Here is a 107562-nt window from a genome sequence, read left to right on the forward strand (position 1 = left end):
CATTGAGGCGATCCGCCCGGCGGCGATCGCTCTCCATGCGAAGTGGTTATTGCACTGAGTAATACGTCAACCATGCGGCTTACCGCGTGGTTGACGCTTTCCGCTTACCAGCCCGCTACCGCACCACCGTTGAAGATCTTATCCGCCGCGGCCGCCACTTCAGGTGACTGGTAGGATTTGATAAAGTCACGCACGTTTGGCGCGTCTTTATTGTCTTCACGGGTCACGATGATATTGACGTACGGCGACTGTTTATCCTCGATAAATACGCTGTCGCGTACCGGGTTCAGGCCAGTTTGTTGCAGGTAGGTGGTGCTGATAATCGCCACGGTCACCTGAGCGTCATCCAGCACGCGCGGCAGCTGCGCGCCTTCCATTTCCATAATCTTCAGATGCAGCGGGTTGGCCGTAATATCCACCGCCGTTGGCAACAGTCCGGTATCCGCTTTCAGCGTGACCAGCTTCTCTTTCTGCAGCAGCAGCAGCGCGCGCCCGAGGTTGGTCGGGTCGTTCGGAATGGCGATGGTGTCACCGTCTTTCAGCTCGCTAATCTGTTTGATTTTTTTCGAATAGCCCGCCATCGGGAAAACAAAGGTATTCCCTACCGCGACCAGGGTGGTGCCTTTGGCCTTGTTGTCCTGTTCGAGGAACGGACGATGCTGGAACACGTTGGCATCGAGATCGCCGTGCGCCGTGGGGTCATTCGGCAGCAGTGAACCGCTGAATCCCACCAGTTCCACCTCCAGCCCGTACTTCTCTTTCGCCACGGCTTTGGCTACTTCGGCCACATCCTGTTCAGCGCCGTTGATCACACCGACTTTAATCGTGTGGGCATCGTTATTTTTCTGGTCACAGCCTGCGAGCAGAATAGCCAGCATCAGCGCGGCAGTTTTGACAGTACGGCTCAGGGTAAGATCCACGTTATTTTCCTTAATTTCAATAAGCTGAAGGCGTAACAAACAACCGCAAACGAGGCACGGAGTCAATGTCGGGGCTTATGATAAAAAGGGTGGCGTTATAACCAGAGATTGTAAGGCAGGGCGGGCACGGGATTAAGGTTTTTTGGTCTCAGGATGCCACAAACGCACCAGCTCGGCCAGTTCATCTTCAACCGTGTAAAAATAGCAGGAAGGAACACTCAGAACTTCAGCCAGGCGGCACATCAGTTCAAAGTCAGGGACGTGTATACCGCGCTCATATTGGTTCATCCGTGCGCTGGCGGTAGCTTCGTCAATCCCTGCTAAAACACCAAGCTTCTGTTGTGATATCCCTTTCCTTACCCGGGCTTCTTTCAAACGATGTGGCAGCATGTCGATCCTGACTTCTGAATAATTAACAGGATTCTCTTAGCTGCTCGTGTAAAATGTACTAAGTATTGCTTAGTGTTGAATTTGGAAGATAACAGGAGTTGGCTTACAAGCAGAGGAAGGCATGAAGAAAAAAACTGATATGCACCCCGCCGATATCATCGCGGCGATCAAGAAACGGCAGACATCGCTGGCGGAGTTATCCCGCAAGGTAGGATTATGTTCGGGAACACTGGCTAATGCCCTGAAAAGGCCCTGGCCAAAAGGGGAGTTCATTATTGCCGCTGCACTGGGAATCCATCCGTCGGAGATCTGGCCCAGTCGGTATTACGATAAACGTGGGCAACTGCTGGCGCGTGAACAGTTGTTGAGAACCCCCAGACGGCATCATGTGACGCCGTTGCAGGTCGAGGAACACAGTCAGCCTCAGTCAGTACCTGGGGATGAGCTCAGACAGGATTAAACGTCTCGCAAATTGCAGATGTCCCGCGACAGGCGCTGGCGTAACAGCGTCTGTCGCAGGGAAGGGATCAGTTAGCCATAATGCTGGCGGCCAGCTGGGCACTGCCAGAGGTGTTGCCAATCAGTTCGGTCAGCAGGTTGTTTACGCCGTCACTCATCGGTGTAAAACGGGTCTCCGGTGAGCGGGCGACCACGATAAATACCCCGACACTGTACTGCGGCACCATCGCCATATAGGTGATGAAACCGCCGCCGCCGCCGGTTTTTTCAATAATGCCAGGGCGGCCGTCACGCGGTGCCATATACACCCAACCCATTCCCAGTGCATCGGCGCGGCCCGGTACATCCATCCCATCGACTTTGGTTAACTGACTGCGCTGATAAATCATAGTTTGCAGACGGTCTGCCTGTGGGCTGCGGCTGTGAACATCAGAGGCGAGGAACTGCTGCATCCAACGGCCCATATCATCCGGTGTGGAGTAAACGCCGCCGCTGCCGATGGCTGCCAGCGAGTTATTGCACGGGCTTGGGCTTTTGGCCGGGATCATCAGACGGCCACATTGCTCAGGAGAAGGCGTAAAGGTGGTGTCTTTCATCCCCAGGGGACGGGTGACTTTTTCCTGCAACAGCGCAGGATAGGGTTTGCCCCCGGCGCGGGCCAGCGCATCACCCAGCAGGTCAAAGCCGAGGTTAGAGTAACCTGCCCGTTCACCCGGCGCCCACTTAAGCTGTGCGGTGCGCAGCCAGTTCCAGCGCTGACTGTTGGTCGGCCAGGTAAACACAGCGCGATTCGCTTTGCCGCCGGGTTGCTCACGCGGTAAGGCGCTGGTGTGGGTCGCCAGGTTGATCAGGCGAATCGGCTGGCCGTTAAAGCTGGGCACCTTGCTGCCAGGCGGGGCGAATTTACTCAGAGGATCGTTAAGCTGAAGCCGGCCTTCTTCGGCCAGTTTGACCATCACTTCGCTGGTCATCAGCTTGCTGAGCGAGGCAATGCGCACCAGTGAATCTTTTTGCGGTCGTTGCGCACTGCCGGGGCGTGTGACTCCGCGGCTGACAAAAATTCGCTGGTTGGCATCAATCGCCACCATTGCCATACCGCTGGCTTTGGTGTTGTAGAAAATATTGTCGGCGTAGCGTTCGACCGTCTGCGACGCCAGCAGCGGATCGGGCTTGGGTTGTGCCTGGCTTTGCAGTGGCAGCGCCAGCGCAGGGAGCAGCAGAAAAGCATAAAGCGATGATTTCAAAGGGCGTGCATCCCTGTCAGTAAATGGATAACGCTTTATAGTAGATTTTCTGATTTTATCTGCAAGTTTTTCCTGTGGAGAAAACGTGCCCTGTCAGGGCTGCGGGGTAACCCGCAGACTGACAAGGCCAACGCCCAGTTTTCGGGCCGCAAAGCCATCAATAACACCCACGCTGGACTCCACCGGCGCGGGAGGTGTGATCACAATGTCGCGTACCTTCCCGGGATTGCTGACCTGAAGCGTCAGCGTGCTATCCTGCTCGCCAAAAGTGACCTGTTGTTGCCACTCGCCTACCTTGACGGTGATCGGGCGCAGGGCATTCTCGCCAAAGGCACGCGCGGTCAGCGTCAGCGTAAAGTCGGCAGGTAACGGCTCCAGATACTGCACGGTAATCTGTGGCAGCAGATTGGCATCGGACCAGCGGCCCCAGGGCTCAACGTAGGAGAGACCCGACACTTTCTGTACCTGCTGTGGCAGGCCAGGCAGGTTAAACAGGATGCTGTCAGAACGATACTTGAGGTCGACATCAGCAATCTGTAATTGCGTGACGCTGCGCTGATATTGTTCATCACTCGATACGGTTTTCGCCGGGAAGGTAATCTTGCCGAGCGTACCGCCCGCCTGAACCTCTGAGATCGTCGGGGACGTATTCAGCGTACCGTTCGCCACACACAGGCCGCTGTGCATCGCCAGCTTCTCATCCCACACGCTGCCGATCTTGTAGCAGCGATCAATCCAGACAAACTTTTCATCAGGCGCGAATTTTGCCAGTTGCTGCTTCAGTGGCGTGGCAAGCCAGGTATCGAACTTCGGTTCAATTTTGCCGGGCATCACGGAGAGCAACAGCGGTAGCTTGAAATGTGAGCCGGAGAAACTAAAGGTATTTTTCTCCGTATCGACTTTGTAATCAGAGATCGTTTTCGGGAAGTTCCACAGCTGGATCACGTCCGGCTTCCACTGATTAATTTTCTCTTTGATATTGAGATAAGTGGTGGAAAGTGAGGTTGACGACAGGCTGCTGCGGCCCAGGCCGATAAAGTTATCGCCGCCCATGGCATCCAGCACCGTGGCACCGTTATCCAGCGTGTTGCGCTTAACGTTGATGATCCGGCTGCTGACATCATCACCGCGCAGCATAAAGAACAGATCGCGGCGGTCGTGCTGATTCAGGTATTTAAACGCCGTGTTGTTCATTGCCAGATGATCGGAGCTGACGACAATAATGGTGTTTTTAAAGTACGGTGTGGCACGGATTTTCGCGATAAGTTTTGCGATATGCTCCTGACCGCAGGCCACGGCGGCGAAGGATTTGTTCTCTTTGCCTTCAAACGGATACGACTTGCGCTGGCAGCTGCGTGAGATAAATCCATCGGGATGATGAGTATCCACGGTCAGGGCAAACAGCGAGAACGGCTGGTTTTTTTGCGCCAGTTCGAGGTATTTCTCAAACACGATGTCGAGCACGGTATCGTCGTACCAGCCCCAGTCATTACGGTATTTCGGGTCTTTGACCACGCCTGAAAGCTCTTTAAAGCCATACATATGGTCGAAGCCGTGGGACGACAGGAACAGATCTTTTCCGGCAAAACTCAGGCTGGCACCCTGGTAAAAATAGTTCTGATAGCCAGAGGACTTCAGAATGTCACCCAGGCAGATGTTTTGCGGGTAAAAGCTGGACAGTGAACTGGAGGCGTTGCCGTCAAACGGCGCAAACAGCGGGATGCCGCACTGCGAAGCCACCATACCGGCAATGGTGTATTCGGTGCCGGGAAGCTGTTCGGTGTTGCTGAAGTCCACCGCGCTGTTTTTGATATCAGACAGCTCCGGGGCGAGTTTCGGGAACGCGTTTTCATCAAAGTAGGTGCGCTCCAGGCTCTCCGCGTAGATATAGACCAGGTTCGGACGCTCGCCGCGCAGGGTTTTTCCCGGCACTTTGTAGTGGGCGTCAAAATCCGACTCCCCTTTGCTGACCTGTGACTTTATTAATGCAGTCACTTGTTGATACGCCGGTGTGGTTTTTATCGATGCCAGCGCCAGCAACAGTGCCAGCGCACTATAAAGTTGACTGTAATTGTGGCTTTTTCGCAGTCGTAATACCCAGGATAATAATAAAAACACCAGGAATAAACTTATTAATAGCCCGACTGCCGGCAGAATATACTTCTGTAATCCGGCACCGCTCAGGCTGCTGGTAATCGTATAAATCACCGCGTCATTAATGCCTTCACCGGTAAAATAGTTACTGGCAAACAGGGACGCATTAAGAATGATATAGATGCCGAGCAGAGCCAGCACCGCAGAAAACCACAGCTTATGACGTCCCGCCTTCCATGCGTAGAGAGAAGCTGATGCAGTAAAAAAGAGTAGCGATAACCATTCTGAAACCATGAGATCGATTTTTACCCTGTCTGTGACGCAATCCTTGTCAGGTGCCTGCGAAGTGATGAATCAAAAATGTAACGAATTAATTTAACGCAACAAATTATCCCTGGCAACATTCAAGGTGGACAGGAAAATGTGAGGTTACAGGGGGTTGGATCACTGTGGTTTAACCTTTGTTTAAGTTAATGTGGCGAAATCCGAATAATTGATAAGCAGGGCGTGCAGACGGATCGGCTGATGTGTGAGGGCGACATACTCGGCGAGACAAGGTGGCTGCGGGTCAGGCGGGCTCAGGGTTGCCTGTTACGGTGAAACGAGGGGGCGTGAAAATTAATAGTGTTAACCTTTTCCCCGTCGGGGAAATAATTAGAAAAATCAGATTTGGCTCACACATTCCGGCCACTGCCGGGAAGCTTCTTCGATTGTCTGGCCGGATTCCCGCTCAGAAAACGGGTGCCGCCGCAGCGTAAAACGGCCTGTGCAGAGAAAGAATGACGAGAAAAGATGTTTTCTGTATTCCCTGCATCAATCAGATATATCTACCTATTTTATAAAAATAACAAAAATAAAGCACAATATGATTAATTATATGACTAAAGTTACCCTTTGAAATGTTTGCTTAATTTATTTTCGGCGTAAACAGCACAAAACAGTACAGCAGGTGAGTCTTTTTCAATTCGGTTCAGGCTACTATTTTTGTGCTATTTATTTGACTATATTACGCAGGAATAAAAAATGTTAACAAAGATGCGCATTTTAACTCAGGCCATTGGTCTGGGGCTGATTGTCGGCAGTGCTTCATTTGCTGCCCAGGCTGAGATTACCGTACTGAAGCAGGACCCTCAGGCCGGTGACCCCTTAAGCCGTCTGAATTTTACCGTGGGCGGCAGCATTCGTCCTCAGTTCAATAATATGACCGGCGATAGTGATAAAGGTTCCTATAAAAGAAATGGTTTTGATGGCGGTACCCGTTTCCGCTTCGCCGCTGATTATTATCTGTTTGATGACATTAGCTGGATCAGTTATTACGAACTGGGTGTCAATATTCCGGCGCTGGTTGGTTGGGATAATCATCATGCCGAGGGGGCAAATAATACCTCGCGCCGTATGTTATATACCGGCCTGAAAAGTAATACCTGGGGCCAGTTGACCTTCGGCCAGCAGAATAGCGTTTATTACGATGTGGTGGGTGCCAAAACTGATATCTGGGATTACGACATGGTAGGCCAGGCACCGGGTAACGGCATTAACGGCGATTACGACGGTTCTTACCGCTCACGCAAAATGCTGAAATATAAAAACACCTTTGGCGATGCCGATGTCTATGCCTCTTACCTGTTCTCTGACAGCGACTATCTGCCAGGCAACGGCCTGCGTTACAAGCGTGAAGGCGGTGGCTCACTGGGTGTGGATTACCACATCACCAAAGACCTGACGTGGGGCACCGCATGGAACTACACCCGTGCCGAAATGCGCAATCCGGGCAACAGTGATGAGAAGACGTACGATCAGAACATCGTAGGTACTGCGCTGAGCTGGCAGCCGGATAACTGGACCTTCACCGTCGGTGGCGGCTGGTACGATAACTTCCTCACCACCAAAAAAGCCGATGTGAATAACTACTTCTCGGGTAACGCGTGGGGGGTGGAATACCTCGCCGGTTATACCGTGCCGGTCGGCGCTTATGGCCTGAAGTCTGTGATGCCGTACGTTATGGGCGACCGTCTGCAGTATGTCACCGGGCGTGATTACCAGCGCATTGATAACGGCGTGGGGGTGACCTTTAAACTGGATTACGGTTTCCGTGTTGATTATGAACACGTGTTTACCTCCAGCACCGACGATCTGGGTGATATGAACCTGGTCCGTCTGCGTTACGACTTCTAAGTCTTTACTGGCGCTCTGGCATTAGCCGGGGCGTCAGTGTGCTTTCCCACGCGTTTTTCCTCTCCCCGGCGTGAGTTACCTCACAAACCTTTCGGTAGCAGCAGATTTTTCTATGTTGCCAGCGTGTCACTCCTGCTTTGTCGAATTAATTGGCGTTAAGTTAGCGCATCTCATAACGGTAATCAGGCCGTCATATGGAAGAGGTGCATCATGTTTAAGATTGAAAAAAATTATTTGATGTGTTGCCTGTTTTTTTTGTTTTTCTTTATTGGCTGGGGCAGTTGTTATCCGTATCTTTCATTGTGGCTGACCGATACCATCGGCATTGATTATGCAGATGTGGGGCTGGTTTATTCCTTTACCGCTATTGTTTCTGTCTGCGTACAACCCCTGTTTGGTTTTGTTGCCGATCGTCTGGTATTTCGTAAGCATCTAATGTGGATGCTGGCGATCATTATTACGATTTTTGCTCCTTACTGGATTTGGGTCTTTGCTCCACTGTTAAAATATAATGTGATCCTCGGTGCATTTGCCGGGGGTGTGTATATCGGCCTGGCATTTGGTGCGGGGTGTGGGGTATGCGAAGCCTATATTGATAAAGTCAGCCGTATGACCGGCTTTGAGTTTGGCCGCGCCCGGATGTTTGGCGGAATTGGTGCTGCGATTGGGACGTTCCTGGCGGGCGAACTGTACGGGATTAACCAGGATTATATTTTCTGGATGGCCAGCGCAGGGGGGATTGCCCTGATGCTGATTGTCTGGAAAACCGATCCGAAGGTGGCTGCCGTTGCCAGCGCTGCTGTCGCCCCCCGCACACCGGTGACGTTGCAGGATGTTCGTAACCTGCTAAAACTGCGTAAGTTCTGGTTTTTCTGCCTCTATATGGTGGGCGTGGGCGCCGTGTATGAGACCTACGACCAGCAGTTTGCCATCTACTACAGCCATTTTTTCTCGTCTAAAGCGCGCGGCGCTGAAGTATTTGGCTATCTGTACACCGCGCAGATATTTCTCGATGCCGTGGTGATGTTCTTTGCGCCCTGGTTCGTCAATAAAATAGGCCCTAAAAATGCACTGATTTACTGTGGTCTGATTATGAGTCTGCGTATTATTGGTTCCGCTTATGCTGTCGGACCGGTATCCATTAGCGCAGTGAAAATGCTGCATGGTTTCGAAAGTTCGGTATTTTTGGTCGCGGGATTAAAATATATCATCGCCAACTTTAATCCCTGGTTATCTGCCACGGTTTATCTGATTGGGTTCCAGTTCTCTAAACGCTTCAGTGAAATTTTCCTCTCCAGCGGTATTGGTCATATGTACAAAAATATGGGCTTTGCTGATAGCTATATCATTCTTGGCAGCGTTGCACTGGTGTTTACCGCTATTTCATTCTTCACGCTGGAAGGCACGCGTTTGTTTGCCCGCCGCAATCATATTATTACTGAATAAGGGGGAGAAAATGTCTCAACTCTATTACGGAGTGGCTTACTACGACGAATATATGCCGGAGGAGCGGCTGGAAAAAGATATCGCCATGATGCTTGATGCCGGAATCAATGTGGTGCGTATCGCGGAATCGACATGGAGTACGCTGGAGCCGCAGGAAGGGGAGTACAACTTCAGGCATATTGATCGCGTGCTGGATGCCATGCAGCACGCAGGCATCCATGTGATTATCGGCACCCCGACTTACGCCATTCCTGCCTGGCTGGCGAAAAAACACCCGGAGGTGATGGTTACCACGGTTTCCGGGCAGCAGAAGTATGGTCGTCGTCAGATTATGGATATTGTCAGCCCGGTTTTTCTGAGTTACGCCGAAAACATCATCCGTGTGCTGCTAGACCATGTGCAGCACCATCCGGCGATTATTGGCTACCAGCTGGATAACGAAACCAAACACTACGATAACGTCGGGCCGGAGATGCGGCAGCAGTTTATTCACAGCCTGCAACGGCGTTACCCCGATATCCGTCAGATGAATGTCGACTTTGGGCTGGACTACTGGAGTAATCGCATTGATAACTGGCAGGATTTCCCGCCACCAGAGAGTACGATCAATGCCAGCCTGGGCAGTGCCTTTGCTGCGTTCCAGCGTCAGAAAGTGACCGATTATCTCGCCTGGCAAAGCCGGATTGTCGCCGAATATAAGCAGCCAGAGCAGTTTATCACTCATAACTTTGATTTTGAGTGGCGCGGTTACTCGTACGGTATCCAGCCACGTGTGGATCATTTTGCTGCGGCCGAAGCACTCACGATTGCGGGGGTGGATATCTACCATCCCTCCCAGCAACAGCTGACCGGGCGGGAGATTGCCTTTGGTGGGGATGTGACGCGCGGGCTAAAGCAGGGGGCAAATTATCTGGTGCTGGAAACCCAGGCGCAGGGCTTCGCCCAGTGGACGCCGTATCCCGGCCAGCTGCGTTTGCAGGCCTTCAGCCATATTGCCTCCGGGGCCAAAATGGTGTCGTACTGGCACTGGCATTCGATCCATAATTCGTTTGAGACATACTGGAAAGGGCTGTTAAGTCATGATTTTTCAGCAAATCCCACCTATCTTGAAGCTAAAACGATTGGCGCTGATTTTGCCCGTCTGTCCGCCACGCTGGATTCCCTGCGCTGTGAAAACGATGTGGCGATTTTAGTCAGCAATACCGCGATGGAAGCCTTTAACTGGTTTAAGCCGGGAGATGCGCAGACCAATGTCTATAACGATATTTTCCGCCGTTTCTATGATGCACTCTACGACGCGAATATTGGCGTGGACATTATCAACGATGTTGATGTGGACAGCGCACGCTACCGGGTGATTGTGGTGCCTGCGTTGTATGCTGCCGATGATGCGCTGTTGATGCGAATTAACCGCTATATTGAGGCGGGCGGTCAGGCCTTAATTGGTTTCAAAAGTGGCTTCAGCGATCAGCATGTTAAAGTGCGGACAGAGCGTCAGCCCGGGATTCTTAACCAGAGCTGCCGCGTCAGCTACAGCCAGTTCGCCCTGCCACAGCAGGTGACACTGAACAGCTGTTCCGATCTGCAACTGGATCAGGATGAGCCGGTAGAGCTGTGGATGGAGCTGTTGACACCGGATAACGATCCGCGTGTGCAGGTACTGGCGCGCTATCAGCATCCGGCGTGGGGTGACTATGCGGCGATCACCGAAGCTGACTATGGTGCGGGCAGGGCGATCTATCTGGGCTTCCTTGCGGGGCAATCCCTGATTGCCCGCCTGGTCCAGCGGTTGAGTGGTGAAACAGTCGGGTATACGTTCCCACTGATTACCCGTAAAACGATCAATAAAGCGGGTAACCCGCTGATGTTCTGTTTTAATTATTCAGCGACGGCGATACGCTTTAGTCTGCCTCAGGCGGCAGAGGACGTGCTTCACGGAGGTCGTGTGAACGCGGGAACCGAGGTTTGCCTCGATCCCTGGGGCGTGCATATTTATCAATTTACGCCGGGAGACTGAGGCAGTGGGGTAACCGGTGAACAGAGCAGAATTATGGAACTCAATCAGCAGGATATGGTGAATGACTCACCCTTGATGAAAAGTTTTACCTTCAGCGCCTGGCTGGTGGCCGGTTTTACCCCCATTTCACGTGGCAGCAAACTGGATTACTACATTAATCGTCCGGAGGGCATGAAGGGCTATATCCTGCATCTGACCCTGCGCGGTGAGGGACGCATTCGGGCCGGATGCCGCGATATTGCCAGCCGGGAGAACGATCTTTTCCTGTTTCCTCCCGGCGTGGCGCATCATTATGGCCGCGCCGAACATCATGAACATTGGGATCATCTGTGGATCTACTTTCTGCCACGGCCATACTGGCTTGACTGGTTGCGCTGGGATCAGGTGATCAATGGCATCGGCATCACCTCCCTGCCACTCGGCCAGCCGAGTGAACAGGCGCAGCGACTGTTCCTTGAAGTGATTCAGCAGAATGGCCGTAGTGGTTTGCTGGCGGAAGCACTGGCGATGAATGCCCTGGAACGCTTGATTATTGACTGTTTTCAGCGGCAACCGCTGTGCAGCCATCAGACCATTGAGCCGCGTATTAGTACGCTGTGCCAGTATCTTAACGACCACCTGGCTGAGGATCTGACCATTGAGCAACTGGCCCGTCAGGTCTTTCTTTCACCGTCGCGCGTCGCCCATCTGTTTAAACGTGAAATGAAGATGACGATCTTTGCCTGGCGTGAACAACAAAGGGTCATCCGCGCCAGTAATCTTTTGCAGTCGACCCATCTCAGTATTGCCCAAGTGGCCCTGACGGTGGGATATGACGATGCGCTCTATTTTTCCCGCATCTTTCGTCAGCATGTTGGTGTCAGCCCGAGAGAGTATAAAAAACGCTACGAGCTGCTGCCAGTCTGACGTGCCTTACAACGCACCCGTCAAATATTGTGCCTCGCCGTTTCCGAAGCTCCAGTCACCTTTGTCATTGGTCATAAAGGTGATCATCACGTCCGAAGGCAGAATGCCGCAGCTCTCTTTTAACTCCCGGCACAGCTCAGCCATAAAGAACTGTTTTTGCTCGCTGCTGCGTGGGCTGGTAAAAACCCGCACCATTACCAGATTATCGGTACGCTGAAGCCCGAGGCCGGTATCCTCAAATACCATCTGATAACCTTTGTTTTCGTGAACAATCTGGTAGCGATCGCGCTCGGGGACGTTAAAGGCCGCCAGGACTGCACGGTGCGCAGCATCCAGCAGTGTTTTCAGCTCTGATTCTGAACGACCCTGAATGACATCAAATTGCAGTAACGGCATGGAAACCTCGACATTGTTAGTGAATTCATTGCTGAAAATGGGCTGACGGCGGTGACTCCGCATCTGTCTCTGGAAACCAATTTACCCGCAATCTCCGTTGGGAAAAACCGCTATACTTGAATTGATTATTTACTATAGTGAACAATAACCATGAAAGAGCTGAAGACCGATGCGTTATGGAATCACCTGCACTGGCTGACGGTGCTGGCCGAGCAGGGCAGTTTTACCGCGGCGGCTGAACGGCTTGAAGTGAGCAAGGCGGCGATGTCGCAGAAGATCAAAGAGCTGGAGCAGCTGGCCGGGGTGCCGCTGGTGACGCGCACCACACGTAGCGTAAGACTGACCAGCGCCGGAGAGAAACTGGTGGACGATCTGCGTGCGCCGTTTGCCCAGATTGAACAGAGCTTTTTCAGCGTGCGCGATTCTGCCGGCCCCCTGCGCGGGCTGGTGCGGGTGACGGCGCCCGTGGCGTTTGCGCGCCAGCAGCTGGTGCCGCATATCACCGCGTTTCTGCGCGAGCATCCCCAGGTGCGTGTGCAGCTGGAGGTGTCCGACCGCCTGGTGTCGCTGGCAAGTGAGGGGTTTGATCTCGCCATCCGCCACAGTAACAGCCTGCCGGAAACCCATGTGGCGCTGCCGCTGTGCCACACTCACGCCGTCGTGGTGGCATCACCGGCGTACCTTGCCCGTTACGGTCATCCTGCCAGTCCGCAGGCGCTGAGTGACCATCTGTGCCTCTACTATCCACGCGGGGTGGAACCGCCGCGCTGGAGTTTCCAGCCGCTGACGGGCGGTGAGCGTATCGCGGTGAATGTCAGCGGGCCGTTTGCCACCAATAACAGTGAATCGATCCGCGATGCTGCCCTTGAAGGCCTGGGGGTTGCGCTGCTGCCGGACTTCAGTGCTCAAGCGGCGCTAAAGGATGGCTCTTTGGTGCAATTACTGCCTCAGTGGCAGGCCGTGGGTGCCTTTGCCGATATGCTGTATGTGGTACGCCCATGGTCAGCACAGGTCCCGCGCGCGGTTAGCGGATTTATCCACTGGTTGCGTGAAGCGTTTGCCCGTCCGTGAAATGATGCGACAGTTGTGTGCTGTCGCACAAATCAGATGAAAATTGTTAAAGCTTTAGTTACATCCTGCCGACAACCCCTCCTTAAATACCTGCAAAATTCATACAACCATAACAAGGTCGTTATAATGCACACCCACCAGCCCGTGACTCAGCAGGAATACCTGCTCGACGACGATACCACCCTGATGACCACCACCGATGCCGCTAGCTATATCACCTACGCCAACAGCGCGTTTATTGAGGTGAGTGGCTATGACCGCAGTGAAATCGACGGCCAGCCCCATAACCTCGTTCGTCACCCTGATATGCCACAAGCCGCATTTGCCGATATGTGGGCCACCCTGAAACAGGGACTGCCCTGGACCGGACTGGTGAAGAACCGACGTAAAAACGGTGACCATTACTGGGTGCGTGCCAATGTGGTGCCGGTGATCCGCAACGGTGAAATTCAGGGGCATATGTCTGTGCGCATTAAGCCTTCAGCGGAAGAGGTGCGCGCGGCTGAGGCGCTGTATCAGAAAATGAATCAGGGGCGGATGAAGGGCTGGCGTTTGCATCGTGGGCTGTTGGTGCGTACGGGCTGGCTGAGCGGGCTGACGCTACTGAAAACGATGTCACTGCGCTGGCGCATCCGCGGTGCGGTGCTGGCATTGTGGCTGCCGCTGGTGGCCGCAGCGTTTGTGTCGGGATTAAGCGGGGCCGCGCTGGGCGGATTTACCCTGTTCTCAGCGTTAATGGCGCTGCTGGTGGATACCTGGCTGCAACGTCAGATTGCCCGGCCACTGGCCGCCGTATGTCGTCAGGCGCTGAATGTGGCGACCGGGGCCAACCCGCATGTTAACCACCTCGATCGGGTGGATGAGATTGGCACCACGCTACGCGCGGTCGGCCAGTTGGGGCTGATGTTCCGCTGGTTATTAAACGACGTCAGCGATCAGGTGCTGGATGTTCACCGGGCCAGCGATGAACTGGCACGCGGTAATGATAAAATCAGCAGCCACACCGAGCAGACGGCGGCCAGCGTCCAGCAGACGGCCAGCACCATGAATCAGATGACCAGCACGGTGCAGCGCAACGGCGAGAGCACCGAGCAGGCGAATCAGTTCTCACGTACCGCCAGCAGTGCCGCCGTCAAAGGCGGTGAAGTGATGCAAAATGTGGTGGTGACGATGGACGAAATCGCCGAGAGTTCACGGCAGATTGCCACCATTACCGGCCTGATCGACAGCATTGCTTTCCAGACCAACATTCTGGCGTTGAATGCGGCAGTGGAAGCAGCGCGCGCCGGTGAGCAGGGCAAAGGCTTTGCCGTGGTGGCAGGCGAAGTGCGAAATCTTGCTCAGCGTAGCGCCGGTGCTGCCAGCGAGATACGCCACCTGATTGCCGCCAGTAACCTGAAAGTACAATCCGGTGCCGGACAGGTGCATGAAGCCGGGAAAGCCATTGGGGATATCGTCGAAAAAGTGCAGAACGTCACTGAACTGTTGCAGCAGATTAGCGTTGCCACCGCCGAGCAAGGGACCGGGCTGGGTGAAGTGGGCCAGGCGGTAGAAGCACTCGATCGCCTGACGCATGATAACAGCGCGCTGGTCAGTGAAGGTGCGCTTGCCGCACAACGCATGAAGCATCAGGCCGAGCGTCTGGTTGAAGCCGTCAGCGTCTTTCGCTGATACCGACAACGGGTCGCCTGCGGCCCGTTGTTACTCTCAGTTGCATCCCAATTTTTGATCTCCCTCCCAAATAAAATTTTTATTTCCTTTTTTGATTTAATGAAAAGTTAATGTCATTTACCCTGCAAGGCAGATTGATTACCCTTTGCCGGAGAGACCCATGTCAGCGATTCCCAGCCTTGAAACCCTGCTAGAGCAGGAAGCGACCGTACGCGTCAATCAGTTTGATTTCGATAGCGCATGGAAAATTGGCAGCCTGCTGCGTGAACGTGCCGTAGCGGAAAAGATGCCGGTTGCGATTGAAGTGTATGCCTTTGGTCAGGTGTTGTTCAGTACCGCACTCAGTGGTTCAAGCTCGGAGAACCTGGAATGGATCGCCCGTAAGCGCCACACCGTACTGCGCAATGCACACTCTTCACTCTACGCTCAGGAGCTGAATAAAGCCCAGGGGACGCCGATGTCTGAGATGAAATTCCTCGATCAACAGCGTTATACCGACAGCGGTGGCAGCTTCCCACTGTTGCTGGGGAACGGGGGAGTGATTGGCGCGGTGACCGTCAGCGGGCTGCCTTCTCATGAAGATCATGCGCTGGCCATCTGGGCGATTCAGCAGGTGATGTAATTTCTCTGCCCTGTAAAATGCCGCACAGGCTCAGCCTGCGTATTCGGCAGCATCTGCCGCCGGGCGACCCGAAAAAAGCAGCACAATTTAGCCACCTGGGCGAAGATGTCATTCTGATGGTTATCTTATTAATCCAAGGAGAGTCATGAAAAGCTATCAAGTGGCCGTGATCCCCGGTGACGGTATTGGCGTGGATGTAACGAAAGCTGCCTGGCAGGTGCTGGAACATAGCGCAGGCCGATTTGATTTTTCCCTGAGCGGCGAGTGGTTTCCGTGGTCCTGTGAGTACTACCTTGAGCACGGTGAGATGATGCCGAAGAATGGCATTGAAACGCTGAGCCAGTTTGATGCTGTCTTGCTGGGCGCGGTAGGCTGGCCAGAGAAAGTGGCAGACAATGTGTCACTGCATGGCCTGCTGCTGCCCATCCGCAAACAGTTTGATCTCTATGCTAATGTCCGCCCTCACCGCCTGCTGGCGGGGGTGGAAGGCCCGCTGCGAAAGAGTGAGTTTGATATTCTCTGCATCCGAGAAAACACGGAAGGTGAGTACAGCGGGGCTGGCGGGCGCATCCATCAGGGGACACCTGCCGAAGTGGCGGTGGAAACCTCTATCTTCACCCGACGGGGCGTGGAGCGAATTCTGCGTTTTGGTTTTGAGATGGCGCAAAAACGCAGCAAGCGCCTTGCATCCGTGACCAAATCGAACGCACAGAAATACACCATGGTGATGTGGGATGAAGTCACCGAAGAGATTGCCCGTGATTACCCGGATGTGACGGTGAATCGTTATCATATTGATGCGATTGCGGCACGTATGGTGATGAACCCGGAAACGCTTGATGTGATTGTGGCCTCTAATCTGTTTGGCGATATTTTGACTGACCTGGGGGCAGCTATTCAGGGCGGGCTGGGGTATGCGGCTTCTGCGAACCTGAATCCCGATCCCACGGTGCCATCGATGTTTGAACCGGTGCACGGTTCTGCGCCCGATATTGCCGGGCAGGGGATTGCGAATCCGATCGCGGCGATCTGGTCGGCGGCGATGATGCTGGAACATCTGGGGGAGACGGCTGCTGCCGATGCTATTCTCCGTGCGGTTGAGCAGGTTACCGCGCAACAGCATGTTAATGGCGTGATGAAAACCGAAGCGATCACTGCGGCTGTGATCGCGGCGATTTAAGGTCTGTGCGGGCTTCCGCGTTTGCGGGGGCCTGTTGTATAAGGAGGAATCTCACCATGGAAGCACACGGCATTAGCGATATTATTCAGCCCGGCCTGCGGGTGCTGTTTTGTGGCATCAATCCGGGCAAGTCATCCGCGCATACTGGCTATCATTTTGCTCATCCGGGTAACCGCTTCTGGAAAACCCTTTTTCAGGCCCGATTCACCTGGACGCAGCTTCGTCCTGAGCAGGAACAGCAACTGCTGGAAACGCGCTGTGGCATCACCATGCTGGTTGAACGGCCCACCGTGCTGGCCAGTGAGCTGGCAGGCAGTGAGTTACGGAGTGGCGGGCAGGCGCTGGTGGACAAGGTTGAACGCTTTCAGCCCGCGGCGCTGGCGGTACTGGGCAAGCAGGCTTATCAGCAGGCGTTTCGTCACAGTAAGGTGGAGTGGGGCCGCCAGCCGCTGATGCTGGGTGAGACGGAGGTCTGGGTGTTACCCAACCCCAGTGGGCTGAATCGCGCTTCACAGGAAGAGATGACCGCGGCTTATGCGGAGCTGGACAGGGCATTGAAATTACGCGGCTTGTAGAGCGGTCTGGATAACAGGTAAAAAAAATGGCCCCTCAGAGAGGAGCCATCTTTGAGCACCGCGTCGATTAATCGTCGAGGAAGCTGCGCAGTACTTCAGAACGGCTTGGATGACGCAGCTTACGCAGCGCTTTCGCTTCAATCTGACGGATACGTTCACGTGTCACGTCAAACTGTTTGCCCACTTCTTCCAGCGTGTGGTCGGTATTCATATCGATACCAAAACGCATACGCAGTACTTTCGCTTCACGCGCGGTCAGACCGGCCAGCACGTCATGGGTGGCAGAACGCAGGCTCTCTGAGGTGGCAGAGTCCAGCGGCAGCTCCAGCGTGGTATCTTCGATAAAATCACCCAGATGGGAATCTTCATCATCACCAATCGGCGTCTCCATGGAGATCGGCTCTTTAGCAATTTTCAGCACCTTACGGATTTTATCTTCTGGCATCAGCATACGTTCGGCCAGTTCTTCCGGCGTAGGTTCACGGCCCATCTCTTGCAGCATCTGGCGCGAAATACGGTTGAGTTTGTTAATGGTCTCAATCATATGCACCGGAATACGGATGGTACGTGCCTGGTCCGCGATAGAACGGGTGATCGCCTGACGGATCCACCAGGTGGCATAAGTCGAGAACTTATAACCACGACGGTATTCAAACTTATCTACCGCTTTCATCAGACCGATGTTGCCTTCCTGAATCAGATCCAGGAACTGCAGACCACGGTTGGTGTACTTCTTGGCGATAGAGATAACCAGACGCAAGTTCGCTTCAACCATCTCTTTCTTCGCACGGCGCGCTTTCGCTTCACCGATGGACATACGACGGTTGATGTCTTTAACCTGTTCAATCGTCAGGCCCGTTTCTGCTTCAATCTGTTGCAGTTTCGTCAGGCTGCGATGCACATCATCGGATACATCATTCAGTTTCTCTGACCACGGTTTGTTCATCGCCAGTGCGGCTTTGAACCAGGTTTCGCTGGTTTCATTGCCGGTGAACAGGGTGATGAAGTTCTTCTTCGGCATTTTACAGATTTCAACACACAGCTTCAGGATGAGGCGTTCCTGGGTACGAACGCGGTCCATCATGGTACGCATGCTGTTCACCAGGAAGTCGAATTGCTTCGGCACCAGGCGGAACTGTTTAAATACGTCAGACAGATTCTGAATTTCAGCGATAGCATCAGCGTGGCTACGGCTTTTGGCCTTAATTACCGTACGGGTGGTTTCGTACTGTACGCGCAGATCGTTGAATTTCTCACGCGCCAGTTCCGGGTCGATGCTGTTGTCATCGTCGGCGCTGTCATCGTCAGACTCTTCATCTTCTTCTTCTTCCTCACGCTCTTCAGCGGAGAGTTCAGAACCCACGTGGGTAGCGGTTGGCGCGATTTCTGCTTCGGCATTCGGGTCGACAAAGCCGGTGATCAGATCGGACAAGCGTGCTTCGCCCGCTTCAACGCGGTCATACTGTTCAAGCAAATAAGTGATGGCTTCAGGGTATTCAGCAACGGAACACTGAACCTGGTTGATACCGTCTTCGATGCGTTTTGCTATGTCGATCTCGCCTTCACGCGTCAGCAGTTCAACCGTACCCATTTCACGCATGTACATGCGCACCGGGTCAGTGGTTCGTCCGATTTCAGATTCAACGCTGGAGAGCACTTGAGCAGCGGCTTCAGCAGCATCTTCGTCCGTATCGTTGTTGTTCTCATTCAGCATCAGATCATCGGCATCAGGCGCTTCTTCCACAACCTGGATGCCCATGTCGTTGATCATCTGGATGATGTCTTCGATCTGATCGGAGTCGACGATATCTTCCGGCAGATGGTCATTGACCTCGGCATAGGTCAGATAGCCTTGCTCCTTACCACGGGTGACAAGTAGCTTTAGCTGTGACTGCGGGTTTTGCTCCATAAGACGGTATCCACACTTCTGTTAAATTAGATTGGTGTCGGGTCGGCTAACGTGCCAACAATAACAGTGAGGGCGTTGAGATTATTGCCGCTGCCCGTCATGGCGGCTGTCAGGATCTACCTGACGGATATTCGGCACTTAAGCCGCTTTGATCTTTGTCGAGGCTATCTCACTTGCCATTTTGAACCCCGGCTGTGCTCGCAGTCCTCACGTACTTCAGTACGCTCCGGGTGCTGCGTGCAGACGGTGTCCAAACTGACTGCGCCGATAACGCCTCTAAATTCTGTGTAATAAGGTCAAAACCTTATTCATTTACTGTTTCTTCAGTGCCTGGCTCAGTGTCCAGAACTCGCGGCGCTCTTCTGCGTTGAGTACGTGCGTGCGGTCGCGGGCAATAAGTTCTTCCAGCCTGCGTTCCAGCGCATCGTCGTACATACTCGCCAGCGCGTCCTTAAACATGGTGTCCACTTCATCATCTACGATCATGTGGTTCCAGGTTGCCAGGGTTTCAAGGCTCTGGCTAAATTTTGTTCCGCGATATAACTCTAGTAGCTGTCCGGTCGTCAAGCCAGGTTGCGCTACGCAAGTGCTCACTAACTCCACGAATAGCGGGAAACCTGGTATTTCTGACTGCTCAAGCCCATCCAGCGAGGGCACCATGATGGCCAGCTGCGGATTCTGTATCAACAGCCCAATAAGTATACGCATGGTTGTGCGTTTTAGCTGGGGCTGGGGTACAGGCTTCGCATTTTCCGCCTGCTTCGGCAGCAGCTTCTCCAACTGGCTGTCGTCAAGGATACCCAGTTTATTACCCAGTTCCTGACGCAGGTAGATACGCAATGTTTCACCGGGCACCTGGCTAATCAGCGGCAGCGCCAGCGTACTCAGCTGAGCGCGCCCATCAGGGGAACGCAAATCCACCTGCGGCATCAACGTATCAAACAGAAACGACGAGAGTGGCATAGCCTGCTCCATCCGCGTTTCAAATGCTTCTTTGCCCTCTTTACGCACCAGCGTATCCGGGTCTTCGCCGTCAGGCAGGAACATAAAGCGTAGCTGACGACCGTCATTCATGTAAGGTAAAGCCGTTTCCAGCGCACGCCATGCTGCTTCACGGCCTGCTCTGTCGCCGTCATAGCAGCAAATTACCGTGTCGGTTGACCGGAAGAGTAGCTGAATATGCTCTGCGGTGGTCGATGTGCCGAGTGAGGCCACGGCATAATCAACGCCAAACTGTGCCAGCGCCACCACATCCATATAGCCTTCAACGACCAGTAATTTGGACGGCTCCGGATGGTTTTTTAGCGCTTCAAACAGGCCGTAAAGTTGGCGACCTTTGTGGAAAATATCGGTTTCCGGTGAGTTGAGGTATTTCGGCATGCCGTCGCCTAATACGCGACCGCCGAAACCAATGACTCGCCCACGTTTATCGTGGATTGGAAACATCACCCGCTCACGGAAGCGATCGTAGCTGCGGCCCTGGTCATTGGTGACCAGCATGCCAGCATCGATCAACGACTGTTTATCGTCAGGATTACGGCCAAAACGTTTTAACGCGTTATCCCAGCCTGCCGGGGCGAAACCGATGGAAAAGTGCTTAATGACATCATCGCTCAGGCCGCGCTGTGCCAGATAGTCACGTGCGCCTGCCGATGCATTTTGTGTCAGTGACTGTCGATAGAAGTCGCTCAGACCGGTCATTAACTGATAAAGACTTTGACGCTGATGACGCTCAAGCTGGGTTGGACCACTGCCGCTTTCATACGGTACTTCCAGTCCATATAACGTCGCCAGTTCTTCAATGCTTTCAACGAATTCCAGACGATCATAGTTCATCAGGAAGTCGACAGCGTTGCCATGCGCACCACAGCCGAAACAGTGATAAAACTGCTTTTCGCCGTTAACGGTGAAAGAGGGCGTTTTCTCATTATGAAAAGGACAGCATGCGTGGTAATTCTTGCCCTGCTTTTTCAGCTTCACCCGGGCATCGATGAGATCCACGATATCCGTGCGAGCGAGCAAGTCATTGATAAATACACGCGGTATGCGTCCAGCCATAAATCCCCTTCATCTTTCCGCTTCTGGCGGTGTTGGCTGCCATCGTTCACCCCGGTCACTTACTGATGTAAGCTCCCGGAGATTCACTCCGTTGCCGCCTTGCCAGGAAACAGAAAGCTATTGGGGATTACCCTTCATCTTTCCGCTTCTGGCGGTGTTGGCTGCCATCGTTCACCCCGGTCACTTACTGATGTAAGCTCCCGGAGATTCACTCCGTTGCCGCCTTGCCAGAAACAGAAAATCATCGGAAATAAATACTTCCGCGTCTTTAGGTGTCTGGCTGTATTGGCGTTTAGGAATCAAAACAGAGCGTTACCGGGGTAACTCTGGCGCTTTCTATTTATGGTTCATAAACGACAACAAGCCGCGCATTCCTTCCGGAAGCACGGCCTGATAACTACTAACTAGTCTGTGAAGCATGAGGGCGAACCCTCAGGATATTAGTACAGACGAGTGCGGCGTGCGTTTTCGCGAGCCAGTTTCTTCGCGTGGCGTTTTACTGCAGACGCTTTAGCGCGCTTACGTTCGGTAGTAGGTTTTTCATAAAACTCACGACGACGAACTTCAGCCAGAACGCCTGCTTTCTCACAAGAACGCTTGAAGCGACGCAGTGCAACGTCGAATGGCTCGTTTTCACGTACTTTAATTACCGGCATGTAACTCTCACCTCGATAAATTCGGTTTTGCTGCTGACATCGGTGCCAGCTCATTTCAAAATGGTGCGGAATTTTACTCCAACACAGGCTTAGTTGTAAAGCACCATAGCATTAAGTAACCAACAGATAGGCCTGTGCGGCTGCCGGTTTTTTTCAGGGGACTGATTATACACGAAACCCACCTCCCTGGTGGGAAAAAAAACACCTTATTGTACAAGGTGTAACCGACTAACCGGGAAATTTGCCGCCCGCAAAAGCGCCTTCATGCTACACTGCGCGCCGCAAGAATGAGGTGAAAAATCCATGCGTGTTCTCGGAATTGAAACATCCTGCGATGAAACCGGCATTGCCATTTATGACGATGCGGCCGGTTTGCTCGCCAATCAACTTTACAGCCAGGTCAAACTCCACGCCGACTACGGTGGCGTGGTACCGGAACTGGCTTCGCGCGATCACGTGCGTAAAACCGTGCCGCTGATACAGGCGGCGCTGAAGGAAGCCGGGCTTCAGGCGCAGGATATCGATGCGGTGGCGTATACCGCAGGTCCTGGGCTGGTAGGGGCACTGCTGGTCGGCGCGACCATTGGCCGCTCGCTGGCGTTTGCATGGGATGTCCCGGCGATTGCCGTGCACCACATGGAAGGGCATCTGCTGGCACCGATGCTGGAAGATAATCCACCGGACTTCCCGTTTGTGGCGCTGCTGGTTTCTGGCGGCCATACGCAGTTGATTAGCGTCACCGGCATTGGTGAATATACCCTGCTGGGTGAATCAGTGGATGATGCTGCCGGTGAAGCCTTCGATAAAACCGCTAAACTGCTGGGGCTGGACTATCCTGGCGGGCCGATGCTGTCAAAAATGGCGCAACAGGGTGTGGAAAAGCGTTTTGTCTTCCCGCGTCCAATGACCGATCGCCCAGGGCTGGATTTTAGTTTTTCCGGCCTGAAAACCTTCGCGGCGAATACCATTCGCGACAATGACGACAGTGAGCAGACCCGCGCTGACATAGCACGTGCTTTTGAGGATGCCGTGGTCGATACGCTGGCGATAAAATGCCGCCGGGCGCTCGATCAAAGTGGATTCAAGCGGCTGGTGATTGCCGGGGGCGTCAGCGCGAACCGCACGCTGCGCAGTAAGCTGGCGGAGATGATGGAGAAGCGGGGCGGTGAGGTGTTCTACGCTCGTCCGGAATTCTGTACCGACAACGGCGCGATGATCGCTTATGCTGGGATGGTGCGGATGAAAGGTGACAAACACGCCGATCTCAGTGTCACCGTGCGTCCGCGCTGGCCGCTGGCGGAACTGCCTGCATTATGATTGGGGTCAGGCGCGCCTGACCCCAGGATAAATGTTCTCATCAGGTTCAGGCATGCCTGAACCCGACATCAATGCACGATGCCCTAGGGTTTCTTCTTTTTCTTTTTCCAAATCTTATTTTCCTGCCCGCGCCACAGGCGCTGAATATTGTCGTGATGACGTAACAGGATCAGGCAGGAAAGCATGGCGACGGGAAAAGTAAACTGCGGTTTAAACCACCAGACGTAGAACGGGGCAATCAGTGCGCTGATAATCGCACCCAGCGAAGAGTATCCGCTTAACAGCACGGTCAGCAGCCAGGTTCCCGTCATTAAACCCGTGAGATCCCAGCCGATTGGGGCGATAGCACCAAATGCGGTGGCCACGCCTTTGCCGCCTTTGAAATGAAAGAAGACCGGGTAAATATGGCCGAGGCAGGCCGCAATCGCGGTCAGACCAAGATAAAGCGGCGTCACGCCCAGGTGATAAGCCAGCCATACCGGCAGCATCCCTTTGCATACATCAAACACCAGCACCGTAGCGGCGGCACCTTTACCACCGAGGCGCAGCACGTTAGTGGCACCTGGGTTGCCCGAGCCATTGTGGCGCGGGTCCGGCAATCTGAACAGTCGACAGACCAAAATCGCGCTGGAGATGGAGCCACACAGATACGCGAAAATGATCATGCCAAGCGCGAATACACTCATAACACCGTTCCGTCTTGTGGGGGTCGTTTTAAAGTCAGCATCCGTGGATAATACGCATAAACCGCCGGGGATGGTATCCGGCAACCACAAAAACAGAGAGCCGTATCATGGATATCGTATTTATTGATCAACTGTCCGTTATCACCACCATTGGCGTTTACGACTGGGAACAAACGATTCAGCAGAAGCTGGTGTTCGATGTCGAAATGGCATGGGACAACCGTAAAGCGGCTGCCAGTGATGATGTTAACGATTGTCTGAGCTATGCCGATGTATCTGAAGCGATTATTAACCACGTCAGCCAGGGTAAATTTGCGTTGGTAGAGCGTGTAGCAGAAGAGATTGCATCACTGCTGCTGGCTCGATTCGCCTCGCCGTGGGTCAAAATCAAAGTCAGTAAACCGGGTGCTGTCGCTCAGGCGCGCCAGGTGGGCGTGGTCATCGAACGCGGGACTAATCCTAAATAAATCCGTTTTCATTGCCATCACGATGAAACCAAACCACATTATGCTCTGTCTTAAGGTTGCCCTAATGCAGTTGGGGCACATTGGGCGGAAGCGTAAAGCGACCGCCATTTTTCATGGTTTAACCAGGGTTAGGGGTAGATTTGATGGCAGATATTCATCAGCTATGGGTGGCAGCAATACTTGGGATTGTAGAGGGGCTGACGGAGTTTCTCCCCGTATCTTCTACCGGGCATATGATCATTGTCGGTCATTTACTGGGGTTTGAAGGCGAAAAAGCGGAGACCTTTGAAGTTGTGATTCAGCTCGGCTCGATTCTGGCCGTCGTAGTGATGTTCTGGCGTCGTTTGTTCGGCCTGATTGGCATTCACTTTGGTGAAGTCAAACATGAGGGCACAGGCCAGGGTAAGCTGACTCTGATTCATATCCTGCTGGGTATGGTGCCCGCCGTGGTGATTGGGCTGTTACTGCATGATAAAATCAAAACGTTGTTTAACCCGGTCAACGTGATGTATGCGTTGGTGGTGGGTGGCGTGCTGTTGATTGCGGCTGAATTGCTGAAGCCAAAACAGCCGAAAGCGGTGGGTGTGGATGACATTACTTATCGTCAGGCGTTTATTATTGGCTGCTTCCAGTGTCTGGCGCTGTGGCCGGGCTTTTCACGTTCCGGAGCCACCATTTCGGGCGGGATGCTGATGGGCGTAAGCCGTTATGCTGCGTCTGAGTTCTCGTTTCTCCTCGCAGTGCCGATGATGATTGGCGCGACCGGTCTGGATCTCTACAAGAGCATGGGCTTCCTGACGATGGCTGACTTCCCGATGTTTGCCGTCGGTTTTGTCACCGCGTTTATCGTGGCGTTGATCGCGATTAAGAGCTTCCTGCACATCATCAAACGTATTTCGTTTATCCCGTTCGCTATCTATCGCTTTATCGTGGCAGCCGCGGTTTACGCGGTATTTGTCCTGTAACGTGCATTGGGTCAGGCTTGCCTGACCCTTACGTTTGGCAATATTAAGCGGTTTTCCAGTTTTCCAGTGCCGCTATCCGGCGGCGCGTCAGTTCTTCCCGCACCTCCGCGCCTTTGAAACCGGCCGCGACAACGTCTTTTGTCGACACGCTCAACGCGACCTTCCACGCCTCACGCAGATAATCTCCCTGCGGGTACGGATTATTTTCGAATCCGGTGCGCCCACGGGCATCGGCTTCGCTGGTCAGTGCGATTTGCTCCACGCGATGGGGTTTGCGCCAGGCATCCAGTCGGTCAAACAACGCCACCAGCGTGGTTGCTGACTGGTTCTGGACGGTATGCACCAGGTCGTGAAATTCGGTCACCAGCAGTGCCAGATCGCGCAGGGCATTCGGAATACGTAAGCGTTCACACAGGGCCGCGACCAGCGGTACGCCTGCCGGACCATGTCCGTGATGGCTTGGCCACTTTTCTGGCGGCGTCAGGGCTTTGCCCACATCGTGGAATAACGTGGCGAAACGGATATCAACCTCCGGGCTGAGCTGGGCTGCCATCGCCAGCGTCATCAGCGTATGCACGCCGGTGTCGATCTCGGGGTGCCATTTTGCCGGGGCGGGAACGCCGTACAGGTTGTCCAGCTCCGGAAACAGCACCGCCAGTGCCCCGCAGTCACGCAGTACCTGGAAAAAGACCTGCGGGTTGCGTGTTTGTAAGGCCGCTTCAGTCTCTTTCCAGACGCGCTCTGGCGTGAGGTGAGAGAGTTCGCCGCTCTCTGCCATCGATTGCATCAGGGCGAGGGTTTCACTGGCAATGTGGAAGTTAAGATGGGCGTAACGGGCGGCAAAACGCGCTACGCGTAGCACACGCAGTGGATCTTCATTGAAGGCTTCAGAGACGTGGCGAAGCAAACGGTTTTCAAGATCGTCACGCCCGCCGTAGGGATCATAGTAGTGGCCGTCGGCGTCCTGCGCGATGGCATTGATGGTCAGATCGCGCCGTGCCAGATCCTGCTCAAGTGTGACATCCGGCGCGGAATAGCAGACAAACCCGGTATAACCGCTGCCGGATTTACGTTCGGTGCGGGCCAGCGCATACTCTTCATGGCTTGAAGGGTGCAAAAACACCGGGAAGTCGCGGCCTACCTGCTCAAAGCCCAGCTCCAGCATCTGCTGAGGAGAGGCACCTACCACCACCCAGTCTTTGTCTTTCACCGGCAAATTCAACAGTCCATCGCGCACGGCGCCGCCGACAAGGTATGTTTTCACTGCGGGTCTCCACAAGGCTGATAATCAGAATTAACTGAGTATTAATCGTCAGACTATAACATCCATGTTGCGTAAATGATAAATCGCAGACATGGCAAAAAGGGCATCCGCAGATACCCTTAACGCAAACAAGTGCAGGATTAGTTCATCCAGCGATCGCTTTTTTTCCGGCGTGGGATCATATGAGGAAGTAGCAGGCCCAGCACCAGGCCAACGCCAGCGACACCGCCACCATACATAAACCACTGCATAATGATGGTGCGCTGCTTGTCATCCAGTTGCACATTGGCCGCATCGACTTTTTTCTTCGCGACGACCAACTGGTTTTTTAACTGCTGATTCTCTTCTTTCAGGCTGTTGATCGCGTCATCGCTGCCAGCGACCTTTTTTTGCATATCGGCGGTGCGGTTATTCCAGCTACTGTCGATGTTCGCCAGTTTAGCGGTGAGCATTTTCACCTGTTCTTCCAACTGCGGGACGCGGGTACGCAGGCTGGGCTGTTGGCTAAGCTGGGCCAGCGGGATCCAGGTGGTACGGCCCTGGCTGTCACGGATTTGGCCATAGTTGCTGCTATCATTCGACTGCAGCAGGGCAACTTCTTCGCCTGCGTTTAACGTGCCGATCAGACGGTAATCATTACCGGGGCCACTGCGAACCCAGGTGGACAGCTCGTCGGAGATGTAGCGTTTTTCTTCGGCATGAACGGTTGCCGCAGCACTCAACGTGAGCAATGTCAGGCCGATGAGGTGAGTTATTTTCATTCGAACTCTTTCTAAATAAGGGCTGTAAAAAGGTAATCGCACAGTCTGGAGCGGCCTCACAGAAAGCTGAATGAGAACTATCCTGGTCTCAAGCAGCCTGAGAGGTTGTGCGCGAAAACGTAATAAACCAGAGACAGTGCTGTCTCTTGTGCATTACTCTTCATAGGCAAAAGGAACGATCGCCCGCCTGGCAATGCGAGCATAATCAGACACCTTAACCGTTTACTCTGCCGTTAACGACGTAAATAAGACATTATGACCATCGAAATCGAATTAAAGTTCATTGCCGCACCAGAAGCGGCTGCAAAAATCGCCAGCAAACTCACCGCCTGGCCTCATCAGTACACTGCCGGTCAGACGTTGACGAATATCTACTTCGAAACCCCTGACAACCAGCTGCGCCGTTGGGATATGGGGCTGCGTATTCGCGGCTTCGGTGACCGCTATGAAATGACGCTGAAAACCGCCGGTCAGACGATTGGTGGGCTGCACCAGCGCCCGGAATATAATGTGGCACTGGCTAAGCCCGAGCTGGATATTCAGCAACTGCCTGCCGATGTCTGGCCTGCAGGAACCGATATCACAGCCTTACAACCGCAGCTCAAGGCGCTGTTTAGCACGAATTTTGTGCGTGAAAAGTGGGTGGTTACTTACCTACAAAGCGAGATAGAGGTGGCCTATGACTGCGGTGAGATCACGGCAGATGACCGCTGTGAACCCTTGATGGAAGTCGAGCTGGAGCTGAAAAGCGGTCAGCGCGATGACCTGCTGGCCTTTGCCGCTGAACTGGCAACGATTGACGGTCTGCGTCTGGGGAGCCTGAGTAAAGCGGCGCGAGGTTATTCGTTGGCTCAGGGCGACCTGCCGCGTGCGCTGCGTCCGGTTCCCCTGCTAAAAGTGAAGCCAAAAGCGACCGTGGAAGAGGGAATGCGTGCATCATTTCTGCTGGCATTAAGCCAGTGGCAATATCACGAGGAGCTGTGGCTGCGCGGCAGTTCGGGTGCGTTGCATGAAGTGAAAGATGCGCTTGAAGTGCTGCGTCAGACGTTTTCTCTTTACGGTGCGCTGGTGCCACGCAAAGCCAGCAGCGAACTGCGTCAGAAGCTGACGTTGCTGGAAGAGGCGTTGCAGGATGATCAGCCTGACGCGCAAAAATGTTGCTTCAGTCCCCTCTGGCTGGAAACTCAGTTAGCGCTTACTCACTGGATTGCCACTGAGCGCTGGCGCCAGTTCGTCGATCAAAAGTCGGATGCCAAACTACAAGGTTCGTTCAAACGCTTCAGCGACATCATGCTGGGCCGCATTGCAGCCGATCTGAAAGAGACATTCGACCACCTGAATCATTCGGGTGAATATCAGGACAAACTGACGCGTTTGCATCGCCAGATTCTGGCGGTTCATCTGCTGGCGGGCGCCTATGATGCCACCCTCGTCAATGCGTGGTTACAAAGCTGGAAGCAGCTGCGTGAAGCCATTGTGGGGCAGCAGGATGTCTGGCTGGATGCCCATCGTCAGCAGGCGCTGAAACAGTCGGCGTTCTGGAAAAACGGCAGCCTGTAACCCGTTTCGGGGTCTTTCAATGCAATCCCCCTCATAATGCGAGCTGCAGCTCGAAGTATGAAGGGGGTATAGGGAGTGTTTATTGTATGGGGCCATCACCAGCTCAACCTCTGCCGCTGCTCATGCAGGAACAGCGTGCGTTGCTTAACCCGCTGTTTAGCGAGGCTTCTGTGCAGCAGCAGGCAGTATTGGTATTTAGCGATTTTATCAGCGATAACCTGGCAAAATACCCTGAATGGTGGCAGCAGCTTCAGCACTCCCCGCCGCACCCGGATGAATGGCATCATTATGCTGACTGGCTGCAAGCAAAGCTGGAGACGGTGCATGATGAGAATGCGCTGATGCGCGAACTCCGCCTGTTCCGTCGTCATATGCTGACGCGCATTGCCTGGATGCAGACGCTGGCCACCAGTGATACACAACACTCTTTACGTCAACTGAGCGAACTGGCGGAAGCCCTGATTGTGGCTGCCCGCGACTGGTTATGGCACGCCTGCTGCCGTGATTTTGGCACCCCAATGAACGCCGCCGGAGAACCCCAGCCGCTGTTGATCCTCGGCATGGGAAAATTGGGCGGCGGCGAACTGAATTTCTCCTCTGATATCGATCTGATTTTCACCTGGCCGGAAAACGGCACCACGCAGGGGGGCCGCCGTGAACTGGACAATGCTCAGTTCTTTACCCGTCTGGGTCAGCGGTTGATCAAGGTGCTGGATCAGCCCACGGCCGATGGCTTTGTTTATCGCGTTGATATGCGCCTGCGCCCGTTTGGCGACAGCGGGCCATTAGTGCTGAGTTTTGCGGCGCTGGAAGATTATTACCAGGAGCAGGGACGCGACTGGGAACGCTATGCAATGGTCAAAGCGCGCCTGATGGGCGGTGGGAATGACCGCTGGAGTGAGGAACTGCGCCAAATGCTGCGACCGTTTGTGTTTCGTCGCTACATTGATTTCAGCGTGATCCAGTCACTGCGTAATATGAAAAGCATGATCGCTCGCGAAGTCCGGCGACGCGGGCTGACGGATAACATTAAGCTCGGTGCGGGCGGTATTCGCGAAACGGAATTTATCGTTCAGGTGTTCCAGCTGATCCGTGGCGGGCGTGAGCGTTCACTTCAGCTACGTTCCCTGTTGCCAACGCTGGACGCGATTGGTCAGTTGAATCTGTTACCGGCAGAGCAGGTGGAGCAGTTACAGGATGCCTATCTGTTCCTGCGTCGGCTGGAAAACCTGCTGCAAAGTATTAACGATGAACAGACGCAGACGCTGCCGGGTGGCGAGCTGGATCGCGCGCGTCTCGCCTGGGCGATGGGTTTTGCCGACTGGGCTGCATTACATTTTGAGCTGGATCGCCATATGCTGGCGGTACGGACCATTTTTAACGATCTGATTGGTGACGATGCGCCTGAAAACGGTGAGAACCGTGAAGCGGGTGAATATGGCGTATTGTGGCAGGATCAGCTGGAAGAGGCAGAGCTGGAACCGCTGGTCCCCCATCTCGACAGCGGTGCACGCCAGCTATTGCTGCGCACGATTACCGATTTCCGTCAGGACGTCGATAAACGGACGATTGGCCCGCGTGGCCGTCAGGCGCTGGATCAACTGATGCCGCGACTGTTGAGTGAGGTTGTGCCGCGTGATGATGCCCCGGTCACGCTGAGCCGTCTGACGCCATTGCTGCTGGGCGTGGTGACGCGCAGCACCTATCTCGAGCTGCTCACTGAATTCCATGGTGCGCTGAAGCACTTAATTCGCTTGTGTGCTGCTTCCCCGATGGTCGCCAGCCAGCTGGCGCGACATCCGCTGCTGCTGGATGAACTGCTCGACCCTGCCACGTTGTATCAGCCCACCGCAACGGATGCCTATCGCGATGAACTGCGACAATATCTGCTGCGTATCCCGGAAGAGGATGAAGAGCAGCAGCTGGAAGCGCTGCGCCAGTTTAAACAAGCACAGCATCTGCGTATTGCTGCCGCGGATATTGCCAAAACCTTGCCGGTGATGAAAGTGAGCGATCACCTGACCTGGCTGGCGGAAGCGATGATTGAGACCGTGGTTCAGCAGGCGTGGAACATGATGGTTCAGCGCTACGGCCGGCCTTCCCATCTGACCACCGACAGCGAGCGCGGCTTTGCGGTTGTGGGCTACGGCAAACTGGGGGGCTGGGAGTTGGGTTACAGTTCTGACCTCGATCTGGTGTTCCTGCATGACTGTCCGTCAGAAGCGGTGACACTGGGTGAGCGTAGTATTGACGGAAGGCAGTTTTATCTGCGCCTGGCACAACGTGTGATGCATCTGTTTAGCACCCGTACTTCCTCCGGTATTCTCTACGAAGTGGATGCCCGCCTGCGCCCGTCAGGGGCGGCGGGGATGCTGGTCAGCACCTTCGATGCCTTTGATGACTATCAGCGCAATGAAGCCTGGACCTGGGAGCATCAGGCGTTGGTGCGCGCGCGCATCGTGTTTGGTGACGCCGCCCTGAGCCAGCGTTTCGACCAGATCCGCCGTGGCATTCTCTCGATACCCCGAGAGGCCGACGCGCTGAAAACAGAAGTGCGCGAAATGCGTGAGAAAATGCGCGCCCATCTGGGTCACAAGCACAAAGGGCGTTGGGATATCAAAGCCGATGAAGGCGGGATTACCGATATTGAATTTATTACGCAATACCTGGTGCTGCGTTATGCCGCCCAGGAGCCCATGCTGACCCGCTGGTCCGATAACGTGCGCATTCTGGCGTTGCTGGCGAACAGCGGCAAAATGGAGCAGGAAGAGGCGGAAGCACTGACGCATGCTTATGTCACGCTGCGCGATGCCTTGCACCATCTGGCGTTGCAGGAGCTGCCTGGCCTGGTAGAGGATACGGCCTGGTCAGGTGAAAGATCGGTGGTCAATGCCAGTTGGCAGGCATGGTTGGGCGCCTGATTTCACGTGCAGATGCGATGATTTGCCATTAAGACAATTGTGATATCATCGCGCGCACTCATTTTTACTGCAGTCTGGAGTCTCTGGAATGAAAATTACACTACCCGATTTTACGCGTGCGGGTGTGCTGGTGGTTGGCGATGTGATGCTGGATCGCTACTGGCACGGCCCAACCAGCCGCATTTCACCTGAGGCTCCGGTGCCAGTGGTGAAAGTGGATCATGTGGAGGAGCGCCCTGGTGGTGCGGCCAACGTAGCGATGAATATTGCCGCGCTGGGTGCTGCTTCACGACTGGTTGGATTGACCGGTGTTGATGATGCCGCGCGTGCCCTCAGCGCGTCCCTGGCTGGCGTGAATGTCCAGTGTGATTTTGTCTCTGTGCCTACTCATCCGACTATTACTAAACTGCGCGTGTTGTCTCGCAATCAGCAGCTCATCCGTCTGGATTTCGAAGAGGGATTTGAAGGCATTGATCCTGAGCCGATGCATCAGCGTATTGAGCAGGCGCTGCCAACAATTGGCGCGTTAGTGCTGTCTGATTATGCGAAAGGCGCACTGGCCACCGTGGAAACGATGATTGCCCTGGCGCGTAAAGCGGGGGTTCCGGTATTGGTGGATCCGAAAGGTACCGATTTCGGTCGCTACCACGGTGCAACGCTGCTGACGCCAAACCTCTCCGAATTTGAAGCGGTGGTGGGCAAGTGTAAATCGGAAGAAGAAATTGTGGAACGCGGTACTGCTCTGATGCAGCAGCACGCGCTGTCTGCGTTGCTGGTGACCCGTTCAGAGCACGGTATGACCCTGCTTCAGCCGGGCAAAGCGCCATTCCATATGCCGACCCTGGCGCAGGAAGTGTTCGATGTCACCGGTGCGGGTGATACGGTGATTGGCGTGCTGGCGGCGGCGCTGGCGGCGGGTAACTCGTTGGAAGAGAGCTGCTTCCTGGCCAATGCGGCCGCGGGCGTGGTGGTGGGTAAACTCGGTACCTCAACGGTTTCTCCGGTAGAGCTGGAAAATGCGATCCGCGCGCGCCCGGAATCGGGTTTTGGTGTGATGGATGAAGCTCAGTTGATTGCCGAAGTGACGAAAGCCCGTCAGCGCGGTGAAAAAGTGGTGATGACCAACGGCGTATTCGACATTCTGCACGCCGGGCATGTTTCCTACCTGGCCAATGCCCGTAAGCTGGGTGACCGCCTGATTGTGGCGGTAAACAGCGATGCCTCGACCCGACGTCTGAAAGGGGAAACCCGCCCGGTGAACCCGCTGATTAACCGTATGATCGTGCTGGGTGCGCTGGAAGCTGTAGATTGGGTGATTGGGTTTGAAGAAGATACGCCGCAGCGTGTGATCGCTGAGATCCTTCCCGATCTGTTGGTGAAAGGCGGCGACTATAAGCCAGAAGACATTGCTGGCAGTAAAGAGGTATGGGCCAACGGCGGTGACGTGCGAGTGCTCAACTTCGAAGACGGTATTTCTACCAGTAATATCATTAAAACGATTATTTCTGGTACCGGAAGAAACTAGCCTTCAACGGCTGCCCGGGGAGGGCAGCCGTATCACTAAAGCGTGGCCTATTCTGCCGCTTTTGGCTCGCTAACGACCGGTACGGGGGCAGGGGAAACGCGGCTTTCCAGCTCTGTCAGGCGCTGTTCCAGCGCAGCCAGCTTCTCGCGGGTACGCAGCAGTACCTGAGTCTGTACATCAAACTCTTCGCGGTTAACCACATCCAGACGGGTCAGCTGTGCCTGTAATGTCTGACGGATTTTCTTCTCCACATCATCACCAAACTCACGGATGCCTTTCGGCATAGACTCATGGACCTGACGGGCCAGTTGTTCAATTTTTTTTGGGTCAAGCATAGCGGTTTCCTGATAACAGCGAATTTTATCCTAGTGTAATCCCAGATGCGTTCGGTATAAACCTGAAAACACCATAGCGAAAAAATGGATATCAATTTGCCCATTTTGTTCGTTGATCTGTCACTTTTTCAGCGCTATGATGATTTTGCTTATTCTCAGGGCGGGGCGAAATTCCCCACCGGCGGTAAATCAGCTTTTGCTGAAAGCCCGCGAGCGCTTCAGGGTCATTCCTGAAGGACAGCAGATCCGGTGTAATTCCGGGGCCGACGGTTAGAGTCCGGATGGGAGAGAGTAACGATTCTTGACGGGCTTTTGCTCGCCTCGCGTTATTTTTTTGTCACCGCATGACACTCCTAAGCACGCCCTGGTTCTGGTAACCCATACATTTATTTAAGGTTTATTTACCATGAATCAGTCGCTACTTTCTGAATTTGGCACGCCTGAACAGCGTGTAACCCGCGCCATCGAAGCACTGCGCGAAGGCCGCGGTGTGATGGTTTTAGACGATGAAGATCGTGAAAATGAAGGTGATATGATCTTCGCCGCTGAAACCATGACCGTTGAGCAGATGGCACTGACCATTCGCCACGGCAGCGGCATTGTCTGCCTTTGTCTGACGGAAGAACGTCTGGAACAGCTGGACCTGCCAATGATGGTGCAGAACAACACCAGCTCTTACGGCACCGGTTTTACCGTGACGATTGAAGCGGCACAGGGTGTGACCACCGGTGTTTCCGCCTCTGACCGCCTGACCACCATCCGCACCGCCATTGCTGACAATGCAAAGCCAGAAGACCTTAATCGTCCTGGCCACGTGTTCCCGCTGCGTGGACGTTCAGGTGGTGTTCTGACCCGCGGTGGCCATACTGAAGCCACTATCGACCTGGTCACGCTGGCAGGTTTCAAGCCAGCCGGTGTTCTGTGTGAACTGACCAACGATGATGGCTCTATGGCGCACGCGCCGGAAGCGGTGGTGTTTGCTAAACAACACAACATGCCAGTTGTGACGATCGAAGATCTGGTGGCGTATCGTCGTAGTCACGAGACGCGTCAGGCCAGCTAAATTCCCCGTCATACTTCAAGCGATGGGTGCGTTGGCTCTCCTCGCGCGCCCCGGTCATATACTGATGTATGCTCCCGGGGACTTGCTGCGTTGCCGCCTGCCCATAGCTTGAATTATTTAGGGGAGTTCCCCGTCATACTTCAAGCGATGGGTGCGTTGGCTCTCCTCGCGCGCCCCGGTCACATACTCATGTATGCTCCCGGGGACTTGCTGCGTTGCCGCCTGCCCATAGCTTGAATTATTTAGGGGAATCCCTCGTCATACTTCAAGTGGTGGGCGCATTGGTTCTCCTGTAGCTTGAATTATGCAAAGGAATTCCCCCCGCCATACTTCCTTCAATCTGCATTCTTTCCTTCCGCTATTTCCCCTTCAAATTTTCTGAATATCTTCGTCAGGGTTATCCAGGTTCATCCGTGGAAAAAAGGGCGTAATGTGACTTCCATTGAATACCACTTTCTGGGAATCACACCATGAGCCACACACGTATGCCTGCACTTTTCCTCGGTCACGGCAGTCCGATGAACGTACTGGAAGAAAATATCTGGACCGAGACCTGGCGTGAGCTGGGGAAAAACCTGCCACGTCCAAAAGCGATCATTGCCGTTTCTGCCCACTGGTACACGCGCGGCACGGCGGTGACGGCGATGGAAAAACCACGCACAATTCATGATTTTGGCGGCTTCCCGCAGGCGTTGTTTGATACACGGTATCCGGCTCCGGGATCGCCGGCACTCGCCCGCCAGATAGCGGAAACACTGGCCCCGGTGGCAGTCGATCTGGATCAGGAGTGGGGATTCGATCACGGTTCCTGGGGCGTATTAATCAAAATGTACCCGGATGCGGACATTCCCGTGGTGCAACTCAGCGTGGATGGGACGAAACCTGCCGCATACCATTTTGAATTAGGCCGTAAACTGGCAGCGCTGCGCGATCAGGGCATCATGATTGTTGCCAGTGGAAACGTGGTACACAACCTGCGTATGGTGCGCTGGCAGGGCGAAGCAGAAGCCTATCCGTGGGCAGAATCTTTTAACCAGTACGTGCGCGATAATCTGAGCTGGGAAGGCGAAGATGAGCAGCATCCACTGGTGAACTTTATGCAGCACGAGGGGGCGGCGCTGTCGAACCCGACACCAGAACATTACCTGCCGTTGTTGTATGTGCTCGGCGCACGTGCTGAGGGCGAAGCGATATCTGTCCCGGTGGATGGGATTGTGATGGGGTCATTAAGCATGCTGTCGGTGCAGGTGGGGTAGCAGAGGCCGGGCATGCCCGGCCACTACGTGACCATTTTGCACAAGCATATGTAGGGGCGAGGCATACCAGACCACGGCGTGCAATTTTGCACAAGCATATGTAGGGGTGAGGCATACCAGATCACGGCGTGCAATTTTGCACAAGCATATGTAGGGGCGAGGCATACCAGACCACGGCGTGCAATTTTGCACAAGCATATGTAGGGGTGAGGCATACCAGACCACGACGTGCAATTTTGCACAATCATGGGTAGGGGCGAGGCATGCCTCGCCCGACGATCACACATTATTCGATAAACGCGTGTGGATAGAAGCGCGAGAGATCCTGAGTGATCAGATCGCGGTCTTCACGCAAACCAATACCCGCTGGCTGATCGTTGATCAGCCAGGATCCGATCAGCGTATAGCTGTCGCCGAACTTTGGCAGCGGATGGAACTGCTGCACGATCATACCTTCCTCACCGTACGGCCCATCAACACGTGCAATCTCTTTACCGTTTTCTACGATGCGGATATTGGCACCCTCGCGGGAAAACAACGGTTTAACCACATATTTATCCATATGCGGTACGTTATCTTCAGCAAAGTAAGCGGGCAGCAAGTTCGGATGGTTCGGGAACATTTTCCACAGCAGCGGCAGCAGCGCTTTATTGGAAATAATGCTTTTCCAACCAGGCTCCAGCCAGCGCACACCGGCGTCAGCCAGTTTGGTGGAGAACATCTCACGCAGCATAAATTCCCATGGATAGAGCTTAAACAGATTGCCGATCACCTGATCGTGAACATCGGTAAACTGCCCTTTCTCACCCAGGCCGATTTCATCCATATACAGGAATTCACTCGGTAGCCCGGCTTCCGTGGCGCAATCCTGCAGATACTGAACGGTGCCACGATCTTCATCGGTATCACGGCAGCAGGCAAAGTGTAGCCAGCTAAAACCGTGCTGCTGATGCAGTTCGCCAAAGCGCTCGATCAGTTTTTCCTGCAGGCTGTTGAACTGATCGCTACCCGCAGGGAGCACGCCAGCATTCAGCTGGTCTTCCAGCCACAGCCACTGGAAGAAAGCCGCTTCATACAGCGAAGTGGGGGTATCGGCGTTATTTTCCAGCAGCTTGGCCGGCGTTACACCGTCCCAGGCGAGATCCATTCTTGAGTAAAGTGACGGCTGGCCGCTTTTCCAGGATTCACGCACAAAATCCCAGGTGTGCTTCGGAATGCGGAACTTGGTCAGCAGTTCTTCACTGTTGACCACCAGTTCCACCGCCTGCAAACACATCTGATGAAGTTCGCTGGTCACATCTTCCAGTGACTCAATCTGCTGCAACGTGAACTGGTAATAGGCATCTTCACACCAGTACGGTTCCCCGTGCATGGTGTGAAAACGAAAACCATATTCCGTCGCTTTTTCCCGCCAGTCAGGGCGTTCAGCAATGGCAATACGTTTCATTGGCGATTAGCCCCCCATGCTGCGGTTGGTGCTGGTAGCACTGCTGCGCTGCATGGTGGCTTGCTTGGCAACGGACTCACCGAAGCCACCGCGGGTGACGGTGCTGGTGGTGGCCGGTTTTGGCGCCAGCGCTGTTTTAGGCACTGTCATGGTACGGCCCGAGGTTGCTGCGCCGAAGCTCTTGCCGCTGGCATCAACGAACTTGCCGTTGGCCGGGCTGGCTGGGTTCTTCGAGGAGAACAGCGGCTGCTGCTGCCCCATACCGCCACCCATCATACGGCCCATCATGTAACCGGCCATCAGTGGCATCCAGAAGCTTCCGCTGGACTGAGATTCCGCATTGGTAGTACCTACGCCCGCCTGAGCAGGAGCCTGCTGGCACTGACCTTCACCAAACTCTGCCACGCAGTCTTCACGGGTCGCATATTTCGGTGCGGTTTTGACCGCTTCTTCTTTGGCGCTATTAAACGCCGTAGTGCACTGTGCGCTCTTGCCTGGGTTAGCGGCCGAGCAGTCATCAGCGTTCTGATACATCGATACAGTTTCGTCGGCCTGTTCACATGCGGCCAGCATAAATACTGCACTCACCGCCAGTGCGACCGGCGTTAAATGGCGTGCACTCCAGCTTTTGCGAAAGGAGGCATGATTAATCTGTTTAGTCCGTTTCATCACTTTTCGTCCTGTGCCCAAAGGTAGTGCATAGGATAGGGGAACAGCGGTGAAAAATGAAGCGATGAAGCCTGACCTGGAGGGGATCTTTACGTAGCTATACGTTTGATTGTGAAGGGGCAGCGTTTGCTGCCCCTTGGGGAATTACTGACTGAATGGATTACTGTTGCCGCGGGTAGCCGATTTGTTGCTAACCGGCGTCGCTTTGCTGGCTGAACGGGGTTCAGCACTGTCCGCGTTGGCAGCTTGCTGTGCATTTTCCGGGGCGACGATTTCTGGCGAGGTGCCGACATCTTTGCCCAGATGATTGTTCAGCGTTTGCAGATCCTGCTCGTTCAGCGTACCCAGCGCAGATTTAATATTGAGCTGGTTAATCATGTAGCTGTAACGGGCATTCGCCAGCTGCTGCTTAGCGTTATACAGCGTGGTGGTGGCATCCAGCACGTCAACGATAGTACGGGTACCCACGGAGTAACCGGCTTCCATCGCATCCAGCGAGCTCTGTGCAGAGACAACCGCCTGCTTGTAAGCGTTAATGCTGCTGATCGAGGCGTTCACGTTGTTAAACGAGGAACGCACGGTCTGGATGGCGGAACGGTGTGCGCTTTCCAACTGCTCACTGGCGGCAACAAACGCATATTGCGCCTGTTTCACCTGGGAACTAACGGCACCGCCGCTGTACAGTGGCAGGTTGAAGCTCAGACCTACCTGGTTACTGCCTGTGATGTTGTCAGTGTTATTGGGACTGGAACGGTCGCCGCCATAACGGTTGTTGGATAAACCGGTTGAGGCCGTCAGATCCAACGTAGGCATATGGCCGGTTTCTGATGAACGAATCTGCTCACGCGCCAGGTCCTGAGACAGGCGTGCAGAAAGCAGCGACAGGTTGCGGCTTTCCGCTTCCTTCAGCAGGGCATTCACTGGCTGAGGTTTTTCCGTTTTAAACGCATCGACGTTCAGCGATGCCAGGCTTGGATAGTAATTGCCGGTCACCTGACGCAGTGTTTCTACCGCGTTATCGAGGTCGTTACGCGCGGAAACTTCGCTGGCCAGTACGCTGTCGTACTGGGAGCGTGCGTTCTGCACATCAGTGATGGCGACCAGACCCACGTTAAAACGCTGAGTGGTCTGATCCAGTTCACGGTAAATAGATTGCTTCTGGGCTTCGGTATACGACAATGTGTCGATCGCGTTCAACACATTGAAATAGGCGGTTGCGGTGTTCAGAATCAGGGTCTGTTGTGCCGTCTGATAAGTGACATCCTGGATGCCTGCCGTTTTTTCCTGCAGCGTCAGTGCACGCCATTTTGACATGTCAAAAATGGTCTGAGTCAGCTGTAACGACGCGCTTTTGGTGGTGCTATTGGTATCTCTGGCATCACGGTAGCCGCTGTTATAGGTATAGTCAGCGCCCAGGCCTAACTGTGGTAGCAGTGGGCTGCGGGATTCGTTAATTTTCTCAAAGGCAGCATCACGATCGGCGGCAGAGCTACGAAGGTCAGGATTTGATAAACGTGCCTGCTGATATACCTGCAGCAGGTTTTCAGCCTGGCTGGCAACACTGAAGCCGCCCAGGCTCAGACCGATGAGTAAAGGGAGCAGTTTGTTCATTTGCATTCCTTGTAGTGCAGCAAAATTGCTATGGTAGCGCTGACGTAGGCCAAAAATTATCGCCGATAATAGCAGAGAGTTCCGATAAGGTAAGTTGGCTGAAAGTGCCATCCTGCCTTAATTTACTCAAATAAGTCGTTAAGAACCAGACAACTGTCGGAATACTATTGCACTTTACGTTTTTGCCATCACTTAGCAGGAGACAGAGTTATGGATACTGGTCGTAAATACCCAGTGACTTTCACAAAAAACGATGTAGAAATTATTGCACGAGAGACGCTTTATCGCGGTTTTTTTTCGCTCGAACGCTATCGCTTTCGTCATCGCTTGTTTAATGGCGGTATGAGTGGTGAAGTGACGCGGGAAATTTTTGAGCGCGGTCACGCTGCCGTGCTGCTACCCTATGACCCGAAACGTGATGAAGTGGTGCTGATTGAGCAGATCCGTATTGCCGCTTACGATACCAGCGCGACGCCCTGGGTGCTTGAACTGGTGGCCGGGATGATCGAACCGGGAGAAACCCCGGAGGGTGTGGCGCGCAGAGAAGCTCTGGAAGAAGCCGGGCTAACGCCGGGTCGTATCAAGCCGATTAGCAATTACCTCTCTAGTGCGGGAGGCACCTCCGAGCGTCTGGCGGTGTTTGTCGGTGAAGTGGATGCCAGCGTGGCGCAGGGAAACCACGGCCTGGAGGAAGAGAATGAGGATATTCTTGTGCATGTGGTCAGCCGGAGTCAGGCTTATCAATGGGTGGAACAGGGGAAAATCGATAACGCTGCTGCTGTCATTGCTTTGCAATGGCTGGAGTTGCACCATAAACAGCTACGCCAAGAGTGGAATCCTGAATAATGAAACGTTATGTCCCCGACTTTCCTGAAATGATGCGTGTCTGCGAAACGAACTTTGCGCAGCTGCGGCGTTTATTGCCAAAGGAGGATCGGGTGGGTGAATCGATGGCGTATCAGGTGAACGGTGCCAGCTATCTCATAACCATTCAGGAGTCGACCCGTTACACCACGCTGGTGGAAATCAGGCAAACGGCCCCTGCGGTCAGTTACTGGAGCCTGCCTTCGATGTCCGTGCGGTTGTATCATGACGCGATGGTGGCGGAAGTGTGTTCCACTCAGCAGATCTATCGCTTTAAAGCACGCTATGATTATCCTAATAAAAAGCTGCATCAGCGTGATGAAAAGCACCAAATTAACCAATTTTTAGCGGACTGGTTGCGCTACTGTTTGTCCCACGGTGCGATAGCCGTTCCGGTATGTTGAAAACGCTGCAACAATTTTCAGATGTGTACCCAAATGAATGTATAAAGCAGGAAGCCGATGCGCCTGCGGCCTGAAACAGATGGGTATTACCTTAAGGACTTTGATTGGATAGCCTGTTAAAACTTCCTGTGGCGAGTGGGTCCAAAGTCAGGATTTTACAGATAACGGACACTCACCTTTTTGCAGGTAAACATGAAACGCTGCTAGGGGTAAATACCTGGGCCAGTTTTGATGCCGTGCTGGATGTTATCGCAGCGGATAAGCGTCACTACGATTTGATTGTCGCCACTGGCGATCTGGCACAGGACCACTCCGCTCTTGCCTATCAGCATTTCGCTGAGGGCATTGCTCGCCTGCCTGCCCCCTGCGTCTGGTTGCCTGGCAACCATGACTTCCAGCCAACCATGTTTACCACGCTGGCGGCCTCGACGATTGCCGACCAAAAACAGGTGCTGGTCGGGGATCACTGGCAAATTGTGTTGCTGGACAGTCAGGTCTTCGGTGTCCCGCACGGTGAACTGAGCGAGTACCAGTTGGAATGGCTTGAAAGTGTACTGGCAGCAGAGCCGCAGCGGCACACGTTGGTATTATTGCATCACCATCCGGTACCGTCTGGCTGTTCGTGGCTTGACCAACACAGTCTGCGTAATCCGCATATGCTGGATACGGTCCTGCGACGCTATCCGCAGGCGAGAAATTTGTTATGCGGGCATATCCATCAAGAACTCGACCTTGAATGGCAGGGGCGGCGTGTGCTGGCTTCACCTTCCACCTGCGTCCAGTTCAAACCACACTGTACCAACTTCACGATTGACGCTGAGTCTCCAGGCTGGCGCTGGCTGGACCTGTATGACGATGGTCGGCTCGACACTCAGGTGCAACGTCTGACCACGCGCATATTTAACCCGGATCTCGACTCAGAAGGATACTGACCGATGGCCACGCTGCTTTATCTGCATGGTTTTAACAGTTCGCCGCAGTCTGCCAAGGCAACGCAGTTTAAACAGTGGCTGGCAGAGCAACGTCCTGACATCACTCTGCATGTGCCCCAGCTTCCGGCATTCCCCTCCGAAGCTGCCGCGCTGCTGGAGACGTTTGTTATGCAGTCAGCGGGCGAGCCGCTGGGCATTATAGGCTCGTCGTTGGGCGGTTATTATGCCACCTGGCTGTCCCAATGTTTCACGCTGCCCGCCGTGGTGGTGAACCCAGCGGTACGCCCGTTTGAGCTGCTGGCTGATTACCTCGGCCACAACGAGAACCCATACACCGGTCAGCAATATGTGTTAGAGTCTCGCCATATTTACGATCTAAAAGTGATGCAAATTGACCCGTTAGAGTCACCAGACTTGCTCTGGTTACTGCAACAAACGGGTGATGAAGTGCTCGACTACCGCCAGGCCCTGGACTACTACAGCGCCTGCCGCCAAACGGTAGAAGAGGGCGGAAATCATGCTTTTATCGGATTCGAACGCCATTTCTCCGCGATGCTCGACTTCCTGGGTTTCCAGGAATGAGATAGCCGGAGTCTGGTCACTCATTTTTAGCCACCACCAATCAGATTGTTACGATGACTCAATCCAGCTACAACGCTGACTCCATTGAGGTTCTCAGCGGCCTTGAACCCGTGCGTCGCCGCCCGGGCATGTACACCGATACCGTGCGTCCTAACCACTTAGGCCAGGAAGTGATCGATAACAGCGTGGATGAAGCGCTGGCCGGTCACGCTAAACGCGTGGAAGTGATTCTGCACGCTGACCAGTCGTTGGAAGTGATCGACGACGGGCGCGGCATGCCGGTGGATATTCACCCCGAAGAGGGCGTGCCGGCCGTTGAGCTGATTTTCTGCCGCCTGCATGCCGGGGGCAAATTCTCCAATAAAAACTATCAGTTCTCAGGTGGCCTGCATGGCGTCGGGATCTCGGTGGTCAACGCCCTGTCAACACGTGTGGAAGTTACCGTTCGTCGTAACGGTGAAGTGTACGAGATGGCGTTTGAAAACGGCGATAAAGTGCAGGACCTGACGGTCACTGGCACCGTCGGCAAACGTAACACCGGCACCCGCGTACAGTTCTGGCCGGATGTCTCTTTCTTCGACAGTCCGCGTTTCTCGGTCTCACGTTTGAGCCATCTGCTGAAAGCGAAAGCGGTGCTGTGCCCGGGTGTTGAGATTGTCTTTAAAGACAAAGTGAACAACACCGAGCAGACCTGGTGCTACGCCGATGGTCTGACGGACTATTTGATGGAAGCGGTTAACGGCCTGCCAACCCTGCCAGAAAAAGCCTTTGTGGGGGCCTTCTCCGGTGATGTGGAAGCGGTGGACTGGGCGCTGCTGTGGTTGCCAGAAGGCGGCGAGCTGTTGACGGAAAGTTACGTTAACCTGATCCCGACCATGCAGGGCGGTACGCATGTTAACGGCCTGCGTCAGGGTCTGCTCGACGCGATGCGCGAGTTCTGCGAATACCGCAATATTCTGCCGCGCGGCGTGAAGCTGTCGGCGGAAGACATCTGGGATCGCTGCGCCTACGTGCTGTCGGTCAAAATGCAGGACCCGCAGTTTGCCGGGCAGACTAAAGAGCGTTTGTCATCCCGTCAGTGCGCGGCCTTCGTTTCAGGCGTGGTTAAAGATGCCTTCAGCCTGTGGCTGAACCAGAATATCCAGACAGCAGAAATGCTGGCAGAAATGGCGATTTCCAGCGCGCAGCGTCGCCTGCGTGCGGCGAAAAAAGTGGTGCGTAAAAAGCTGACCAGCGGACCGGCGCTGCCGGGTAAACTGGCGGACTGTTCTGCTCAGGATCTTAACCGTACCGAGCTGTTCCTGGTGGAAGGGGATTCGGCGGGCGGTTCTGCCAAGCAGGCTCGCGACCGTGAATATCAGGCGATCATGCCGCTGAAAGGTAAGATCCTCAATACGTGGGAAGTCTCCTCTGATGAGGTTCTGGCATCACAGGAAGTGCATGATATTTCAGTGGCGATCGGTATCGATCCTGACAGTGACGATCTGAGCCAGCTTCGCTACGGCAAGATCTGCATCCTTGCGGATGCGGACTCCGATGGTCTGCACATTGCCACGCTGTTGTGCGCGCTGTTTGTGCGCCACTTCAGCACGCTGGTGAAAAACGGTCACGTCTACGTTGCGATGCCGCCGCTGTACCGTATCGATCTCGGTAAAGAGGTCTATTACGCGCTGGATGAAGACGAGAAGGCCGGTATTCTTGAGCAGTTGAAGCGCAAGAAAGGCAAACCGAATGTGCAGCGATTCAAAGGTCTGGGTGAGATGAACCCGTTACAGCTGCGCGAAACCACGCTGGATCCCAACACGCGTCGTCTGGTGCAGCTCACCATCAGCGATGAGGATATTCAGCACACCATGGCTATCATGGACATGCTGTTGGCGAAGAAACGCTCCGAAGACCGCCGTAACTGGTTGCAGGAAAAAGGCGATATGGCTGAAATCGAAGTCTGATGTCAGTTGACCCTGGAGTTGAAGTTAAGCTGTTGAAAAAGAGAATTAATTTCCCAGTTTATTGAAAGGTGATCGCCGGGGGGCAGTTTTTTTAAACTGCCTTTTAAGCAAGGATGCTTTTGCCTCACGCTGAATGATCTGTCCCCAGGATGAAAGACAATCTGAAGATGTTTACTATTATTTGTAGACGACTGGTCTAATTGCTGTTAGCTTAACGACATGACTTGAGCAGATGAAGCCTTGTTACAACTACCATCTAGACGACTGGTCTAATTCAAGCATTTCAAACTGACAGGCAGGAGATTAAGATGAAGATTCTTATGGTGTTAACCTCACACGACCAGCTGGGCAATACCGGACGTAAAACTGGTTTCTGGCTTGAAGAGCTGGCAGCTCCCTACTACGCATTTAAAGATGCGGGCGCAGAAATTACGCTGGCCTCGCCAAAGGGCGGCAACCCGCCGTTAGATGCAAAAAGTAATGAGCCGGATTTTCAGACTGAACAGACCCACCGCTTTGAGGCCGATGCAGAAGCAACTGCCCAGCTTGCCGCCACGGTGCGTCTGGACAGCATTTCGCAAGACGGGTACGACGCGGTCTTTTATCCGGGCGGCCATGGCCCGCTGTGGGATCTGGCCGAAGATAAAAACTCTATCGCGCTGATTGAAGCCTTCCTCGCGGCAAACAAGCCTGTGGCACTGGTCTGCCATGCACCGGGCGTCCTTCGCCACGTTAAAACACCCGAAGGGCAACCGCTGGTGGCAGGCCGCAAAGTCACCGGCTTTACCAATAGTGAAGAGGACGCAGTGGGCCTGACTGACGTGGTGCCTTTCCTGGTGGAAGATGAATTGATTGCCAAAGGTGGAATTTATTCCAAAGGGGCGGACTGGAGTTCGTATGTCGTCAGCGATGGTCTGCTGATCACCGGACAAAATCCAACTTCATCAGCGGCAACGGCGGAACAACTGATCCGACAGCTGACCGAATAAACGGTGCTTACCTGGGGCAGCGATATTTAGCTGCCCCATATAGACGACTGGTCTAGTTTTTTGGTAACGTTAACCTATGACGACTTCAACTCAACATCATAGCAACGACATCCGCGACCATATCCTCGCCACAGGCCAACGTATCATGGCAGGCAAGGGTTTTTCGGCTGTCGGATTAAACGAAATACTCACTGATGCGGGTGTGCCCAAAGGTTCGTTTTATCACTACTTCAGCTCGAAAGAAGCATTTGGGGTAGCGATGCTGGCTCGTTATTTTGATGATTATCTGGCAGAAATTGATAGCACCCTGAGCCAGCCTGGTCTCAATATGGCGCAGCGGCTGATGAACTACTGGCGGCAATGGCGTGAATCACAATCGTTTTCGCATTGTCAGGGTAAGTGCCTTGCCGTGAAACTCGGGGCTGAAGTGGCCGATCTTTCTGACACTATGCGCGTGACACTTGAGTCAGGAACTTCAGGAATCATATCGCGCCTTGCGGAAGCGTTAGAGGCCGGTGTCGCCGAGGGTTCTCTGACTATCGATGATCATCCCACCAACGTGGCGGAAAACCTTTATCAGCTTTGGTTGGGTGCCAGCGTGATGGTCAAAATTGTGCGCAATACAGGCCCGTTTGATTCAGCCATGCGCCTGACGCAGAAAATTATTCGCATCGCTCCTTAACGAGGATTAACGGATGCGGCCTTGTGACAGAGGGTTATGTTGAGCATTCACAGCCTGTTGGCGCACCATTTTGATAGCTAAAACTGCTTTTAAGAAAGAAAGAGTAAGGGGAATGTTGATTGAGGGTGTACTATACGCGTCCAAACAACACAGGAAATATTTATGGCTTATAATCAAAAACAACCTAAATCCAACGGCTTCCTCATCTCCATCGCATGTCCTAAATGCAGTAAAAATTCCGACCACAGTGCTCCAAGAGTTCATAAGAACAAAAATCTTCTTTGCCCATTCTGCAGTGTTCTTTTTACCCCTTCTGAAAGTAAAATCTAATCATCTGCTTTGCTGACGCTTGATCGGATTGTTTCCGTATTCACGCCCGGTAATGCCGTAAACGCATAAAAATGTCAACCTGCGCCAGGACTCGTGATGATTCTGTTAGTATTGTGAGTGTCATCTTTCCAGCAGGTTGAACTATTGAAAATCACCCTTGAAGAGCTTCGTGCGTGGGTTGTTGTGGTCGATACCGGTTCGATCACTGCCGCCGCAGAGCAGCTTAACCAGACCACGTCCGGTATCAGCCGCGCCCTCAGTCGGCTGGAAAGCAAGCTGCAAACCACGTTGCTGCACCGCACCACTCGCCGTATCGCACTGACTGAAGAAGGGCAGATCTTTCTTGAGCACGCGCGGCAGATCATTCGTTCAGTCGAAACCGCCGAAGAGCAGATCGCTCAGCGGCGTGAGATCCCGTCTGGCCGGCTGCGCGTCAATGCCGCCACGCCGTTTATGCTGCATGTGATTGTGCCGCTGATGCCGGAGTTTTCACGCCGTTATCCGCTGATCCAGCTGGAGCTGAATACTGATGAAGTGGTGATCGATCTGCTGGAACAGCAGACGGATATCGCGATCCGTATTGGCGAGCTGCGCGATTCCACGATGCATGCTCGCGCGCTGGGGTGCAGCAGGCTGCGGCTGATGGCCAGCCCGGGCTATCTGGAGGAGCATGGTGTACCGCAAAGCGTGGCCGATATGGTCGAGAACCATCGGTTACTGGGCTTCTGCAATCTTGACCAGCACAATATCTGGCCGGTATGGCGGGTGGAGGGGGAGCTTTTACAGATTAAACCAACGGTGATGGCATCAAGTGGGGAAACGCTGCGCCAGCTGGCGGTGAACGGCATGGGTATTACCCGCGTGTCGGATTTTCTCAGCCGTGAGGATCTGGCTTCCGGTCGGCTGGTGCCGGTTCTGGAGGCTGAAACGCGTGAGATGCACCACCCGATTCATGCTGTGTACTACCGTAACAGCACGCTGTCGGCGCGGATCAGCTGTTTCCTGGATTTTCTCAGTGAGCAGTTTGCCAGCAAGACGTTGTTATAAGGCAAAAAGCAGGGGCTGACCTTCTGTTCCGATCAGCCCGCGTGTCTTTACAGTGCCGGTTCCAGCACAAAGATCTTCACATCCACCACATCGTTTTTAATCGCGGTACGGTGTGCTTCCATATGGGCAGCCTGCTGATGCTGCTCAAGATGGCGCAGTGAGTCCCAGTGCTCCACCATAAAGATCGAGTCCGGTGAGTACTGCTTCCACGGTACCTGGGCTTTATGGTCAATCAGCGCCTGATAACTGCCGCAGCCTTCCTCATCCAGAACGACAGGCGTCAGCGTTTCTATCGCTTGTAAAACGGCAGTACGTCGGCCTGGCTTGATACAAATTTCAGCGATCACGGTCAGCATACTGTTTCCTTTTACTCGAGGTGTGTACCTTTAGTTAAGCAAAGATCGCGTTCAGATGAGTCCGATAGCGTGCAATATCGCCGTCAATATCCGGCTGTTTGATCACATCGTTGCAGATAAAGGTCGGTAAACCGTCCATACCCAGGAACTGGTTTGCTTTGTGGAAGTGCAGATACACGCCATCAACGCCCACGCCTTCAAAGAACTGTTCCGGATCGGTGAACGCCTGTAACGGGGCGTTCCAGGTCAGCGACAGCATATAGGTTTTACCCTGTAACAGGCCGCCAGAGCCATATTTTTTGGCTGCATCAGAGCGGGTACGGCCATCGCTGGCGTACAGTTTGCCGTGGCCTTCGGTAAATACTTCATCGATATATTTTTTTAGCGTCCACGGCTCGCCCATCCACCAGCCTGGCATCTGGTAAATAATGGTATCGGCAGCGAGGTATTTTTCGATTTCTTCAGCGACTACGTAACCGTCGTCGAGTACGGTAACATCGACCTGATGACCCGCGTCACGCAGGAAGCTGGCGGCCACGTTAGTCAGCGTGTGGTTCAGTTCGCCTTTTGAATGAGCGAAGGCTTTCCCGGCATCAATAATCAGAATCTGGCTCATAAATTTTTCTCAGCTGTGTGCAATTTCGGAGAGTGTATCTGACGACAGGGGTGAGAAAAATGGGGTATGGATCACAATACTATTGCGTTTTAAGCAACAATACGCGGCACTGATAATAACAATGAGAGAACTATGATGATGAAAATCGGGGCTGTGGCCCTTCTGTTGGTAGCGGGAAGCGCCAGCGCGCAATCGCATCTTGACCGTGCCATGCAGAGTAAAACGCTGGTGGTGTGTACCACGGGAGACTACAAGCCTTATACCTATCTGCGTGCGGATGGCGGCTATGAAGGCATTGATATTTCGCTGGTGCAGTCGTTGGCAAAAAGCCTGGGCGCCGAGGTGAAGTGGGTCCCCACCACCTGGAAAACCCTGACACCTGACTTTATCGGCAAGCAGTGTGACATCGCTCTGGGCGGTGTTTCAGTGACACTGAAGCGTCAGCAGACGGCGTGGTTTGCGGAACCGCTGGATACCGACGGGAAAATCCCGCTGGTGCGCTGCGCGGATAAGAAGAAATACCACACCGTTGAACAGATGAATAAACCGTCGGTGCGTCTGATTGAACCGGCGGGCGGCACCAATGAAGCCTTTGTGCATGCTTATCTGCCCGAGGCCAACCTGACGTTGTTTCACGATAACGTGACGATTTTCCAGCAGCTGGTGGATAAGAAAGCGGACGTGATGATCACCGATGCGTCGGAAGCCCAGTATCAGCAGAAGCGCTATCCGTCGCTGTGTGCGATTAACCCGGACAAGCCGTTACAGTACGGTGAGAAGGCGTGGATGCTGCCACGTGATGATATCAGCTGGAAGATGTACGTTGACCAGTGGCTGCACTTGAGTAAAGCCACTGGGGAATACCAGCAGGTTGTGAAGCAGTGGTTGGCGGGGAAATAACGCATCAGGGGCGGGCATGCCCGACCCCTACACCGTCCGTAGGGGCCAGGCATGCCTGGCCCTTAAAACAGCGGCCCAGACCAAAGACCCACCCTAACGATATAAATCCGCTTTGCCCGTCGAACCAAACAGCGACATCTTATAAGCAATCACCTCTTTTGCCGCCTTGATCGGCTCAGGGTAGATCACATTCGGATCCCACCAGGTTTCGCGGCTCAGAATCTCACGGGCTTTGGCAAAGTAGGCATACTTCATATCACTGGAGATATTGATCTTACCGACACCCAGTGTCACCGACTCCGCGATCTCCGCATCCGGGTTGGCCGATCCGCCGTGCAGCACCAGTGGAATCGACACGCGCTGTGAGATCTCGCGCAGGATATGCATTTGCAGCTCCGGCTTCATATCTTTTGGATAAATACCGTGCGCGGTGCCGATGGCGACCGCCAGCGTATCCACGCCGGTGCGGGCAACAAAGTCCTCTGCCTGATCAGGATCGGTATAAATCACCTTACTGACCCCGCCCTCCACTGACGTGCCGGTATCCCCAATGGTGCCCAGCTCACCTTCCACAGAGATCCCCACCGCATGGGCCAGCTTCACCACTTCCTGCGTCAGCGCCACGTTCTCTTCATACGGCAGCAGCGATCCATCAATCATCACTGAGGTAAACCCGCACTGAATGGCGCGCTGGACGTGCTCAACCGATGCGCCGTGATCAAGGTGGATAACAAAAGGAATGCGGCTGCGCAGGGTGCGTTCACGCACATAGCCGAAGAACTCATCGGTCACGAACTCCAGTTCGCTGGGGTGGATGGAGATAATCGCCGGGCTGTTGCTGGCCTCTGCCTGCTCGACGACGGCGCGGATAAAGCAGCTGTCGGCAACGTTAAAGGCACCAATGGCGAAGCGATTTTCACGGGTTGGTTTTAACAGTTCGTGCATTGACATCAACATGGTTGTACTCCCTCAGAGTCAGATTTTAGGCAAAACTTTCCTGCATCAGTGACGGGTCACTGACGGAACGCAGGGTGAACGGAATCGGATCGGGCGTTACGCTTTACCCACGGCGCCAGACCAGTTGAGATACTCAGTAACGACTTCGCGACAGGCGGATTCCATCACCGCCATCAGATCGGGCAGCTCCGCCTTAGGGTGCTGTTTTAAGGCTTGTTGCAGTGCGCTTTTTCCGGCTTCAAACACCGCCGCACCAACGTTAATCTTTGCCACACCATGCTGGCTGACGCGGCGAATATCTTCCGCTTTGGTGCCGCTGCCGCCATGCAGGGCCAGCGGTAACGGTGAAGCGCGATGCAGCTCCTCCAGCCGGGTGAAATCAATCGCGGGTGTCACACCCGGCGGATAGATGCCGTGTGCCGTACCGACGGATACCGCCAGCAGGTCAATATCGGTCTGTGCGATAAACGGCATCACATCGGCCACCTGGGTCATCTTCACGCTGGCATCCTGCAGGTCATAGACCGGCGCATCAGCAATATGGCCCAGCTCGCCCTCCACGCAAACCCCTGCAGTGTGGGCCATCTGTACCACCTGCTGAGTCTGGCGGATGTTCTCCTCCAGCGGAAAAGCGGAGGCGTCAATCATCAGCCCGGTAAACCCGGCGCGGAAGCACTGACCAATCAGCGTAAAGTCACTGCCGTGGTCAAGACTGAGGGCCACCGGCACGTTGGCCTGCTCTGCCAGCGCCCTGACCAGCGGCAGCGCGACTGCTGGTGGGAAGTGTTCGCAGTGCCCCTGATAGATATTCAGGATAATCGGGGCGCGCTGTGCGCTGGCGGCGCTGATGGCCGCACGGGCGCTCTCCAGATTGAAGCAGTTAATGGCTAAGACCGCGTACTGTCGCTGAAAGGCATCGGCAATCACGGCTTTCATTGAGGCGTACATAACAACTCCTTATTCCAGGGTGAATTTAATGTCTTCGTCGCGCATGCTGCCATCGTCGACATCGTTAAACTCTTCATCCGCTTCGGTCACGCGTTTCTTAATGACTGACAGCATCACGCCGCAGATCACCGTGCCGATCCCCAGGGCCAGGCAGAACATCACGGGTTTGGTAAACAGCGGCACCACAAACATCCCGCCGTGCGGCACAGGCGCCTCTACGCCCCAGACCATAATCAGCCCGCCTGCGATGGCGGAGGCCACCACACAGCTGCCAACCACACGGAACAGGTCACGGGCGGCAATGGGGATCACCCCTTCGGTGATCATGCAGATGCCCATCGGGAAGGCGGCTTTCAGGGCCTCTTTTTCTGCGCGGGTGTATTTATTGCGCGTCAGCAGGAAGGAGAGGGTGATACCAAACGGCGGGATCATTGAGCCGACAAACTTCACCGCTTCCGGGCCATAGATGCCATCAACCAGCATGCCGTCAGCAAACAGGGACATGGTTTTATTCACCGGCCCGCCGAAGTCAAAGGTGGCCATGGCACCGAGGATCGCTCCCATCAGGAACTTCGATCCGCCCTGCATCGACTCCAGCAGATGGATCAGCGCTTTCTGCAACCAGATGATCGGCTGGCCGATGAACGTCATCATCAGCAACCCGGCGATCACGGTACTGAGCACCGGCAGGATCATCACCGGCATCAGCCCCTGCATAGACGTGGGCAGCCTGATGCTGCGTTTCAGCAGCAGCACGGTGTAGCCCACCAGGAAGCCGCCGAGAATGCCGCCGATAAACCCGGTGCCGATCTGGCCGCAGATAAAACCCACGATCAGACCGGGTGCAAAGCCGGGGCGATCGGCAATTGACCAGGCGATCGCCGCAGAAATCAGCGGCACGATCAGCCCCATTCCCCAGCCGCCGATCTGATTCAGCATCCAGGCCACGCTGCCGGTCTGTTTACCGACGTCCGGGCCGCCGATCACCTGGCCTAGCGCAATGCAGATCCCGGCGGCGACGATCAACGGGATCATCCATGAGATACCGGTCAGCAGATGCCCCTTAATCTCTTGCCCCAGTTTGTTTGATTGAGTGTTCATCGTGATTTCCCCGTGAGAGTGCTCAGGCACGTGCTAACGAATCGGCCACTTTTTCCAGGAACTTCACCGGGGATTTGATCACGACATCGGTTTTCACCCGCACCACCGGTTTACCTTTAAAACGCTCCTCGCCGTTGATTTTGATATCGACGGCCAGGATCACTACGTCAGCCGCGGCAATGTCTGCCGCATTCAGGGCATTCTCGGTGCCGATGGTGCCCTGGGTTTCCACCAGGATGTCGAAGTTGAGCGCTTTCGCGCCCTTAATCAGTTTTTCGCGCGCGATGTAGGTATGCGCGATGCCTGCCGTGCAGGCGGCCACACAAACAATTTTCATGGTAAGCCTCGTCTTCAGTGTTAACAGAGGTCTGTTTCCGCGTACTGGCTGAACAGTTGGATAATGCTGTCTGCATCCTGCTCTTGTAACAGTTGGGCAATCACATCATCATCCGCCAGGGCACAGGCCACCTGAGACAACAGACGAATATGTGTGGTGTTTTGATCTTCCATACGGACCGCAAATAAAATAATGCAGCGCACTTCACTGCCATCGAGCGTTTCCCACGGAATATCGGCGCGGGTCCGGCCAATCGCCAGCGTGGTCTGTTTTACTGCCAGCGACTTGCCGTGTGGAATAGCAATATGATTCTCGAATCCGGTCGAGCCTTCGGCTTCACGTAACCAGACGTCGTGAATAAAGTCCTCTTTCGAGGTCAGGGCACCGTCCTCATACAGCAAATCGGTCAGTTCGCGTATCGCTTCATCTTTCGTGCTGGCGTTCATGTTTAATTTGACGCGCCGGGCGCTGAGAATTTTATTGATATCCATTTGCAGACCTCTTAAGAGCAAGTTGAAAAGGCGTGTTCGGGTGCCTTGATACGATCGGATGCCTGCATCAATTTGCTGGCGATGACCTTCTCGGTGACGCGTTTAATATCGTCGTCGTTAAAAAAGGCCGACACGTAGACCACCGGAAGCGGCTGGTCGGCCAGATGAATCGTGGAGATCACCAGTTCAATATCCTGCTGCTGGCAACACTGGTTCATGGTGCTGGCCGAGACGACGCCAGCGATGACCCAGTCAGGGAAGGCGCGCAGAATGCGGCTCTTCAGCAGGTGCGACGTGCCCACACCGCTTGAACAGACAATCAGGATGCGTTTGTGAGCAATCTGGCGCTCCAGTGCCGCCTGAAAATGCACGGTCAGATAACCCACTTCATCATCGGCAATCTCCGGTAATTTAAAGCGCTGGCACAGTTGCGACACTGCATGTCCGGTCAACTGATAAATATCGGCCAGCTCTTTTTTTATATCTTCCAGTAACGGATTGCGGATGCGTATTTGATATTTAAGTCGGTTAAGTAACGGCTTAATATGCACCAGCAACCCTTCATGCAGCAGACGGTCGCTGCTCAGGTCAATATTAATCACGGCAGAAAAGGTGGCGATTAAATCCAGCGTTAAATGGCGCGACTCACTATTGGATAACTGACAATACAACGGAGGGTTATCCTCATTTTCCTCGACCACAATGCCAGAGGAAATGATATATTGATAAACAAACCAGACTTCATCACAAGGTAGTTGATTATTAATTCTGATTTCAACCTGATTAATCATTTCCTGTGCGATAGCGAAAATAATTTCGTCCGGTTTTTGGCTGATGTTTTCTTCGCTCAGAATAAGCGGGTTACCCAGCGCCATGCGGTGCATCATAATTAAAATATGGGTGAAAAGATTAATATAATAAGGTTCACCCAGGGGATAGGTTAACTGGCGTTCCATCTGCTCCAGGATTTGCTGAACAAACAGCACATCCTCTTCACCAAAATAGTGCGTCAGGGCTTTATAACTTCCGGGATCCAGACGTGAATGATTGACCGTCCCCGGGTCCTGGAAATTCATTACATCATTAATCAGTGAGGCCATCGCCTGGCGAATATGATTTTCGCTGCCTTCAATATGCGTACCGCTCTGACTGCGGACCAGTGCCAGGCCGAGTGGGGCAATCCAGCTTTCAATGATCTTCAGGTCATTGACGATAGAGGCGCTACTGATGAAGTAGCGTTCAGACAGCTTGCTGATGGAGGTTTCCCGCGGGGTATCGCTCAGAAGTTGAGACGCAATTTTTACCCGGCGTGAATTATTGGCCAGCGCCTCAGCACCGCCTTCTTCTGGTGTTATCAGTTGCTCCAGCAGCATTAAACGCTGGCTGTCATCGGCAATCAGCATAATACCAATGCCAACCTTTTTATCTGTAGTGATATTCCACTCGGTTAACAGTGTTTCGATAAACTGGATATCGCGATGTACCGTTTTTTCTGACACGGCCAGCAGGCTGGCCATATTTTTAACCGGAACATACTCCTGATGTTGCAGAAGATACTTCAGCAATTTGTGTTGTCGAGAGGTTAGTAGTTGCATCAGATCACCCTTGAATCCCCTTGATATTTGACATGCCAGCGGTGTTTGCTGTCGTGCTGTTACGTCAATGACTTTGGGTATTATGTTTTAATTATTCACCCTTTCGGGTCGGATTTATCTTGTGCTGACTGAGTGAGATTAAATCTAGTTGCTGTCGGGGATGTGGGCAATACTAAAGCGTGTCCCTGTGCGGGACAAAATTAAAACAGCAGAATGCGGGATTATTATTTGGGAGAGGGATCACATTAATGAATGGGTGAATAAGTGTGATCTTGTTCTCATATTATTAGTTTTATTCCTCCGGGCTGGGGAATATTCATTTCTCCCTTAGTGCAGGACAATTTGTTGCTGTCACTCGTGCTGAACCATTGATCCCTGTGACAGACCCTTATCAGATAAGGTACTATCCTCGCCAAACTTACCGCTGTGTGGTGCGGAGTTGGCAGGCCCTTAACGCGCCGCGATGTGAGGAAAAGAGAATAATGACTGATCTGACGCAGGATGGTGCAGAGCGCCTTGCCCTGCATACCTTTACTGAGAATGCGTACCTTAACTACTCCATGTACGTCATCATGGATCGTGCGCTTCCTTATATTGGCGATGGCCTCAAGCCCGTTCAGCGCCGCATTGTGTATGCGATGTCAGAACTGGGATTGAGCAACAACGCTAAGTTCAAAAAATCTGCTCGTACCGTCGGTGATGTGCTGGGTAAATACCATCCGCACGGTGACAGCGCCTGCTATGAAGCGATGGTGTTGATGGCGCAGCCGTTCTCCTACCGTTACCCGCTGGTTGATGGCCAGGGGAACTGGGGGGCACCGGACGATCCCAAATCTTTCGCCGCGATGCGTTACACCGAGTCACGTTTGTCAAAGTATGCCGAAGTGCTGCTGGGCGAGCTCGGGCAGGGCACCGTTGACTACGTACCCAACTTTGACGGCACCATGCAGGAACCGTCGATGCTGCCGGCGCGCCTGCCGAACATTTTGCTCAATGGCACCACCGGGATTGCCGTGGGCATGGCAACCGACATTCCACCGCATAACCTGCGTGAAGTCGCCAAAGCTGCCATTACACTGATCGACAGCCCGAAAACCACGCTGGATGACCTGCTCGATATCGTTCAGGGGCCGGATTATCCGACGGAAGCGGAGATCATTACCCCGCGCAACGAAATACGTAAAATCTACCAGAGCGGTCGTGGCTCGGTGCGTATGCGTGCGGTATGGAAGAAAGAAGACGGTGACGTGGTTATTACGGCGCTGCCGCATCAGGTATCCGGCGCGCGCGTACTGGAGCAGATTGCTGCGCAGATGCGTAACAAAAAGCTGCCGATGGTCGAAGATCTGCGCGATGAATCGAACCACGAAAACCCGACGCGTCTGGTGATTGTGCCGCGTTCCAACCGTGTGGATATGGAACAGGTGATGAACCACCTGTTTGCGACCACCGATCTTGAACGCAGCTACCGCATTAACCTGAACATGATCGGCCTGGATAACCGCCCGGCGGTGAAAAACCTGCTGGAAATTCTCAATGAATGGCTGGTGTTCCGTCGTGATACGGTGCGCCGCCGTCTGAACTTCCGTCTGGAAAAAGTGCAGAAACGTCTGCATATCCTTGCTGGTTTGCTGGTGGCGTTCCTCAATATCGACGACGTCATCCATATCATTCGTACGGAAGATGAACCGAAGCCGGTATTAATGTCGCGTTTCGACATCACTGAAATCCAGGCTGAATCCATCCTCGAGCTGAAACTCCGCCATCTCGCCAAACTGGAAGAGATGAAAATTCGCGGGGAGCAGGATGAGCTGGAAAAAGAGCAGGCCTATCTGCAAGGGCTTCTGGCCTCTGAACGCAAAATGAATACCCTGCTGAAGAAAGAGTTGCAGGCAGACAGCGATGCGTATGGCGATGATCGTCGTTCACCGCTGCGTGAGCGCGAAGAAGCAAAAGCCATCAGCGAAAGTGAGCTGGTGCCGTCCGAACCCGTGACGATCGTCCTGTCACAAAGCGGCTGGGTGCGCAGCGCCAAAGGCCATGATATTGACCCAACGGGCCTCAGCTACAAAGCGGGTGACAGCTTCCGTGCTGCCGCTCGTGGCAAGAGTAACCAGCCGGTGGCCTTTATCGACTCCACCGGGCGCAGCTATGCGCTCGATCCGATCACACTGCCATCGGCGCGTGGTCAGGGTGAGCCGCTGACGGGTAAACTGACACCGCCACCGGGCGCCGTTATTGAACAGGTGCTGATGGAGGAGGACGATCAGAAACTGCTGATGGCGTCCGATGCGGGCTATGGTTTCGTCTGTACCTTTAGCGACCTGGTGTCACGTAACCGTGCCGGTAAAGCGCTGCTGACCCTGCCGTCAAATGCCAAAGTGATGACGCCAATGGCGATCCACAGCAATGACGATCTGCTGCTGGCCATTACTGCTGCCGGACGTATGTTGATGTTCCCGGTGGGTGACCTGCCGCAGCTGTCGAAAGGGAAGGGGAATAAAATTGTCTCCATCCCGTCGGCTCAGGCAGCCTCCGGTGAGGATAAACTGGCCTGGTTGCTGTTGCTGACACCACAAAGTGATATTACGCTGCATGTGGGTAAACGTAAGCTGACGCTGAAAGCGGCCGATCTGCAAAAGTTCCGTGCCGAGCGTGGGCGTCGTGGCACGCTGTTGCCGCGTGGCTTGCAGCGCATTGATCGGGTCGACGTTGACGGCCCGGTGCGTGCAGCCCCAACGGATGACAGCGAGGAGTAATTCGCTCGTCTGGCCCGATCGTCATTGACGGGCCAGCTCGGCGATTATTTCCCAAAAAATATAATAAGCATGAGTGCGCATGGACCTGTCCGGTGTGTGACCTGTAAGTAAAAACGAGGTAGTGATGCTTTCTCTTCTACGTATCATCATCGTGGTGATGTATTCGATCCTGTTGTGTGTGTTTGGCTGTATCTACTGTTGTCTGTTCAGGCCGCGCGATCCGCGCCATGTCGCTACCTTTGGTCATCTGTTTGGTCGTCTGGCACCGATATTCGGTCTGAAGGTGGAGCTGCGCAAGCCAGAGGGCGCTGAAAACTACCCGAACGCGATTTATATCTGTAACCATCAGAACAATTACGACATGATCACGGCGGCCAGCATGGTGCAGCCAACAACGGTCACTGTCGGTAAGCGCAGCCTGCTGTGGGTGCCTTTCTTTGGTCTGCTCTACTGGCTGACAGGTAACCTGCTGATTGACCGTGATAACCGCGCCAAAGCACACGGTACTATTGGTGAACTGGTGGATCAGTTTAAACGTAAAAGGATCTCCTTCCTGATGTTCCCGGAAGGGACACGCAGCCGCGGTCGTGGCCTGCTGCCATTCAAGACGGGTGCCTTCCATGCGGCGGTTGCGGCTGGTGTGCCCATTATTCCGATCGTGGTGTCGAATATTCACGGCAAAATCGAACTGAACCGGTTGAAGAACGGGCTGGCGATTGTTGAAATGCTGCCGCCGGTTGATACCCAGGCCTTTGCCGAGCAGTCCGTGCGCAAGCTGGCGACACACTGTCGTGAACTGATGTCGGCGAAGCTGGATGAGTTAAATGCCGAAGTCGCTGCACGCGAAGCGTCAGGTAAGCTATAAGTTAACGGAGTGGCCGGTGATCCGGCCACGCTGTCCTCTCTTTACGACAGCACATCACGCGGAAACACAGCCCGCGCATAATGATAAAAAATGGAATAGCGTCGCTGCGGCGGCCGTTTTGACTTACGGAGTGGGTATGTCCTTCAGTCGTCGTCAGTTTATTCAAGCCTCAGGCATTGCCCTCTGTGCTTCCACTCTTCCCTTACGTGCCCGTGCTGCGGGTGCCGGGCAGGGCAATCCGTTGCCGGTCCCGCCACTGATCGAGTCACGTCGCGGGCAGCCGCTGTTCCTGACGTTGCAACGCAGCCATTGGGCCTTTAACGGCAGCAATAAAGTGCCGGTATGGGGAATGAATGGTCTTTATCTTGGCCCAACGGTACGCGTCTGGAACGGGGATGACGTCAAGCTGATCTACAGCAACCGTCTGAATGAACCGGTGTCGATGACGGTGAGCGGCCTGCAGGTGCCGGGTGTGCTGATGGGCGGCGCGGCGCGTATGATGTCGCCGGGTGTTGACTGGGCGCCGGTGGTGCCGATCCGTCAGGCGGCCTCCACCTGCTGGTATCATGCCAACACGCCTAATCGCATGGCTCCGCACGTCTACAACGGCCTGGCCGGGATGTGGCTGGTCGAGGATGAAGTGAGTAAGTCCTTGCCTATCCCCAACCACTACGGTGTGGACGATTTTCCACTGATTATTCAGGACAAGCGGCTGGATAATTTTGGTGCACCGGAGTATGACCCACCGGGTAATGGCGGGTTTATTGGCGATACGCTGTTGGTGAATGGCGTACAGAATCCGTTTCTCGAAGTCTCCCGAGGCTGGGTGCGTTTGCGTCTGCTGAATGCTTCTAACGCTCGCCGCTATCAGCTGCGCATGAGTGACAGCCGCCCGTTTAATGTGATTGCCAGCGATCAGGGCTTCCTGCCCGCACCCGTAGCGGTTGAACAGCTGTCGCTGGCGCCTGGCGAACGACGTGAAATCCTTGTTGATATGTCCCAGGGCGATGAAGTCTCGATTACCGCCGGGGAAGCCGCCGGGATTGTCGACCGTCTGCGCGGTTTCTTTGAACCTTCTTCCATTCTGACCTCAACGCTGATCCTGACCCTGCGCCCGACCGGGCTGCTGCCGTTAGTGACGGATAACTTACCGATGCGTCTGCTGGCCGATCAGATGATCGAGGGTGCTGTCAGCCGCACGCGCGAGTTCCGTTTGGGGGATTCAATGCCCGGCATTAACGGCGCGCTGTGGGATATGACACGCATTGACGTGCAGGCACAGCAGGGCAGTTTTGAGCGCTGGGTTATTCATGCTGATATGCCGCAGTCGTTCCATATTCAGGGCGTGATGTTCCTGATCAAGAGCGTGAATGGCGCACAGCCGATGGCAGAAGATCGCGGCTGGAAAGATACACTGTGGGTGGATGGCGACGTCGAGCTGTTTGTCTCCTTTACTCAGGCATCATCAGAGCATTTCCCGTTTACCTATTACAGCCAGACGCTGGAGATGGCGGATCGTGGCACGGCGGGGCAGCTGGCGGTGAATCCCGCCGTTCAGGTCGGGCAAGGTAGTTTTTAACGTTTCGCGCTTTTGTAGGGGCGAGGCATGCCTCGCCCGTGACAGATAATACGAAATGACGGAATACTAATTCAATTCATCCGGGTCCGGCCCCAGTCGATTACCCTGATCCAGCGCGGCAATCTCACTGATCTCCGTTTTTTGCAGGCGGAAATCGAACACCTTGAAATTCTCCTCAATACGCGACGGCGTGACCGATTTCGGGATCACCACCAGCCCACTGTCCAGATGCCAGCGGATGACAATCTGCGCCGGGGTTTTGTCGTACTTTTTCGCCAGCTGTTTAATCACATCCTGATCGAATACGCCTTTACCGCCCTGTGCCAGCGGGCTCCAGGATTCGGTCTGAATCTGATGCAGCGCATTCCACGCATGCAGGGTGCGCTGTTGCAGCATCGGGTGCAGTTCAACCTGGTTAATCACCGGGCTGACCCCTGTCTCATCCAGCAGGCGCTTCAGGTGTGGCTCGTTGAAATTACACACGCCAATACTTTTGGTCAGCCCCTGCTTTTGCAGCTCAATCATCGCCTGCCAGGCCGCAACAAAGTTGTTCTTCCCCGGGCAAGGCCAGTGCATCAGATAGAGATCGACGCTCTCCAGCTGCAATTTTTTCAGGCTGGTTTCCAGCGCCTGTGGGGCGTTGAGCTGATCGTCATTCCACAGTTTGGTGGTCACGAAGATATCATCGCGGGCGACATCGGTTTCCTGTAATGCCTGGCCAATGCCTTCCTCATTTTTATAAATTGCAGCGGTATCAATGGAACGATAACCCACGGATAACGCCTTAACGGCGGCGGCCCGAGCCTCATCAATGCTGGCCTGCCAGACACCCAGTCCGAGCTGCGGCATCATATTGCCATCGTGCAGTTTAATGATTGGTTGATCTGCCATGTTATCTCCTTATCAGCGAGTGAACCGGTGCGCGGGCACCGGTTGATGGCTCTAAGTCTAGTTGATACACAGACAACGGGAGGGGATTAACGGGCATCCAGATAAATCTGACGGCTGACGTCCAGCGTGATGTCCTGGCGTTCACCCAGCGCGGTCAGGCCTTTTTCTTCCAGTTTCTTGAGCAGTTGCGGAATGGAAGAACCGTCGAGCTGGTAGTCGCTAAAGCGCGTCGGTACACCCATCTGCTCGAAGAAGCTGCGGGTGGCGGCAATCGCGCCATCGATACGTTGATCATCACTGCCATCGTGCAGGCCCCAGATGCGGGCGGCGAACTGCAACAGTTTCTCACGCTTGGTATCACGCTTAATGTTCATCAACGAAGGCAGCACAATGGCCAGTGTCTGTGCATGATCCAGCCCGTGCAGCGCGGTCAGTTCGTGGCCGAGCATATGGGTCGCCCAGTCCTGCGGCACCCCGGCACCAATCAGGCCATTCAGGGCCATGGTGGCGCTCCACATCACATTGGCGCGCACCGCGTAATTTTCCGGCTCGGCCAGGGCTTTCGGGCCTTCTTCCATCAGCGTCAGCAGCAGGCCTTCGGCAAAACGATCCTGCACCCGGGCATCGACCGGATAAGTCAGGTACTGCTCGATGGTATGCACAAAGGCATCGACCACGCCGTTGGCAATCTGGCGCGGTGGCAGGCTGTAGGTATACACCGGGTCGAGTACGGCGAAGCGCGGGAACACATGATTATTGCGAAATGCCTGTTTGTCGTGGGTGGAACGGCGGGTGATCACTGCGCTGCGGTTCGATTCCGATCCGGTTGCAGGCAGTGTGAGCACCGAGCCAATCGGCAGCGCTTTATGGATCTCCGCGCCGCCGGTTTGCAGGATGTGCCACGGATCTTGCGGGTAGAAAGCAGCAGCGGCGATAAATTTAGTGCCGTCCAGCACCGAACCGCCGCCCACCGCCAGCAGGAAGGTGATGTTTTCACGTTTAACCACGTCAACGGCCTGCATCAGCGTTTCGAAGCTGGGGTTCGGTTCAATACCGCCAAATTCCTGTACGTCAAAGCCTTCAAGCGCACTGTACACCTGGTCCATCACGCCATTTTTCTTCACGCTGCCGCCGCCGAAGGTGATCAGCACTTTGCTGTTAGCAGGAATTTCAGCGGCTAAATGGGCGATCTGCCCCTGACCAAACAGAATACGGGTGGGAGTATGCAGTAAAAAATTATTCATCGATGACAGTCCTGGTGAGTGGGGCATTGTCTGAAGAGTCGCTTCAATTGTCACCACAAGGTGCTGTTGGCTCAATGCACATTCCTGCCTGTTTCTTGCCTGATTCTCCAAAAGGCTGGAGAAATGGCAATGTGCGGGCGATGATAGCGCCGGGTTTCTTTCGGTAAATGGGGAGCAATAATGGATCGACAGGCAATCTGCGCCCGACTGGCGCAACAGGTCATCGGCCTGGTGACGGGCGATAAAGAACGACTGGCTCCGGTGCCGGGCATCACGCTAATGTACGCCGATCGCTACTGGGCACGTCAGCCGGTGATGTACCAGCCCGCCATTGTGATCCTGTTTCAGGGGCAGAAAACGGGTTACCTCGGTAACAGCGAGTTCCAGTATGACGCCACCAAATATCTGATGCTGACCGTCCCGCTGCCGTTTGAATGCGAAACCTTTGCGACGCCGGAGCTGCCGCTGGCGGGATTGTCACTGCGCGTAGATGCGCTGAAGCTACAGGATCTGCTGATTGATATCGGTGAAGACGATGGCTTCCATCCGGAACCGCAAACGCGCGGAATCCACTCCGCGCTGCTGACGGAAGAGATGCTGTGTGCCACCGAGCGCCTGCTGGATGTGATGAGCCACCCGCGCGATGCCCGCGTGTTGGGGCCGCAGATAGTGCGGGAAATTCTCTATCACGTCCTGCAAGGGCCGTGCGGCGGCGCGCTGCTGGCGCTGGTCAGTCGGCAGACGCAGTTCAGCCAGATTGCCCGTGCCTTACGGCGTATTGAGCACCATTTTACCGACAGCCTGAGCGTGGACCTGTTGGCCGCCGAAGCCAATATGAGTGTGTCTGCGTTTCATCATAACTTCAAAGCGGTCACCAGCACCTCGCCGTTGCAGTATCTGAAAAGCTATCGCCTGCACCAGGCGCGCATGATGATGTTGCAGGAAGGTATGAAGGCCAGCGTGGCCGCCATTAAGGTGGGATATGAGAGTCCGTCGCAGTTTTCACGCGAATTTAAGCGCTATTTTGGCGTTACGCCAGGGGAAGAAATGATGCGGATGCGCCAGGCGGGATAGCCGTCAGATCCGGCAGGGGGCACTATATCAAAGGTTTACGGGCCAAAAAACAACAACACATTGATAAATAGTAAGAAAATCTAAATAAAATAAATTATTGAGAAGAGAGTTAAAAAGCCATATATTGGCCGCGTTTTATGCAGGGTACCCATTCACTTTAATTCAATTAATTCAACTGCGGCGTGACTGACACCCCCGGTTGTAGGAGAGATATGATGACGGATAAAGTCCGTATTGATGCTTTAGATGCCAAATCTTTTGATGGAAACAATGAGACCTATTTGGCCAGACAGGCCGAGTTTGAATCTAATGTAAGGAGCTATCCGCGCAAATTGCCGTTTGCAATTGCGAAAGCTCAGGGTGTTTGGATTACAGATGTTGAGAATAATCAATATCTTGACTGCCTTGCTGGCGCGGGAACGCTGGCCCTTGGACATAACCATCCGGACGTTTTACAGAGCATCCAGAATGTCATTACCAGCGGCTTGCCGTTACATACTCTAGACCTGACCACGCCGTTGAAAGATCAGTTCTCAGAATACCTGCTGTCATTACTGCCAGAGCAAGGTAAAGAGTACTGCCTGCAGTTCACAGGTCCTTCCGGTGCGGATGCGGTAGAAGCTGCGCTGAAGCTGGCGAAAAAAGTTACCGGTCGTGCCGGTGTGATCAGCTTCTCCGGTGGCTATCACGGTATGACCCACGGCGCACTGTCTGTGACGGGTAACCTGTCACCGAAAGAAGCCGTCGATGGTATGATGCCAGAAGTGCAGTTTATGCCTTACCCACATCTGTACCGTTGCCCGCTGGGCATTGGCGGTGATGCTGGCGTAAAAGCATTAACTTACTACTTCGAAAACCTGATCAACGACGTTGAGAGCGGTGTGCGCAAACCTGCAGCCGTGATCCTGGAAGCGGTGCAGGGCGAAGGCGGGGTGAACCCGGCGCCGGTTGAGTGGCTGCAACGCATCCGTAAAGTGACCGAAGAGCACGGCATTCTGCTGATCATTGATGAAGTTCAGGCTGGCTTTGCCCGTACTGGTAAATTCTTCGCCTTTGAACACGCGGGCATTCAGCCGGACATCATCGTGATGTCTAAAGCGGTCGGCGGCGGTCTGCCACTGGCGGTGTTGGGCATTAAGAAGAAATTCGATGCCTGGTCTCCTGGCCACCACACCGGCACCTTCCGTGGCAACCAGCTGGCGATGGCAACCGGCCTGACCACGCTGAAGATCCTGAAAAACAACAATGTTGCCGATAAAGTGGCGCAGCAGGGCGAGTGGCTGAAAGGCAAACTGGCTGAGCTGCAAACACGTTATCCGGCCATCGGCCATATTCGTGGCCTGGGCCTGATGATCGGTATCGAATTCGTGAAGCCGCAGGAAGCGCCAGATCATATGGGTTGCTACCCGGCTGATGGCGATCTGTCTGCGCTGATCCAGAAAAAATGCTTCGAAAACGGTCTGATCCTGGAGCGTGGTGGGCGTAACGGTTGTGTGCTGCGTCTGTTGCCATCTCTGTTGATCACCCAGGAAGAGCTGGGTATTTTCCTGGATAAATTTGAACACGCCCTGCTGTCTGCTGGCGTTAAACAGTCTTAACTGGAGTAAGTTGATGTCCCGGTTAAACCCGATTCTGGCCGCCTCGGTGCAAAGCACCGATGCGTACCAGCAAGCGATCAAACAGACCAGTGAAGCCGTCGTGCAGTGGCTGCAGCAGCCTGAGATGTATCAGGGTAAAAGTGTTGCTGAGCTGCGTGAACGTATCCAACTGGACTTTACTTCTCAGGGTCTGGGCAACCAGGCCGCCATTGAGCGTGCGGTTGAGTTCTTCTTAAAAGACAGCCTGTCGGTGCATCACCCACAGTGCGTCGCTCACCTTCATTGCCCAAGCCTGGTGGTGAGCCAGGCGGCTGAAGTCCTGATCAACGCCACCAACCAGAGCATGGACTCCTGGGATCAAAGCCCGTCAGCCACCATCATTGAGATGAAGCTGATTGAATGGCTGCGTACTCAGGTAGGCTATCAGGCGGGTGATGCGGGCGTCTTCACCAGTGGCGGCACCCAGAGCAATCTGATGGGCCTGATGCTGGCACGTGATGCTTTCTTTGCCGCCAGGGGCCACTCTGTTCAGCAGGATGGCCTGCCAGGCGACCTGCGCAAGATCAAAGTGCTGTGTTCTGAGAACGCCCACTTCTCCGTGCAGAAAAATATGGCGCTGATGGGGCTGGGTTACCGCTCCGTGACGCTGGTGAAAACCGACCGCTTTGCGCGGATGGACATCAACGACTTAGCTGAGAAAGTCGCGCAGGCGCAGGCTAATGGCGAACAGATTCTGGCGATTGTGGCGACAGCAGGCACTACCGATGCGGGCGCTATCGACCCGCTGCGGGCGATTGCTGAACTGGCGGCACAGCATAAAATCTGGGTGCACGTGGATGCGGCATGGGGCGGCGCGCTGTTGCTGTCTGAGAAATACCGCGACTACCTGGACGGCATTGAGCTGGTGGATTCCATTACCCTGGACTTCCACAAGCAGTTCTTCCAGACCATCAGCTGCGGGGCGTTCCTGTTGAAAGAAGCCCGTCACTATGAGCTGATGCGTTACCAGGCGGCTTACCTGAACTCAGAGTTCGACGAAGCGCAGGGCGTGCCGAATCTGGTGTCCAAATCCTTGCAGACCACGCGCCGTTTTGATGCGTTAAAACTGTGGATGGGGCTGGAAGCATTAGGTCAGCAGCAGTACGCTGAAATCATCGATCACGGTGTGACGCTGGCACAAGACGTGGCGCAGTATGTCACTGAGCAGCCATCACTGGAGCTGGTGATGCAGCCACAGCTGGCGAGCGTATTGTTCCGCTATCGTCCGGCGTCGCTGGCGACTGCCGATGACGCGGCGATTGCACTGATCAACCAGAAAATTGGTGATGCCTTGCTGGATTCGGGCCGTGCCAACGTGGGTGTGACGGAATCGGACGGGGTAACCTGCCTGAAGATGACGTTACTGAACCCAACGGTCACCTTGCAGGATATTAAAACCCTGCTGGCGCTGGTTGAAAAGACGGCAGAACAGCTGTAAAACGCACTATGACGGGGAAGAGCAACCGCTGTTGCCCCGTTGATCAAAAAGCCCGGTCTTACCGGGCTTTTTTGCCTTTCACGACCAGCGCAATACTGCCGACTAAACCAATCGAGAGCATCACCAGCGGCAGAACCATCAGGCAGGCCATCACCTGATCTTCATGGCGTTTAATAAACGGCACCTGACTGATACTGTAGCCAAAGCCCACCAAAATCGTGACCCATAGCAGGCCACTCAGCCAGTTGAATAGCTGAAAACGGCCGTTTTTCAGGCCCGAAATCCCCGCCAGCGTTGGCAGAATTGTGCGCACGAAGGCCAGAAAACGCCCTACCAGTAACGCCATCAGACCGTGACGATTAAACAGATGCCATGCGCGTTGATGATACTGTGCGGGCAGATGCAGTAACCAGCCTTTGACCAGCCGGGTATTCCCCAGCCAGCGTCCCTGAATATAGCCCAGCCAGCAGCCCAGACTGGCGGCCGTGGTCAGAATCAGCAGCGTCGGAATAAATGTCATCACGCCTTTGGCGATCATGGCACCTGCCAGCAGCAGCAGGCTGTCACCCGGCAAAAATGCGGCGGGCAACAGGCCATTTTCTAAGAACAACGTCAGGAACATAATCCCGTAAACGATCCAAATTACATCCGGATTGGCCAGCGCGGCAAAATCCTGATGCCAGAGCGCCTGAACAATCTCGTGTAGTACACTCATTCTTTATCCCGTGACCGCTTCGCCTTCATACCTGGCGCCTTGCTGTAGCGCCAGCTCGTTGGCTATAGAAAACACCCATTATTCTGGCTATCGAAACTTCGTTGCTTAGTGTAACTGTAAATGAGTGCCAACACCTTGATCAAAGGCGCGAACCCGAGACGCCATTGATCAATTGTTGAGGTTTCGGGGATTCAGCGGCTCAGGCGGGCAAAACCGGCGGCCAGGTCATCAATCAAATCGTCCACGTTTTCCAGTCCTATATGCAGGCGTACCAGCGTACCGGTGAAATCCACACCGCCCGCCGGACGGATCGCCGCGAGTTCTTCTGGCTGGTTAGCCAGAATCAATGATTCATAGCCGCCCCAGGAGTACGCCATACTGAAGTGAGTGAAGTGGTCGAGGTAATGTGCCAGCTGCGTATGACTCAGTTTTTCCTTCAGCACAAAGGAGAACAGGCCGCTGCTGCCGGTGAAATCTCGCTTCCAGAATGCATGGCCTTTGCACTGCGGCAGTGCCGGATGGTTGACCACCGCCACTTCAGGACGCTCTGCCAGCCAGTGCGCCACGCGCAGGCTGCTCTCTTCATGCTGGCGCAGACGCACCGCCAGGGTGCGCAGGCCACGGCTGGCCATATAAGCCGTATCGGCATCGACCATTTGCCCCATCAGATAGGAGTTTTCCCGCAGCTGTTCCCAGCAGCGTGCATTAGCGACGGCGGTGCCAATCATCGCATCGGAATGACCAATCAGATATTTGGTGCCCGCCTGAATGGAGATATCTACGCCAAAATCCAGCGCGCGGAACAAAATGCCTGCGCCCCAGGTATTGTCGATCATAATGATCGCGTCGGGAGCTTTGCTGCGGATTGCCGCAACGATCGCCGGAACGTCCTGCACTTCCATAGTGATCGACGCCGGAGACTCCAGAAACACCACGCGCGTATTGGGCTGCACCTTTTCGGCGATCTCGCTGCCGATGGTGTGATCAAACCAGGTGGTGCTCACATTCATTTTACTCAGGATTTTGGTGCAGAAATCCTGCGTTGGCTCATAGACGCTGCCGCTCATCAGCACATTATCCCCGGCGGAAACAAAGGCGAGGATAGCATTGGCCACCGCTGCCGCACCGCAAGGGTAGAGTGCACAGCCGGCACCGCCTTCCAGCTCGGTCATCGCTTCCTGCAATGAAAAGTGGGTCAGGGTGCCACGGCGCCCGTAAAACAGCTCGCCGTCTGCCCGTCCGGCAGTGGCCCGTTTTTTGTCGGCAACCGTATCGAATACCAGTGAAGAAGCACGCTGAATCACTGTGTTTACGGATCCCTGGGTATAACGTTTGCTACGTCCGGCACGAATCAGTGCCGTTTCAATTTTTTCGCTGCTCATAAAAATCCTGTGTCATTTTTACCCTTTTTTTAACGTTAACACGGTAGCCGTTCAGGGGAAATTCGACAGGCGCATAAGTGATGAAAATTCACCATCAGTGCGAAAGTCGGTTCCGGTAATCAACGAAACGAGCATAAAACGTCCAGAAAGTTGTAAATAGTAATGAGAACTACTATCAATTCCCCGCTGTTTTGGTATGATCCGCGATAGAATTTTTCGCTATCAGCAATTGACGTTGGAGACACAGCGTGACAAATGATTTGATGCAGATGGACCTGTCCGTCTGGGGCATGTATCAGCATGCAGACATCGTGGTTAAAGCGGTGATGATTGGCCTTCTGTTGGCGTCCGTTGTCACCTGGGCTATTTTCTTCAGCAAAAGCATTGAGCTGAGCGCTGCGCGTAAGCGTCTGAAACGTGAGCAGCAGTTGCTGGCGAATGTACGTTCGCTGGAAGAAGCCTCTCAGGTGTGTGAGAGCTTTAAAGGCCACAGTCTCAGCACGCTGTTGGTGAAAGAAGCGGAAAACGAGCTGGAACTGTCAGCCGGTTCTGACGACAACACCGGCATCAAAGAGCGTACCGGTTTCCGCCTTGAGCGTCGCGTTGCGGCTTTCAGCCGTCATGCCGGTCGTGGTAACGGCTTCCTCGCAACCATTGGTGCGATTGCACCGTTTGTCGGTCTGTTCGGTACGGTCTGGGGCATTATGAACAGCTTCATCGGCATTGCAAAAACGCAGACCACTAACCTGGCCGTTGTTGCTCCCGGTATTGCTGAAGCACTGCTGGCCACCGCTATCGGTCTGGTTGCGGCGATCCCTGCGGTAGTGATCTATAACGTCTTTGCCCGTACGATCGGCAGCTACAAAGCCTCACTTGGCGATGTGGCGGCACAGGTTCTGCTGTTACAGAGCCGCGACCTTGACCTCGCTGCCAGCGAAGGTGCCCATCGCGTTCAGTCTGCGCAGAAACTGCGGGTAGGTTAAGCATTATGGCAATGCGATTAAACGAAGATCTCGATAGCAACGGTGAAATGCACGAAATTAACGTGACGCCGTTTATCGACGTCATGCTGGTGCTGCTGATTATCTTTATGGTCGCCGCGCCACTGGCCACCGTTGACGTGCGCGTCAATCTGCCTGCGTCCACCAGTTCGCCGCAGCCGCGCCCTGAAAAACCGGTGTATCTGTCGATCAAAGCCGACCGTCAGCTGTTTATCGGTAACGATGCCGTGACGCAGGAAACGCTGGTCGATACGCTGATTAAGCAGACTGAAGGCAAGAAAGACACGACCATTTTCTTCCAGGCGGATAAGTCGGTCGATTATGAAACCCTGATGGGCGTGATGGATAAACTGCGCCAGGCCGGGTATCTGAAGATTGGCCTGATGGGCATGGAAACCGTCAGTAAATAATCTCGCAGGGGCGACCATTTCTGGTCGCCCCTTTCGTTTATACCTGAATCGCCGGCTCTTTCAGACGCCGTACCTGATACTGCTTCACCAACCGCTTAATCATCAACGAGCCTGCCAGCCCGCATAGCGCGGCAATCGTCAGCCATACGCCCGGCATCGCTTTATCTCCGGTAACATGAATCAGATAGCTGCATATCGCGGGTGTAAAACCGCCAAACAGCGCAGTCGCCAGGCTATACGCCAGGGAGAACCCCGTCGCCCGCACTTCAGCCGGCATCACCTCCGTCAGATACACCACCATGGCCCCGTTATAGCTGCCATACAGGAAGGAGAGCCACAGTTCCGCTTCCAGCAGATGGGTTAGGCTGGGCGAGCCGACCAGCCAGTGCAGCACCGGCCAGGCAGTAAGAATCATCAGCACGGTAAACAGCAGTAACAGCGGGCGGCGACCGTAGCGGTCAGAGAGAGAACCCATTAGCGGCAGCCAGATCAGATTGGAGACCCCAACGCACAGCGTGACAAAGAAGCTCTCTCTGTCGCTCATCATCAGCACTGTTTTGCCGAACGTAGGGGTAAACGCGGTGATCATATAGAACATCACCGTGGTGGTGACCACCATCAGCATGCCGGCGAGGATCAGCGCCCAGTTACTGCCAACCGAGTGCATGATCTGACGCATCGTCGGGTGATGTTTACGCTGGCTAAAGGCTTCTGTCTCCTCCAGCATCCGGCGGATCCAGAACAGGAACGGCACAATCATACAGCCGATGACGAAGGGAATGCGCCAGCCCCATTCGGTCACCTGGCCTTTATCCAGCAGATGGTTAAGCAGCAGGCCCAGTAGTGCCGCGAAGATCACCGCAATCTGCTGACTGCCAGATTGCCAGCTGACGTAGAAGCCTTTTTTGCCCTTTGGCGCGATCTCTGACAGATACACCGACACACCGCCCAGTTCGACCCCGGCTGAGAATCCCTGGAGCAAACGCCCCAGCAGGATCAGGATCGGGGCGGCCATGCCAAGGGTGCTGTAGCCCGGTACAACCGCAATGGTCAGTGTACCCATCGCCATTAGCCCGAGTGTGAGCAGTAACCCCTTACGACGTCCATGCTGGTCAATATATGCGCCGAGGATAATTGCCCCCAGCGGACGCATCAGAAATCCTGCGCCGAAGGTCATCAGCGTCAGCATCAGTGAGGCGAAGGGGTCATCCCCGGGGAAGAAGGTTTTGGCAATGGCGGTGGCGTAATAGCCAAACACCATGAAATCGTACATTTCGAGGAAGTTACCGCTGGTAACGTTGAAGATTGTTTTCGCACCGCCTTGCCGCGATGTATTGAGCTGGGGGGTTATCGCCATGACCGCATCCTTTTTGTGTTTCTCTCGTTTTTATCCTGCCAGGGCAGTCATGTATGTGATGGCGATCACTCTGTTAATTTACAATTTATTTACATTGGTAATCAAAAATTAACAGGAGATGTTGAGTTTAAAATCTGTACACCTTTCTGCACCGTCTTCGGGCAATCTTCAATGACAGTTCACATTTGGTTATATTTTATTGCATTTCTTATTTTTCTTTTTCGTACCGCATATCAACAGGATGGTTCGTTTTCCCTGTTTCCGCCCTCGACATGCTCTGAGTGCTGACTAGCCTTATTGGTGAATAAAACTGTTATCAACAGCCGGAGGAACCATGGCAGACCAATATGAAATGCAGAATCCTCTCACCCAGTATCCCGCCACTGAGTACCCGAAGCAGCGTCAACCTGCACCGGGCGTGCAGGCCGATATGCGCCCACGGCCGGATTGTGGTGAAAACAGCTATCGTGGCAGTGAACGACTGAAAGGGCGTAAGGCGCTGGTGACCGGTGCCGACTCCGGTATTGGCCGTGCGGCGGCGATAGCCTATGCTCGTGAAGGGGCGGACGTGGCGCTCTCTTATTTGCCGGATGAGCAGCGCGATGCCGAAGAGGTTGCCAGGCTGGTTGAGCAGGCGGGACGTAAAGCCGTACTGCTGCCGGGGGACATCAGTGATGAGGCCTTCAGCAAAAAACTGGTGGAAGACGCCCGGGAGCTGCTGGGTGGCCTGGACATCCTGGCGCTGGTCGCCGGTAAACAGGTGGCGGTAGAGCACATTGCCGACCTCACCACCGAGCAGTTCCGCAAGACGTATGAGACCAACGTTTTCGCGCTTTACTGGATCACACAGGCGGCCATCCCCCATATGCCGGCGGGCGGCAGCATCATTACTACGTCATCCATTCAGGCCTATCAGCCGAGTGCGCATCTGCTGGATTATGCGTCCACCAAGGCGGCGATCCTCGCGTATACCCGGGCGCTGGCGAAGCAGATTATCGATAAAGGTATTCGGGTGAACTGTGTGGCACCGGGCCCCATCTGGACGGCGTTGCAGATAGCGGGTGGGCAGACGCAGGATAAGATCCCGGAATTTGGTCAGCAGACGCCGATGAAGCGGGCAGGGCAGCCTGCGGAGCTGGCACCGATTTATGTTTATCTGGCTTCGCAGGAATCAAGTTATGTCACGGCAGAGGTGCATGGTGTCACGGGTGGGAATCACTTAGGTTAGTGTGACTCACCGGTTTAAGGGCCTTGACTTCAAAACGATAAATCCACCGTCACCGTATCATTATATGTCCCAGCCACAGGCGTTGCCTGACTGGACAGCACCTGCGCATTGTAGCTAAAGGTACGGGTGAGACCATCCGTACTGGCGATGCCGGCAGTGCTCTGTACCCGGTCAGCCGCCACACTGCTTCCCCAGCGAGTGGTACCCGATCCTTTATAAATCTCATACGCCAGCAGGCCACCCGCGGCGCTGGTCATATAGCGCTGCGTACCCACGGCATGCAGGCCGTTGCTCATACCGACGCTGTAGGTGCTGCCTTTGGTGCAGATCACGTTGAGCGTCTGACTGATGGGGTTGAACTGGCTGACCAGGGGGGCGCTGCTAAAGTTGACGTTGGGCGCGGTGATCGTTGTGCAGTCTTTGGATATTGCGATATTCACGACAATAGACTGCGTGCTGCTGCCGGTTTGCTGTGAACCCAGCAAGCAGAGACCTAGCGCACCAATGCCCGTACAGACATCGTAATTGACTGTGACCGCCAGCGTGACGGTATAGCTCCCCTCCGCGACCACCGCGCCAGGAACGGTACGCAGGTAAAGGGGAATGTTAAAAATCACCTGACCGCTGCCGCCAATATTCAGGCCCAGCAGTTGAGATCGCGACAGGGTGTAGGTTGCACCATTGATCGTCAGCTCGCTGGTGGTGCAGGCGGCGTCGTAACAGAGCTGTATCGGGATCAGGTCCGAGCCCTGTTTCATTGCGCCACGATTACCAATGATTGAGCCAGTAGTAGCACCGGTCAACTGGAGCTTAACGGTGTCGCTGCTCAACAGCGCCAGCACCCCGGCACCGCAGTTAACGGTAATATTTTGTGTGACGGTGCTAATACCGGTATTCACGGTAAACGAGCTGACGGGGCCAAAGTTAGCCGTCACCGTGGGCGTGGTACAGGCTGCCAGCGCAGGCAATGTGCTCCCCATCAGCAGGATGGCGCTGCACAGCAATAACAGTTTTCTCATGGTGTCTTTCCTGAAGGTAACGGCGGCAGCGCGCAAACCAGCGGGCCGTAGGTGGTCAGTGATTTAGGCCGTCCACCGGAGACGGTCAGTTCCGTGTCACAGGTGCGTCCATCCGGGGTTCGTACATGGATGGCGTTGCGTACTGCCAGGTTTTCCATCCAGACAATACCGTCCCAGCCAACATACTCCGTCTGCTGACCCTGACGAGTGATCTCGCTGGAGAGCGGCAGCGCCTCACCGTTCTGGTCATGCAGGATCACGCTGGCCGCACGCAACGGCTCAATGGGGAAATGCAGCAGATAGCCGCTCTGGCGCTTCACGGAAAAACGCTGCTCGACGCTGCTGCTGGTCATATCGGCCGGAAGATCGAGGGTGTCGATATCGTATTTTGCCGGATAATAGGAGCTGACTCTGGGCACCAGCAGGTAGCCTTTTTTGTCAGTCTTGCCCATCAGCTGGTTTTCAAAACGCACATTGATATCCGGGTAATCCGTTTTCACCAGCACAAAGGCATCCGTCACCTGGTTAGCGGCAAACACGCCGCCGTCCATCAGCACCAGGGAACCGGATAAATCACCATATTGAGTGCTGTAATTGTCATCGCCGTAGAAGCCTGCTGAGGTTTCCATTTTCTGGTTACGCCAGCGCAGGGTGCCCTGACGGTAGTTGCCCCCATCGCTCTGATTGGCGACGGAGGCATCCCACGCAAAACCGCCATCGGTCGGCATGGAGTGTGACAGGCTGAGACGCTCTGAAGCGCCGCCCTGCTGATTACGCTCTACGCTGATGCTGGCGCTGGTCATATCGCTGAAGGGGATCATCAGGCCAATCGCACCGGACCAGTCGCCTTGCTGCTGGTCGCGACTGGCGGAGACATACAGGCTGGAGTTTCCCCACAGAGTCCGGCTCCACGACAGATTCAGCAATCGGGTTCGTTCGCCGCTGCCGCTGGTGATATCAATCAGTGCTGCACCCAGGCTACCGAACTGATCCAGCGACACGCTGGCATTGTACTGTGCGCTACGGCGGCTGAGCGTGTTGTATTCGATGTTGTCGCTGTAGTTCTCACGGTCGGCATACAGGGCGAGGTTACCAAAACCGGTGGTGCGTTTGGTCTGTTGCATACCCACGCTAAAACGATTGGTGCTGTACTGATAGCCCCAGCTGTACTGCCTGCCGCTCTCTCCCTGCATCTGGCTCTGGCTGACCGCCCCGTTAACCACGCCGTATGCCCCCAGTTTGAGTTGTACACCCGCGCCGCCCAGTGCCAGTGACGGCGCAGCTTCGGCATGGCTTTCCAACGTCAGCCAGTCGATCAGCCCGTAGCGATAAGAACCGCTGGTCGCCGCTGAACCGTAATCAAAATTTTTCACCCCGTAGTTCTGGCGCAGGGCCCCGGCGGAGAAAGAGTAATCAGACAGCCCACTTTTCAACAGGTTACTGGCGACATAAAACGGTAGCGTGGTACTGACCCGCCGCCCCTGAGCATCGGTCGTGACCACCACTGCATTCCCTGCGCCGTTAACAAACGGCATATTCGTCAATGAGTAAGGGCCGGGCTGCACGTCATTACTGCTGGTTTTATAGCCATTGACGAAGAGATCAACAGTAGAGGGGACGGCGGCCTGGCCGGAAAATGAGGGCAGAGGATACGTGACCAAATCCGGACGCAATGAGAAATCGCGCGACAGCTGAATACCGCCGAGGCGGACGCTGCTACTCCACGCCAGCGAGTCGCTGATCAGATCACCGACCTGCCAGTCCAGGGCATTTTCTTCATTTTGATTCGACCAGTGGGTGTCATAACGGATATAGCCATTTTCCAGATAGCTGGTCTGGCCGGAGAGCTGCTGCTGGTAAACGCCATTGCTGACAAACTGGCCGTAACCGCCAAACAGGCGCAGCTCATTTGTCGCTGACAGACGTGAACCCCCGCCAGTCGACTGACTGACATACAGGTCATAATTTAACAGCGCACCGCTGCTGCTACGTCCTTCATAACGGGGGCCGTTATGCGTGGTGCCCGTAAAGGTCTGCTCGGGAAGCCATTCGGGCGGTACATTGATCAGGATACGCTGGCGCTGGCGGTCATACTCCGCTTTGACCCGATCCATAGCGGAGACATCCATAATTGATGAGTTGATTTGCGCGCTCGGGATGCCAGCCTGCTGAAGATCGGCGGCACGCAAAAGATAATGCCCATCACGAAACTGCACTGGCACCACCATGCCGCGATCCTCATCATTGACCACCAACCCCAGCATATAGCTCTGTGGCTGATCTGCCTGGCCTCCGGCGCTGGCAGCGGGCGGGGGTGGCAGTGAGGTATAGGTTTCAGCACTGCATGTCACAGAAGACAGGCAGGTCAGCAGGCCGGTCACGATCAGAGTGCGGTGCCGTCCCGGCACCAGGCAGCGTCTGGTCATCGCCTGGCGGCGGAACTGGTGCTACGCCAGGTCTGATTTTGCTCCAGTTGTGCACTGATTTCGGCACGTTCTGAGGCGGGGCTGCTCAGCGGGAAAGTGTTACTGGCATTGGCCAGTACATAGCCCAGCAGGCTTCCGGCGAGTTTTTTCCCCCCTAGTTCGACATTACTTAAGCGCGCATGAGCGTTACCACGATTAGTGATTTCAAGCGCCTGTTTTCCTTCGCGATTGACCAGCCGCCAACTGAGGTCAGGGCGGGCGGTCGATGGATCAAGGCCGCTGCCGTAGACAAATAATGGTACGGAATAGCGCATCTGGAGCGTCACTCCGGTCTGGTCTTCACCCGGTGCTTTTGGCGTAGGGATTTCATCCAGAATGACCCGATAAGCGGCTTCCTGACCGGCGGCGGGCGGGGTCTGCTTAATCAGACGCACCAGCTGGCGTTTACCTGGTTCAATGCGCACCATCGGCGGGCTGGCAGCCACCTGTTGCTGGGTCTGATATTGCTCCTGACCATTAACCTGCTGCCAGCCAAATACGCGCACCTGCATTAGCGTGGTGCTGGCACCGCGGTTTTCCAGCCACAGTTCGGTGGCTTTATCGTTCTGACTGATTTTGGGGTCGATCGGCCAGATGAGCACTGAGTTCCCTGCATGGGCATTGAATGCCAGAACGCTCAACAGCAGAGTGAATAGCACGCCTGTGAGATGATGTTTTTTCATTATTGCTCCTTCAATTCCCCGAAATTACCAGCTCAAAGTCACCGTCAAAGTATCGCTGTAGGTCCCGGCACGGTTAACACCGTTCAGTTGTAACTGGCCGTAGATCGGCAGCGTGATATTGTTGGCATTGCTTAGCGTCAGTAACACATTCTGATTCACCGGAATGGCGGTGGTGTGAGCGGCACTGGTGTACAGGCTATACGCCACCAGGTTGGTGTTGCCGGCCACTCTCAAGTTGCGCGTGGTGGTGTAGTTACTCCCGCCGTTGATACTCATATTCAGTGTTGTGCCCGGCGTGCAGGCCAGCGTAATACTGGAATTCTGCACATAGGCGGCATTGGCGGTGACGCTGCCTACCCCGGGTTGAGTGCCAAAGTCGAGCGTACCGAAAACCGTGGGAGCCGTGCTGGTGATCACACAGCCATTGACGATAGAAGCACTGACCCCAAAATCGGCGGTAGGCAATGCGTTACTGCTGCTGCTGTAGGCCAGCAGCAGTAACGTGAACGGACGAATAACGCCCGCATGTCGCCTGAGCAGCTCCCGCACGATGGACTCCCCTGTCGCGGCAATCAGTAATTCACTGCAACGTTAATCGTATCCGTGTAGGTGGCGGCAGGAATGGCGGAGGTATTCCCCCCACCAGCAATACGACCATAAATCGGATAGTTATCTCCGTAAGTCGCATCGGGGGTGCCGACCGGGGCGATATTGGTGTTATTGGCAATTGGCGTGGTGTAGTCAGTATTGGGGTACAGGGAGTAGGCGATACCCACGGTGGCCGTGGTGCCGCTGATCAGATAGCGTGGCTGCGTCGTTTCTGTGCCATACACGGTGGTTGGCTTAGCACTGCTGCTGGTGATTTGCACAGAGTAGGTCGATCCCGTGGAGCAGCGAACAAAAATACCATTACCCACCGTACCGACAACGGCGGCGGTTTTGATATCAAAGGTCGCGGCACCACCAGGGAATTCCAACGTACCCAGGTTACCAATGGCACCCGGAGTGGCGACTTGCCCATTGACCAGGCAGCCCGCTGTCAGTACCAGTCTGGCGGTGATGGTTCCGGTGGTGGTGGCGGCAAAGCCTGAACTGGCTACGCCAAGGCTCAGGCCGCAGCCCAGCAGAAAAAGCTTAGTTTTCATAACTATTCCTTACTAATTAAAGTGATGAACTTGCTTTTCCGCCTGATGAAATATTGTCGTCAGTGTGACTGAACAAACATAAAAAATAATAAAAACCCTTTAGCGGGTAAAATATAACGTAAGGAATAATCTGTTATTTGAATTAACGCGTTAACATTGATTGACTTAACTATAGTTCAGCCTGGCCAGGCTGATAACAGAATCGTAAAAATATTATTTATGTGTTACGCCTGTCATAGATAAGCAGGCTTTACCACCGCGTGGCGACAGGGATTGGAAAATTTTCAAGAATATTCCTATCCTGATCTAGGCGAAGTATCGGGCCAATGCTATGTTCACTGCCGAAGAAGAGGAATATTAATACACTATATAAATTATAGGGATATATCTTATGCCTGTAAAAATCCTCTTCAGGTTCCTTCACTTTCCCCTGTGGCTGCTAAAGCTGGCTGATTTTTCGCCGATAAATAAGCACAAGCCTGGGGTGATTAATAATGACACCGGGTCACTACACACTAAGCCGAAATGGCTACTGCATTCGAGATTGTCATATGCTCATGAGTTCGTACGATCAACTTCTGGTTATCGTCTCTTTTATCGTCGCGTTTCTGGCCTCCTATACTGCGCTGGACATGGCGGGACGAGTTGCCACCTCCAGTGGCAACGTTGCCCGCGTCTGGCTATTCGGTGGCGGTTTTGCCATGGGCGTTGGGATCTGGTCTATGCACTTTATCGGCATGCTGGCGATGAGTCTGCCGATGGTCATGAGCTACGACGCCAGCCTGACGGTGGTCTCCATGGTGATCGCTGTGGCGGCATCCGTCTTTGCGCTGTGGATCGTGTGTTACGGTGAACTGCCGTGGTATCGGCTTTGCGGCGGGGCGGTGATCATGGGCAGCGGGGTCGTGGCGATGCACTACACCGGCATGGCCGCGCTGGCGGTTAATCCCGGTATTATCTGGGACTGGCGCTGGATCTGGGTATCGGTGTTGATTGCGCTGTGTGCCTCCGGAGCTGCGCTGTGGCTGGCTTTCCGTCTGCGCCAGGGCACCGGCCGTCTGGCCCTGATGCGCAGCGGCGCTGCACTGATCATGGGTATCGCTATTGCCGGGATGCACTACACCGGCATGGCGGCCGCCAGTTTCCCGATGAACAGTCACGCCACACATCTTGGGGTCAACAGCAACTGGCTGGCGATTCTGGTTGTGGTCGTGACGCTGGCCATCCTCGGTATTACACTGCTGGTTTCGATGCTGGATGCTCGCCTTCAGGCACGGACGTCGGTGCTGGCATCCTCTCTGGCAGAGGCAAACCGCGAGCTGGCACAGCTGGCGCTGCATGACAACCTGACCCGCCTGCCAAACCGCATCCTGTTAGAAGATCGTCTCGACCAGGCCATCAATAAAGCCTCGCGCGAAGACTCAAAATTTGCCCTGTTGTTTATGGATCTTGATGGTTTCAAAGCCGTCAACGACGCCTTCGGCCACCACATTGGCGACAGCCTGCTGATCGCGGTGACCGAACGCATGAAAGAGAAAGTGCAGGGGCATCACACGCTGGCCCGCCTCGGCGGTGATGAGTTTGTACTGCTGATTGAGATTGACGATCCTAACGATGCTGCCGCCGTGGCGGATGCGCTGGTGAAGGCCGTCGAGCGGCCATTTGATATCTCCCGCTACGAGCTGGTGGTGTCGCTGAGTATTGGTATTGCTGTCTTCCCGGGCGATGGACTCGACGAACGTGAACTGATGTTTAACGCCGATGCCGCCATGTACCACACTAAAAATAACGGTCGTAACGGTTACAGCTTCTTCCAGCCGTCGATGAACACCATCGCACAGAACCAGTTACAGCTGATTAATGACCTGTGGCTGGCGCAGGAAAATAAAGAACTGCGGCTGTTTTATCAGCCTAAATTCTGTGCGCCACGTGGGCCGATTATCGGTTTTGAAGCACTGCTGCGCTGGCAGCATCCGCAACGTGGTCTGCTGACGCCGGATGTCTTCCTGCCGCTGGCAGAAAAAACCGGGCTGATCGTCAGCATCGGTAACTGGGTGATCGGGGAAGCCTGCCGCCAGTTGCGCTGCTGGCATTTGCAGGGCAACAGCCAGTGGTCGGTCGCCGTCAACCTGTCTGCATTGCAGTTTGAGCAGGCCGGGCTGGTGGAAACCGTAGTGAAGGCGCTGGAAACGCACCACATCCCGCCGGAACTGCTGACGCTGGAAGTGACGGAAACCACTGCGATGCGCGACCCGGATGAAAGCATTCGCATTCTGACCGAACTAACGGAACTGGGGGTGAAAGCCTCTATCGATGATTTTGGCACCGGATATTCCAGCCTGCTGTATCTGAAGCGTCTGCCGGCCAGCGAGTTGAAAATCGACCGTGCATTTGTGAATGAGCTTCAGGCACAAACGGAAGATGCCACCATCGTCACCGCGATTGTGGCGCTGGCGCAAACGCTCAATCTGAAAGTGGTCGCGGAAGGGGTGGAAACGGCTGAACAACAGGCATTTCTGACAGGGCTGGGCTGCAATACCTTACAGGGTTATCTGCTGGGTCGTCCTGTGCCACCGGAGAACGTCCCGGGCCTGAAGCAGTATGTTGACGGCGATGATGGCGTTGAGACGCGCGAGGAAGATGTCCCAAAGTTGGCGGCGGTCATACCGCTCTCTGACGTGGTATAATAGTTTTCTCTTTTGTTAAAATGGCCTGTAACAGTCGTGGCAAAATATGAACAGCTGGTGGCACAAATCCAGCAGCAGATCGAGACGGAGATATGGCTGCCGGGGGAAAAACTTCCCTCGTTGCGTCAACAGGTTGAGCTGAGCGGCATGAGCCTGATGACCGTAATGCACGCTTATCAGGTGCTGGAAAGCCAGGGCTGGATCCAGTCGCGGCCGCAGTCAGGTTATTATGTTGCGCCGCGCGCCGAATTTCTCAGTCAGCCTCTTAGCCATCAGAAAGTGCAGCTGGCTGAATCTGTCGATATCAATGCCTTTATTTTCGATGTATTACAGGCCTGCCGTGACCCGCAGATGGTTCCATTTGGTTCCGCGTTTCCTGACCCGGAACTCTTCCCTCAGCGTCAGCTGATGCGTGCGTTGACCACCGTTTCTCACAGTATGAAAGCCATCGATGCCCTGCATAATCTGCCACCGGGTAATGAAGCGCTGCGCAAAACACTGGCGCAGCGTTACGCCTTACAGGGCATTCAGGTCTCCCCGGATGAGATTGTGATCACCAATGGCGCAATGGAGGCCCTTAACCTCAGTTTGCAGGTGCTGACAGAACCGGGTGACTGGGTGGCGATAGAAAACCCCTCGTTTTACGGTGCGTTGCAGGCGATTGAACGTCTGAAGCTGAAAAGCGTGGCCATCGCCAGCGATCCACAAACCGGTATCGATCTCGATGAGCTGAGCCGTTCGCTGGCCCGCTGGCCGATTAAAGCGCTGTGGATGATGACTAACCAGCAGAACCCGGTCGGCTGCACGCTCAGCAAAGAGAAAAAGCAGCAACTGGTCGCGTTACTGGCCCGGCACGGCGTGGCGCTGATTGAGGATGATGTTTACAGCGAACTCTATTTCGGCCACGAAAAACCCCTGCCGGCCAAAGCATTCGACCGCGAGCATAACGTGCTGCACTGCTCCTCATTTTCTAAAAATCTGGTAGCAGGATTTCGAGTCGGCTGGGTGGCTGCGGGAAAACATGCGCAGCGCATTCAGCGTTTGCAGTTGATGAGTACCTTGTCGACCAGCGCACCGATGCAGCAGGCACTGGCCACTTACCTCGGCACGCGCAGCTATGATCGCCATCTGCGGCGTTTACGGCAGACACTCGAACAGCGTAAAAATCTGGCGCGTCAGGCTCTCAAACGTTCTCTGCCTGCCGGGGCGCAAATCAATGATTCACGCGGTGGCTACTTCCTGTGGGTGGAACTGCCCAAACAGGTCAATACGACTGAGCTTTATTACCGTGCACTGCACAACAATATCAGCATTGCCCCCGGAAAAATGTTCTCCTCCAGCGAGCAGTACGCCAACTATTTTCGTTTTAACACCGCGTGGTGGGATGAGTCGCAGGAAGTGGCGGTCGCCACATTAGGACGATTAATCGCAGAATTACTGCCGTAAGGGTCAGGCATGCCTGACCCGCATCGGGTTATTTTATACCGCTGAAGCGCTTTTCTGTCCCCAGGTCAGGTGGAAGACATCATAAAAATCGACTTCACCTTTTAACGACAGCAGCTTAGTAATGCCCTGCTTAACCTTGTCCGGCACATTGTCACTACTGAGGATGTCGCTAATCGCCCGTTCAGACAGGGTGCGCACATAATACCATTCGCCGTTGTAGCAAACGCGCAGATCAAGGGTATCGATATCCTCAAAGCGGTATTTCGGGTTCACGTCCATGAGCATCAGGCCGCTCATCAGCATGATAAAAATAGTCGCCCCCCAGAACGCGGGCCAGCCCAGAAAGTCCGTGGTAAAGATTAGGGCAACCGTCAGAATGTAGCACCCGTACATGGATGCCCAAAGCCCCGGATGGGTCTTCAAAAACTGAAAACTGAAGCGCGGTTTATTATCGCGTTGCTCTTCGCGATTCAATGTATCGATCTCGCGCAGCAATATTTTTTTAACTTCTTCCATTAGTGACCTCTGCAAAACAGTTCGGGCAGAGTGAAAGTAAACCATGTTTGCACCTATAATAGCAGACACAGTTTATCGCTATTCAACTATAACAGTTGCTCACAGGGATGGGCCAGCTGTCACCTGCCGTGGCAATGTATAAAGTTCAGGCCATTCCCGATGGCCTGCTGATAAGGGAATAAAAAACAGATGGATTTAATCAAAGCCCCTGCTGTCATTGGCTTTACTCTCCTGCTCCTTACCTCCACGGCGAAGGCCATCGACTGTGGGCGCGCCTCCAGCGTGGTAGAAAATACCGTCTGTGATAAGCCGGAATTGATGTGGCTGGATAGGGTATTTGTTAATGCATTCAGTGAACTGCAAATGCGCGAGCCACAGCATGTGAATCAGATAGCGAAGGAGATGGCCCGGGAGCGTAATACCTGCGTTAGCGACAGCTGCCTGCGCAGTGCCTATCTCGGTGGCCTGAGCCAGCTGTATGATGCGGATCGCCAGGTGGACTGGCAGGGCGTCTGGTGGAATGTCAGTGCACCTCACGGCAATGGTGGAAAAATTCGTATCAGCCAGCTGGCAGGCGATGAGTTCAATATGGATGCATCTGTCTGGGGAGGGGTGTACCGGTCGAGTTTCAGCGGTAAAGTGACGCTGTCCGAGGGGGTAGGGTTTACCGATAAAATTGTCTGGGGTGGCGGGTGTTCAATTGTTCTGATCCCGCGCCCGGATAACCGCCTTGAAGTCAGCAGCGATTCGCATGGACGCTGCGATATGCTGTTACCCGGCAAGACGTCAATTGACGGGGTGTACGTTAAAGCGGATAACGATCCGCGTCTGCCGGCCACGCTGTTAACCCTCGGTATTTTACCGAATAAAGCCCTGGACGATCGCTTTCGTCAGCTGACAGGCAGTGACTATGCGCAATATGTTGCGACGGCAACCAGTTTTGTCTACAGCCAGGACCTTGACCAGTTTGGTGCGACGGTACTCACCCTGTGGGTAAAAGGCATGGCGAACCGACAGTCAGCCATCATCATGTACACGCCGGAAGGGAAAATCTGGGCGCTACGGGTCAGCCCTGACACCGATAACGGCGTGGAAGTGGATTATGTGACCACCGAGAAGGATAAAGAGACCATGCCCAAAACGCTTCAGGCATGGCGCACCCTGTTTACCGACCGCTAAGGAAACCGGCCCATTGGTACTATCGGTAACGTACCATTTGGCCAGAAGGGGTGATCATCAGGCGTTCTTTACCCAGCCGCAAGGTGTCAAAATGCACGCTGTTGTTTTCCGCATAGCCAAAAATATTTTTAATCATCCGCGTCTGACCATCATCTGCATAATAAATTTTATGGAAAGTAAACATCACACCTTTGGCATTTTGAGTTTTTTCTTCCAGGCTGATTTTGGCCATAAAACGATTATCGTTTGGGCTGGTCAGGGTCATCATCACGGTGTTCCCTTTGCCGTCGAAGCGGGTATCATAAATTTCACGCTGGCGCGCCAGCAGGTCGTAATACCCCAGCTGTAAATTTACTTTAACGAAATCCTCCGTGAACAGGCCCTTATCCCCTGGCAAATGTTTGATCACTGCCACCCCAAGGGGGACCAGCAAAGTCACGATCAGTAAGCTAATTGACGCAGTTGGCCATTTCATTAATTTTTCGTTCGCCTTCACGGTAGATTAGAGCGCTCAGTTGAGCACCATCCGTACGCCAGTTGATAATGTTCATCGCCAGCTGTTTACGATCGCACTGATTCGATAACGTCATGGTGTAGTTCAGCGTCGTGCCGGAGGTGTAATAGAAAATTTCCATATTCACTTTCTGATTTTTCAAATTTTGATTCAGCGTAAATAGCACCGGTCCCAAAAGCTTATTTAAATCATAGGACGCGGACGTGTTGTCCCATCCCCGGCGCAATTCCATTAGCTGAATATGGCTGTACGGGACGGAGTTTTTTTTCACCAACTCGCTACTGTTTACCGGAAAAAGCGCTCGCCCGGCCCACGCCAGCACGCACAGTAACAGTAACGCCTGAAAGAAAATAAGCCAAAGCCAGAATACGCGACGTAAGCGTGGTTTCGGCTCCGCGTTAATCGTTGTTTCCGTTTCGGCCAGCCCGGGTAATATCGCAGGTTCTACCTGGTGCATATCCTGCGGGGGTATCCTCTCCTCTTGTACCGATGTCTGCTGCGAGGCATCGGTCAGGCTATCCGCTTCTTCTTTGTCATAGCAAATACGTTGGCAAAATTCTGCCTCAAGGATATAGCCCTTTTTAGGGATCGTTTTAATAATACGCTGCTGCTTGCCGTCATCCTCCAGCGCCACGCGCAGCGCATGAATCGCATTCGGTAAACTGTTAATACCAATAACCCGCCGTTCCCAAACCAGCGTAGTGAGCTCATCACGACTTAATGTTTTTCCAGCATTTTCAGCCAGTACTAGCAACAGTTTGAATTGATATTCGCCCAGGCGCCTTTCTTCACCACTGAGTTGATGGAGTAACGTACCGGACGAAAAATCGACGTACCAGTGGTGAATAATATAATCCGCTGTCATAGCTTGCCATTGTTCAGAAAAATCAGTGAATATGCTGGTGAATACTTCTGGCGATAATCGGTAATTATAATCTAATTTCCATAACAATTGCTGTAGTCGTAACGCATTAAAAAATTCAATGAAAAGGCGTCCTGTTATTTAAATTGAGGCCACCCGGTAATGGGAAATAAATGTTACATACAGTAATAGTAACAATGTGTTATCGAGTGATCGTAAAGTCAAATCTCAGGGTGAAGGGGATGAGAGGTGGGTAACAACCAATGAATTTGGCTTAAGTTCAGTTAAATTAATAAGTTATGTGATCTGCGGCGTGGGGAAAAGATTGCAAGCTGGCAGAATAGTGCCACAATTAATTTAACAATCACTCAACAAGGCAATTTGACCAGGAGCCTGATATGGTGACCCATTCTCGCAGTGTAATGTTAATGATGTCGTTTGCTGCCGGGACCTTTGCTGCAGGTGCCTCCTCAAACCCGCGCCATCTGATGCTGGCGCAGCCCTCACAGGGCATCCCCAACAACCCGCTGCCGCTGATCATCTATCCACAGGTGGTGCCGGACGAGCCGGAAGAAGGGGCAGAAGAGATATCGCCAGACGATTTGGCGCTGTGGTTCCGCGCTGAGTTTGCCCGCCACGGTTGGCCGGTCAGCTGGCACGCGCCGATTTATCCCTACACCCATTATCACCCGAATACCCATGAATTGCTGGGGATCACCTGCGGCTGGGCCGAGATCCTGTTTGGTGGCGAAAGTGGGCGCATGGTCACCGTTTATGCGGGTGACGTAATACTGATACCGGCGGGTGTCGGACATCAGCAAATTGCCGCCAGTGATGATTTCATGGCCGTTGGTGCCTACCCTCCGGGCGTGACGCCCAAAACCCTGCGCGACGAGCAGGCATTGATGGAACAGTCTATGCTTGAAATAAAACGCGTCGCGATGCCCGAAACCGACCCCGTTACCGGTGGGGAAGGCGCACTGACTGAGGTCTGGCACCCGCTGACTCGTTAAGAATCTCTCTCATCGTTTGACCGGAATGCACCATATTGGTGCATTCTCATTCTACGCTTCGCTTTCCCTGACCCGATTTGTCACCAGGCTGTTGTTCGTTCCTCGTTCTGTGCGGGGCAGGCCGCTCATTCCGACTCTGGCACACTTTGTGCAACTCTTATTCAGGTTCACAGACAGCGGTAGGGAAATCATGAATCAAAGCTATGAAATAGCGTCACACTTTTATGATGAGATGTTGCTGAACGATGGACGCTATCGCGGGCACTATCGGGAATACTGGCAGTGGCTACAGCAGGCTGACCAGCAGGCGATTGCGCGCAAACGTGAAGAGGCGGAACTGTTGTTTCACCGCCTGGGGATTACTTTTAATGTGTATGGTGATGACGGCGGTGCCGAGCGTCTGATCCCGTTCGACAGCGTACCGCGGATTATTCCTGCCAGCGAGTGGGCAATGCTGGATAAAGGCATCCGCCAGCGCGTTCAGGCGCTGAATGCTTTTCTGCATGACATCTACCATGACCAGCGCATCCTTAAAGCCGGGATCATTCCCGCTGAACAGGTACTGGTTAACGATCAATATCAACCCTGCATGCAGGGCCTGAATCTGCACCGTAACCTCTACGCGCACATTATTGGCGTGGATATGGTGCGCAACAGCGATGGCGAATACTACGTGCTGGAGGACAATCTGCGTACCCCGTCCGGCGTCTCCTACATGCTGGAAAACCGCAGAATGATGATGCGCCTTTACCCGGAGCTGTTTGCCGATCAGCGCATTGCCCCTGTCGAACGTTATCCGTCTCTGCTGCTACAAACCCTGCGCGAAAGCTCGCCGATCAACGATCCGGTGGTAGTGGTACTGACACCGGGCCGCTTTAACAGTGCCTACTTTGAACACAGCTTCCTTGCCCAGCAAATGGGCGTGGAGCTGGTGGAAAGTGCTGACCTGTTTGTCAAAGATGGCGCGGTGCTGATGCGCACCACGGCCGGGCCGTGCAAGATCGATGTGATCTACCGCCGAGTGGACGATGCCTTCCTTGATCCTCTGGCGTTCCGGCCGGATTCGATGCTCGGTGTGCCGGGCCTGCTGTCGGTGTATCGTGCGGGCAACGTGGTGCTGGCTAACGCCATCGGCACCGGCGTGGCCGATGATAAGTCGATCTACCCGTATGTACCGGAAATGATTCGCTTCTATCTGGGGGAAGAGCCGCTCCTCAACAACGTACCGACCTGGCAGTGTCGCCGCCCTGATGAGCTCTCCTGGGTACTGGCTAACCTCGAAAAGCTGGTCGTGAAGGAGGTTCACGGTGCGGGGGGATACGGCATGTTGATTGGCCCGGTGGCCAGTAAACAGCAGTTGGCCGATTTCCGCGCGCTGTTACTCGCCAAACCACAGAACTACATTGCACAGAACACGCTGGCACTCTCCACCTGTCCGACTTTTGTCGATCAGGGGCTGGCCCCGCGTCATATCGACCTGCGTCCCTTTGCCCTGAGTGGGGCGGATATCCGGCTGGTGCCCGGTGGCCTGACGCGCGTAGCGCTGACCGAAGGTTCGCTGGTGGTGAACTCATCGCAGGGCGGTGGGACGAAAGATACCTGGGTTCTGGAGGATGACGCATGCTGAGTCGCACGGCCAGTGGCCTGTACTGGATGGCGCGCTATTTAGAGCGCGCAGAAAATATTGCACGCGTGCTCGACGTCACAAACCGTCTTTCTCTGATGCCGGTGCGCGGCAGCCACAATAATGAGCTGCGCGTGCCGCTCAATCTGACCAACACGGATGAACTTTACTGGTCGGTCAGCGATCGGCTGAGTATGTCACAGCTGTTCAGCTTTTTTGCCTTTGATGAGCGTAACCCCGGCAGCATTTTCAATTGCTGGCAGGCGGCCTGGAACAACGCCCATGCGGTTCGCGGCAGCCTCTCTTCTGAAGTCTGGGAGAGTATTAACTCCAGCTGGATTGAACTGAGAAAAATGCGGCGTCACGGCGTCAGCAGCGACGGTGCGGATGCCTTCTTCGACTGGGTTAAAGAGCGCTCACATCTGTTTCGTGGTGCGATGTTCGGCACCCTGATGCGTGGCGATGCCATGAGCTTTATTCGTCTGGGAACGTTGCTGGAACGTGCCGACTGCACGGCACGCCTGCTCGATGTTTATCAGTATCTGACCGATGACGATGATGACACCGTGCGCGAATACTACCGGCTGGATACGCTGCTACGTTCAGTGTCCGCGCGCGAAGCCTATCACACCATCTACAAGCAGCAACTGGCGGCGGACGGCGTCAACGAGATGTTGATCCTGCGTGAAGAGAGCCCGCGATCGTTACGATCCTGTCTTGATGAAATCGCAAGGCAACTCGATCAAATCGGCAGCAGCGGTGAAGACAGGCCGCGTTACTTATTGACGATACTGCATGCGCAGCTGCGTTTCAGCAGTTGGGAATCCCTGATGGATGACGGGCTGCATGCCTGGTTGCAACGTTTTCTGGGTGAACTGGCATTGATTGCTGACAGCATCCATCACACTTATCTGGAGGCGAAATAATGAAGCTGACCATCGCGCATAAAACCTGTTTCAGCTATCAAAGCCTGGTGCGTCAAAGCACGCAGTACCTGCGTCTGACGCCACAGGACTCGGTGCATCAGCATATTATTTCGTGGGATCTGCTGCTGCCGGAAGAGGCGATCTGCACCACCGACACCTGGGGTAATGTGCTGCATGTGCTGACGCTCGACCGTCCGCATCAGGAAATCGAGATTGAAGCTCGTGGCGTGGTGGAGATCCTCGACGACGAAGATAGCGCCCCGGACCCGGACTGCATGCTCTCGCCGCTGGTGTTTTTACGCATCACTCCGCTGACGCAGCCTGACGCGGCGATCAACGATTTTGCCCGCCGCTATTACCGTGAAGAGGCTCCGCTGGACAGTCTGGAGCGCCTGATGGGCGAGTTGCTGTTGAAAATGCCTTACCAGCCCGGCAGTACGCTGGTGACGGATACCGCCGCGAAAGTGTTTGCCGCCGGCAGCGGGGTTTGTCAGGATCACAGCCACGTCTTTCTCGCCTGTTGTCGCAGCCTGCATATTCCCGCCCGTTATGTGAGCGGCTATCTGTATACTGACAACGTGGAACATGTAGCCACGCATGCCTGGGTGGAAGCCTGGGTGGGCGGCAGTTGGCACAGTTTCGATATTACCAATAATACCCGCAGCACCCGCCAGCATCTGAAACTGGCGGTGGGGGTGGATTATCTGGATGCCTGCCCGGTGCGTGGAATGCGCCTTGGCGGTGGCAGTGAAGATATGCAGGCAGTGGCTGCGGTACAACTGGTGTTTTCGCAGCAGTAATCTTTTATCGGACTCACTATGACCTATTGTGTAGCTATGCGTTTATCGTCAGGGATGATTTTCGTTTCCGATTCCCGAACCAATGCGGGCGTGGATCATATTTCCTCGTTCCGTAAGCTTCATGTTTTTCAGCAAGATGGCGAACGGACCCTGGTGCTGCAAAGCGCCGGTAATCTGGCCACCACCCAGAGTGCGCTGAGCCTGCTGCGGCGTGGCTGCGAAGATGGCAAAAATCCTAGCCTGATGAACGCCACGAACATGTACGATGTGGCGCTGCTGGTAGGGGAAACGTTACGTTCGGTGATCAAGCGCGACGGCGAGGAGTTTGGCGGCACGTTGATGCTGGGCGGGCAGATCAAAGGCGAAGAGCCACGGCTGTTCCAGATCTACCCGCAGGGCAACTTTATCGAAGCCAGTACCGATACGCCGTATTTCCAGATTGGGGAAAGCAAATACGGTAAGCCGATTATTGACCGCGTGCTGCGTTTTGATACACCGCTGGATCAGGCGATGCAGTGCGCACTGATTTCGATGGACTCCACGCTGGCGAGTAATATTTCGGTGGGGTTACCGCTGGATGTGATGGTCTATCCAACGGACAGTTACAGCAGTATGCAGCAGTATCATATTACTGAAAAACATCCCTATTTCTCGCAGATCCGCCAGTTATGGAGCAGTGGTTTATTGAGTGTGTTCTCGCAGTTGCCACCGCTGGAGCTCGACGAATAACCCCGGGCGAGGCATGCCTCGCCCCTACGCAGCGCCACCCGCGCAGGACGGAAAAAACGGTCGGCCTGTACGCCGGTCATCGTAGGGGGTGGGCATGCCCGCCCCGCATTACCGGCATCCACCCGGCGTATCCTGGTTTTCTGCCATGCGCAACAGCATGCGGTGGCCGATGGTGTTGTCCCAGTTAAAGCTGTTTTGCAGCACCACAATCGCCGTTTTATGCTTCAGATCCATTCCGATATAACTGGCATAGCCGCCAATAAAACCGGACTGGTAGAGAATGCTCTGCCCATTGAGATTGTTGCTCAGCCACGCCAGTGCGGAGGAGTCGTTTTGCGCCTCTTTAAAGCGGATGGTGGTGGCATCAATAAAGGCTTTATCCAGGGTCGGATCGCCGCTGCCGTACAGATGGGCACTCAGATAGGTCAGCAAATCGTTGCCGCTTGACCACAACGATGCGGCACCCACCATATAACCGTTAAAATTCCAGTCCGGCACCGCCTCTCCGCGCTTCACAAACTTCGGCTGATCCCCGGCATGGCCGCGTGCACGCAGCAAATAGCCCGGCAATCGCTGCGGCTGAAAACCGGTATGACGCAGGCCGAGTGGCGCAATAATCCGCTGCCCGGCGATCTGCTGTGGCGTCTGGCCCGATCGCTGTGTGATGGCGTAATCAAGAATGGCGTACCCCAGATTGGAATACATCACCTGCTGATGACGCGGGCGGCTGAAATCCTGCAAATAGTTCAGGAACTCGCCGTCATCAAGATCATCGTAGAAAGGCTCACCGTAAAACAGATACGCCGTCAGCTTGCGAAGCATATGCAGACTGGGCATCTGGCGTGGTAGCCCGGCAGTATGCGTTGCAAGCTGTTGCAGCGGGATAGCGCGTGCATCTTCACTCAGGGGAACATCTTTGCCGATGAGCTGGCCGAGCGTCTCATCCCAGCGCAGCTTCCCGTCAGCGACCAGCAGCGCCGCACTTTCGGCGGTGAACCCTTTGGTGACAGAGCCGACGGCAAACAGTGTATCGCCGTTGATGGGAATACGTTTATCGGTATCGGTATAGCCGTAGCTGAATATATGGCGCTGACGGTCTGCACCCAGCACGGCCACCACCATGCCTGGTGTGCGCTGCTGGTCAATCTGCGGCTGCGCCAGTTGATCAATCTGCGCATTGAGCGGCAGGCGACAGCTGGCCTGCAAGCTGGCTGCCGCTGACGTATCAATACTGTTGCTGGACAGCGAACCACACCCGGCTAACAGCAGACAGAGCAGAGGAAGCAGCGTTTTCAGGTTCATCATGAGGAGTCAGTCATGCTGATAATTTTTACTGCCACACGTGGATTATGCTGCCAGGAGGGAAAGGGACGCCATAAGGTGCGAAAAATTTCCGAAAGCACGCGTTGTAACGATGCGGTAAATAAAAAAATATCAATAAATTGAATGGGTTATAGTTGGACGCATTTTAACCTGAACGCCTGGAGAACAGCAAGAAAAGCCGTTAATTCCCGCAATATTCAGTGCAATCTGAATTCTTCTCCTCTTCAGGGCGGCGACACAAATTCATCGGGTATTTCACCTGTCATTTACCTGACATGAAAATGTCATCCGGGCTGGTTAGTGTGCCGATAAAACACCTGGAGGCTAACCCGTGTTTACAGTTGAAAGCGTATTAGACGATCTCAGTCCCGGACATGACACCCCCTCCTGGCAGAAAAGCGTGCTGCGCCGCCTGCTCCATGAAAAAGAGTTCCAGCAGTTCAACCAGCGCAACCGCCACCTGAAAGGGCTGGATATGGTGGAGCAGGTGCTGGAGTACCTGGATGTCAGCTGTGAACTCAGCGAACGCGACCTGGAGCAGATCCCCAGCACAGGACCGGTGGTGATTGTTGCCAACCATCCGCTGGGAACGCTGGATGGTTTGGCGCTGCTGCATGCCGTCTCTCAGGTGCGGCGCGATGTGAAAATTGTCACCAACCGTCTGCTGAACTGCCTGTCTTCGCTGAGCAGCCTGATGGTGCTGGTGGACAACATGGGCAACCGCACCAGCCGCCAGCAGGTGGGGCAGATGCAGGAGCAGCTGGAAAACCAGGGCGTGCTGATCTTCTTCCCGGCGGGGGAAGTCTCCCGCTTTGGCAGCAAGGGTGTGAAAGATGGCAAATGGAGCCACGGTTTCCTGCGCCTGGCCGCCCGTTTCCGTGCGCCGGTGGTGCCGATCCACGTCAGCGGCCGCAACAGCGCGCTGTTCTACCTCACCTCAAAAATCTATCAGCCGTTGTCGATGCTGTTACTGGTGCGTGAAATGTTCGGCAATCGTGGCGTGCGGCTGAAATTGAAAATCGGTAAGCGCATCCCTTACGCCAGCTGGCATGATGGACACACCCCGGCGAAAGAGCTGGCGGCGCGTTTTCGCCGTCATCTCTACCGTATCGGGCTGGGTAAATCCGAGTTGTTCCAGACGGAAGCTGCCATTGCGCGCGCAGAAGATCGCGCGGTGCTGAAGCGGGCACTGGCCGGATGCGAAGTGCTGGGGCAACTGCCCGACGGTAAGATGATTTACCTCTATCGCCGTCAGGGCGAAGACTATGTCCCGATCCTGCGTGAGCTGGGAAGGCTGCGTGAAATCGCCTTCCGCGCGGTGGGTGAGGGCAGCGGGACGCGACGCGATCTTGATGATTACGACGACGACTATTATCACCTGATTTTATGGGATGAAGAGGCGCTGGATATCGTTGGCGCTTACCGCTTTATTCCCACCGCTGAACAGTTCGAACGAAAAGGCTTTGAAGGGATCTACAGCCACAGCCTGTTCCATTACGACCACCAGATGAGCCCGGTGCTGATGCAGGGCATTGAACTGGGGCGCAGTTTTATTCAGCCTGCCTATTGGGGCAAACGTGGCCTCGATTATCTGTGGATGGGCATTGGCGCGTATCTGGCGAAATATCCGCAGTACCGCTATCTGTTTGGCCCGGTTTCCATCTCGGGAGGTCTGCCGCTGGCGGCGCGCGATCTGCTGGTGGCATTCTATCGTCTGTACTTTGCCCCGGACCTGCCGCTGGCCACCTCACGCCGTCCGTATCCGGCCTCGCTGCCTGATGTGCTGGCCCAGTTCAGCGGTGATAACTACAGTGACGATCTCAAACGTCTGAAGCGGCTATTAAGCAACCTGGGTACGGGGATCCCACCGCTGTACAAGCAGTATTCCGAGCTGTGCGAAACCGGCGGGGTACAGTTTATCGACTTCGGCAGTGACCCGGACTTCAACCACTGTATAGACGGGCTGGTGCTGGTGGATCTGACGAAGTTGAAAGAGAGTCGCTTCCAGCGTTATATTGCGGTGCATCATACGCCACCGATGGCAGAACCTCTGGCCGACTGATCGCTGCCGGCCTCGGCACGCGCCATCCCTGGCGCGTGCCGCCCGGCTTACCTCAAACTGGCCCCCTCCCCGTAATAGAGTGCTCGCTGTGTGTGTTAAAACAGCCACGATGGTGTGTTTCTTTATTCTCCCGTAATCTTTTATAAATCGTTTTTTTACTATTTGTTATTCACCGCCATTGGCTTTACCTTTCCCTGTCCTTAACAGATTAAATCTATTAATCAATCCACTAACAGGTTCCGTTTAAATAAACAGCCATTCGTTTTATGATTTTATTCATCAACAAGGAAGAGATATGGCTCAGGATATTTTTATCAGATTTACCGGTATTGAGGGCGAATCCCAGGATTTTGCACATAAAGGCGAAATTGACGTTCTGCGCTGGACGTGGGCTGCCCGCCAGCCATCCAATATGCACTCAGGAAGCGGCGGTGGCGCAGGGAAATCCACCGTCGGCGATCTTTACTTCGATCACTTTATTGATAAATCCAGCCCCAATCTTCTCCAGTATTCCCTTAGCGGTAAACCGATCCCCGAAGCGGTGCTGACCGTGCGCAAAGCGGGCGGATCGCCGCTGGAATATCAGATCATCACCCTGCAAGAGGTCATCATTACCCGGGTGGCGTTGATCTGCTATGACAACATGCCCGCACCACTCGAAAAGGTCGCCATCGCGTTCTCGCGGGTGAAGATGGATTACGTGCTGCAAAATGCAGAGGGGAAAACGGCGGGAACCGTTTCAATGGGCTATGACATCAAAGCCAATACGGTGATCTAAATCGCCTCAAGGGAGGGAAACCAATGCTATACGTTAATGAAAATGGTCATATTTATGCCGACCGTATTAAGATCAAAATATTCAATAATATCGAGCATGAAAAAATGGATGCGGTGAATGGCATTGTCGTGCATCAGACCAATGCCTCTACAGCGAGCAGCACCTTTCATAGCTATCAAAACAAAGGCGCCGCTGGCGCTCACTTTCTGATTGACAGAGATGGCACCATCTATCAAACCGCCTCATTGTTTAAAGTCACCTGGCATGTGGGAAGGCTACAATCCCGCTGCTATCTGACGAAAAAATGCGAGCCGGCAGATTTGCAAAAAGTGGCCGATCTGGAAAAGTCATGGAGAAATTACGATAAGGTGCATCAGATTGAAAAAGTAAAAAATTATCCTGATCGATTTCCCAGCAATATCGACAGTATTGGGATAGAAATTGTGGGCAAGGCAGAAAGGCAGATAGATAAGAAAACGGGTGAGCCAGTATTTGTCTATGAAGACGTTAATGACCGACAAAATGAATCTTTAAAATGGTTAATTAGAGAGCTGATTGGAACATTAAATGTGTCTACTACTGAAATATATCGCCACCCGGAAATTGGAAGAAAAACCCTTACTGAGGCAAGTACAGCGAAATGGTGATTTTAAATAGAATAAATTTTTTTATTATTGCTCTTTTTTTGGTTGTTTCAATACAGTCTCAGGCTAGGGTCGTTAGTAATATTGACGTTGAAAGGGTCGGAGCACAGGAATCTGGACGTAAGGATGAAAATGAAAGAGCAGCCTGCAAGGTGTACAGACCAACACAAGAACAGTTGATTACATATTTCAACCTCGCAACAGAGTCGCAAGAAAGTGGAAATTTACTTCACGAGTATTACTCACCTTGCATTGCGACAGGGAAAGTAAAATTCAAAGACGGAGCATCTGGCGTTTGGACAGTGCAATCCAGTGGGCTAGGCCTTGCTATTTTGGATAATGGAGAGTCCCTCGTCTTCTTCCATAAAGACAACCAATGGACCGATCCTTATGCCTGCACCTACGGATTAGGCAACGATCCAGTATGTTAACTAAACCCTTTTTACTGCTGGCACTCTTTCTACGGGCCTCGGCACGCGCCAGGACTGCGCGCGTCGAAGCCCGCAGGTATGCGTCTTTTTCTGGTCCGGTGTGCTCAACCTGAGCCTCAACCCGGTCATGCTATCTTTAGCAAATAAATAATTTCCAGAAACCTTGCACTAAATTACCTCTTCCACGTAATAAATAAAATAATCATTTTTTTACTATTTATCATTCACCGCTAATGTCCTTAAACTTCCCTGTTGGCAAAAGAGTCAATCTATTCATCAATCCACTAACAGGTTTCATTTAAATAAACAGCCATTAGTTTTATGATTTCACTCATCAACAAGGACGAAACATGGCTCAGGATATTTTCATCAGATTTAGCGGAATTGAGGGCGAGTCCCGGAATTTTGCCCATAAGGGGGACATTGACGCCTAATGGGATAGGCAGGCGCTAAACCTTATTCGCCTCAAGGGAGTAAAACCAATGCTATACGTTAATGAAAATGGTCATATTTATGCCGACCGTATTAAGATCAAAATATTCAATAATATCGAGCATGAAAAAATGGATGCGGTGAATGGCATTGTCGTGCATCAGACCAATGCCTCTACAGCSAGCAGCACCTTTCATAGCTATCAAAACAAAGGCGCCGCTGGCGCTCACTTTCTGATTGACAGAGATGGCACCATCTATCAAACCGCCTCATTGTTTAAAGTCACCTGGCATGTGGGAAGGCTACAATCCCGCTGCTATCTGACGAAAAAATGCGAGCCGGCAGATTTGCAAAAAGTGRCYGAWCTGGAAAAGTCATGGAGAAATTACGATAAGGTGCATCAGATTGAAAAAGTAAAAAATTACCCGGATCGATTCTCCAGCAATATAGATAGTATTGGGATAGAAATTGTGGGTGAGTCAAAAAGAATGAAAAATAAAATAACAGGAAAAATAGAACCTGTTTATGAATCAGTCAACGATCAGCAAAATGACTCTTTGAAGTGGCTAATAAAGGAGTTATCTGAGACGTTAAGTGTTTCTATGAATGAAATATATCGCCATCCCGAAATTGGTCGAAAAAATCCAACAGAAGCGAGTACAGCAAAATGGTAAAACAAAAAAATATACTTCTTGCTATTTTATCTTGTGTTGTTTTCTTTTCAAATCAAGTTAATGGTCGTGAAATTATTGATATTAAAGTCAAAGATATTGGGCAGTATGATGAAGGTCGAGGTTATAAAAATGAAAGAGAATCTTGTAAACATTTCAGGCCGACTAAAAAACAAATAATCCGTTTTTTTAATATTGCAAAGGAGTCAAAAGAAAGTGGGAATCTACTTCATGAGTATTACTCACCTTGCCTGTCATCAGGAACAATAAAATTCAAAGACGGTTCATCCGGGGACTGGACGGTACAATCCAGTGGCCTGGCATTTGCTATTCTGGATAATGGAGAGTCACTCGTCTTCTTCCATAAAGACAACCAATGGACCGATCCTTATGCCTGCACCTACGGATTAGGCAATGATCCCATATGTTAAATCAACCACTGCGCCAGGGATGGCGCAGTTTTCATGTTCAAAGCGAAAGGGAGTTCAGTCTGGAAATGGAAAAGTTTATCACCAAAACTATTATTATTTTTTGGACGTTTATGGTCGTTTCAGTTCATGCGCAGGCAAGAGTTGTCAGCCACCTCGAGGTTAAAGGTATCGGGTTGTACTCTGACCAACGGAATGATAAGGATGAAGAAATAGCCTGCAAGGTCTTCAGGCCGACAAAAAAACAGATGACCCGATATTTCAATCTTTCTAAAGAATCGGAAGAAAGTGGAGATCTACTTCATGAATATTACTCACCGTGCCTGGCGATAGGTAGCGTCAAATTTAAAGACGGCACTTCAGGCCGATGGACAGTACAATCCAGCGGTTTAGGGATTGTTGTTTTTGAGAATGGGAAATCATCCGTCTTCTTCCATAAAGACAACCAATGGACCGATCCTTATGCCTGCACCTACGGTTTACAAAACGATCCTATATGCTAATTAACCCCCTTTTCTAACACGGGCACCGTTTGTGCGGGGATGGGGCTGGGGTGAGGTAAGCCGGACGTCACGCGCCAGGACGCTGCGTGCCGAGGCCCTCATGGGTGCGTCTTTTGCCGATCCGGCGTGCCCACCCCGGCTCCAGCCCTGTCACTGCACTACGAGCACACAGGCTTCTGCCATTATCTGCCCGCCTTTGTGCATTTAGCGCGAAAGCATTGTGACCACGATCCCGATTTAAAATCATTACACATCTGATTTAATTAATATTTAAAAAACCGTTACGCCTGGCGTAATGGTTATAGCACTGGGTGTAATTGTTTGACTGCGCCCCGGCGTGCAGACTCGGTAATCAGACTGAAGCATCCCTGACAGGATGCGCTTACAGGAGGTTACATCATGCTTACCCAATCATCCCCCCGAATCTGGGATACGCGCCGCCGCGAAAAACAGCGCCGTATTGCCAGCCTCGGGCTCACCCACAAAGTTCTCCCTACCGATGATTTGATCGCCATGCTGGAAAAACTGATTGTCCCTGGCGACCGCGTCGTTATGGAGGGTAACAACCAGAAACAGGCCGATTTTCTGTCCCGATCGCTGGCGCAGGTCAACCCGAAAAAACTGCACGATCTGCATATGATCATGCCGAGCGTCGGCCGTAGCGAGCATCTTGATATCTTCGAAAAAGGGATTGCCCGCAAGCTCGATTTCTCATTTTCCGGCACCCAGAGCCTGCGTATTTCGCAGCTGCTGGAGGACGGCCTGCTGGAAATTGGCGCCATTCACACCTACATCGAACTCTATTCGCGGCTGTATGTTGACCTGATCCCTAACGTGGCGCTGGTCGCGGGTTTCAAAGCCGATCGTAAAGGCAATCTCTACACGGGTCCCAGTACGGAAGACACCCCGGCACTGGTCGAAGCGGCGGCATTCCATGATGGCATCGTCATTGCCCAGGTGAATGAACTGGTGGATGACGAGAGCGATCTGCCGCGCGTCGATATCCCCGGTTCGTGGATCGACTTTGTGGTGGTGGCGGATAAACCCTTCTTTATCGAACCGTTGTTCACCCGTGACCCACGCCTGATCAAACAGGAGCATGTGCTGATGGCGATGCTGGCGATCAAAGGCATCTACGCCGAGCACAAAGTGCAGTCGCTCAACCACGGTATTGGGTTTAACACTGCCGCCATCGAACTGCTGTTACCCACTTACGGCGAACAGCTGGGCCTGAAAGGCAAAATCTGCCGTCACTGGACCCTGAATCCGCACCCGACGTTAATCCCGGCGATTGAAAGCGGCTGGGTGGAAAGCGTGCACTGCTTCGGCGGTGAGCTGGGAATGGAAAAATACGTTGCAGCGCGCCCGGACGTGTTCTTCACCGGGGCCGATGGTTCTATGCGATCCAACCGCGCCTTCTGCCAGATGGCGGGCCAGTATGCCGCCGATATGTTTATCGGCTCCACCTTACAGGTGGACGGCGATGCGAACTCCTCCACCGTGACGCGTGGCCGCCTGTCGGGCTTTGGCGGTGCGCCCAATATGGGGCACGACCCGCATGGTCGCCGCCATGCCACCCCAGCCTGGCTGGCCATGATCAACGAACCTGACCCGATGGCACGGGGTCGCAAGCTGGTGGTGCAGATGGTGGAAACCTTCCAGGCTGGCGCAAAACCGACCTTTGTTGAAAAACTGGAAGCGGTCGAGGTGGCAAAAGCGTCCGGCATGCCGCTGGCCCCGGTCATGATCTACGGCGATGACGTTACCCACGTACTGACCGAAGAGGGGATTGCTTACCTCTATCGTGCGCAGTCGCTGGAAGAACGGCGGGCGATGGTGGCGGCGGTCGCCGGGATTACCGATATCGGTCTGGGCGTGGATGCGAAGCGGGTGCAGCAGCTGCGGCGCGAAGGGAAGGTGGCCTTCCCGGAAGATCTTGGCATTCGCCGTACCGATGCCACCCGTTCCCTGCTGGCGGCAGGCAGCGTGGCTGAACTGGTCGAATGGTCCGGCGGGTTGTATGAGCCTCCGGCCAAATTCAGGAGCTGGTAATGAACCTGCAACGGCAGTGGGCTGCAAGTTCGGCGGAACGCCATGCACAGCGCCTGGCCGCGCTGGCAACACGTTGCCTGGTCATAGAAGCCAACCTCACGCCGAAACCAGGATTGGTGGATCGCCGGGGTAGCGGGGCGCATCACGACCTGACGTTGGCGCTGATGGAGCGTTCTGCTCACAGTCTGACGCCAATGTTCCGCGAGATGGCGCGACAGAGCTGGCAGCGTCCGGCGGATATCGCTCTGCGCCAGTTGGCGGGCCGACTGGGACGTGAAGGCGAAGCGGTGATGATGCAGGTGACGGGCGGAGTGAATACCCATCGCGGTGCTATCTGGGCTCTGGGGTTGCTGGTCTCTGCGGCTGCCATGTGCGGAGGGCGCGGTAGCCCGACGCAGATAACCCGTATGGCCGCGCGCCTGGCACAGCTGCCGGATGACGCTGCGCCGACGCTGTTCAGCAACGGCCTGCGCGCCTGTTCACGTTATCGTCTGCCCGGAGCACGGGAAGAGGCTCAGCAGGGGTTCCCCCATGTGATGAATCTGGCTCTGCCGCAGCTCTGGCAAAGTCGCCAGCAGGGGGCGAACAGCAACGCAGCACGGCTGGATGCGCTGATGGCGATCATGACCTCGCTCAGCGATACCTGTGTACTGTCGCGTGCCGGAATGCCAGGGCTGGAAGCGATGCAGCAGGGGGCGCGGGCGGTACTGGTGGCAGGCGGGGTGCAGCAACCTGCAGGGCAGCAGGCGCTTCAGCGGCTGGATGCAGCAATGCTGGCGCTGAATGCTTCACCAGGCGGTGCAGCCGACCTGCTGTCTGCCACGATTTTCCTGGACCATGTCCATTGCTCGGGCCGGGCATGCCCGACCCCTACAAAAGGATGGGCGTAGGGGCATGCCCCGCCCGCAACAAACGGTCGTCCTGGCGATGTGTGGCAACCCGATGTTCGTAGGGGCGGGGCATGCCCCGCCCGCAACAATTGCTCATCCCCGCAGACGAGCAATCAATTTTAAGAGGATCTTATGCAACAGATAACCTTGTCTTTTCCGGCTACACGCCACCTCAGCGGTAAGGCGCTGGCGGGTGTGGTAGGGTCCGGCGATATGGAAGTGCTGTTCACAGCGAACAGCAGCCATGTCCTGAGCGTGGCAATCACCACCTCGGTCGATAACAGCAGCCCGCGCTGGCAGGCGCTGTTTGAGCGTATCAGCAGCTTTGGCTCACTACCTGCCGGGCAGATGACCATTCATGATTTTGGTGCCACCCCCGGTGTGGCCCGCATCCGCATTGAACAGGTGTTTGAGGAGGTAGCCGATGCGTAATGACAGCAGCTTTATCGAACTGAAAGCGCGTGAGCGCGCACGTCTGCTGCTGGATGACGGTAGCTTCCGCGAACTGCTCGACCCGTTCGACGGCATCATGTCGCCGTGGCTGGGTGCACAAGGCGTTGTGCCGCAGTCTGATGACGGCATGGTGGTGGCAAAAGGCACCATCGATGGTCAACCCGCCGTGGTGATTGCCATTGAAGGGGCATTCCAGGGCGGCAGCATGGGCGAAGTCTCCGGGGCGAAAATGGCGGCTGCACTGGAACTGGCCGCTGAGGATAACCGCAAGGGCATCGCCACTCGCGCAGTGCTCTGCCTGGAAACGGGTGGCGTACGGCTACAGGAAGCCAACCTCGGTCTGGCAGCGATTGCGGATATCCACGCCGCCATTGTCGACCTGCGGCGCTACACCCCGGTGGTTGGCATTATCGCGGGCACGGTGGGCTGCTTTGGCGGGATGTCGATCGCCGCCGGGCTGTGCAGCTATCTGATTGTCACCCGTGAGGCCCGGCTGGGGCTGAATGGTCCGCAGGTGATTGAACAGGAAGCGGGTATTGATGAGTACGACTCTCGCGACAGGCCATTTATCTGGAGCATGACCGGAGGAGAAGTGCGCGCCCGCAGCGGCCTGGTGGATGCGATTGTCGCTGACGGTCAGCATGTCGTTCAACAGGCCATGCGTACGGCGCTGGCGAAGGGCGTTCCGGCGTTACATCGCTCACAGCATTATCAGCACTATCTGCCGCGTCTGGCACAGTTTGATACCCGCCAGCAGGCCGATGCACAACAGATTACACAGCTATTCAGTGGGGAGGATCACAAATGAAACAGCCAACAGGACGCGGTGAAATCTGGCTACAGCAACTCAGTGCCGGAGCGGCCCGTTTACCGGGGTTATGCCCGTCTGTGCAGGTCGCTGACGGTCACGTAAACGGGGAAGCCGTGCGTTTTATTGCCGTGGTACCGGATGCCGATAACCACTATCCCCGCGCCAGACAGGGCGAAGTCGGACTGTTAGAGGGCTGGACGCTGGCGAAAGTGGTCAGTGAAACCGTGGCGCAGGATGCCAAAAAAGCCGACAAGCGGCCGATTATCGCGGTGATTGACGTTGCCAGCCAGGCCTACGGTCGGCGTGAAGAGGCTTTTGGTATTCATCAGGCGCTGGCCGCTGCCGCCGGGGCTTACGCTGAAGCGCGGCTGGCGGGTCATGTGGTGATTGGGCTGATTGTTGGCAAAGCGATGTCGGGGGCTTTCCTGGCACACGGCTACCAGGCTAACCGGCTGATCGCCTTTAACGACAGCGGCGTGCTGATTCATGCGATGGGCAAAGCGGCGGCGGCGCGTATTACGCTGCGCAGCGTCGAGGCACTGGAAAAACTGGCGCAGACCATCCCGCCGATGGCTTACGACATCAAAAATTACCACAGTCTGGGATTGCTGGAAGCGCTGCTGGATATTCGTCAGCCTGATGCACCCGATGCTGCTGATGTGGCACAGGTGCAACAGGCGCTGACGGCGGCTATTACTGCGGCACGCCATGATCCTGGGTTGCAGTGCCGGCTAAAAGCAGAGAACCGTCGCAGTTCACACACCGTCAGAGAACGGATGCGTCAACTCTGGTAAGGCCCGTTGTGAAATCGATAAGACAACCTGCGAGACTGGCGGATATCTGACAGACATCCGCCAGTCTGAACTAATAATCATCGCGCCTGTGCTTACTTCAACTAACAGGTGATGTTATGACTTACGTGATTGTTCATGCTCTTGCCCCCATCTTTATCATTATGCTCCTGGGCTTTTACGCCGGCAAAGCCGGGATGGTGGATAATAAGAATGTCTCTTTACTGAATATTTTTGTGATGGATTTTGCTCTGCCAGCGGCCTTGTTCAGTGCCACTGTGCAGACGCCGTGGGCCGGGATTATCCAGCAGTCGCCACTGATTCTGGTGCTGGTGCTGGCGATGTGGATTGTCTATGCCGCGATCTACTTTATCAGTACGCGGATGTTTAAAAAGTCACCACAGGATGCGGCGGTACTGACGCTGACCGTAGCATTGCCGAACTATGCTGCCCTGGGCTTGCCGATCCTCGGTAGCGTGCTGGGAGAAGGTGCATCCACCTCGCTGTCGGTCGCGGTGTCGATTGCCTGCGGCTCAGTGCTGATGACGCCGTTCTGTCTGCTGACGCTGGAGCGCGAAAAAGCGCGTGCAGCGGGTGATGCGGGCAGTGCGGGAATCGGCATGTTGCCGGTGCTGATGTGGCGTTCGGTGATCAAGCCGATTGTCTGGGGACCGCTGCTCGGTGTGGTGTTATCGGGGCTGGGTGTGAAGATGCCGGAGCTGGTGCTGGCGGCAATCAAACCGCTCGGACTGTCGGCCACGGCGGGCGCACTGTTCCTGACCGGGGTGATTCTGTCGGCGCGTCAGCTGAAAATCAACGGCGTGGTGGTGATATCGAGTATCACAACGATGCTTATTCAGCCGTTTATTGCCTGGGGGCTGGTGCTGGCCTTGGGTATCAGCGGACAGGTGGCGATCACGGCGATCCTGATGGTGGCGTTGTCAGCCGGTTTCTTCGGCGTCGTCTTTGGCAACCGTTTTGGCGTGCAGTCGCCGGATTCAGAAGCGACACTGTTGATCAGTTCGCTATTGTGTATCATCACGTTACCGCTGTTTATCACCCTGACATCCGGAATGTAAGATGACTATAACGCCACATGATTTGATCTGGATCCGCACTGCTGACGCGATGGAGGGCGACCTGCCCGACTGGGTTGCCAGCCAGTGGCGGCGAACTTTGCCGCTGGTCGTGCGTCGCGACCATGATCAGGATGGGCGTATTCCTGTTGGGGTGCGTGGCTTGCTCCGCGATCAGCGTGCCGCAGGTTGGGTAGCAGCAAAGCATGTGGTCCGCACGCTGTCGCCGGAGGCACTCAGTGTGGCGGAGCATCTGCTGGCTTCTCCTTTTGTTTCCCAGCCGCCAGTACAGGCGGCTATTCAACTGGCGCAGCAGCGCTGGTGGTGGACATGGGGCATTACCGGCAGCGTAGGCTATGCGCTGGCAACGGAAATCCCGGTACTGCATAACGATAGCGATCTCGACCTGCTGATCCGCTGCCCGGAACCCGTGGCGCAGCAGGAGCTGGAACGCTGGCAGCAGTTTGTCAGCCAACTGCCTTGTCGTGTGGATACACAGGTGGAAGTGCCACAAGGTGCCTTTGCCTTAAGTGAATGGCTGCGTGACGGGCGCGTGCTGCTGAAAACCAACGCAGGCCCGCGCATCACCACCCAGCCGTGGAGTGTCATACCATGAAAATACTGTTCTCTTTTCCAGGTCAGGGGCCACAGCGCCCCGGAATGCTGCAACAGCTCCCCAACGGACAGGCGTTACTTGATCAGGCCAGTGAGGTGCTGGCGGAGGATGCTCGCGAGTTAGATCAGGCCAGCGCGCTGCAACATACCCGGGCGGTACAGCTCTGTCTGCTGATTGCCGGCGTGGCGCATGCGCGTGAACTCCAGCGGCAGGGCATTGTGCCGGATATCACCTGCGGCCTGTCAATTGGGGCTTTTCCGGCGGCGGTGGTGGCCGGGGCGCTGGCGTTTGATGATGCCTTACGGCTGGTTGCGCTGCGCGGTACGCTGATGGAGGAGGCTTATCCGCAAGGCTACGGCCTGACAGCGATTGTCGGGCTGGAGGTATCACAGCTGACACCGCTGCTGGGCAACGACTGCTGGCTGGCTAACATCAATGCGCCTCAGCAACTGGTGATTGCTGGCAGTGACGCCGCGATGAGCGCCGTCGCCACCCGCGCACGTCACGCCGGGGCGCAGAAAGTTCATCGACTGGCAGTGAGTGTGCCTTCTCACTGCGCGCTGCTGGCCGAACCGGCTATGAAACTGGCGATGGCATTTCAGACGGTGTCACTGACGCGCCCACACTGTGCGTATCTCAGTGGCAGCACGGCACGTGTGCTGTGGCAGCCGGAGCAGATTGCTGACGACCTGGCGAAAAATATGTCGCGTACGGTGCGCTGGCATGAGGCGATGGTGGCGGCCCGCGAACGGGATGTGGGGCTGGCGATTGAGATGCCGCCGGGATCGGTACTGACCGGCCTTGCGCGCAAAGCATTCTGTGGCAGCGCAGGGGAAGCGATCGCACTGGAACAGAGCGGTGAGCTGCTGGCTAAGCGCCTGGCGGAACGTCTAACGCGGTAGTCATTATGTTGTGCTGCGTTGGCGGCTGTACATGCGCCCTTCGGCCACCAGCGCCAGCAGATTCGGGTCATGCTCGCGGTTACGCTCAAAGACAATCCCGATCTTCTGGCGCATCTGATACGGCTCGGCCAGCCTGAGCAACTGCACGGAGTTCTCATACACCCGCTTCATTCTGCCCGGCAGTAGTGTAAACCCCACCCCCGCCTGCACCAGACTCAGCATCGAGAAAATATCATTCACCCGGGTGACAATATTCGGTGCATATCCGGCAACATGAAACGCTTCCTGGAAGCCCTGCCAGGTGGCGAAACCCTCCGCCAGGGAGACAAATTTTTGCTGACGAAAATCGCGCAGATCCGCCGGGAAGCGAGTGTCCAGCCCAGAAGTGGAAGGCGCGGCAAGAAAGATATCATCATCAAATAACGGCAGACATTCGAAGCGATTGTAGTCCAGATCACCGGGGGCGATGGCGATCAGAATGGCATCCAGCGAGCCTTCTGAAAGGCGCGTGGTGAGCGTCTGGTTTGAACCCATAGTCAGTTCAAGCTCCAGATCGGGGCGGCGTAGTTTCATCCCCATAATCAACTGTGGAATCGTTTCCAGCGTCAGCGAATAGAGCGTTCCCAGACGCATATGTCCCTGTCCTATGCCCGCCGTTTTCCTCGTTTCTTCCACGCCGCGCGACATCATATCCAGCGCTTCTTGACTGTACTCCCACAGCGTATGCGCGGCAGGCAGCGGGACCAGGCTGCGGCCTTTATGAATGAACAGCGGGCAGCGTACGCTCTCTTCCAGACTGTGTAGCGCCCGATGAACACTGACGCTGCTGATACCGAGGGCATCAGCGGTACGCGACAGATTACCCCGGTTCATAAAGGCGATGAAAATTCCCAGTTTGCGAAAAGTGATGTCTGAATCAATGTTCATAGCAGCCTGTACTCAGGTGGCAGGAAAGTGTGGAAACAGGCTTTATTCTAGGCTCTAACAGAGCGCGTTGTTTAACGCAATCATGCGTTATCGCCTGTAACCAGGTGTTTCTTCGCACGGAAAACAGTCGATAAATAACATTAATGGCTGACCGCTGTTTTGTGCTTTTGGTGGATGAGGACAAAACAGAAAAGCAACAAGCGACAAAAAATTCGCTAATCATCCGTGTTATCGGTTTTATTCACTGTTATGCGATGAAATTTACTGATGGATCCTTGCTTACATTTCACTGAGTTTAGCGCCAATTATCTGACTGGCAGGGGAAAAAATATCGAATAGTCTTATCCACTATCGGTGCCTGTGCGCCGTAAAAAATGTTTATTTTGACTGACATAAGGAAATCAAAGGATGAATCCTCTTTCACGTCGCAGTTTTATGGCTTTTGCCGCCGGTGGTACCGTGGCGCTGGCCGCCGGTACGGTTCATGCTCACGAACAGCCCGCAGCCCAGCCCTGGAATGGGAAAATGGGCGGCACCGATCCCGGCCCGCGAGACCCGATCCGTGAGGGGGAAAACCCTGACATTGTAAATCCCCCGGCGACCGATAGCGGCACCTTACCGAATTTGCGTTTTTCCTTCAGCGACGCGCATGTGCGCAAAGGCAGCGGCGGATGGACTCGCCAGGTGACTCAGCGTGAGCTGGGGATCTCGACCACTATTGCTGGTGTGGATATGCGTCTGAACAGCGGTGGTATCCGTGAGCTGCACTGGCATAAAGAGGGCGAGTGGGCCTATATGCTGTATGGCAATGCGCGCATTACCGCGCTGGATACCGAGGGTGGCTGGTTTGTGGATGATGTCGGCGTGGGCGATTTGTGGTATTTCCCGTCAGGTATGCCGCACTCGATTCAGGGACTGGGGCCGGATGGCTGCGAGTTTTTGCTGGCTTTCGACGACGGCAACTTCGATGAAGACAGCACGTTTTTACTCAGTGACTGGTTCAAACATATTCCCCCGGACGTGTTGGCGAAAAACTTCGGCGTGCCTGCCAGCACGTTCAGCTCGCTGCCGTCACCGTCTGACGAGTATATTTTTGCCGGGCAGGTGCCGGGAGCGCTCAGTGCCGATGCCATCGCCGGAGCAAAACCTTCTACGCTGAAGTTTAGCCATCGTATGATGGCGCAAACGCCGATTAAGCTGAAAGGCGGGACGGTGCGCATTACCGACTCCTCCAACTTTAAAATCTCGAAAACCGTCGCCGCCGCGCTGGTGGAGTTACTGCCGGGGGCGATGCGTGAGCTGCACTGGCATCCGAATAACGATGAGTGGCAGTACTATCTGGAAGGGGAAGGGCGCATGGGGGTGTTTGCTTCCTCGGGTGAGGCGCGAACCTTTGATTTTCGCGCCGGTGATGTCGGCTATGTGCCGTTTGCCATGGGCCACTACATCGAGAACACCGGTGATAAACCGCTGCGTTTTTTAGAGCTGTTTAAAAGCGATTATTATGCGGATCTGTCGCTTAATCAGTGGCTGGCACTGACCCCTCCGGCGCTGGTGAAACAGCACCTGCACCTTGATGATGCCTTTATGAAGGCCCTGAACAAAACCAAAACTCCGATCGTGGAATAACCCTGCATCGCTTCGGGCGGGGCATGCCCCGCCCCTACGGCGGGGTCAGGCACGCCTGGCCCATTCCAACAACCCGCAGCATTCCGCAGGGGTCATGCACGTCCGGCCCATACCCACAACCCGCAGCATTCCGCAGGGGTCAGGCACGCCCGGCCCATTCCAACAACCCGCAGCATTCCGCAGGGGTCAGGCACGCCCGGCCCATTCCAACAACCCGCAGCATTCCGCAGGGGTCAGGC

Annotated in this window: 100 protein-coding genes and 1 riboswitch (1 of these 101 cut by a window edge); of the genes, 62 read left to right on the forward strand and 38 right to left on the reverse strand. The window is 54.3% G+C overall.

The features are described from left to right. Window positions 1-58 carry the end of a YecA/YgfB family protein gene (locus FVB43_RS03925; protein ID WP_133843914.1) on the forward strand. It extends 500 nt beyond the left edge of the window, so only the last 58 of its 558 coding nucleotides appear in the window; the start codon falls outside the window, past its left edge; it ends in the stop codon at window positions 56-58. Window positions 59-104: 46 nt separating this feature from the next. Here the strand turns inward: FVB43_RS03925 and nlpA are convergent, their stop codons facing one another. Continuing rightward, window positions 105-908, reverse strand: a complete 804-nt coding sequence (gene nlpA, locus FVB43_RS03930) for a lipoprotein NlpA (RefSeq protein WP_259151110.1) — start codon at window positions 906-908, stop codon at window positions 105-107. Window positions 909-1052: 144 nt separating this feature from the next. Beyond that, window positions 1053-1310 (reverse strand): helix-turn-helix domain-containing protein, encoded by a 258-nt coding sequence (locus tag FVB43_RS03935; protein ID WP_133843910.1) that lies wholly within the window; start codon window positions 1308-1310, stop codon window positions 1053-1055. 121 nt (window positions 1311-1431) lie between these two features. On the opposite strand from FVB43_RS03935, the gene FVB43_RS03940 reads away from it, so the two are divergent. Next, on the forward strand, window positions 1432-1770 hold the full coding sequence (locus tag FVB43_RS03940; protein WP_133843907.1) for a helix-turn-helix domain-containing protein: 339 nt from the start codon (window positions 1432-1434) through the stop codon (window positions 1768-1770). 67 nt (window positions 1771-1837) lie between these two features. Here the strand turns inward: FVB43_RS03940 and ampH are convergent, their stop codons facing one another. Both ampH and opgB read right to left on the reverse strand, forming a co-directional pair. Beyond that, the gene (ampH, locus tag FVB43_RS03945) at window positions 1838-3013 is read right to left on the reverse strand and encodes a D-alanyl-D-alanine-carboxypeptidase/endopeptidase AmpH (RefSeq protein WP_133843905.1); all 1176 of its coding nucleotides are present in this window, start codon (window positions 3011-3013) and stop codon (window positions 1838-1840) included. A 93-nt stretch (window positions 3014-3106) separates the two neighbouring features. Continuing rightward, window positions 3107-5401, reverse strand: a complete 2295-nt coding sequence (gene opgB / locus FVB43_RS03950) for a phosphatidylglycerol--membrane-oligosaccharide glycerophosphotransferase (protein WP_159337345.1) — start codon at window positions 5399-5401, stop codon at window positions 3107-3109. A gap of 729 nt (window positions 5402-6130) precedes the next feature. On the opposite strand from opgB, the gene FVB43_RS03955 reads away from it, so the two are divergent. From FVB43_RS03955 to araC, 4 genes are all read left to right on the forward strand, one after another. Continuing rightward, window positions 6131-7282 (forward strand): porin, encoded by a 1152-nt coding sequence (locus FVB43_RS03955; protein ID WP_167863414.1) that lies wholly within the window; start codon window positions 6131-6133, stop codon window positions 7280-7282. Between the two features lie 210 nt (window positions 7283-7492). Next, the gene (locus FVB43_RS03960; RefSeq protein ID WP_133843900.1) at window positions 7493-8728 is read left to right on the forward strand and encodes an oligosaccharide MFS transporter; all 1236 of its coding nucleotides are present in this window, start codon (window positions 7493-7495) and stop codon (window positions 8726-8728) included. A gap of 10 nt (window positions 8729-8738) precedes the next feature. Beyond that, window positions 8739-10745, forward strand: coding sequence for a beta-galactosidase (locus FVB43_RS03965; protein ID WP_167863415.1), 2007 nt, complete (start codon window positions 8739-8741; stop codon window positions 10743-10745). A gap of 33 nt (window positions 10746-10778) precedes the next feature. After that, window positions 10779-11651, forward strand: a complete 873-nt coding sequence (gene araC / locus FVB43_RS03970; RefSeq protein WP_167863416.1) for an arabinose operon transcriptional regulator AraC — start codon at window positions 10779-10781, stop codon at window positions 11649-11651. A gap of 6 nt (window positions 11652-11657) precedes the next feature. On the opposite strand, the gene FVB43_RS03975 is transcribed toward araC, so the two are convergent. Further along, the gene (locus tag FVB43_RS03975) at window positions 11658-12047 is read right to left on the reverse strand and encodes a tautomerase family protein (protein ID WP_133843894.1); all 390 of its coding nucleotides are present in this window, start codon (window positions 12045-12047) and stop codon (window positions 11658-11660) included. Between the two features lie 150 nt (window positions 12048-12197). Here FVB43_RS03975 and FVB43_RS03980 point away from each other — a divergent pair, with 150 nt between their 5' ends. From FVB43_RS03980 to mug, 5 genes are all read left to right on the forward strand, one after another. Further along, window positions 12198-13118, forward strand: a complete 921-nt coding sequence (locus tag FVB43_RS03980; RefSeq protein WP_167863417.1) for a LysR family transcriptional regulator — start codon at window positions 12198-12200, stop codon at window positions 13116-13118. 126 nt (window positions 13119-13244) lie between these two features. Beyond that, window positions 13245-14789 carry a methyl-accepting chemotaxis protein gene (locus FVB43_RS03985; protein WP_133843890.1) on the forward strand — a complete coding sequence of 515 codons (1545 nt, stop codon included), beginning with the start codon at window positions 13245-13247 and terminating at the stop codon, window positions 14787-14789. Between the two features lie 160 nt (window positions 14790-14949). Next, window positions 14950-15411: a heme-degrading domain-containing protein gene (locus FVB43_RS03990; protein WP_133843888.1), complete on the forward strand. Its 462-nt coding sequence runs from the start codon at window positions 14950-14952 to the stop codon at window positions 15409-15411. Window positions 15412-15556: 145 nt separating this feature from the next. Further along, entirely contained in the window at window positions 15557-16591 is a 1035-nt protein-coding gene (locus tag FVB43_RS03995) for a tartrate dehydrogenase (RefSeq protein WP_159337348.1), read from the forward strand. A 56-nt stretch (window positions 16592-16647) separates the two neighbouring features. Beyond that, window positions 16648-17166, forward strand: a complete 519-nt coding sequence (mug, locus tag FVB43_RS04000) for a G/U mismatch-specific DNA glycosylase (protein ID WP_133843884.1) — start codon at window positions 16648-16650, stop codon at window positions 17164-17166. A 67-nt stretch (window positions 17167-17233) separates the two neighbouring features. On the opposite strand, the gene rpoD is transcribed toward mug, so the two are convergent. The 3 genes from rpoD to rpsU all read right to left on the reverse strand — a co-directional run bounded on the left by rpoD (window position 17234) and on the right by rpsU (window position 21789). Then, window positions 17234-19075: an RNA polymerase sigma factor RpoD gene (rpoD, locus tag FVB43_RS04005; protein ID WP_133843882.1), complete on the reverse strand. Its 1842-nt coding sequence runs from the start codon at window positions 19073-19075 to the stop codon at window positions 17234-17236. A gap of 312 nt (window positions 19076-19387) precedes the next feature. Next, the gene (gene dnaG / locus FVB43_RS04010; RefSeq protein ID WP_133843880.1) at window positions 19388-21133 is read right to left on the reverse strand and encodes a DNA primase; all 1746 of its coding nucleotides are present in this window, start codon (window positions 21131-21133) and stop codon (window positions 19388-19390) included. A gap of 440 nt (window positions 21134-21573) precedes the next feature. Next, the gene (gene rpsU, locus FVB43_RS04015; protein WP_001144069.1) at window positions 21574-21789 is read right to left on the reverse strand and encodes a 30S ribosomal protein S21; all 216 of its coding nucleotides are present in this window, start codon (window positions 21787-21789) and stop codon (window positions 21574-21576) included. Between the two features lie 303 nt (window positions 21790-22092). On the opposite strand from rpsU, the gene tsaD reads away from it, so the two are divergent. After that, entirely contained in the window at window positions 22093-23106 is a 1014-nt protein-coding gene (gene tsaD, locus FVB43_RS04020; protein WP_133843878.1) for a tRNA (adenosine(37)-N6)-threonylcarbamoyltransferase complex transferase subunit TsaD, read from the forward strand. A gap of 83 nt (window positions 23107-23189) precedes the next feature. On the opposite strand, the gene plsY is transcribed toward tsaD, so the two are convergent. Next, window positions 23190-23792 carry a glycerol-3-phosphate 1-O-acyltransferase PlsY gene (gene plsY / locus FVB43_RS04025; protein ID WP_159337350.1) on the reverse strand — a complete coding sequence of 201 codons (603 nt, stop codon included), beginning with the start codon at window positions 23790-23792 and terminating at the stop codon, window positions 23190-23192. 107 nt (window positions 23793-23899) lie between these two features. On the opposite strand from plsY, the gene folB reads away from it, so the two are divergent. After that, a complete protein-coding gene (gene folB, locus FVB43_RS04030) occupies window positions 23900-24259 on the forward strand; it encodes a bifunctional dihydroneopterin aldolase/7,8-dihydroneopterin epimerase (RefSeq protein ID WP_133843874.1) in 360 nt (119 codons plus the stop codon). 143 nt (window positions 24260-24402) lie between these two features. Beyond that, window positions 24403-25224, forward strand: coding sequence for an undecaprenyl-diphosphate phosphatase (bacA, locus tag FVB43_RS04035; RefSeq protein ID WP_133843872.1), 822 nt, complete (start codon window positions 24403-24405; stop codon window positions 25222-25224). Window positions 25225-25267: 43 nt separating this feature from the next. Here bacA and FVB43_RS04040 read toward each other — a convergent pair whose 3' ends face one another. Together FVB43_RS04040 and FVB43_RS04045 are read right to left on the reverse strand one after the other, a co-directional pair. Beyond that, window positions 25268-26488, reverse strand: a complete 1221-nt coding sequence (locus FVB43_RS04040; RefSeq protein WP_159337351.1) for a multifunctional CCA addition/repair protein — start codon at window positions 26486-26488, stop codon at window positions 25268-25270. 140 nt (window positions 26489-26628) lie between these two features. Then, window positions 26629-27249 carry a TIGR04211 family SH3 domain-containing protein gene (locus tag FVB43_RS04045; RefSeq protein ID WP_133843867.1) on the reverse strand — a complete coding sequence of 207 codons (621 nt, stop codon included), beginning with the start codon at window positions 27247-27249 and terminating at the stop codon, window positions 26629-26631. Window positions 27250-27504: 255 nt separating this feature from the next. Between FVB43_RS04045 and FVB43_RS04050 the strand changes: the two genes are divergently transcribed. From FVB43_RS04050 to hldE, 3 genes are all read left to right on the forward strand, one after another. After that, window positions 27505-28809, forward strand: a complete 1305-nt coding sequence (locus FVB43_RS04050) for a CYTH domain-containing protein (RefSeq protein WP_167863418.1) — start codon at window positions 27505-27507, stop codon at window positions 28807-28809. An 86-nt stretch (window positions 28810-28895) separates the two neighbouring features. Then, entirely contained in the window at window positions 28896-31730 is a 2835-nt protein-coding gene (gene glnE, locus FVB43_RS04055; protein ID WP_167863419.1) for a bifunctional [glutamate--ammonia ligase]-adenylyl-L-tyrosine phosphorylase/[glutamate--ammonia-ligase] adenylyltransferase, read from the forward strand. Between the two features lie 88 nt (window positions 31731-31818). Continuing rightward, a complete protein-coding gene (hldE, locus tag FVB43_RS04060; protein ID WP_167863420.1) occupies window positions 31819-33255 on the forward strand; it encodes a bifunctional D-glycero-beta-D-manno-heptose-7-phosphate kinase/D-glycero-beta-D-manno-heptose 1-phosphate adenylyltransferase HldE in 1437 nt (478 codons plus the stop codon). A gap of 47 nt (window positions 33256-33302) precedes the next feature. Here the strand turns inward: hldE and ubiK are convergent, their stop codons facing one another. Beyond that, window positions 33303-33590, reverse strand: a complete 288-nt coding sequence (gene ubiK / locus FVB43_RS04065) for a ubiquinone biosynthesis accessory factor UbiK (protein ID WP_133843859.1) — start codon at window positions 33588-33590, stop codon at window positions 33303-33305. A gap of 147 nt (window positions 33591-33737) precedes the next feature. Continuing rightward, window positions 33738-33887: riboswitch (FMN riboswitch) on the forward strand. A gap of 109 nt (window positions 33888-33996) precedes the next feature. Between ubiK and ribB the strand changes: the two genes are divergently transcribed. Both ribB and ygiD read left to right on the forward strand, forming a co-directional pair. Further along, the gene (ribB, locus tag FVB43_RS04070; protein ID WP_133843857.1) at window positions 33997-34653 is read left to right on the forward strand and encodes a 3,4-dihydroxy-2-butanone-4-phosphate synthase; all 657 of its coding nucleotides are present in this window, start codon (window positions 33997-33999) and stop codon (window positions 34651-34653) included. A gap of 470 nt (window positions 34654-35123) precedes the next feature. Then, the gene (gene ygiD / locus FVB43_RS04075; protein WP_133843855.1) at window positions 35124-35909 is read left to right on the forward strand and encodes a 4,5-DOPA-extradiol-dioxygenase; all 786 of its coding nucleotides are present in this window, start codon (window positions 35124-35126) and stop codon (window positions 35907-35909) included. Window positions 35910-36195: 286 nt separating this feature from the next. Here ygiD and FVB43_RS04080 read toward each other — a convergent pair whose 3' ends face one another. From FVB43_RS04080 to tolC, 3 genes are all read right to left on the reverse strand, one after another. Then, complete coding sequence (locus FVB43_RS04080; RefSeq protein WP_133843854.1) at window positions 36196-37356, reverse strand: glutathionylspermidine synthase family protein; 1161 nt, start codon at window positions 37354-37356, stop codon at window positions 36196-36198. A 6-nt stretch (window positions 37357-37362) separates the two neighbouring features. Further along, window positions 37363-38025: a DUF1190 family protein gene (locus FVB43_RS04085; RefSeq protein WP_133843852.1), complete on the reverse strand. Its 663-nt coding sequence runs from the start codon at window positions 38023-38025 to the stop codon at window positions 37363-37365. 144 nt (window positions 38026-38169) lie between these two features. Beyond that, window positions 38170-39636 carry an outer membrane channel protein TolC gene (tolC, locus tag FVB43_RS04090; RefSeq protein ID WP_133843850.1) on the reverse strand — a complete coding sequence of 489 codons (1467 nt, stop codon included), beginning with the start codon at window positions 39634-39636 and terminating at the stop codon, window positions 38170-38172. Between the two features lie 210 nt (window positions 39637-39846). Here tolC and nudF point away from each other — a divergent pair, with 210 nt between their 5' ends. The 9 genes from nudF to FVB43_RS04130 all read left to right on the forward strand — a co-directional run bounded on the left by nudF (window position 39847) and on the right by FVB43_RS04130 (window position 47415). Then, a complete protein-coding gene (gene nudF, locus FVB43_RS04095; RefSeq protein WP_133843848.1) occupies window positions 39847-40482 on the forward strand; it encodes an ADP-ribose diphosphatase in 636 nt (211 codons plus the stop codon). Continuing rightward, the gene (locus tag FVB43_RS04100; RefSeq protein ID WP_133843846.1) at window positions 40479-40904 is read left to right on the forward strand and encodes a DUF1249 family protein; all 426 of its coding nucleotides are present in this window, start codon (window positions 40479-40481) and stop codon (window positions 40902-40904) included. The genes nudF and FVB43_RS04100 overlap by 4 nt, the downstream gene beginning before the upstream one ends. 104 nt (window positions 40905-41008) lie before the next feature. Continuing rightward, complete coding sequence (gene cpdA / locus FVB43_RS04105) at window positions 41009-41836, forward strand: 3',5'-cyclic-AMP phosphodiesterase (RefSeq protein WP_133843844.1); 828 nt, start codon at window positions 41009-41011, stop codon at window positions 41834-41836. A gap of 3 nt (window positions 41837-41839) precedes the next feature. Then, complete coding sequence (gene yqiA / locus FVB43_RS04110; protein ID WP_133843842.1) at window positions 41840-42418, forward strand: esterase YqiA; 579 nt, start codon at window positions 41840-41842, stop codon at window positions 42416-42418. A 53-nt stretch (window positions 42419-42471) separates the two neighbouring features. Next, window positions 42472-44367 carry a DNA topoisomerase IV subunit B gene (gene parE, locus FVB43_RS04115; protein WP_133843840.1) on the forward strand — a complete coding sequence of 632 codons (1896 nt, stop codon included), beginning with the start codon at window positions 42472-42474 and terminating at the stop codon, window positions 44365-44367. 308 nt (window positions 44368-44675) lie between these two features. Next, the gene (locus tag FVB43_RS04120; protein WP_133843838.1) at window positions 44676-45356 is read left to right on the forward strand and encodes a type 1 glutamine amidotransferase domain-containing protein; all 681 of its coding nucleotides are present in this window, start codon (window positions 44676-44678) and stop codon (window positions 45354-45356) included. Between the two features lie 76 nt (window positions 45357-45432). Beyond that, entirely contained in the window at window positions 45433-46038 is a 606-nt protein-coding gene (locus FVB43_RS04125; RefSeq protein WP_133843836.1) for a TetR/AcrR family transcriptional regulator, read from the forward strand. Between the two features lie 162 nt (window positions 46039-46200). After that, window positions 46201-46368 carry a YnfU family zinc-binding protein gene (locus tag FVB43_RS24840; RefSeq protein WP_213202222.1) on the forward strand — a complete coding sequence of 56 codons (168 nt, stop codon included), beginning with the start codon at window positions 46201-46203 and terminating at the stop codon, window positions 46366-46368. A gap of 144 nt (window positions 46369-46512) precedes the next feature. Beyond that, on the forward strand, window positions 46513-47415 hold the full coding sequence (locus FVB43_RS04130; protein WP_133843834.1) for a LysR substrate-binding domain-containing protein: 903 nt from the start codon (window positions 46513-46515) through the stop codon (window positions 47413-47415). A gap of 47 nt (window positions 47416-47462) precedes the next feature. Here the strand turns inward: FVB43_RS04130 and FVB43_RS04135 are convergent, their stop codons facing one another. Together FVB43_RS04135 and FVB43_RS04140 are read right to left on the reverse strand one after the other, a co-directional pair. Then, window positions 47463-47771, reverse strand: coding sequence for a putative quinol monooxygenase (locus FVB43_RS04135; RefSeq protein WP_133843832.1), 309 nt, complete (start codon window positions 47769-47771; stop codon window positions 47463-47465). A gap of 34 nt (window positions 47772-47805) precedes the next feature. Further along, a complete protein-coding gene (locus tag FVB43_RS04140) occupies window positions 47806-48387 on the reverse strand; it encodes an NAD(P)H-dependent oxidoreductase (RefSeq protein ID WP_133843830.1) in 582 nt (193 codons plus the stop codon). A gap of 132 nt (window positions 48388-48519) precedes the next feature. Between FVB43_RS04140 and FVB43_RS04145 the strand changes: the two genes are divergently transcribed. Further along, window positions 48520-49287: a transporter substrate-binding domain-containing protein gene (locus tag FVB43_RS04145; protein WP_374760132.1), complete on the forward strand. Its 768-nt coding sequence runs from the start codon at window positions 48520-48522 to the stop codon at window positions 49285-49287. 93 nt (window positions 49288-49380) lie between these two features. On the opposite strand, the gene FVB43_RS04150 is transcribed toward FVB43_RS04145, so the two are convergent. From FVB43_RS04150 to FVB43_RS04175, 6 genes are all read right to left on the reverse strand, one after another. Beyond that, window positions 49381-50244, reverse strand: a complete 864-nt coding sequence (locus FVB43_RS04150; RefSeq protein WP_133843828.1) for a ketose-bisphosphate aldolase — start codon at window positions 50242-50244, stop codon at window positions 49381-49383. A 96-nt stretch (window positions 50245-50340) separates the two neighbouring features. Beyond that, window positions 50341-51192: a class II fructose-bisphosphate aldolase gene (locus FVB43_RS04155; RefSeq protein ID WP_167863421.1), complete on the reverse strand. Its 852-nt coding sequence runs from the start codon at window positions 51190-51192 to the stop codon at window positions 50341-50343. Between the two features lie 9 nt (window positions 51193-51201). Then, on the reverse strand, window positions 51202-52293 hold the full coding sequence (locus FVB43_RS04160) for a PTS fructose transporter subunit IIC (protein WP_133843823.1): 1092 nt from the start codon (window positions 52291-52293) through the stop codon (window positions 51202-51204). Between the two features lie 22 nt (window positions 52294-52315). Beyond that, complete coding sequence (locus FVB43_RS04165) at window positions 52316-52630, reverse strand: PTS fructose transporter subunit IIB (protein ID WP_133843821.1); 315 nt, start codon at window positions 52628-52630, stop codon at window positions 52316-52318. Between the two features lie 20 nt (window positions 52631-52650). After that, complete coding sequence (locus FVB43_RS04170) at window positions 52651-53121, reverse strand: PTS sugar transporter subunit IIA (RefSeq protein WP_133843819.1); 471 nt, start codon at window positions 53119-53121, stop codon at window positions 52651-52653. Window positions 53122-53132: 11 nt separating this feature from the next. Beyond that, window positions 53133-54716 carry a BglG family transcription antiterminator gene (locus FVB43_RS04175; RefSeq protein WP_133843817.1) on the reverse strand — a complete coding sequence of 528 codons (1584 nt, stop codon included), beginning with the start codon at window positions 54714-54716 and terminating at the stop codon, window positions 53133-53135. A 482-nt stretch (window positions 54717-55198) separates the two neighbouring features. Between FVB43_RS04175 and parC the strand changes: the two genes are divergently transcribed. The 3 genes from parC (at window position 55199) to ftsP (ending at window position 59919) form a co-directional block, all read left to right on the forward strand. Next, window positions 55199-57475: a DNA topoisomerase IV subunit A gene (parC, locus tag FVB43_RS04180; protein ID WP_133843815.1), complete on the forward strand. Its 2277-nt coding sequence runs from the start codon at window positions 55199-55201 to the stop codon at window positions 57473-57475. A gap of 124 nt (window positions 57476-57599) precedes the next feature. Continuing rightward, window positions 57600-58340: a 1-acylglycerol-3-phosphate O-acyltransferase gene (locus tag FVB43_RS04185; protein ID WP_133843813.1), complete on the forward strand. Its 741-nt coding sequence runs from the start codon at window positions 57600-57602 to the stop codon at window positions 58338-58340. Window positions 58341-58476: 136 nt separating this feature from the next. Next, a complete protein-coding gene (ftsP, locus tag FVB43_RS04190) occupies window positions 58477-59919 on the forward strand; it encodes a cell division protein FtsP (protein WP_133843811.1) in 1443 nt (480 codons plus the stop codon). A gap of 66 nt (window positions 59920-59985) precedes the next feature. Here ftsP and dkgA read toward each other — a convergent pair whose 3' ends face one another. Continuing rightward, entirely contained in the window at window positions 59986-60810 is an 825-nt protein-coding gene (gene dkgA, locus FVB43_RS04195; protein WP_133843809.1) for a 2,5-didehydrogluconate reductase DkgA, read from the reverse strand. Window positions 60811-60896: 86 nt separating this feature from the next. Next, entirely contained in the window at window positions 60897-62054 is a 1158-nt protein-coding gene (gene yqhD / locus FVB43_RS04200; RefSeq protein ID WP_167863422.1) for an alcohol dehydrogenase, read from the reverse strand. 180 nt (window positions 62055-62234) lie between these two features. Between yqhD and FVB43_RS04205 the strand changes: the two genes are divergently transcribed. The 3 genes from FVB43_RS04205 to FVB43_RS04215 all read left to right on the forward strand — a co-directional run bounded on the left by FVB43_RS04205 (window position 62235) and on the right by FVB43_RS04215 (window position 66203). Next, window positions 62235-63128, forward strand: a complete 894-nt coding sequence (locus tag FVB43_RS04205; protein ID WP_167863423.1) for an AraC family transcriptional regulator — start codon at window positions 62235-62237, stop codon at window positions 63126-63128. A gap of 215 nt (window positions 63129-63343) precedes the next feature. Next, window positions 63344-64726, forward strand: a complete 1383-nt coding sequence (locus FVB43_RS04210) for a diaminobutyrate--2-oxoglutarate transaminase (protein WP_133844234.1) — start codon at window positions 63344-63346, stop codon at window positions 64724-64726. Between the two features lie 13 nt (window positions 64727-64739). Continuing rightward, entirely contained in the window at window positions 64740-66203 is a 1464-nt protein-coding gene (locus FVB43_RS04215; protein ID WP_167863424.1) for a pyridoxal phosphate-dependent decarboxylase family protein, read from the forward strand. Window positions 66204-66261: 58 nt separating this feature from the next. Here the strand turns inward: FVB43_RS04215 and FVB43_RS04220 are convergent, their stop codons facing one another. Further along, window positions 66262-66918, reverse strand: coding sequence for a DedA family protein (locus FVB43_RS04220; RefSeq protein ID WP_133843801.1), 657 nt, complete (start codon window positions 66916-66918; stop codon window positions 66262-66264). Window positions 66919-67109: 191 nt separating this feature from the next. Beyond that, complete coding sequence (metC, locus tag FVB43_RS04225; RefSeq protein ID WP_133843799.1) at window positions 67110-68300, reverse strand: cystathionine beta-lyase; 1191 nt, start codon at window positions 68298-68300, stop codon at window positions 67110-67112. A gap of 248 nt (window positions 68301-68548) precedes the next feature. Between metC and exbB the strand changes: the two genes are divergently transcribed. Then, window positions 68549-69283: a tol-pal system-associated acyl-CoA thioesterase gene (gene exbB, locus FVB43_RS04230; RefSeq protein ID WP_159337358.1), complete on the forward strand. Its 735-nt coding sequence runs from the start codon at window positions 68549-68551 to the stop codon at window positions 69281-69283. Window positions 69284-69288: 5 nt separating this feature from the next. Further along, window positions 69289-69711: a TonB system transport protein ExbD gene (gene exbD, locus FVB43_RS04235; RefSeq protein ID WP_133843795.1), complete on the forward strand. Its 423-nt coding sequence runs from the start codon at window positions 69289-69291 to the stop codon at window positions 69709-69711. A gap of 37 nt (window positions 69712-69748) precedes the next feature. Here the strand turns inward: exbD and tcuC are convergent, their stop codons facing one another. Beyond that, a complete protein-coding gene (tcuC, locus tag FVB43_RS04240) occupies window positions 69749-71068 on the reverse strand; it encodes an MFS transporter (RefSeq protein ID WP_133843793.1) in 1320 nt (439 codons plus the stop codon). Window positions 71069-71402: 334 nt separating this feature from the next. Here tcuC and FVB43_RS04245 point away from each other — a divergent pair, with 334 nt between their 5' ends. Next, window positions 71403-72296 carry an SDR family oxidoreductase gene (locus tag FVB43_RS04245; protein ID WP_133843791.1) on the forward strand — a complete coding sequence of 298 codons (894 nt, stop codon included), beginning with the start codon at window positions 71403-71405 and terminating at the stop codon, window positions 72294-72296. A gap of 29 nt (window positions 72297-72325) precedes the next feature. Here the strand turns inward: FVB43_RS04245 and FVB43_RS04250 are convergent, their stop codons facing one another. Genes FVB43_RS04250 through FVB43_RS04270 form a run of 5 tightly spaced genes read right to left on the reverse strand, consistent with a single transcriptional unit; the run spans window position 72326 to window position 77608 of the window. After that, window positions 72326-73315 (reverse strand): Csu type fimbrial protein, encoded by a 990-nt coding sequence (locus FVB43_RS04250; protein WP_167863425.1) that lies wholly within the window; start codon window positions 73313-73315, stop codon window positions 72326-72328. Beyond that, window positions 73312-75741: a fimbria/pilus outer membrane usher protein gene (locus FVB43_RS04255; protein WP_167863426.1), complete on the reverse strand. Its 2430-nt coding sequence runs from the start codon at window positions 75739-75741 to the stop codon at window positions 73312-73314. Before FVB43_RS04255 ends, FVB43_RS04250 begins: the two co-directional genes overlap by 4 nt. Then, window positions 75738-76463, reverse strand: coding sequence for a fimbrial biogenesis chaperone (locus FVB43_RS04260; protein ID WP_167863427.1), 726 nt, complete (start codon window positions 76461-76463; stop codon window positions 75738-75740). Before FVB43_RS04260 ends, FVB43_RS04255 begins: the two co-directional genes overlap by 4 nt. 24 nt (window positions 76464-76487) lie before the next feature. Then, window positions 76488-76979, reverse strand: a complete 492-nt coding sequence (locus tag FVB43_RS04265; RefSeq protein WP_192933190.1) for a Csu type fimbrial protein — start codon at window positions 76977-76979, stop codon at window positions 76488-76490. A gap of 56 nt (window positions 76980-77035) precedes the next feature. Next, window positions 77036-77608 (reverse strand): spore coat protein U domain-containing protein, encoded by a 573-nt coding sequence (locus FVB43_RS04270; RefSeq protein ID WP_133843783.1) that lies wholly within the window; start codon window positions 77606-77608, stop codon window positions 77036-77038. A 551-nt stretch (window positions 77609-78159) separates the two neighbouring features. On the opposite strand from FVB43_RS04270, the gene FVB43_RS04275 reads away from it, so the two are divergent. Beyond that, the gene (locus FVB43_RS04275; RefSeq protein ID WP_159337360.1) at window positions 78160-80295 is read left to right on the forward strand and encodes a putative bifunctional diguanylate cyclase/phosphodiesterase; all 2136 of its coding nucleotides are present in this window, start codon (window positions 78160-78162) and stop codon (window positions 80293-80295) included. A 36-nt stretch (window positions 80296-80331) separates the two neighbouring features. Continuing rightward, window positions 80332-81741: an aminotransferase-like domain-containing protein gene (locus FVB43_RS04280; RefSeq protein WP_133843779.1), complete on the forward strand. Its 1410-nt coding sequence runs from the start codon at window positions 80332-80334 to the stop codon at window positions 81739-81741. A gap of 33 nt (window positions 81742-81774) precedes the next feature. On the opposite strand, the gene FVB43_RS04285 is transcribed toward FVB43_RS04280, so the two are convergent. Next, window positions 81775-82257 (reverse strand): YlaC family protein, encoded by a 483-nt coding sequence (locus tag FVB43_RS04285; RefSeq protein ID WP_133843777.1) that lies wholly within the window; start codon window positions 82255-82257, stop codon window positions 81775-81777. Between the two features lie 189 nt (window positions 82258-82446). Here FVB43_RS04285 and FVB43_RS04290 point away from each other — a divergent pair, with 189 nt between their 5' ends. Next, complete coding sequence (locus FVB43_RS04290) at window positions 82447-83436, forward strand: lysozyme inhibitor LprI family protein (RefSeq protein ID WP_159337361.1); 990 nt, start codon at window positions 82447-82449, stop codon at window positions 83434-83436. Window positions 83437-83455: 19 nt separating this feature from the next. Here the strand turns inward: FVB43_RS04290 and FVB43_RS04295 are convergent, their stop codons facing one another. Next, window positions 83456-83932, reverse strand: a complete 477-nt coding sequence (locus FVB43_RS04295; protein WP_227535672.1) for a hypothetical protein — start codon at window positions 83930-83932, stop codon at window positions 83456-83458. Then, complete coding sequence (locus FVB43_RS04300; RefSeq protein WP_133844228.1) at window positions 83886-84815, reverse strand: transcriptional regulator; 930 nt, start codon at window positions 84813-84815, stop codon at window positions 83886-83888. Before FVB43_RS04300 ends, FVB43_RS04295 begins: the two co-directional genes overlap by 47 nt. A gap of 395 nt (window positions 84816-85210) precedes the next feature. Here FVB43_RS04300 and FVB43_RS04305 point away from each other — a divergent pair, with 395 nt between their 5' ends. The 5 genes from FVB43_RS04305 to FVB43_RS04325 all read left to right on the forward strand — a co-directional run bounded on the left by FVB43_RS04305 (window position 85211) and on the right by FVB43_RS04325 (window position 89904). Beyond that, complete coding sequence (locus tag FVB43_RS04305) at window positions 85211-85825, forward strand: cupin domain-containing protein (protein WP_227535674.1); 615 nt, start codon at window positions 85211-85213, stop codon at window positions 85823-85825. A 190-nt stretch (window positions 85826-86015) separates the two neighbouring features. Further along, entirely contained in the window at window positions 86016-87452 is a 1437-nt protein-coding gene (locus FVB43_RS04310; protein WP_133843773.1) for a circularly permuted type 2 ATP-grasp protein, read from the forward strand. Then, window positions 87446-88375 (forward strand): alpha-E domain-containing protein, encoded by a 930-nt coding sequence (locus tag FVB43_RS04315; protein ID WP_133843771.1) that lies wholly within the window; start codon window positions 87446-87448, stop codon window positions 88373-88375. The genes FVB43_RS04310 and FVB43_RS04315 overlap by 7 nt, the downstream gene beginning before the upstream one ends. Beyond that, window positions 88375-89175 (forward strand): transglutaminase family protein, encoded by an 801-nt coding sequence (locus FVB43_RS04320; RefSeq protein ID WP_133843769.1) that lies wholly within the window; start codon window positions 88375-88377, stop codon window positions 89173-89175. The genes FVB43_RS04315 and FVB43_RS04320 overlap by 1 nt, the downstream gene beginning before the upstream one ends. A gap of 18 nt (window positions 89176-89193) precedes the next feature. Beyond that, window positions 89194-89904 (forward strand): proteasome-type protease, encoded by a 711-nt coding sequence (locus FVB43_RS04325; protein WP_133843767.1) that lies wholly within the window; start codon window positions 89194-89196, stop codon window positions 89902-89904. A 108-nt stretch (window positions 89905-90012) separates the two neighbouring features. Here FVB43_RS04325 and FVB43_RS04330 read toward each other — a convergent pair whose 3' ends face one another. Continuing rightward, window positions 90013-91209, reverse strand: coding sequence for a serine hydrolase domain-containing protein (locus tag FVB43_RS04330; RefSeq protein ID WP_133843765.1), 1197 nt, complete (start codon window positions 91207-91209; stop codon window positions 90013-90015). Between the two features lie 349 nt (window positions 91210-91558). Between FVB43_RS04330 and olsF the strand changes: the two genes are divergently transcribed. The 15 genes from olsF to mdcH all read left to right on the forward strand — a co-directional run bounded on the left by olsF (window position 91559) and on the right by mdcH (window position 104767). Continuing rightward, a complete protein-coding gene (gene olsF, locus FVB43_RS04335) occupies window positions 91559-93289 on the forward strand; it encodes a bifunctional ornithine lipid synthase OlsF (protein WP_133843763.1) in 1731 nt (576 codons plus the stop codon). A 295-nt stretch (window positions 93290-93584) separates the two neighbouring features. Continuing rightward, on the forward strand, window positions 93585-94067 hold the full coding sequence (locus FVB43_RS04340) for an Hcp family type VI secretion system effector (protein WP_133843761.1): 483 nt from the start codon (window positions 93585-93587) through the stop codon (window positions 94065-94067). Between the two features lie 23 nt (window positions 94068-94090). Continuing rightward, window positions 94091-94714: a peptidoglycan recognition protein family protein gene (locus FVB43_RS04345; RefSeq protein ID WP_167863428.1), complete on the forward strand. Its 624-nt coding sequence runs from the start codon at window positions 94091-94093 to the stop codon at window positions 94712-94714. Further along, a complete protein-coding gene (locus tag FVB43_RS04350) occupies window positions 94708-95142 on the forward strand; it encodes a hypothetical protein (RefSeq protein WP_167863429.1) in 435 nt (144 codons plus the stop codon). Before FVB43_RS04345 ends, FVB43_RS04350 begins: the two co-directional genes overlap by 7 nt. Window positions 95143-95624: 482 nt before the next feature. Further along, window positions 95625-96248, forward strand: coding sequence for a peptidoglycan recognition protein family protein (locus FVB43_RS04355; RefSeq protein ID WP_167863430.1), 624 nt, complete (start codon window positions 95625-95627; stop codon window positions 96246-96248). Continuing rightward, on the forward strand, window positions 96242-96676 hold the full coding sequence (locus FVB43_RS04360) for a hypothetical protein (protein WP_159337363.1): 435 nt from the start codon (window positions 96242-96244) through the stop codon (window positions 96674-96676). The genes FVB43_RS04355 and FVB43_RS04360 overlap by 7 nt, the downstream gene beginning before the upstream one ends. Next, window positions 96670-97176 carry a hypothetical protein gene (locus FVB43_RS04365; protein ID WP_167863431.1) on the forward strand — a complete coding sequence of 169 codons (507 nt, stop codon included), beginning with the start codon at window positions 96670-96672 and terminating at the stop codon, window positions 97174-97176. Before FVB43_RS04360 ends, FVB43_RS04365 begins: the two co-directional genes overlap by 7 nt. 399 nt (window positions 97177-97575) lie before the next feature. Next, window positions 97576-99228: a malonate decarboxylase subunit alpha gene (gene mdcA / locus FVB43_RS04370; RefSeq protein ID WP_167863432.1), complete on the forward strand. Its 1653-nt coding sequence runs from the start codon at window positions 97576-97578 to the stop codon at window positions 99226-99228. Next, window positions 99228-100118 (forward strand): triphosphoribosyl-dephospho-CoA synthase, encoded by an 891-nt coding sequence (locus FVB43_RS04375; protein ID WP_167863433.1) that lies wholly within the window; start codon window positions 99228-99230, stop codon window positions 100116-100118. The genes mdcA and FVB43_RS04375 overlap by 1 nt, the downstream gene beginning before the upstream one ends. Before the next feature lie 132 nt (window positions 100119-100250). Then, the gene (mdcC, locus tag FVB43_RS04380) at window positions 100251-100550 is read left to right on the forward strand and encodes a malonate decarboxylase acyl carrier protein (protein WP_133843749.1); all 300 of its coding nucleotides are present in this window, start codon (window positions 100251-100253) and stop codon (window positions 100548-100550) included. After that, complete coding sequence (locus FVB43_RS04385; RefSeq protein ID WP_133843747.1) at window positions 100543-101379, forward strand: biotin-independent malonate decarboxylase subunit beta; 837 nt, start codon at window positions 100543-100545, stop codon at window positions 101377-101379. Before mdcC ends, FVB43_RS04385 begins: the two co-directional genes overlap by 8 nt. Then, the gene (gene mdcE / locus FVB43_RS04390; RefSeq protein ID WP_159337366.1) at window positions 101376-102176 is read left to right on the forward strand and encodes a biotin-independent malonate decarboxylase subunit gamma; all 801 of its coding nucleotides are present in this window, start codon (window positions 101376-101378) and stop codon (window positions 102174-102176) included. Before FVB43_RS04385 ends, mdcE begins: the two co-directional genes overlap by 4 nt. 116 nt (window positions 102177-102292) lie before the next feature. Then, the gene (locus tag FVB43_RS04395) at window positions 102293-103252 is read left to right on the forward strand and encodes an AEC family transporter (protein ID WP_133843743.1); all 960 of its coding nucleotides are present in this window, start codon (window positions 102293-102295) and stop codon (window positions 103250-103252) included. 1 nt (window position 103253) lies between these two features. Continuing rightward, entirely contained in the window at window positions 103254-103865 is a 612-nt protein-coding gene (locus FVB43_RS04400; protein ID WP_159337367.1) for a malonate decarboxylase holo-ACP synthase, read from the forward strand. Then, the gene (mdcH, locus tag FVB43_RS04405; RefSeq protein ID WP_167863434.1) at window positions 103862-104767 is read left to right on the forward strand and encodes a malonate decarboxylase subunit epsilon; all 906 of its coding nucleotides are present in this window, start codon (window positions 103862-103864) and stop codon (window positions 104765-104767) included. Before FVB43_RS04400 ends, mdcH begins: the two co-directional genes overlap by 4 nt. A 3-nt stretch (window positions 104768-104770) precedes the next feature. Here mdcH and FVB43_RS04410 read toward each other — a convergent pair whose 3' ends face one another. Further along, window positions 104771-105694: a LysR family transcriptional regulator gene (locus FVB43_RS04410; RefSeq protein WP_133843737.1), complete on the reverse strand. Its 924-nt coding sequence runs from the start codon at window positions 105692-105694 to the stop codon at window positions 104771-104773. A gap of 408 nt (window positions 105695-106102) precedes the next feature. On the opposite strand from FVB43_RS04410, the gene FVB43_RS04415 reads away from it, so the two are divergent. Next, the gene (locus FVB43_RS04415) at window positions 106103-107323 is read left to right on the forward strand and encodes an oxalate decarboxylase family bicupin (RefSeq protein ID WP_159337368.1); all 1221 of its coding nucleotides are present in this window, start codon (window positions 106103-106105) and stop codon (window positions 107321-107323) included. Window positions 107324-107562: the final 239 nt, after the last annotated feature.

It is taken from the genome of Erwinia rhapontici (assembly GCF_012271765.1).
In the GTDB taxonomy this organism is placed as follows: domain Bacteria; phylum Pseudomonadota; class Gammaproteobacteria; order Enterobacterales; family Enterobacteriaceae; genus Erwinia; species Erwinia rhapontici.

Excerpts from the sequence above, each read along its gene's own strand:
- FVB43_RS04285 (WP_133843777.1), bottom strand. The coding sequence starts at position 82,257 with ATGGAAGAAGTTAAAAAAATATTGCTGCGCGAGATCGATACATTGAAT.
- araC (WP_167863416.1), top strand. The coding sequence starts at position 10,779 with ATGGAACTCAATCAGCAGGATATGGTGAATGACTCACCCTTGATGAAA.
- parC (WP_133843815.1), top strand. The coding sequence starts at position 55,199 with ATGACTGATCTGACGCAGGATGGTGCAGAGCGCCTTGCCCTGCATACC.
- dkgA (WP_133843809.1), bottom strand. The coding sequence starts at position 60,810 with ATGGCAGATCAACCAATCATTAAACTGCACGATGGCAATATGATGCCG.
- FVB43_RS04245 (WP_133843791.1), top strand. The coding sequence starts at position 71,403 with ATGGCAGACCAATATGAAATGCAGAATCCTCTCACCCAGTATCCCGCC.
- exbD (WP_133843795.1), top strand. The coding sequence starts at position 69,289 with ATGGCAATGCGATTAAACGAAGATCTCGATAGCAACGGTGAAATGCAC.
- FVB43_RS04160 (WP_133843823.1), bottom strand. The coding sequence starts at position 52,293 with ATGAACACTCAATCAAACAAACTGGGGCAAGAGATTAAGGGGCATCTG.
- FVB43_RS04415 (WP_159337368.1), top strand. The coding sequence starts at position 106,103 with ATGAATCCTCTTTCACGTCGCAGTTTTATGGCTTTTGCCGCCGGTGGT.
- ubiK (WP_133843859.1), bottom strand. The coding sequence starts at position 33,590 with ATGCTTGACCCAAAAAAAATTGAACAACTGGCCCGTCAGGTCCATGAG.
- FVB43_RS04260 (WP_167863427.1), bottom strand. The coding sequence starts at position 76,463 with ATGAAAAAACATCATCTCACAGGCGTGCTATTCACTCTGCTGTTGAGC.
- FVB43_RS04340 (WP_133843761.1), top strand. The coding sequence starts at position 93,585 with ATGGCTCAGGATATTTTTATCAGATTTACCGGTATTGAGGGCGAATCC.
- FVB43_RS03975 (WP_133843894.1), bottom strand. The coding sequence starts at position 12,047 with ATGCCGTTACTGCAATTTGATGTCATTCAGGGTCGTTCAGAATCAGAG.
- FVB43_RS24840 (WP_213202222.1), top strand. The coding sequence starts at position 46,201 with ATGGCTTATAATCAAAAACAACCTAAATCCAACGGCTTCCTCATCTCC.
- FVB43_RS04375 (WP_167863433.1), top strand. The coding sequence starts at position 99,228 with ATGAACCTGCAACGGCAGTGGGCTGCAAGTTCGGCGGAACGCCATGCA.
- FVB43_RS04310 (WP_133843773.1), top strand. The coding sequence starts at position 86,016 with ATGAATCAAAGCTATGAAATAGCGTCACACTTTTATGATGAGATGTTG.
- FVB43_RS04290 (WP_159337361.1), top strand. The coding sequence starts at position 82,447 with ATGGATTTAATCAAAGCCCCTGCTGTCATTGGCTTTACTCTCCTGCTC.
- FVB43_RS04120 (WP_133843838.1), top strand. The coding sequence starts at position 44,676 with ATGAAGATTCTTATGGTGTTAACCTCACACGACCAGCTGGGCAATACC.
- FVB43_RS04300 (WP_133844228.1), bottom strand. The coding sequence starts at position 84,815 with ATGACAGCGGATTATATTATTCACCACTGGTACGTCGATTTTTCGTCC.
- FVB43_RS04385 (WP_133843747.1), top strand. The coding sequence starts at position 100,543 with ATGCGTAATGACAGCAGCTTTATCGAACTGAAAGCGCGTGAGCGCGCA.
- FVB43_RS04165 (WP_133843821.1), bottom strand. The coding sequence starts at position 52,630 with ATGAAAATTGTTTGTGTGGCCGCCTGCACGGCAGGCATCGCGCATACC.
- mdcC (WP_133843749.1), top strand. The coding sequence starts at position 100,251 with ATGCAACAGATAACCTTGTCTTTTCCGGCTACACGCCACCTCAGCGGT.
- yqhD (WP_167863422.1), bottom strand. The coding sequence starts at position 62,054 with ATGAATAATTTTTTACTGCATACTCCCACCCGTATTCTGTTTGGTCAG.
- FVB43_RS04140 (WP_133843830.1), bottom strand. The coding sequence starts at position 48,387 with ATGAGCCAGATTCTGATTATTGATGCCGGGAAAGCCTTCGCTCATTCA.
- FVB43_RS04255 (WP_167863426.1), bottom strand. The coding sequence starts at position 75,741 with ATGACCAGACGCTGCCTGGTGCCGGGACGGCACCGCACTCTGATCGTG.
- FVB43_RS04085 (WP_133843852.1), bottom strand. The coding sequence starts at position 38,025 with ATGAAACGGACTAAACAGATTAATCATGCCTCCTTTCGCAAAAGCTGG.
- mug (WP_133843884.1), top strand. The coding sequence starts at position 16,648 with ATGGAAGCACACGGCATTAGCGATATTATTCAGCCCGGCCTGCGGGTG.
- FVB43_RS04400 (WP_159337367.1), top strand. The coding sequence starts at position 103,254 with ATGACTATAACGCCACATGATTTGATCTGGATCCGCACTGCTGACGCG.
- rpoD (WP_133843882.1), bottom strand. The coding sequence starts at position 19,075 with ATGGAGCAAAACCCGCAGTCACAGCTAAAGCTACTTGTCACCCGTGGT.
- hldE (WP_167863420.1), top strand. The coding sequence starts at position 31,819 with ATGAAAATTACACTACCCGATTTTACGCGTGCGGGTGTGCTGGTGGTT.
- FVB43_RS03990 (WP_133843888.1), top strand. The coding sequence starts at position 14,950 with ATGTCAGCGATTCCCAGCCTTGAAACCCTGCTAGAGCAGGAAGCGACC.
- FVB43_RS03955 (WP_167863414.1), top strand. The coding sequence starts at position 6,131 with ATGTTAACAAAGATGCGCATTTTAACTCAGGCCATTGGTCTGGGGCTG.
- FVB43_RS04150 (WP_133843828.1), bottom strand. The coding sequence starts at position 50,244 with ATGTTGATGTCAATGCACGAACTGTTAAAACCAACCCGTGAAAATCGC.
- FVB43_RS03980 (WP_167863417.1), top strand. The coding sequence starts at position 12,198 with ATGAAAGAGCTGAAGACCGATGCGTTATGGAATCACCTGCACTGGCTG.
- FVB43_RS04145 (WP_374760132.1), top strand. The coding sequence starts at position 48,520 with ATGATGATGAAAATCGGGGCTGTGGCCCTTCTGTTGGTAGCGGGAAGC.
- FVB43_RS04360 (WP_159337363.1), top strand. The coding sequence starts at position 96,242 with ATGGTAAAACAAAAAAATATACTTCTTGCTATTTTATCTTGTGTTGTT.
- FVB43_RS03940 (WP_133843907.1), top strand. The coding sequence starts at position 1,432 with ATGAAGAAAAAAACTGATATGCACCCCGCCGATATCATCGCGGCGATC.
- FVB43_RS04315 (WP_133843771.1), top strand. The coding sequence starts at position 87,446 with ATGCTGAGTCGCACGGCCAGTGGCCTGTACTGGATGGCGCGCTATTTA.
- metC (WP_133843799.1), bottom strand. The coding sequence starts at position 68,300 with ATGAGCAGCGAAAAAATTGAAACGGCACTGATTCGTGCCGGACGTAGC.
- FVB43_RS03995 (WP_159337348.1), top strand. The coding sequence starts at position 15,557 with ATGAAAAGCTATCAAGTGGCCGTGATCCCCGGTGACGGTATTGGCGTG.
- FVB43_RS04170 (WP_133843819.1), bottom strand. The coding sequence starts at position 53,121 with ATGGATATCAATAAAATTCTCAGCGCCCGGCGCGTCAAATTAAACATG.
- FVB43_RS04175 (WP_133843817.1), bottom strand. The coding sequence starts at position 54,716 with ATGCAACTACTAACCTCTCGACAACACAAATTGCTGAAGTATCTTCTG.
- FVB43_RS03960 (WP_133843900.1), top strand. The coding sequence starts at position 7,493 with ATGTTTAAGATTGAAAAAAATTATTTGATGTGTTGCCTGTTTTTTTTG.
- FVB43_RS04045 (WP_133843867.1), bottom strand. The coding sequence starts at position 27,249 with ATGAAAATAACTCACCTCATCGGCCTGACATTGCTCACGTTGAGTGCT.
- glnE (WP_167863419.1), top strand. The coding sequence starts at position 28,896 with ATGGGGCCATCACCAGCTCAACCTCTGCCGCTGCTCATGCAGGAACAG.
- rpsU (WP_001144069.1), bottom strand. The coding sequence starts at position 21,789 with ATGCCGGTAATTAAAGTACGTGAAAACGAGCCATTCGACGTTGCACTG.
- plsY (WP_159337350.1), bottom strand. The coding sequence starts at position 23,792 with ATGAGTGTATTCGCGCTTGGCATGATCATTTTCGCGTATCTGTGTGGC.
- FVB43_RS04320 (WP_133843769.1), top strand. The coding sequence starts at position 88,375 with ATGAAGCTGACCATCGCGCATAAAACCTGTTTCAGCTATCAAAGCCTG.
- FVB43_RS04350 (WP_167863429.1), top strand. The coding sequence starts at position 94,708 with ATGGTGATTTTAAATAGAATAAATTTTTTTATTATTGCTCTTTTTTTG.
- FVB43_RS04205 (WP_167863423.1), top strand. The coding sequence starts at position 62,235 with ATGGATCGACAGGCAATCTGCGCCCGACTGGCGCAACAGGTCATCGGC.
- FVB43_RS04330 (WP_133843765.1), bottom strand. The coding sequence starts at position 91,209 with ATGATGAACCTGAAAACGCTGCTTCCTCTGCTCTGTCTGCTGTTAGCC.
- FVB43_RS04325 (WP_133843767.1), top strand. The coding sequence starts at position 89,194 with ATGACCTATTGTGTAGCTATGCGTTTATCGTCAGGGATGATTTTCGTT.
- FVB43_RS04305 (WP_227535674.1), top strand. The coding sequence starts at position 85,211 with ATGGTGACCCATTCTCGCAGTGTAATGTTAATGATGTCGTTTGCTGCC.
- FVB43_RS04275 (WP_159337360.1), top strand. The coding sequence starts at position 78,160 with ATGCTCATGAGTTCGTACGATCAACTTCTGGTTATCGTCTCTTTTATC.
- FVB43_RS04155 (WP_167863421.1), bottom strand. The coding sequence starts at position 51,192 with ATGTACGCCTCAATGAAAGCCGTGATTGCCGATGCCTTTCAGCGACAG.
- FVB43_RS04215 (WP_167863424.1), top strand. The coding sequence starts at position 64,740 with ATGTCCCGGTTAAACCCGATTCTGGCCGCCTCGGTGCAAAGCACCGAT.
- FVB43_RS04220 (WP_133843801.1), bottom strand. The coding sequence starts at position 66,918 with ATGAGTGTACTACACGAGATTGTTCAGGCGCTCTGGCATCAGGATTTT.
- dnaG (WP_133843880.1), bottom strand. The coding sequence starts at position 21,133 with ATGGCTGGACGCATACCGCGTGTATTTATCAATGACTTGCTCGCTCGC.
- parE (WP_133843840.1), top strand. The coding sequence starts at position 42,472 with ATGACTCAATCCAGCTACAACGCTGACTCCATTGAGGTTCTCAGCGGC.
- ygiD (WP_133843855.1), top strand. The coding sequence starts at position 35,124 with ATGAGCCACACACGTATGCCTGCACTTTTCCTCGGTCACGGCAGTCCG.
- tsaD (WP_133843878.1), top strand. The coding sequence starts at position 22,093 with ATGCGTGTTCTCGGAATTGAAACATCCTGCGATGAAACCGGCATTGCC.
- FVB43_RS04345 (WP_167863428.1), top strand. The coding sequence starts at position 94,091 with ATGCTATACGTTAATGAAAATGGTCATATTTATGCCGACCGTATTAAG.
- nudF (WP_133843848.1), top strand. The coding sequence starts at position 39,847 with ATGGATACTGGTCGTAAATACCCAGTGACTTTCACAAAAAACGATGTA.
- tolC (WP_133843850.1), bottom strand. The coding sequence starts at position 39,636 with ATGAACAAACTGCTCCCTTTACTCATCGGTCTGAGCCTGGGCGGCTTC.
- mdcH (WP_167863434.1), top strand. The coding sequence starts at position 103,862 with ATGAAAATACTGTTCTCTTTTCCAGGTCAGGGGCCACAGCGCCCCGGA.
- opgB (WP_159337345.1), bottom strand. The coding sequence starts at position 5,401 with ATGGTTTCAGAATGGTTATCGCTACTCTTTTTTACTGCATCAGCTTCT.
- mdcE (WP_159337366.1), top strand. The coding sequence starts at position 101,376 with ATGAAACAGCCAACAGGACGCGGTGAAATCTGGCTACAGCAACTCAGT.
- bacA (WP_133843872.1), top strand. The coding sequence starts at position 24,403 with ATGGCAGATATTCATCAGCTATGGGTGGCAGCAATACTTGGGATTGTA.
- FVB43_RS04135 (WP_133843832.1), bottom strand. The coding sequence starts at position 47,771 with ATGCTGACCGTGATCGCTGAAATTTGTATCAAGCCAGGCCGACGTACT.
- folB (WP_133843874.1), top strand. The coding sequence starts at position 23,900 with ATGGATATCGTATTTATTGATCAACTGTCCGTTATCACCACCATTGGC.
- FVB43_RS03935 (WP_133843910.1), bottom strand. The coding sequence starts at position 1,310 with ATGCTGCCACATCGTTTGAAAGAAGCCCGGGTAAGGAAAGGGATATCA.
- FVB43_RS04365 (WP_167863431.1), top strand. The coding sequence starts at position 96,670 with ATGTTAAATCAACCACTGCGCCAGGGATGGCGCAGTTTTCATGTTCAA.
- tcuC (WP_133843793.1), bottom strand. The coding sequence starts at position 71,068 with ATGGCGATAACCCCCCAGCTCAATACATCGCGGCAAGGCGGTGCGAAA.
- FVB43_RS04410 (WP_133843737.1), bottom strand. The coding sequence starts at position 105,694 with ATGAACATTGATTCAGACATCACTTTTCGCAAACTGGGAATTTTCATC.
- ribB (WP_133843857.1), top strand. The coding sequence starts at position 33,997 with ATGAATCAGTCGCTACTTTCTGAATTTGGCACGCCTGAACAGCGTGTA.
- FVB43_RS04185 (WP_133843813.1), top strand. The coding sequence starts at position 57,600 with ATGCTTTCTCTTCTACGTATCATCATCGTGGTGATGTATTCGATCCTG.
- FVB43_RS04210 (WP_133844234.1), top strand. The coding sequence starts at position 63,344 with ATGACGGATAAAGTCCGTATTGATGCTTTAGATGCCAAATCTTTTGAT.
- FVB43_RS03965 (WP_167863415.1), top strand. The coding sequence starts at position 8,739 with ATGTCTCAACTCTATTACGGAGTGGCTTACTACGACGAATATATGCCG.
- ftsP (WP_133843811.1), top strand. The coding sequence starts at position 58,477 with ATGTCCTTCAGTCGTCGTCAGTTTATTCAAGCCTCAGGCATTGCCCTC.
- FVB43_RS04270 (WP_133843783.1), bottom strand. The coding sequence starts at position 77,608 with ATGAAAACTAAGCTTTTTCTGCTGGGCTGCGGCCTGAGCCTTGGCGTA.
- FVB43_RS04125 (WP_133843836.1), top strand. The coding sequence starts at position 45,433 with ATGACGACTTCAACTCAACATCATAGCAACGACATCCGCGACCATATC.
- mdcA (WP_167863432.1), top strand. The coding sequence starts at position 97,576 with ATGCTTACCCAATCATCCCCCCGAATCTGGGATACGCGCCGCCGCGAA.
- FVB43_RS03985 (WP_133843890.1), top strand. The coding sequence starts at position 13,245 with ATGCACACCCACCAGCCCGTGACTCAGCAGGAATACCTGCTCGACGAC.
- FVB43_RS04395 (WP_133843743.1), top strand. The coding sequence starts at position 102,293 with ATGACTTACGTGATTGTTCATGCTCTTGCCCCCATCTTTATCATTATG.
- FVB43_RS04250 (WP_167863425.1), bottom strand. The coding sequence starts at position 73,315 with ATGAGAAAACTGTTATTGCTGTGCAGCGCCATCCTGCTGATGGGGAGC.
- FVB43_RS04080 (WP_133843854.1), bottom strand. The coding sequence starts at position 37,356 with ATGAAACGTATTGCCATTGCTGAACGCCCTGACTGGCGGGAAAAAGCG.
- FVB43_RS04050 (WP_167863418.1), top strand. The coding sequence starts at position 27,505 with ATGACCATCGAAATCGAATTAAAGTTCATTGCCGCACCAGAAGCGGCT.
- yqiA (WP_133843842.1), top strand. The coding sequence starts at position 41,840 with ATGGCCACGCTGCTTTATCTGCATGGTTTTAACAGTTCGCCGCAGTCT.